Here is a 105,676-nt window from a genome sequence, read left to right as displayed (position 1 = left end):
GCCTGCCCCCGCGCCTGCCCCCGCCCGGCGGAGCCAGCGGAGTCAGCGGACTCAGCGGAATCAATGGAGTCAGCGGAATCCCAGACGAACGTCGGCGCCTGCTTGTCCTGGGCCATCTCACCGCTCCCTCTCGCACGTGACGCTGCGCATCAGTACTCTCGCAGTGCCGAACGCGAAGCGTCCTTCCCGTGGAATACGAGCGCGGCGCCCGATCGGGTCACCGCGCGGGCAGGTTCTTCCGCAGGCCGATCGCGCCGCCGGGGTCGTCGTCCATATCCGGACATAGAGTCCATAACCGAGCATCATGGCCCGGACGAAAGCTGATCCCGGCGACAGGCCTCCTACAGTTGCCTCTCCGCGCCAGAGCAGCAGGCACTATATGCTGATACTCTGATCTGTTTACATCCGAGGCCGCCCCCGCGGCGCTTCGGCCATGCCATTGGAGTCCGATGAGCCCCGAGCCCCAGGGCACGCCGCATCCGCCGCAGCCGCGCAGGATTCCCGACGTCCTCGCCGCCGGCGTCCCGGGTCTCGAGGGCGGTCAGATGCAGCCCGCGCCGACAGCGGAGCCTGCCCCCGTCTCCGGGCCCTCGCGTCCTGTCGCGCCGGTTTTCGAGCCGATGTACGGCAGGATCGAGCAATTCCCTCCCGACTACGGAGTTTTTGCCGAGCCATCGCAGCAGGAAGGCGGTCCGCTGCGCCGCCGTACCGAGCCCGCGTCGCCTTCGCAGTCGCCGCAGCAGCATGCGACGTTCGACCTGACTGTGCCCATTCCGGTCGTCAAGACGAACGGGGACGGCGGTTCAGGGCAGGCGCAGTCTCATGCCGATGCCCAGATGCGCCGTTCCGGTGTCTGGACCGGCATGTGGACACGCCGCGGAGGGCTGCTGGCCATCCTCGTCGCACAGGCGGGGCTGTCACTGCGCAACAACAACACCGCATTCGTGGACGAGGCGCTGTACCTCTATTCCGGCCATCTCGAGATCGCGCAAACACTGCACGGTACGCCGACTGGTGCGAACTTCTGGTCCTTCTTCTCCGGCGCGCCCGTGCTCTACCCGATCCTCGGCGCGATGGCCGACGGCATCGGCGGTCTGTTCGCGGCCCGACTGCTCAGCCTCGCGTTCATGCTCGGCGCCACGTGCATGCTGTATCTGCTGACCCGTCGCATGCTCGGAACGCGTGCCGCGCTGTTCGCCGCAGCGGCGTTCAGCTGCACCGAGCCGGTGATCTTCGTCGGCAACCTTGCCACCTACGACGCGCCGGCCCTGTTCCTGCTGTCTCTGGCGACCTGGATCGTGGTGCGCTACGCGCGGTCGTCCAAGCCGCTGTATCTGTTCGCGGTTCTCCCGGCCGCGCTCGCAGTGGGCACCAAGTACGCGGCGCTGATGTTCGTTCCGGTCATCGTGGTGATTGCGTTCATGACCGCGTTTCCCGAGTTCGGCAAGCGAGCGCTCGTCCGCCCGGTAGCTCTAGCTGTCGGCATCGCCGCCACGCTCTACGTGGCACTCCACTTCGCGGGCGAGACCGCGCTCAAGGGCGTTGAGGTCACCACGACCAGCCGCGCGCAAGGCCACAACACCGTGTCGCAGGTGCTGACTGACGCCGGGCAGTGGGGTGGAGCGCTGTTCCTGATATGCCTAGTCGGCGCGGCGTTCCTGATCGCGCTGCCGAATACGCACGATCTGCCCCATCTGCCCAAGGGCCGCTGGTCGCGTCTGTGCCTGGCCGCGCTGTTGTGTGGAACCGCACTGATGCCGCCGTTGTATCAGGCGCACCTGCACACGACTGTCTCGCTGCAGAAGCACGTCGGCTTCGGTCTGTTCTTCGCCGCTCCGCTGGCCGGCTACGGCCTGGCCAGGATTGCCGACAAGCACGTCCTGCGGACGCTCGTGGCCATCTCTCTGCTGGGCACGACGCTCGTCCTCGGCGCGTTCCAGTCTCTGACTCTGTTCCACGTCTGGCCAAACTCGAGCGCGATGGTGAGCGAGATCGCCCAGAACGAGAAGCCGAACGGCCGCTACCTGGTCGGCTCGGACGCCGTCGCCGTTTACGGCCTCCGTGCGACCCCCGGTTTCAATCCGCACCAGTTCATCGATACCTGGTCATTGTCCTACCGGGACTCCGCGGGCCAGCTCCTGACGGGCACCGCAGCGTTCACCGCGGCCATCAAGGCAGGCTATTTCCAGGTGATCGTCTACACCGGAGCCGAGAACCCGCCGGTCGAGGCGGTCATCGAAGCGGACCTGAGTCACGCGGCGAACTACAAGCTGGTGGCCACGATCCCGGAACACACGAGCAACGGTGCGCTGAACTACTACGTCTGGGTGCGGCAGGCAACGGTCAAGCGGTGAAACGAACTGAGCCTGTGACTGCTATGTTGCGCGCGCGGATTTGCCGCGTAGCAGTCACAGGCTCTCGTTGACCGTGGATCGCGCCTCCGGTGTCGATGACCGGAGATCGAGCGGCTACTTCGTGCTCATCGTGTCGACGAAGTTCGTGCCGCTGGCGTACAGGTTGCTGACAGTCTGCTGGACCTGAGCCAGACTCATCGACTGCTGGGAGTTGTAGTAGAACCAGTTGACCTGCGTATCCCACTTCCGGGTGCCGGAGATGGGCTCCTTGAGGTCGACGAACCAGGAGTTGAAATCGGCGGACATGGATTCGCGAGGATAGTACTTGCCGGAGGTGGTGAACAGCACGTTCCCGTCGATGGAGTAGGTGACGACGCCATTGACGGCCGTGATGACGAGGGTGTGCCAGCCATTGAGGCTGATCGTGTTCTCCTTCGTCTCGCGGTCGCAGCCGACTACGCTTTGCGAGGTAGTGACGTTGTTGCAGTTGTAGACGCTGTACCAGCTGGTGGTGTCCAGGCGCGGGCCGGGTGCCCCCCAGCCGCCATTGGGCTGATATTCGGCGTCCAGTTCGCTGTAGTTCGCGTTGCGCGGCGAGATCATGTAGAAGTCTTCGTTGATCGGGTCGCCGTTGGTGCCCGACGTCGGAGAATCGGTGAAGTGGATCCGGGCAGCGTACGTCCCGGTGAAGAACGGGACGTTCAAGCTGTCGATTTCCGACTGTGTGGTCCCGGACTTAGTACCGTCGGTCGTGGCGCTGAGGTCGAGCACCTCACCGCCGTCTGCGCCGGAGGCAGCCGGGAAGGTGACGCCGGAGGCCTTCCATGTGCTGAGAACCCCGGGGCCGCCTGACGACGTGCGCACCACCCAGCCGTGCTTGCTCAATGCGGGGTCGTCGGCGCCGGAATAGTGGAAGTCGTCGAAGTACGTTCCGGCCGCGACCGCCTGTGTGCTCGCTGAAGGCGCTTGAGCGCTGCTGCCGGACGGCACGACGCCCCACACCAGCGTGCCGCCGATGTACGCCGCGACATGCGTATTCGGACGGTATGAGGTGGCCTGGGCGCCGTTGTACGAATAGTCCGCAGACTGGGCGATCGAGCCGCCGCCCGGTTCATACAGCTGGAGCTCGATGGCGCCGGAGTTGGCGGCAGGCTTGAGTACGCCGGCGCCCTCGGCGAAGGAGACTTCCAGATAGTGGTCCGCGCCGGTGGCGGCGGTGGGCAGCGCGACGACGTGCTCCGTGACCTGCGAGCATCCGAATGCAGCGTAGATGCAGTTCGCGGCGTACGCCTGACTGCCGTTTTGCTTGAAGTAGTAGCGCAGCGTCACCTTGCTCAGATCGACGTTCTGCTGGGAGACGTTGACGATCTGCAGCCAAGGCTGCACGGACGAGGTGCTCGAGCCGGTGGTTCCGGAGCGGTAACGGACGAAGAGCGTCTTCTGTGCGGACGTCGACGTCTGAGTTGCGCCGGCCGCCGACTTCGCCGTCGACTTCGACTGCCCTGCGTGGCCGCCCCACAGCGGCTTGCTGGCGATGACGACACCGGCGACCAAGGCGAAGAAGACCGTTGCGCGGAGCGCAGTCGCCAGTCTGCTGTCCTTTTGAGTTCGGCGACGGCCTTGGGCGGAACCCATTTACGCTCCTACGATAATGCACTGCGACACTCGGAAATGGCGTCTTGCGAAACTGAGCTTAGGTAACTCGGCTTACCAGCTGTACTGCGTAGGACCCTCGGTCCGAGAAGGCTCCGTACCCGCAGTGTCAAACGCGTCTGCTTGAGTTGCCGGTACTGCGGGGAGCACGGCGGTCTGCGCCCAGGCATCCGCCACTTCGTTTGTTCTGGGCTTCCCCGACCTCGACCGAACGGGCTGGTACGCGTCGATATCGAAGGCAGACGGGTCGGCGGCCGCGTGTTGGTCGTCCTGCGCCTCGGGGCTCGTCGCCGTCACGAGCGGCGTCCCCTCGTTGTCGCCGCCTACCTCGACCGATGCCCGGGTGCCCCAGCTGTTGCGGCGCAGCGTGGCGAGCGAATACACCCGAAGCGGCAGCAGGAGCAGCAGATTCATGATCGCGTACAGCGGTGCGCAGAGGTAGGTGAACATGCGGTCGAAGAAGCCCACCGTGATTGCACCACGCAGGTAGTGGATCGACCTCACCCACGACATGATGCACATGTAGGTGACATAGACGGCGAGAAGCTGCCAGCTCGTCGGGTGCGTTCCGATCAGGATCAGTGCGCTGAGCAGTCCGAAAGTGAAGATGACCCAGGTGGCCAGTTCGACGAGGTTGAGCCACCAGTACAGCCGCCCGATCCGGAACTTGCCGAAGAGCAGGAAGCCCTCCCGGATGAACGACTTGCCCCAGCGTATCTGCTGGCGGATGTAGTGGCCGAGACGCTCGGGGACGTCGGTGTAGCCGACCGACGACGGCTGGATGAGCGAGAGCCCTTCGGTCAGGCAGTAGTACGTCAGCCGCCGATCGTCGCCGAAGGTGGCGGGCCGGCCGAGGAACTGCTGTCCGATGAAGTCGTCGAGGTACTTGCGCACCACCCAGCCGCGGTACATCGCGAGGGAGCCGCAGGCACACAGCACGGAGCCGAGCCGCGAGTACGCCACGCGCTCGCCGAGGAACGCGTTGACGTACCGCATGTCGATCAGCCGGGTGAGCAGATTCTTGCCGCGGTTGTGGGCGAGCACCAGGCCGGTGACGCACTGGACGCGCCTCTTGCTGAACGGGGTGGCGAGTTCGGCGACCGCATGCTTGTCGAGGACGGTGTCCGAGTCCACGCACAGGTACATGTCGGCATTCGGCGCCTGCTCGAAGCCCGCCGCGAGGCCGTGCCGTTTACCGCGGTTGTCCGGGAACCGGATGAAATCGAGCCGAACGCCCGCGCTCTCGAACTTCGGGCGCATGGAGTGGATCAGGGCGGCGCAGGACATGTCCGTGGAGCAGTCGTCGATCACCGTCAGCGAGTCCACGAGCAGAGTCTGCGCGAGGATCGAATCCAGGCACCGCTGCAGCATCGCCGGCGCCTCGTTGTAGACGGTCACCACCCCGTGGATGTAATACCCCTTGACGAGGTGCCGGAAGGCGAGCTCCGGCTTGCGCCGCCGCCGCATCGACAGAAGCAGCTTGATCGCCAGCAGGGATCCGACTGTCGCGCCGTACCAGTGGAGATGGGTACCAGCATGGAGAAGCGAGCGCATGCCAGTATGTTCCCCCCATGTGATTTTTGCTCTGACAGCCCATAGATCTGAGAGCGTGGGCACCCGAAGGTAACCCGTAGAGGTGGGGGATGTAAAGGGTTCGCCAAGTGCATTGTGTGTGCGGCTCGGCACCACCGAAGTGCACGATTGGTGACGTTTGGCCCGCTTTGACCCGCGCTCTCGCGCGGCGAGCGCGAAGGAAAGTCGGATTTGACCGCCTTGTGGACCGCGTCGTGAAGTACGTCACAGATCGCCCGATCGACGTTTGCCGATCTCGCAGGGGTTTTGGGAAGCGGGCTGGTGAGCTAGCCTCAGCAAGCGCTCCGTCAGTCGCAGTGGTCTAAGACAGGTTTCAGAAATCATCCAAAATGGGGGATCCATGAGCAGTTCCCGGCGAACCGTCCTGCGCTCAGCCTTGGGGGTCGGCGCGGTGTCCACCGCAGCCGTTATCGGCTCCGCCGGTGACGCGGGTGCAGTGTCGAGTACCGAGGTAGGCGTCGACTGGTTGAACGCCATGGACGCGCCGTTCAGCGCGGTCGGCAACGGAACGAGCGACGATACTGCAGCCATTCAGGCGGCACTCAACGCAGCGCCGCTCGGCGGCGTGGTCTACCTGCCTGCAGGCCAGTACGCCACCTCCGCTCCGCTCATCATTCCGCCGCAGGTCACGCTCCGCGGCTCGCACAGTTCGCACCTCGACTCGACCACTTGCGCGATCACTCCGTTGGCGAGAGGCGCGGCACGCGGATCGCCGTCAACACGTGCGGCGGTTACGGATTCTCACTCAGCGGCATGACCGACTGCACGTGGATAGACTGCCAGGCCATCGGTTCCGGCAAGGGCGGTTTCAACTTCGCCGGCCAGCCGAGCAACACGCAGCTGATCGGCTGCCGCTCCGAGTACTCCAACTACGACGGCTTCGCCTTCTCCGGCGCATGGACCGGCGGGAGCGCCGGCGGCGGTTGCCTGATGGTCTCCTGCACCACGGACGGCAACAACCGCAACGGCATCTCCGTCGTCGCCACCGGAGACAGCCCTCTGACCATCGTCGGCTACTACAGTCGGCGCGACGGGGCCAACGTCAAGGCCGGAGGAGGCGGTTACGCCGGTCTGAGCTGCTCGGGAAGCACCATCCCGGTGATCATCGACGACGTCACCGTGATCCCGGGCATCGCACAGTCGGAAGGCACCAACTCACCCGACTACGGCGTGAGTATCACCGGCTCGTCCTCAACTGTCTCCATCGCCCACGGCCTCGTGCACGGCAACGTGCGGGGCTGGTACGACGACGGCACGAACACGAGCATCCTGCGGGGCGCCAACCTCATCGAGCGCGTGGGAACCCAGAGCTCGTACACGACCTCGTACAACGGCCTGCAGGTCTCGGCCACCGGCCTGGACATGGTCGGCCACGCGCTCGGCGTGCCGACTCCCCGGGACCACGGTCTCGTCGCCTGGAGCTTCGATCCGGCGCACGTTGGCGGCAGCAGTTCCGACACCGTCACCAGCGGGGCGATCTACATGGCGGGTCTGTATGTCCAGCGCACCGCGACCATCTCGACGATCTACTGGGGCGTCTACACCGCCGCGACAACGCCCACCTCGGGACAGAACTACATATGCTGATCGACGCCACTGGCTCGGTCGTGGCCTCGAAGTCGATCGATGCAGAGGTGGCCAGCGCCGGAGAGCACGCGAGCCCGATCACCAGCGTCACGGTCAGCCCCGGCCTGTACTGGGTCGGCATCCTGCAGAATGCATCAACCCCCGCGAAGCTCTACCGCGCGTCCAATGTCAATGGAACCCTCGCGAACATGGGCATCTCGAGCGCCGCGACCAAGCGATTCATCACCAACGGTTCGGGCCTCACCAGTGTCCCGGCGACGATCACACCCTCATCGAACGCGACGTCCCAGTACACCATCCTCGCCGGGATCGGATGAGATCGAGGCGGGATCGGCCCGCCGCTCTCAACCCGCCGTGCTCTCCCGGATCGCCAGCTCGTACGGCGCCCACAGCTCGGTCGGCTCGTCGTCGGCGCGCTCGCCGAGGCGGGCGATCAGCCGGTCGATGGCGAGCCAGGCGATGGTGGACTTGTCGGGGGAGACGGTGGTGAGCGACGGGGTGTTGTAGCGGCCGGTCTCGATGTCGTCGAAGCCGACCACGGCCACGTCCTCGGGCACCCGCACGCCGCGGCTGAGCAGGGTGCGGATGGCGCCGAGGGCGAGCAGGTCGTTGTAGCAGAACACTGCGTCCGGCGGGCCCTTGGGGTGGTCGAGCAGCGCGGCCATCGCCTCGGCGCCGTCGGCGTGGTGGAAGCGGCGGTTGGTGACGATCAGGGACTCGTCCAGCCGGCGCCGGCGCGCCTCGTGGGCCAGGCGGAATCCGGCGGTGCGCAGCTGCGCGGTCTCGCCGCCCTCCCAGGGCTGGTCGCCGATCGCGGCGACGCGGCTGCGGCCGATGTCGAACAGGTGCTCCGTGGCCGCGCGGGCGGCGGCGACGTTGTCGATCGCCACGTGGTCGTACGGGCTCTCGGCGATGCGCTCGCCGAGCAGCACCAGCGGGCGCGAGTTGTCCCGGCGGGCGAGGTCGGTCTGGGAGAGGGCGAGGGGGCTGAGGATCACGCCGTCGAACATGGCGGCCATCGCGCCGCCCATCACGATCTCGCGCTCGCGGTCCGGCTCGCCGTCGGTCTGGTCGACGACGACGGTGTAGCCCTGCTGGCGCGCCTTGGTGATGATGGCCCGGGTCAGCTCGGCGAAGTAGGGCACGTCGAGCTCGGGCACCACCAGCGCGATCAGCCCGGTCCGGCCGCGGCGCAGGTTGCGGGCCATCAGGTTCGGCTGGTAGCCGAGCTCGGCGACGGCCGCCTCGACCCGCGCGCGCCGCTCCTCGGACACCCGCGCGTATCCGTTGACCACGTTGGAGACCGTGCGGATCGACACCCCGGCACGCTCGGCGACGTCGCGCAGGCGAGGGGTGCTCATCTGGTCTCCTTCGGCGGATCGCGGCTGCGGGCGCCCCCGTCGGGCACGAGCGGATTTCAACGATGCAGAGCATATCAGGCACGCGCCGCAAGGGAAGGTGTACCTGCGGTTTGCCGTGGCAGAGCCCCGGAATCCGGCCACAATCCGGAACCGGGCGGCGCCAGGGCCAGGCCGCGGCCGATCGCGCGTGGTCAGCGCGGCTGTCGGGCCACGCCGCCGGCCCTGCGCGGGCGGCACCGCGCCTGACGTCGTGAAACTGCCTGCAGGCAAGTGGTTGCCCGGCGTTTGCGTGGTCGCTGACTTGCGCGCTGCCCATATGCAACGTTGCAGGTTCGGTGCGTGGGACGCCTGCAACGATGCAGAAGTCGGATCAGGGACGGAAGCTGGCCCGGTATTCGGTGGGCGTGCGTCCGGTCAGCTCGTGGAAGGCGGCGTTGAACGCCGAGAGGGAGCTGTAGCCCACCATGAAGGCGATCTTGGTGACCGGGGTGTCCCCCGCGGCGAGTTCCTCGATCGCGCGGAGCAGGCGCATCCGGCGCAGGGCGGCCCGCCAGGTCATGCCGGTCTCGTCCGAGAATCGGCGCGCGAGCGAGCGTGGCGCGAGGCCGACTTCGCGGGCCAGGTCCTCGAAGCTGAGCTCGCATTCGAGCCGTTCCTCGGTCAGTCGCAGGGCTCGGCGCAGTTCGGGGGTTCGGCCGACCGGCACCACGGCGGGGCTGGGCTGTTCGGCCAGTCGCCAGGTCACTGCCGCGAGTGCGGCGAACAGGGTCTCGGCGTATGCGGTCAGCGGCTCGACGCCCTCGCCCCACGCCCCGCACTCGGCTACCAGGGCGCGTGCCAGGGGGCTGAGGTCGAACACGGTCAACGGTGCCGGCGGGGGCGGGGCGAATCCGGTGTCGAACAGTGCGGAAGCGGTCGTGGCCGGCCGCGGGATGCTCACCCGAATCGTTCGGCCCGCCTCGATCAGCGCGGCCCGCGCCGGCGGCAGCAGCCAGGACCGGCCCTGCGCTTCCAGCCGGAGGGCACCGGCGGAGGCGCAGAGCAGGTAGTGGCGATCGGCGCAGAAGTCGCGCGCGGGTTCGGCGGCGAACGTGCGGACGAAGCTGTACGCCTTGCGGCTCATCGGTTGCCTCGCACGGGCCGATCGTAGTGCTCTGCCGTGGTGCCGGTCAGGCGACGCTCGCTAGCAACTCGGCGTGGAAGCGGCGGCTGACCGGCGCGCCGACCATCATCGGGCGGACCGCAGCGATGGTCTGCCGTGGTGCCGGTCAGGCGACGCTCGCCAGCAACTCGGCGTGGAAGCGGCGGCTGACCGGCGCGCCGACCCATCGTCGGGGGGACCGCAGCGATGGTCTGCTGTGGTGCCGGTCAGGCGACGTTCGCCAGCAACTCGGCGTGGAAGCGGCGACTGACCGGCGCGCCGACCATCATCGGGCGGACCGCAGCGCCGAAGTTCGCGAAGGAGTCCGACTTCAGGTAGCCGTCGAACGACGCCTCGTCCTCCCACTCGTGCACGATGGTGACCCGGCACTCGTCCTCCCGGGAAGCGTAGACCCGGAACGCGACGTTGCCGGGCATCGCCCTGATCACGTCACGTTCGGCGTCGAGGTGGTGGAGAGCGGCGGCGCGGTCGGCGGCGGTGGTGGCGAAGTCGACGATGGCGATGAACACGGGGGGACCTCCTGGCCCTGGATCGAGGCAGCGGATACTGCGCTGGGGACGCCTCTGATCTTCGCCCGGGACATGCTCGGCCGACCTCCGCCGGCCGGACACGTTCACGCTTCCAGCGGACAGCCGCTCGTCTCGGCCCGGCGCCTCACGTCCCCAGTTTCACGAAGCGCCTCCCGCCGAGGAGCCAGGTGCCGGTGACGCGGTAGCCGAGCGGTTCGGCCAGGGATCGCAGGGCGCCGGGGCCGATCCGGGCCCAGGGAATGGCCGGGCCGGCTTGGTCGACGGAGGCGGCCGGGCGCAGGCGGTGGCGTTCGTCGACCTCGTGTGCGGTGGTCTCGACGATGAGGGTCGCGCCGCGCGGCAGGAGCAGGGCCTTGATGCGCTCGAGCAGGCTGGCCGGGTCGCCGCTGATGCCGATGTTGCCGTCGATGAGCAGGGCGTACGGCCAGCGGCCTTCGGCCGGCAGCCGGTCGAAGACGGAGCGGCCCAGGACGGTGGCGCCGGAGGCCCTGGCCAGGAGCAGGGCGACCGGGGTGATGTCGACGCCGAGGGCTGGGATGCCGCGGCCGGCGAGCTCGGCGGCGAGGCGCCCGGGGCCGCAGCCGATGTCGAGGGTGGGGCCGGTGCAGTGCGCGAGCAGGTCGCGGTCGACGGCGTCGGCATGCCCGGCGTACTGGCCGACTTCCAGGCTCAGCACGAGGCCGTCCTCGCCGTGCAGGGTGACCGGCTCGGCCTCGCCGGACAGGCTCTGCCACAGGGCGCGTTCGTAGTCTGAGGCGGTGGGCCCGCCCCAGGTGGGAGTCCAGGTCGGGCTCCAGTCGGTGGCGGAAGAGGCGTCGAGCGGGGAGGTCGCACCGAGCGGGTTCGTGCCGAGAGGGGACGCAGTGAGCGGCGGGTTCGGGTCGAGCGGGGAGGTCGTGTCGAGCGGGGAGGTCGTGTCGAGCGGGGAGGCAGCAAGCGGCGGCGTCGCATCGAGCGGGAAGGTCGCGTCAAGCGGGGAGGCAGCGAGCGGCCGGGGCGCATCGATCGGGGTCGCATCGAGCCGGGTCGCATCGAGCGGGGTGGTCTTCAGTGGGGAGATATCAAGCACGGTGCGTCCTGGCGTCGATGGAACCGAGCTGCCTGGCGAACGCCGTGTGCGGGGCCAGCTCGGCGGCGGCGTAGGCGCAGTCGGCGGTGTCGACGTCGCGCAGCATCGGCATGTGCAGCACGTCGAGACCGGCGTCTTCGAGGCGGCGGAGCTGGGTGGCTCCGGTGTTCGACAGCGACATCGGGACGCCGTGCAGCAGCATGGGCGTGCGCGGGTGGGCCGGCTCGCGCAGGCCGAGTGCCCAGAAGCCGCCGTCCACGGCGGGGGCGAACGCGGCGTCGTACTCGTCCAGGCAGATGAGCGCGTCATCGAGCACCGAGGCGGAGGCCTGCGGCGTGTCCATGCCGATCAGCAGCGCGGGCCCCGGGTCGATGCGCGCGGCCTCGGCGAAAGCCGCGGCCAGGCGGATGTCGAGGGTTCCGCGCACCTGCGGGCGGCGGACGAAGCCGCGGCTGAGGTAGGCGTTGCGCAGGTTGACGTCCGGTTCGCCGTCGAGCACCAGCAGCCGGTGGTCCGCGCACGTGGCGGCCGCGACGTCCAGCGTGTCGGCCAGCGCCGCGGCGGCGAGCGCGGCGGCCTCCTCCAGCGTGAACGGCGGGCACAGCCTGGTCTTGACGTACCCGGGTACCGGAGTCTTCGCGATCACGATCAGGGTGCTCACGCGGCGAGCTCCTTCCAGACCCGGTTCATGTCCCGCACCGCGCGTACCGTGCCCGACACCGTGCCGGTGACCTTGGACTTCCCCGAGCGCGGGGCGTAGTCGACGTCGGTCTCGGCGATGGTCCAGCCGGCGCGCCCGGCGGCGAGGACCATCTCCAGCGGGTAGCCGGAGCGGCGGTCGCGCTGCCGCAGGCCGAGCAGTTCCTCGCGGCGGGCGGCGCGCATCGGGCCGAGGTCGCGCACGTCGATTCCGATGCGGCGCAGCCGGCGGGCCAGCACCCAGTTGGCCACGCGCGCGTGCGGCGGCCACGCTCCGGTGCCGGTGGGCCGGCGGCGCCCGAGCACGAGGTCCGCCTCCCCGGCCAGGACGGGGCCGGCGACGCGGGGCAGCTGGGCGGGATCGAGCGATCCGTCGCAGTCGCAGAAGCAGACGACCGGCGCCTTGGCCGCCTCGAGTCCCGCGTGGCAGGCGGCGCCGAAGCCGCGCTTGGCTTCGGTGACGACGAGGGCGCCGAGGTCGGCGGCGATCCGCGCGGAGCCGTCGGTGGAGCCGTTGTCCACGACGATGGCCCGGTAGCCCTCGGGCATCCGCGACATGATGTAGGGGAGCGCGGCGGCCTCGTCGAGGCAGGGGAGCACGACGTCGACGGTGATCGGTTCGTCGTCCATGGGAGTCCTTTCGCGGGGTGGGTGGGGTGCGGCGGCGGGGCGGCCCGGGCGGTTGTGGGCGGCGCGGGCGATCCGGCGTACGGCGGTTGCGGCGAGGACGACGGCCAGCGCGACGCCGTAGCCCGCGCGCAGGTTCGGCAGCGGCGCCCCGGTGATGTCGTGCCAGATGGTGGACGTCGAGATCGCGGCGGCCACCGCCAGCCACTCGACGCGGCCGTCCAACGCGACAAGCGCGACGAGCAGCAGCGAGTACCAGGGGAACTCCGGCGTCGTCGCGAGCAGCGCCGTGCCGGTCACGATGGTCGCCGCGCGCCACGGCCGGTCGGGGTCGGCGTGGCGGTACGCGAAGTACGCGGTGACGGCGATGACCAGGGCGGCGGCTGCGGTGGAGAAGCGGTCCGGGACGACGAGGTCGATCAGCACGGATCGGTGCCCGCTGTCGTACCCCTCCTCCTGGAGATAGCCAGGCAGGAATCCGATGACCTTGCCGCCGACGGCGATCAGGTGCGGCACGTACACGGCCACGAACGCCGCGCTCGCCGCGGAGATCACCACGAACGGTCTGCGCCGCAACGTGCCTGGACCTGCCAGCACCGGGATGAACTTCGTCGCCGCCGCCAAGCCCAGCAGCACGCCGCCGCCGGCTGCTGCGCGCGTGGTCCGGGCGCGGGCCAGCACGCCGAGTCCGCAGATGGCCAGCAGCGCGCTGAGCACGTCGATGTGCCCGTTGTTCGCCGCCTCGGTGGCGACGGCCGGGCACCAGGCCCAGAGCGCCGCCGAGCGCGGATCGAGCCGCGCGCGGCGAAGCACCCACATCAGCGCGAGCGCCGTGAAGAACGAGACGATCACCGCGGCGCACTGGATCGACTTGTAGCCGCCGGTCGGCCACAGCAGGTGCACCGCGGAGAAGTACGCCTCCGCGACCGGCGGGTAGATCGTGTGCACGGTCGGCCGGTTGATCAGCGTGCAGCCCGGGGTGAGGCTGCCCGCCGAGTCCGGGTTCGGGATGCCCGCGTGCACGCACCACTGGGTGACCTGGGCGGGCCAGAGCTGGGGATCGCGCAGGAAGTCCAGTTGCGGGGCCGCCGGCACGTACGAGTAGGGATCGATGCCCGCGGCCTGGACCCGGCCGTCCCACACGTAGCGGTAGAGGTCGTCGCTGCTGATCGGCGGCCCGGTGACCGCCACGATCTGGATGGCCAGCCCGCCGAGGAGGATCAGCAGCGCCGCGGCGCGCTTCGGGGTCTTGCGCACGAGCCAGGCCGCGGTCAGGAACAGCACCCACGACGCGATGACGAACCCCTGCCGGATCCAGCCCGAACCCGGTCCGGGATGGATGACGCGGAAGACGGTGTAGGTGAGCGCCGTCACGACGAGAGCCGTGAGCACGAGTCTGGACCATCGCAGCATGCGAACCACCCTTACAGCCGTCCCCGGAATCCGGACCGTCCGGATCGCGCCCGTAAGCGGTTCGTAAGACCTGGTGGAGGCCGTAAGAGGTTCGTAAGACGTCGCGACGCCACCGCGGGCCGCAAACAGGCTTCGATGGGAACATGGCTTTCCCGACTCCGCCGAAGTGGCTGCGGCGCGGCCCGCTGCGCGCGGGCGCGTTCCGGCCCGACCTGCACGACGAGCGCACCGCGTCCCTCATCGGCACGGCCCTCGGCATCGCGTTCGTGATCTGCTTCGTCACCGGCCTGATCAGCCACGAGCTGCAGCAGCAGCGTCCGCCGACCTGGCTGCCGCTGCCGACCCACCCCGTGTGGTTCTACCGGTTCACCCAGGGCCTGCACGTCGCCACCGGCCTCGCCTGCGTCCCGCTGCTGCTGGCGAAGCTGTGGACGGTCTACCCGCGGCTGTTCGCCTGGCCGCCGGTCACCTCGATCCTGCACGCGCTGGAACGGCTCTCGATCCTCGTCCTGGTCGCGGGCGCGATCTTCGAGCTGGTCACCGGCATCCAGAACATCGCCCAGTGGTACCCGTGGCACTTCCCGTTCGTCCCGGCGCACCACTGGGTCGCCTGGATCACGGTCGGCGCCCTGCTGCTGCACCTCGCGGTCAAGGCCCCGGCGATCGCCCGCGGGCTGCGGAACCGGCCGGCGCCGGGCGCGGTGGACGGCGGCGAAGGCGGGCAGGCCACGGCCGGGCCGGACGCGGCCGTCGCCGCCGGCGCGGACCTCGAACCGGCGGCCGCGACCGCCCAGCCCGGCGGCGTCAGCCGCCGGGTGCTGATCGGCTCGACGGCCCTCGCCGTGCTCGCCGTCACCGCCACGACGATCGGCCAGTCGGTCACATCCCTCCGCTTCCTCGACCTCCTCGGCGTACGGAGCCCGCACGACGGCCCCCAGGGCGTGCCGATCAACCGCACCGCGTCGCAGGCCGGAGTCCTGCAACGGGCGGTCGACCCCGGCTGGGCGCTCGAGGTGGACGGGCCGCGCCCCTACCGGCTCACCCTCGCCGAGCTCAACGCGCTGCCGCAGTACCGCGAGCGGCTGCCGATCGCCTGCGTCGAGGGCTGGTCCGTCGACGCCGACTGGGAAGGGGTCCGGCTGCGCGACCTGCTCGCGCGGGCCGGCTTCCCGGAAGGCTCGTGGGTCCGCGTGATCTCGCTCGAAAAGGGCGGCTACGGGTCGAGCGTGATGCAGCGCGAGTACGCGAGCGACCCGGCGACCCTGCTCGCGCTCCGCCTGAACGGCGAGGTCCTGAGCATCGACCACGGCTACCCGGCCCGCATCATCGCACCCGCCCGACCAGGCGTGCTGCAGACCAAGTGGGTCACCCGGCTGGAGTTGATCCCGGCATGACGACGGCGAAGAGGTTGCGCATCGGGCTCGGCGCGCTCGGCGTCGCGACGCTCGGCTACGGCGTGTACGGCCTGTTCGAGGAGAGCGGGATCCGCGATGAGACGGCGGTCGGCGAGTGGCTGATCGGCGGCGTGATCTGGCATGACTTCCTGCTGGCGCCCGTCGTCTTCGCCCTGGGTGCGATCGCCTACCGGTTCACCGACGCCCGATGGCGCGGAAGGCTTGCGGCCGTGCTGCTGATCGGCGGATCGTTGACCCTGATCAGCATTCCGGCTCTACTCAGGCAGGGACTGAACCGAAACACGACGGTGCTGCCGCTGGACTACGCCAGGAACCTCGGCGTGCTCCTGGCCGTGCTGGTGGCGCTCGTCGCGGCGTACGCCGGCGTCGTCAGGTTCTGGCGCAGTCTCAGGCCCGTTGTGGTTGAGGATGGAGAAGAGGAAGCGGGCGGCGAACGGAAAGATCATCAAGGAGCAGGCGAGGAAGAAGCAGCGGGCGGCGAAATTGAAGTTGACGAGGTAGTCCAGGACGAAGCAGCCGAGCAAGCAGCAGCCGAGCAAGCAGCAGTCAAGCAGGCAGCAGTCCGGGAAGAAGCAGTCCCGGAAGCAGCAGTCCCGGAAGAAGCAGTCGAGCAAGAGGAGGCTCAGGACACGTGATCCCCGCAGCACGCGAGACGGCCGCGGACGTCCTGGTCGTCGACGACGATCCGACCGTCGCCGAGGTCGTCGCGGCCTACCTGCACCGGACCGGGCACGAGGTGCGGCTGGTGAACGACGGGCCCGCCGCGGTCGCCGCCGCCCGCACCCGCCTGCCCGACCTCGTCGTCCTCGACCTGATGCTGCCCGGCTACGACGGCTTCGAGGTCTTCCGCCGCATCCGCCAGCTCGGCCCGGTCTGCGTGATCATGCTGACGGCCCGGGCGAGCGAGCAGGACCGGATCCTCGGCCTCGAGCTCGGCGCGGACGACTACGTGACCAAGCCGTTCAGCCCGCGCGAACTCGCGCTGCGGGTGCGATCCGTGCTGCGCCGCACCGACCGTCCGCCGCTGCAGCCCGCCGAGACGGCAGACCTGCTCAGGCACGGCCCGCTCGAAGTCGACCTCGCCCGGCACGAGGCGCGCTGCGGCGGACGCCTGCTCAACCTCACCGTCCGCGAGTTCGACCTGCTCGCGTTCCTCCTCGCCCACCCGCGTCAGGTCTACACTCGGGCGGACCTGATGCACCAGGTGTGGGGCTGGGAGTACGGAGACCAGTCCACCGTCACCGTCCACGTGCGGCGCCTGCGCGAGAAGATCGAGGCCGATCCGGCGCTCCCGCGCTACCTCGTCACCGTCTGGGGCGTCGGCTACCGCCTCGACGATCCCGAGCACGCCGCCGAAGCCGAGGCCCGTGACAACCCATCGCAGCCTGGAGACCACGCGTGAGCGATACGATCCAAATCATCCTGATCGGCGGCGGTTGCGCCGTCGCCGTCGGCTGTATCGGGCTGCTGACACTCAGGCTGCTGCGCGGCCGGCCCCTCTGGCTGAAGCTGTTCGCCTTCGCCATGACCGTGGTGTGCGCGATGGCCGCGGGTGTCCTGGCGGCCGCGCAGGAGATGTTCCTGGACCAGCACGACTTCGGGGTCATGCTCATCGTCTGCGCCGCATCGGGTGTGGTCGCGCTGACGATGGCGGTACTCCTCGCCCACACTGTCGGCCAGGACAGCCGGGCCCTGCGCACCGCGCTGCTCCACCTCGGGACGGACGAACCGGGCGCCGAGGCGTCGCCGGACAACGCGTCTCCCCGGCACGCCCGCGGCGTGCTGTCCACCGGCGCGCTCTCGACCGGCGAACTCGACGCGCTACGCCGCGAACTCACCCAGACCGCGCAACGCCTCGCCGAATCGCGCGAGCGCGAACGCGCCATGGAGCGCTCGCGCCGTGAACTGGTCGCCTGGGTGTCCCACGACCTGCGCACGCCGCTGGCCGGCCTGCGCGCGATGGCCGAGGCGCTCGAAGACGAAGTGGCCGAGGACCCGGCGACCTACCACACCCGGATCCGGCAGTCCGTGGACCGGCTGACCGGCATGGTCGACGACCTGTTCGAGCTCTCCCGCATCCACGCCGGCGCCCTGCGCCTGAGCCTCGAGCACATCCCGCTGTCCGAACTCGTCGACGAAGCCGTGGTCAGCGCCGACGCACTGGCCCGCGCCCGCGGCGTGCGCCTGTCCGCCGACGTGCGCACCGGCCGCAGCGTGTGCGTGGACGTCGGCGAGGTCTCCCGGGCCCTGACGAACCTGGTGGCCAACGCGATCCGCCACACCCCGAGCGACGGCGCCGTGCGCGTCGAGGCCGCGGACCACGACGGCTACGCGTTCCTCGCGATCACCGACGCGTGCGGCGGCATCCCGGTCGACGACCTGGACCGCGTCTTCGACGTCGCCTGGCGCGGCACGAAGGCGCGCACCCCGGAGCCGCAGGCCGGCGCGGGCCTCGGACTCGCGATCGTCCGCGGCATCGTCGAGGCGCACGCGGGAGAGGTGGACGTGCACAACGTCGGCCGCGGCTGCCGCTTCGAAGTGCGCCTGCCGATCCCGGCGGTGTAGCGGCACCGGGATCGGCGGGGGCGGCCGCGCCGCATTCGTCGGCCGACGGCCTCAGGCTGCTGCGGGTGCGGGTGCGGGTGTAGTTGCTGCTTCGTTCGCCGTCGCGGTTGCGGCCGCGGTGGCGTTCGCGTTCGCGGTGGGGGTTGCGTTCGCGGCCGCGCCCGCCCCCGGCTTGTCGTCGTCGGCGGCGAACTCTGCCAGCCCTTGCGCGAACTCGACCCGCGGCCGCCATCCGAGTTCCGTGCGCAGCCGGGCGCTGTCCGCCGTCACGTGCCGCACGTCGCCGAGCCGGAACTCGCCGGTCACCACCGGCTCCGGCCCGTCGAGCGCCGCCGCGAGCCCGCGAGCCAGCTCGCCGACCGTGCGCACCGTGCCGCTCCCGACGTTGAACGCGCGGCCGGAGCCGGCGACCGCCGCCGGGCTGCCGGTCCACAGCGCGGCGGCGAGGTTCGCGCTCGCCACGTCGCGCACGTGCACGAAGTCACGCCGCTGGCCGCCGTCCTCGAACACCCGGGGCGCGCGGCCGGCCGCCAGCGCCGAGCGGAAGATCGCCGCGACACCGGCGTAGGGCGTGTCGCGGGGCATCCGCGGCCCGAAGACGTTGTGGTACCGCAGCATCGCCACCGTCCCACCGGCCGCGCGCGCCCACGACGTCGCCAGGTACTCCTGCGCCGCCTTCGTCGCCGCGTACACGTTGCGCGGATCCAGTCGCGCATCCTCCCCGACCAGCCCGGCCGCCAGCGCCAGCCCGCATCGCGGACACGGCGGCTCGAACAGCCCCGCCTCGAGATCGGCCGTGACCCGCGGCCCGGGCGCGACCGCGCCGTGCGCCGGGCACTCGTAGCGCCCCTCGCCGTAGACGACCATGGACGAGGCGAGCACCAGCCGCCCGACGCCCTCGGCGGCCATCGCCGCGAGCAGAACCGCCGTGCCCAGGTCGTTGCACCCCGCGTAGTCCGGCGCGTCGTTCAGATCGAGCCCGAGCCCGACCATGGCCGCCTGATGGCAGACGACATCGACCCCCGCCAACGCCCGCCGCACGGCCGCCGCGTCCCGCACATCCGCGCGAACCAGCTCGACGCCGTCCGGGATCCGCGCCCGGGCCGCCTCCGGATCCGGATGCACCGCCGGCAGCAGCACATCGAACCCGACCACCTCGTGGCCCGCGGCCGCGAACGCCTCGACCGCATGCGATCCGATGAACCCGGCTGCGCCGGTGACCAGCACCTTCATGATGGAAGCTCCTCGCGACCTCAGTGGACTGCCGAGGTCGAACCTAAACCGCCACCACGCCCCCCAGGCCGCCGACCAGCCATCCGTCACGAGCTCGTAAGAACTCCGAACGGCGGCGGTCGAGCCGCCGGCCTACGCCCAGAACTCGTCGGCGACGTCCAGGTCCTCCTCGCACTGGTCCAGGTCGCTGACCTTCTCGCCGACGATGCGGAAGACGATCCCGCCCATCGTGTCCAGCTTCTTGCCGCCGCGCTCGGCGGTGACGTGGTGCACCGACATGACGTGGCCGCGTCCGTCCGCGAACAGGTGCTTGAGCTCGATGCGGAAGGTGCCGTTGGTCTCGGCGGCGAGCTGCCCGTAGTAGGACAGGACCGCGTCCAGGCCCTTGAAGTCGCCCGACATGCTGGAGGTGCCGGGAACGTGCTGCGTGACGTCTCCGGTCATGAGCCCGGAGAGCGCCTCCATGTCTCCGCGGGAGAAGGCCTCGTAGCCCTTGCGGACCAGTGCGGCGTGCGGGTGCTCAGCCATGGAAATCATCCCTTTCACGTGCTTTGCGAGCACCTTCCAGGATGCCACCGGGCCGAGGATCCAACCACCGCGCGCGGCCGCCGGAATCATCGGTGACCCGAGGCCGCCCCGGATGGCATGCTCGGGGCATGAGCCCTTCGACGTACTCACCCGGGCAGATCGTCGAGCTGACCGGATTCAGCCTCGACACGTTGCGGTACTACGAGCGCATCGGCCTGATCGAGCCGGTGCGGCGGGCCGTCGGCGGGCAGCGGCGGTACACGCAGGACGACGTGGAGTGGCTCGACGTCCTGCGCTGCCTGCGCGGCACCGGGATGCCGATCGCCCGGATGAAGGAGTTCACCGACCAGGTCAGAGCCGGTGACCACACGATCGCGGACCGGCTGGCGCTGCTGGAGGAGCACGACCGCGCCGTCGCCCGCCAGCTGGCGCAGCTCGAGCAGCAGCGCGCCAAGGTCCGGGAGAAGATCACCTACTACCGCGGCGCGGCGGCAGCGCAGCGGGCTTGGGCGGATGCGGCGGGCGCGGCGGATGGAACGGACGTAACGGACGCGGCAGATGCTTTGGGTGCAGCCTCCGCGGCAGATGCGGTAGAAGCGGCAGATGCGGCAGATGCGGCGTATGTGGCGTCCGCGGCCGGAACCGCGGACGCCGCACCGCCGCACCGTCACCCCTGAGCCGGCCGGAGCACCTTCTCCACCTCGGCGAACTCCGCGGCGCCGAGCGGGCCGTGGGCGAGGGCGCCGACGATCTCCGCGACCTGGGCTTCGTTCCGGAATCCGGGGATCGGGACGAGGACCTCCGAGCGCGCCCAGAGCCAGGCCAGCGCCCCCTGAAGCAGCGTTCGTCCATTGCTCGCCAGGATCTCGCGCACCTCGTCGACCGCGGCCAGCCACTCCGGGGCGCCGCGCCCGTCCTTTCCGAAGTAGGTCATCCAGGCGTGGCCCTGGCTGCGCACGTCGCGCTCGCCGACGCTGCGGCCGTCGTGGTACTTGCCGGAGAGCAGGCCCATCGCCAGCGGGCCGCGGACGATCCCGCCGAGGCCGAGACTTTCACAGGTCTCGATCATTCCGGCGGCGTCGCGCAGTACTGACATGTCGAACTGCGCTGTCGCCGCGTGCGCACCCGCCTCGGCGAACGCCTCGGCACGCGCCGGGTCGTCGGTGCTCCAGCCGTACGCGCGCAGCTTGCCCTCCGCGACCAGGTCCTCGAGCGTCGGGATCATGTCGAGGGCCTGCTCGATCGGGAGGTCGCCGATGTGCAGCTGGTAGACGTCGATGTAGTCCGTGCCCAGCCGGCGCAGCGAGCCTTCGAGGCATTCGCGGATGTAGCCGACGCTGCCGTCCTCACCGAGGGCTTCCCGCTTCTCCTCGTCGAACGTGTAGCCCCACTTGCTCGCGATCACGACGCTGTCGCGGCGGTCGCGCACTGCGGTGCCGAGGACGACCTCGCTGTGTCCCGCCCCGTAGTTGCTCGACGTGTCGAAGAACGTCACTCCGTCCGCGATCCCCCGGTGGATCGCGCGCACGGACTCGGCGTCGTCGATCGCTCCCCAGCCGAATTCGGATCCTCCGCCGGCGAACGGTCCGCCGACCGCCCAGCAGCCGAGCCCGAGCGCGCTGACCTCGATGGCCGAATCCCGTCCCAGAAATCTCTCCATGCCGAACAACCCTGCCGCCTGGAGCGCACTCCAGGTCAAGCCCGCCGGCCCAGCGGAGCGCCAGAGGGCGTCCGGGGACGCCCATGACCTCGTTTGACCTTGTTCTGAAACACTCCGCACCCGCTGGACGTCTTTGGCAGCCGGTGGATGTAGTGTGCGCTCAGTGGAGGGAAGCGCGGACGGATTGGTGACGATGCAGCCTGAGCGATCCTTCGGCCGCAACTTCAGCCGTTTGGGGCGGCTGGAGAACCGGTGGGCGGCGGCGCTCGCGCAGACCGATTCGGCGCGGGCGCTCAAGCGCCTGCGCGCGGTCTATCGGCGCTTCGAACGTCAGCCCGGCAGAGCGGCCCACCTGTGGCTTCCGTTCCAGGACTCCGTGCTCGCCGCGCGTTTCGCCGATCTGCTGACCGATCACGACTTCGAGCGGCTGAGCGCCGTCGGCCGGCAGTCCGCGATCGCGGCGCGGACCAGTCTGACGGAGGCGTGGTCGCCGCTGATCGAGGCGTCGCTCGCCCGGCACAGCGCCGATGGCCGGCGGCGCGCTTACCAGCTGCTCACCGGCCTGTACTGGTCCTCCCTGCCCTCCGATGCCGAGCGCAGGCAAGCGGCGGCGGCCCTGGCCGGGTTCGAGGCGGTCGGCGAGGAGCAGCTCGCCGTGTACGCCGACGTGGCGGCGCAGTCGCGGCCGGTGCCGGAAGTCATGAAGCTGATCGACCGCATACTTCAGGTCGGCTTCAGCGACCGGGATGCGCGGCTGAGCCGAGCGTATTCGCTCGCGATGAAGCTCGGCGACCGGGTGCCGCGCACGGACGCGGTCTTCGCGGTCGCGATCGGCGAGCTGCTGCTGAAGCACCGGCCGCATCTGGCTCTGGACTTCTTCCAGACTGTGCGCCAGCAGAAGGCGTCGCACGCGGAGGCGCTGCGCGGGGTCGTCGCCGCTCACATGCACGCACGCGAATTCTCCGCCGCTGTCTCCGCGGCATCGGTGGCCACGTCCGTGAACCAGCGCTGCGCAGAGCTTCTCACGCTCTGTCGGCAGCTGGCCTGGCTCGACGCGCCGCAGAGCCTCACCGAGATCGAGGTGTCGGTCGATTCGCCCCCGTGGAGCGCGGCACAGCTGACCGAGATCGCACCCGGACGCGACGCCGGCCCCTGGCTGGAGTACGCGATCGGCCGTTCGCATCTGCTGGACGGCAAGGCGGATCAGGCGCGTCGTTTCCTCGCGCCCCTGCCGGCCCGCGGTCTGGCGGATGCCGACGTGGTCTACCACCTGGCCTGGGCCAACCTTCTCTGTCAGGATGCTGAATCGATCCGGAAGGCATTCGCCGCCGCCGCGGGTCAGCCCGGGAGCTGGGCAATCGGCTGCGTGCTGCAGGATGCCGAACCGGGTCAGGCCAAACTCGCACACGCTCCGTTCGTGCCCGCCTCGCTCCAAGCCGTGGCGGTGGCGCGCGAGGCGCTGGCCGCGCAGGGCGCGGCCGCGTCGCCGGTGGATCTGACGACGCTGAGGCCGGGTGACGTGACCCGCCCCGACCTGTTCGAGGCACTGCGCACGGCACTCGGTGTGGCGGTCGCCCGGGACGACGATCCCGCGCTCGGCTCACTGATCCGCCAGCCGCTCTTCTCCCGCCTGCCGGCCGCCGAACGCCTGCTGTGGATGGGCCTCGCCGTTCGCTCCGTCGATCCCGATCGTGCCAGGCGGGCGCTGCGTCGCTCGCTCGCACTCGGCAGGAAGCGCGCCGCACTGATCCTCGCGGTGGACGCGCTCGACGACGGCCGGCCGGCCGACGCCCGCGAGTTGTTGAACGGCGTGCCCGGGCCAAAGGCCGCGCTGGCTCTCGCCTGGACCGATGCTCGGACCGGTGCACTTGCGCAGGCGGTCGAACGCTTCGAGGATCTGGCTCAACGCGGCTCCGCCCACGCCGAATACGCGCTCGGGCTGCTGGCCCTCCGAGACGCGGCCGGTGCGTGGTCGCGCGAGCGGGCCGGGCGCGCGAAGTCCCGTGCGGAGCAGGCGGTCAAAGCCCTGGCCCGCGCGTCACGGCGTGCGCCCTACCGCTTCGAGACCACGTCGCTCGCCCGCGCGGCCGGTCTGCTCGCGACTACGACCCCTGATGGGGACGGCGCCCTGCCCTGGCAGGAGTTCGCAGCACAGCCGTGGACGGCGCGGCAACTCGGCTTCGGCGAACTGGTGCTCACTCCCGAGGCGACGGATTCGCCGCTGCTCCAGTCGATCTCCCGCTGGGCGGTTCAGCCGCGCTCGGTGCTAAGGGAATGCCCGCCGGAGTACGTGGCGCTGGCTGACGCCCTCGTCCGCGTCGCCCTGCTGACTACGGACACTGCGATATGCGAGCAGGTGGCGAGACTGCTCGCGGGCCTCGCCGAACGCGTTCCGTCGCCCGAGATCCGAACCGCCGCACGACGTGCCGCCGCGTGCGCCGATCTGCGCGTGGGCGACGAGACCTTCGAGGCATCCAGCGACCCGCTGATCGCGCTGGCCGCTACGCACGCGGTTCTCGGCGGGGACTACGGCACCGCCGGCGATCCGGATGCGGATCGGGCCGAGGCAGTCCGACTTCTGCGATCCGCCACGGATCAGAGTTCTCATCAACGAGCCGACGCCCGACCGGAGTACGCGGCCCTTGCCGCCCTGCTCGGCGATGCGTTGGGCCACGGCCGTCTGCCGAGCCCGCTTCCGCTCGACCTGCCCGCCCGCGCCGAGTCCGCGCTCGCGCTGGCCGCGACGATGGGTGCCGGCGCGGATGAGGAAGCCGCCGCGCACGTGCTGCTGCGTGCGCTGCGCACGGCCGACGTGAACGACCTCGTCGACCTCGAGCGCGCGCTCGCGGTGCTGTCGATACACGTCGCCAGGCAGAGCGGCGATAAGCGGACCGGCTTCGCCGCCGCGCTGGCGCCGACGATCCTGCGTGCCGCCGAGAACGCCGGCGAACCGGGCGGGCTGGACAACCACCCCGTGGCGCGTTTCGCCACCGTCGTCGGGGAGTTCGAGGCCGCGGACAAGCTGTGGCTGCGCGCACTGGACGACGCGGACGCCGACTTCATCCGGCTCCCGCTGCTGCGCACGGAGTACGGCCGGTTCCTCAACCACCGCGCGGTCCTCGCCCACCTCGGCGGTCGGCGGGACCGGTTGCTCGAGTACCTGCGAACGGCCGCTCCGTACATACCGGAGCCCGCCGAGCGCATACTCCGGCAACTGGAAGCCGACGAGCGCGTCCAGAAGCTGCTCAGTACCCTGTTTCCGGGATCGCCCATCCTCGGCCGGCAGCGGCCCGGCAGGTATTCCAGCTTTGACACGCTGATCGCATCGAATCCCGATCTGCGGGCGGCGATCGACGCGGGCCCGGGTGAGCAGATCACCGGCCAGTGGAAGCTCGCCGTCGCCGGCCGGGCCGGAGGCGGCGACGGCGGCATCGAGCTCTGGCACACCGCCGCGGTGCTGAGCCGTGAGAACGCACTCGCCCAAGCCCCGAAGGCGGCGTCGGCCGTGCAGGCCGGAATATCCGCGACGGCACTGTGGATGCTGCTGCTCGCGGAACCGAAGCTGTCAGGTCTGTTCGAGGACCGGCCGCACGCGGCGGAAGCCGACGCCCTGCTTCGCACCCACCTGGTCGACGAACTCCTCGTGAGCCAGAAGGCGCGGCTGACCGAGTCGCTGGCACAGAAGGATCTTCACGCGGTACGTGCGCACATGTACTGCCTCGACAACGTGCGGCAGGGGACCGCGGCGACCAGGCGCCTTGCCGCGAGCGCCTTCACGGAAGTCGCCGCACACATCGGGACCGACGCGGGTTTCGTCCCGATCAGTGAGCGTGCCGAGGCGTTGCTGGTGGAGTGGGGGGCCGAGCGCATCGCCGCCGGCCGACTCCGTCTCAGCGAACGTGCACCGTCCAAGCGGCGCGCCCGCGCGGTCGTCGCCGACTACGGCGCGGCGATCGAAGAGGTCGAAATCGTCGCCCAGCTCGGGTTGCGTCTCAACGACGTCCTCCGCGTCGCGCTGGAATGGCACACCGGTTGGCTGCGGACCACCCACGGCACGCAGGACAAGCGGGTGGGGGAGCACGTCATCCGGTCCGCGACGCGGTTCGTCGACATCCTCGCGCCGATGTACACACCGGGGGACAGCCACGTGCCCGAGGTCAGGGCGCTCGCAGAGCACTACATCGAGCGCGGGGTGTTCAACCTCGATGCCGCTCCGGATGACAGCATCCGCATGCTGGAGCACGCGCAGATCTGGGACCCGGTCGCCGAACGCGTGCCCGACCTGCTCTGGGACGCCTACATGGCATGCCTCGAAGTCGCCAGGAAGCACCTGGACCGCGGCTCGCTGCCCGACGCCGAAGTGATCATGGGACTCGTCCCGGACGGTTGGCGCATGCTCTCGACCGAGCTCAACAATCGGGGCGTCGCGAAGATGAGCCGGGTGTACGACACCGTCATAAGCTTCCACCGCAGGCGCATCGAGCTCACCCCGGCGCAGCGCGCCAACTTCGTGCCGGAGCTGCTCGACGCGGAGCGGCTGCTGCTGGAGGCGGGCCGCCTCGATCCGACCGAGACGGGGATCGGCGAGAACCTCGAACAGGTCAGGGAGCTTATGAAGTACGTGAGCCCGGGACCGGGAGGAGCGTACCGGTGACCGCATGGCTGAATCCGTTCCACGTGCTCGGCGTGTCCGTGGACGCCTCGCGCGAGGAGATCATCGCCCGAGCCGCCGAACTCGCGCGCACCTGCGGCGGCGATGAGGAGCGCACGCTCGTCGCGTGGGCCGAGCACGAGCTGACGACCGACCCGATACTGCGTGCCCGGTATGAGCGCACCGAGCCGCGTGGCACGGATTACGGCCGCCAGCAGCGCTTCGAGGACTTCGTCCGCGAATACGCGCCCAACCCGGTCACGGCCGCGCGTCTCACCGGTGACGAGGCAGGCCGGCCGGGCGCGGGCGACGGCGACGGTTCACGGCTGCGGGCCGCGGACGTCGACCTGCCGGCCGCCGTGCGGATCCTCATCCGTGAGGCGGCCGACGCCGGACTCGACGCCCTCGACCCGCTGTTCCAGACCCTGCCCGCGACCGACGACGACGGCGTCTCCCGGCTGGAGATCCGCGACGTGCTGTTCGGCTGAACCCGTGCCGGGCGCGCCGGCGGCTCAGGAGAGTTGATGGGCGCCGCCCGGGGGAGTCGAGGGGCGGCGACGTGGCCATCCGGCCCTCGGAAAACGTTTCCGCCGGGCCGCCGCGGCCGCGCGCTGTGCCCGTCCCGAAAAATTGGTCTGCACCAATCTTCGAATTGGTCTTGACCAATCGGTTCCGTCGCGCGTACAAAAAGGTCACCGCGCCGACCCACTGGCGCGGCGAGGTGCGCACATCCCACTGCCCCTCTCCCCCTTTGGAGGGTTCATGCGCTTCGGAAAGCGGATGCTCAAGACGGCACTGATGACCAGTTCGGCGGCCGGTCTGCTCGCCGGCGGATCGATACTCGCGGTGGCGGCCTCGGCGCCCGCCGCGCAGGCGGCCACCACGTGCGCCGCGGCGTGGAGCTCCACCGCCGTCTACACGGCCGGGAACCAGGCCAGCGAGAACGGGATCAACTACACCGCCAACTGGTGGACCCAGGGCAACGACCCGGCGACCAACAACGGCGGCAGCGGCTCCGGACAGCCGTGGACGTCCAACGGCGCGTGTACCGGCGGCACCTCGACCGGCGGCACGTCGACCGGCGGCAGCGGAACCGGGACGGGCTCCGGCGGCACCGGAACGGGTTCGACGAGCGGCCTGCTCTTCAGCCCGTACAAGGACGTCACCATCAACATGAACTGGAACACCTACCAGATGCAGTCGGCCGTCGAAGGGTCCGCCATCCCGGTGGTCGGCTCCGGCAGCCTGGTGTCGCAGTACATTCCGAAGCTGCCCGCGCTCACGGTCGCGTTCGCCACCGGCACCTGCGGCAGCGAGACCTGGGGCGGCGCCTCGGGTGCCACCTGGGCCGCGGAGAACGTGCCCCAGCTCCAGGCCGCGAATCTGAACTACGTCATCTCGACCGGCGGCGCGGCAGGCACCTTCACCTGCGCCTCGACGTCCGGCATGGAGTCCTTCATCGCCCGGTACGCCAGCCCCAACCTCGTCGGCGTCGACTTCGACATCGAAGGCGGCCAGAGCGCGTCCGACATCCAGAACCTGGTCGCCGCCGCCGCGGGCGCGCAGGCCGAGTACCCGAAGCTGCAGTTCTCCTTCACGCTCGCCACGCTGGGCGCGTCCGACGGCAGCTACGGCGGCGTGAACTCGCTCGGCAACGAGGTCGTCCAGGCGGTGCTCGGCTCCGGCCTGAGCAACTACGTCATCAACCTGATGACCATGGACTACGGCAACGCGTCCAGCAGCGTGTGCGTCGTGTCCAACGGCAGCTGCGAGATGGCGCTGTCGGCGGAGCAGGCGGTGACGAACCTCGAGCACACCTACGGCATCCCGGCAAGCAAGATCGCCGTCACGCCGATGATCGGCATGAACGACGCCACCAGCGAGGTCTTCACAGCGGCCGACGTGGACACGCTCTCGTCGTACGCCGTCAGCAACGGCCTGGCCGGCCTGCACTTCTGGTCACTGGACCGCGACACCCCCTGCTCGGACACGTACGCGTCCCCGACCTGCAACTCCGTCTCCAGCACAACCGCGCTGGAGTACACCAACAAGTTCCTGACCGACCTCGGGGACTGACGACGCAGTAACCGACAGCGGGCCGCGCACGAACCACCGTGCGCGGCCCGTTCTTTTCGTCCTCGGCCCGTCTTCACGTCCTCGGCTCCGGGGCCTCGACGTGGACGGCCTCTTGCTCAGGAAGTACCAATGGCGGCTGAGTACTCGTTCATCGTGAAGTCCTTCTCGACGTCGCCCGTCCCGGTGATCTCCCACCCGTACTGGATGCTCGAGAGCACCGGGTTCGAGAAGTAGCCGGCCTTCTCCAGGTACTTCAGCAGGCTGAGAAGGTCGACGGTGCCCGAATTCTCGTTGCCCTCGCGGACGAACGAATAGGTCGGGTTGTGCCCGTTGTTCCCGACGAACAGGGTCCAGGTGCTGCCGCCGAGCGTGACGGTGCCGACGGGTTGGCCCAGCGGCTGAACGCCGCCGCTCTCGTACGTCCAGGCCATGACCTCGATGCCGGTGCCGTCGAGCCAGAGGTCGTACGCTGATTCCCAGCTGCCGCCGACGGGGTTGGTCTCGTTGAAGCTGCTGGTGACGGACGTGAGCGAGTCGAGCGAGGTGTGGAGGTTCACGCCGATGTTCGCGTACGACTTCACGTCGGGGGTGTCGGGCTGAGTGGCGTGGATCCCCCAGTTCTGCGAGGAGTTCACCCACAGCGTCTGGGTGTTGTAGCCGGTGCCCCATTCGTCGTTGGACATCGCGTACCCGCCCGTCTGGAACTGCGCAAACCGCTGGGAGGACTCGAAGAGGTGGCCGTCCGCGGTCAGCGGGGGAGCGGTCGGGAAGGCCGGCGGTGCCGAGGTCGTCGCCGAACCCGCCGAAACCACGCTGGTGCAGGAAGTCGCGTCGAGAGCGAAGGTCGAAGGAGATGCGGGGAGGGAAACGGCGTACGTCCCATGGCACCCGTGCACGGTCGGGGCGGGCTGGATGAGTCCGAGCACAGCGCCACCCGTCGCGGCGAGCACCACAGCACTCATGGCAGCCGCCGGCCTCCACGCGCCGGCGGCTCCGCGGCCACGGACAACACGCTTAAAGGGGCCTGACATCTCGTGCCTCTCCATCACCCAGGCCGCTGAATGGCACACGGCACGCGACGTCGTGACCGGGGCGATCGCCGGAGTCACACTGCCGCACGCGGCAGCGGCGCGCAATGTTACTCGGCGAAGCTGATACCGGACTGAGCGTCAGCCCGCAGCGTGGAACGGCGAGAGCGCGATCTTGATCATGAGCCGGACCAGCTTGAACACCACCCGCACGGTGAACCGGAGAACCTGCCAGAGTACGTAGCCGAGAGTGCGTCCCGGCTTGACCGGGGCGTACGCCTGCCGATCAGCTTCCGCAGGCGGGTCCTCCTGCCGCCGCACCTTCGTCGCCGGCTTCGGTTGCTTGGGTTCCCTCGGCGGTTTCTGCGGCTTCGCCGGCTTCGCTACCTTCGCCTGCACCGGAGGAGCGACGTCGGGTTTGACGCGTAGTGCCTGCTGCGAGCCTTGACCGCGAGCCGCCCGGCGAGAACGCCGGTCAGCCGCCGCGCCTGGACCCGGGCCGACGGCGTCCTCGATCGTCACCGGCGGCAGCGCACTCGGCGGCGTCGCCGGCCGGACCTTGTACGACGGGCGACCCAGCTCTTCGGACACCCGAGCCCTCCTTGAGCCGATCGATGGATCCATCAGGAAATGTACCCGCTTCCTCACCCGATCCGCGCGAAGAGCCTACGGGTAGGTGGCTGTCACGTCTCCGGCGCTCCCGTCTTTCCGGTTTTCGTTGGTGATCACGATAAATGTCGTGACGCTGAACGGAGCGCCGGGGGCGACGTCGTCGGGGAGTTGAAGGCAGTAGCCGCTCAGGTTCGAGCCGGTCATCGGTGTGACCGTTCCGACGACCGCGCCGTGGTTGATTTCTACGTACGGGGCCGCGCCGGTGGTGTATCCGCAGGTGATGAGTTCCGGCGGGTTCAGGCCGTCGTCGGAGAGTTCGCCGACGATCCGCATCTGGGCGGTGGTGACCGAACGCGGGGCGTCGCACATGGTTTGGGCGGGCTCGCTCTGGTGGACGAACGCAAAGCAGAATCCGGCGTCCTGGGTCACCCAGGCGACGCGCCAGGTGTTCGGGGCGAACTCGCCGTCGACTACGGTCAGGCCGGCCGCGTTCGGGCGTTGGGATGCGGGCAGGGTCTTCGCGAAGGAGGTCACCGCGCTCGGCAGCACGATCGGGCCCGGCTTCCGGATCGAGAGCACGCCGAGCGTGATCAGGACCCCGACGACGATGGTCGCCGGTATGGCAGCCGAGATGATCGTGATCCGGCGTTTGCGCTCGGCACGCCGGGCGGCTTCCTCAGCGGCCACTCGCTCCAGTTCGAGGATCCACTCCGGCGGAATCGCGTCCTGCGGATCTCCTCCCGCTGGGCCGTCCTCCTGATCGCCTGAGCTTTCCCAAGCCACTGCCGCCACCCCCTGCGCCCCCGGCACTCGGTTCGAAGTCCGGTGCCGTACCTCTACACGGTACTTCGCAGCGGCCCCTTATGCCGCAAAGGGTCAGGCGCTACGCCACGGAGTCTCGGCGCATTGCACTGAATTGATTGCACAGCAGGCCGCGGCGGTTGGTGTGCAACGGTCGGCGGGCTAGAACTGCTTCCTGAGGACGGCGAGAGGCGGCCGTTGGATGACTGGGGGAGTCGGATTCATGGAGTTCGGAGTGCTCGGGCCGTTGCTCGTCAGTGACGGGTCGTCGGTCCACGCGGTGAGTTCCGGGAAGCAACGGGCCCTGCTCGCGGCGCTGTTGCTGCGCGCGGGTTGGGTCGTGCGGGTGGAGCAGTTGGTGGAGACGCTGTGGGACGGACGTCCTCCGCAGAGTGCTGAGGTGACCCTGCGCAACTACGTGGTGAGACTCCGCAAGAGCATCGGTGCGGTCGGCGGGCGCATCCGCACGTCGTCGGGCGGCTATTTGTTCGAGGCCGCCGACGAGGAGATCGACGTGCGCAACTTCGATCGGCTCCGTGGGCGGGCGGAAGTGGCACTGCGGGACGGAGACGCCGAGTTGGCCGCGGGATTGCTCGATCGGGCGCTCGCGCTCTGGCGCGGTCCGGCGCTCGCTGACGTCGCCTCGGACGCCCTCCGGCGGGACCTGTGTCCGGCACTGGAGGAGCAGCGTCTGCACGTGGTCGAGCTCAAGCTGCAGGCCGACTGCGCGGCGGGCCGGTCGAAGGCGGCGATCCCCGAGCTGCTGCGACTGACCGCCGCGCACCCGTGGCGAGAGTCGTTGTGGGGGCAGCTGATGGTCGCCTACGTACGCAGCGGCCGCCAGGCAGAGGCACTGGCGGCCTATCGCAGTGTCCAGCGAATGCTCGCGGACGAGCTGGCCATCCGGCCGGGCGCCGAACTGTCGGCGCTCCATGAGCGGATCCTGGCCGGCGACCAGGTGCTCCAGAGTTGCTAGGCGCCCGTGTCGCTGGAGGAGTGGTACCCGGCCTAGGGGATCGCGCAGGCGGCAGTGGCTGCCTTGGCGAGTGTCGCTGCGGGGAGGAGAGCGGGCTTGGCCGTCGCCGGATTCGCGGGTACCACCTGGATGGCGTCCGTCACGTCGGTCGGCGCGTCTCCGGCCAGGCACGCGGCCGCGACGACGAGTGTGGCCGCGGTGCCCGGTGCCTGACCCGCCTTGCCGAACTGCCACGGCACGTTGAATCCGTCGCCGGTGGTCGACGAGCTCGGCGCGCCGATCTCATGCCAGTCCGGCGCGGTGCCGGGCGTGTCGTTCGGGGCGAAGTACGCGGCGTACCCGGTGATGCGCACGCCGCTGCCGTGCGCGCTGAGGATGGCCCAGCCGAGCACGTTCGGGTCGGCGACGATGCCGAGGGAGATCGACTTCGGTGCGGCGATGGAGCCGGGACACGTGTTCGGCCGCAGGCCGGCCGGAGGATTGCCGTGGATGACCGCCGAGGACACCAGATCGCCGCCTTCGATCTCGAACCAGCGCTCGTCGGGCAGCGGCTGCCCGACGTCGTTCCGGTCGAGCACGACCGCGCCGAGGCAGTAGCCGGTGAACTGCATCCAGCAGCTGGGCGGCAGGTTCCGCACCAGCCGCGCGGAGGTGCTCGGCCCGGTTCGGACGGCCGTCTGCGGGAGGTAGGTCTCGCCTTCGAAGGCCCCTGCCTCGGTGAACGCGGGGCAGGTGTGGTCGACGTCTGCGGTGCTCTTCGGTGCGGGGCCGTGGCCGGTCGTATTCGAGACCAGGACCGCCACCCCGGCTATGAGCACGAGGACGACGCCGACCGCCGCCCGCGCCGGCCACGAGCGCCACGAGGGCCGAGATCTCAACGACCGCCACGATCTCGGTGACCGGCTGCGACTGGGCGGCGGCGCGGGATCCGCGGGAGCGGCCGGCGCGGCAGGCTCGGCCACGGCCCCGTCCCCGTCCTCGCCGCCGTCCGCGGCCCCGGCCTCGACCGTGCCCTCCGCGTCGCCGCCGTCCGCGGCCTCGTCCTCCCCCTCTGTCTCGCCCTCACCGTGGCGCTCATCAGCGCCCTGCCCCACATCTACGGGTTCTGACAACAGGCGGTCGACCTGCCGCCAGCGCACCTCCCACTCGGCGGTATCGCCGCCGCAGGCGCCGACGTAGGCCAGGGTCACGTCCAGGCTGGGGAACCGGACGCCTCCCGCCGCCTCGCCGAGCGCCGTGGCGCCGAAGCCGGCCGACTGGGCGAGGGACCGGTAGGTGGGGTTCCCGGCCTTCTCGCGCAGCATCCGCAGGTCGTGGGCGAACTCCTGCAGGGGGCCCGCGGTCGGATCCACGGGCCGCGGTTTGCGGGCCATCTTGCTCCTCGTCTGGACGGGGGGCGCGTTTCGCTGCCTACCGGGTGGTCTCTTCATGTAATTCTAAGGGTTCTGCCTCGCCCCTTCCGGCCGGGCCCCGAAGGCGCCGCGCTACCGGCGCGCTACCGGGTTGCTACATCCGGGCCGCACCGTGGAAGTGGTTCAGTGCCCAGTCGAGGTGAGGGGGAGTGGATGAACGCGAGCAGGAGGCGGGTCACGCGTGCCGTGCTCTCGGCCGTGCTGGTCGCCGGGACGGCAGGGGGTCTCGGCGTGGTCGGCGCGGGGGGCGCGAGCGCGTCGTCGCCGTGCTCGGGGACGCTGGTGTGGGGGCCGACGCCGTTCTACGGCGAAGGCGCGTACTCGAACACGGTCGTCGCGTACGTGGACACGTACTGGGACGGTTCGTCCAATTGCGAGGTCGCCTACAAGAACGTGTTCGTCGGTCAGCCGACGCGGATGGACCTGACGATCTGGACGAACTACGGCAGCACCGACGACCCGGGTTACTGGAGCTACTACGCGGGTCCGGTGAGCGAGCCGGGGGCCGGCTCCTGCGTCTGGGAGGAAGTGGACATGTGGGATCCGAGCGGTCACGAGATCGCCCAGGAATACGACAACAGCCCGCATAGCTGCGGCTGACGATGGAGGGGAATCGACCATGAAGAGGTCCGGCAAGCGCGCCAAGGCACTGGCCCTGTTCGGCACGCTCGCGGCGGCGACCGCGGTCGTCGTCGGCGCGGGACCGGCGCAGGCCGCCAGTTCCGCCTCGTACGCCGCGTCGATCTGCGGCTCGGGCTACTCGCCCGACGCCGCGTACGGGCTCGGGGGCGGGACCATCTACGTGTCCTACAACGGCTCGACCGACTGCGCGGTGCTGATCAAGACCGCGTACGTCGGTACTCCGACGGACACCTGGGTCTACATCGCGCTGGACTCGAGCGGGACCGGTGGATACGGCGGGAACGACGGCCCGCGCGACGACGGGAGCTTCAGCTCGTACGCCGGACCGGTGTACGTGTACGCGCCGCACACCTGCATCGAGGTGGCCGGCGGCACGGTGGACGACGAGATCTGGGAATACCCCGTCCTCTGCGGCTAGACGAAAGGGCCACGTGACATGAACTCTCGAACCAGGCGCGTCATCACCACCGCCGCCGCCACGACCGCGGGCCTCGCGGGCGTGCTGTTCGCGGGCGCCGGTCCGGCGGCAGCCGCCTCCGCGTCCCAGGCGGCCGCGATCTGCGGCTCGGGCTACACGCCGCTGGGCTCGTACGGGGTGGGGCCGGCGAGTTCCCCGGTCTCGATCATCTACGTCTCGTATAACGCCGGCACCGACTGCGTCGTGGACATCAAGGTCGCCGACGTAGGCACGCCGACCGAGATGTACACCTACCTCAACGGTCCGAACGCCTCGTGGGGCGGCAACGCGGACGACGGTTCCGAGGACGTCGGGTCGTACAGCTACTACGCGGGGCCGGTCTACACCTACGCCCCGGGCGCGTGCATCTACTGGGGCGGCGGCTTCAACGCCACCTTCACCGACGACTACGGCCCGGGCTACTGCAACTGACCGGCGAATGACCGGCGAAATCGGTGACGCGGGTGGATGCCCCCGCGATCCCCACCACGGCGTCGTGCCCGGAGGTCTCGCTCCGGGCACGACGCTTCCCGCCGGTCAGGGGGCGAATCAGGTGTGATACATGCAGGTGGCCTCCAGCTCCCGCACCGCCGCGTGCGCCTCGTCGATCTGCTGGGCGCAGTCGCCGGACAGGTACAGGGTGGCGGGGCTGGAGAGCAGGTCGACGGTCCGGCGCACGGCCGTGCCGGGTGCCGGGGGGTGGACGAACCCTGCGACGCCGGGGATCTGCAGCAGCCGCTCGATCGCGGCCGCGTCGATCCGGCCGTTCGCCGGCGCCTGGAGGAAGAACTGCGTGACCGGCGCGTAGGCATACGGGGTGCGGGCGCGCAGCGCGTGCGCTTCGGGTGAGTCGAGGGCGGCCTGCACCGCGGCGTCCGTCTGGCTGGTCCCCGTCGCCGCGCGCATCAGCGGGACCGAGTCGCCGCCCTGCAGCCTGGCGCCGGTCTCGATCAGGACCGGGCCTCGGGCGGTCAGCATGACCTCGGAATGCGCCGGGCCGTGGACGATGCCCAGGGCGTCGAGGCACGCGCGCACGTAGTCGGCCAGGATCGGGACGAGTTCGTCGTCCGGGGGGAGCAGATCCATCCGGTCGTAGATCAGCCGGCCGTCGCCCAGGTCCGTTCGCCGGTCGTGCCAGACCTCGACGATGCGGTGGACGCCGTGCTGCGAGACCGAGTTGACCGCGAATTGGGTGCCGGTCAGGAACCGCTGCACGATCACGGCCTTGTTCGCCTGTCCGTACACGTCGGTCGTGCCCAGGATCTCCGCGGCGGCTTCGCGGACCGCTGCGATGTCGTGCGCGATGACGACGTGGTCGCTTCCGGCGCTGGCGGCCGGTTTGACCACCAGCGGCCAGCTGTCCAGTTCCTCGGCCGCCTTCCGGGCGCCGCCCTCGCTGTCGGCCAGGATCGTGCGGGCGTGCGGCAGGCCGGCCCACGCGAGTGCGCGAACCATGGCGAACTTGTCCCGCCGCGTCATCGACGTGGACGGATCGTTGCCCGGAACCCCGAGCCGGTAGGCGATCCGGTCGGCGAGCGGGACGCCGGACTCCGTGCCGGCGAGTACGTGGCGCACGTCCAGCTCCTTCAGGAACAGGGCCGCGTCCACCGTGTCCGTGCCGTCGGCGATGATCGCGGTGTACCGGTCGGGGCGCAGGCGCTCGCTCCGCCCGAGCGGCGGGGCCGAGCCCTGCACCGCCACGGCCTGGACGCCGCGGCGCCCGAAGGCCTCCGCGAGGTGCGCGCCGGTGCTGTAAGGATCGACGATCACCGCCCGGCCGAGGCGTTCCGCGGCGGACGCGCGGCGCGCTGCGGGCAAGGGCCGGCGCTGGATCAGAGCATGCGGATTCATGGGTTTACCTCAGGATTCTGTGGGATGAGGTCCGTGCTTAGGATTCAGTGGGTCGGGGTTCGGGTTCCGGGTGGACGCGACCGTTGCCCGCCACGGCGGGTACGAGCAGCCCGGCGACGGCCAGCAGCACCGCGGCGCCGGTCCAGCCGGATCCCGGCCGCAGCACCGTGCGGGCGAGCAGCGCCGGGCCCGCGGCCATGGCCAGTCCTTGACCGAGGGTGAATACGCCCTGGTAGACGCCGACGGCCGAGGCCGGGGCGAGCCGGTACGACAGCGTGATCGCCCCGATGACCTGGACGACCTCGGCCGCCGCCAAGGCCACGGCGCCGATCAGCACCAGCGCTGCGGCCGATCTGGCGCCGCGGCCCTGGGAAGCGGCCAGCGCGAGGCAGCCCGCCCCGGCCGCGATGCCGGATGCGGCCATCGCCCACGCCGCCCAGCGGGTGCTCGAGATGCGGCGGCTGGCGATCGGCTGGACGGCCACGACGAGGACGGTGGAGATCAGCGCTGCGACCCCGACCACGATGCGCGGTGCGCGGGTGTGGTCGACCACCCACAGCGGCAGCGCGAATTCGGTGATCATGAATTGCAGGCTCGTGAGCCCGTAAAGCCCGGTGAGCGCGAGAAAGCGCGTATCGCGCAACGGACCCGCCGCACGTCGCCCGCGAATCTGGCGCTCGGCGTCGTCGTCTCCGTCGGAACCGGCGATCGGCCGCCGCGCGCGGACGAAGACGCCCCCGACCGCGGCCGTGCCGAACGCCGCGCCCGCGCCGAGCAGCACGAACACGTACGCCGCCGCGGTCCCGCGCGCCGCCGCGCCGCCGATGGCCGGCGTGGCCAGCGCGTAGCCCAGGTTCCCGGCCCGGTAGAGCGAGGCGTTGAGCCGAGCCGGATCGTCGGCGTCGACGAACGCGGCCAGCGCTCCGCGCGAGGTATACGCACTTTGACACGCCGCCGAGTAGAGGCAGGCGACGGCGAGCGCCTCCGGCACGGTCCGCACGGCTAGAAAGCCGAATGCGGCCACGGCCATCGCCGCCAGCGCGGCGGCGAACACGGGCTTCGGCCCGAACCGGTCGCACACCCGCCCCGCCGGGACGGCCGCGAGCAGCCCGAGCAGCCCCGCGCTCGTCATGCACCCGCCGACCGCCCCGACCGAGAGCCGGACCGGCCCGGTGAGATAAAGCAGCGCCCCCGTCCCCGCGAGTCCCTGCCCCAGGTAGAAGGCCAGGCAGACTCCGGCCAGCAGTCGAGCGCGCCCCCGCGCGGCCGGCCGCCGCCCCGCGAGCGACGCCCACGATCGGGAGAGAGGTGCGCGAAGCGTCTCCGTGCCGAACGTCGCCGGCTCCGGCTCCGGCTCCGATCCCGTAAGCGCGGCCGGAGGCCGCCGCTCTGTCCGCGTATCGGTTTCCGTGCCGGTGTCACCCCTCATGCGAAGCCCACTAATTCGAACACATGTTCTAAGAAAGTCACCCGGCCAGTCTCGTCCTCGAGGTCGCCGCGCGCAAGGGAATTCGCCGAATTTGCCGATTTTCCAGCGGATATGCAGCTCAGAGGGCTGGCATGGTATCAGTGGGTTGCTGCTCGGGCCGGAATCAAGCTCCCACGTAGATGTCCGCGAACTGCTCGGGCGGCAGCGGCTGGGAGAGCAGGTAGCCCTGGCCGAGATCGCAGCCGAGCTCGAGCAGTTGCGCGTACTGCGCTTCGGTCTCGATGCCCTCGCCGACGGTGGTCATGCCCAGGGAGTGCGCCATCGCGATCACGGCGCCGATGATGGCCCGGTCCTCGCCGGGCTGATCGAGGCCGTTGACGAACATCCGGTCGATCTTGAGGATGTCGACCGGCACCCGCCGCAGGTGGCGCAGCGAGGAGTATCCGGTGCCGAAGTCGTCGAGGGCGATGCGCACGCCGAGCGCGGACAGGCCGCCGAGCACCCCGTCGGCCGAGAGGGGCGCGTCGTGCACCGCCGTCTCGGTGACCTCGAGGCAGAGCCGACGCGGCTCGACGTCGAAGCGGTGCAGCACGTCCGCCACATCCCCGACGAGGGTCGGGTCGCTGATCTGGCGGGCCGAGAGGTTGACCGCCATGGTGAAGCCGGGCTTCTCGGAGCCGCGGAGCCGATTCCACCTGGCCAGCGTGCGGCACGCCTCGCTCAGGACCCAGCGGCCGATCGGGATGATCAGGCCGGTGTCCTCGGCGACCTCGATGAAGTCGGCGGGCGCGAGCAGGCCGCGGTGCCGGTGGCGCCAGCGGATCAGGGCCTCCATGCCGACCGGACGCCGCCGGCGCAGATCGTATACGGGCTCGTATACGAGCCGGAACTCGCCGCGGCCGAGCGCCTGGCGGAGCTCGGTCTCGACCGCCAGGCGGGAGACGGCCTGCTCGCGCACGGCGGTGGTAAAGAACTGATATCCGCCGCCGCCCCGGCAGTGGTCCTTGCTCTCGAACATCGCGGCGTCGGCGTCGCGGAGCAGCACCTCGGCATTGGTGAGCGGGTCGTCGGTCACGGCGATTCCGATGCTCGCGCTGACGTGGATCTCCTGCCCGGCGAACGTGAAGGGCTCGGCCAGCGTGCGATTGATCCGCTCGGCGAGGTCGGCCGCGTCCTCCCGCCGGGTCAGGTGCTCGGAGAGCACCGCGAACTCGTCCCCGCCGAAGCGCGCGACCACATCGGCGCGCCGCGTGGCGGAGCGCAGCCGCGAGGCCACCCGACCAGCAGCGCATCCCCGGCCGCGTGGCCGAGGCTGTCGTTGACGATCTTGAACCGGTCCAGGTCGAGAAACAGCACCGCGAGCCGATCCCCGCTCCCGTTCATGGCCGCCAGCGCCTGGTTGATCCGGTTCACCAGCAGCAACCGGTTCGGCAGCCCGGTCAGCGGATCGCGCACCGCCTGCTCGGCCAGGGCGTCCTCGACGCGCTTGCGGTCGGTCAGGTCGCGGCTGAACACCAGGACGCTGGCCACCTCGCCGTTCTCGTCGAACTCGGGCACGAGCCGGGAGTGCAGGAACCGCGTGGTGCCCTGGAGCACCAGGTTGCGCTCGACGTCCGCGCCCTCGCCGGTTTCGAAGACCCGCCGCAGCACGGCCTCCCACTCCCGCACGGCGTCCTCCGGATGCCCGAGCTCGCGCGTCGTGCGGCCGATCAGCGCGGAGCTCGCGGCGCCGACCAGCTCCCGGGCGGCCGGGTTGAGGTAGGTGTAGTTCAGCTCGCGGTCCACGCGCACCATCGGGTCGGGGCTGGCCTCCAGCAGCGTACGCAGCTCGCGTCCGATCCGGTCGAGCTCCTCCGTCTTGGCGAGCAGCTCGCGCTCCGCGCTCCGGCGGGCGGTGATGTCGCGCGTGATGCCGAACGTGCCGATGATCCGGCCGTCGAGGTCCCGCAGCGGCTGCTTGGTGGAGCTGAGCACCCGGTCGTCGCCGGGCCGGGAATTGTATTCATGCAGGTCGACGACGGTCTTGCCGGTGCGGATGATCTCCTGCTCGTTGGCGAAGGCCTCCGCGGCGTGCTGCGGCGCGAAGAAGTCGAAATCGGTCCTGCCGAGCATCGCGGCCGGGCTCTCGGCGCCGGTCAGCTCCGCCTCGCTCCGGCTGACCAGGATGAAGCGGGACTCGAGGTCCTTGAAGAAGATCGTGTCGGCGGACGCGGAGAGCAGGTTGAACAGGCAGATCCGCTCGAGCCGGCCCGGGTCGAGGTCGGCCGCGTCGAATCCGCCCGCGGCGAAGGGCTCGGGCGCCGATCCCGCCGCCTGCGCGCCGTTCAGCTCCGATTCCGGCCGATCTTCGATATCCATCGCGCCAACCGTTCCGCGTGGGCGATCGTGGCGGGCATTCGTCCATCTTCCCGCAGACATGCCCTGACCATGATATTCGCATATGGCCCCATGCACAGAGGATCACCTCGGCGAGTCGCGGGCCGCCCGGGCGGCCCCGTGCCCGCTTCAGCCGCCGTTAAAAGCGGTGCTGGACCCTCAGGGAAAGAGCGGGCGGGATGTGTGCGGGCTGAAGGTAACCTATGAAGATACCTGAAGCGCGGATGAGAGATCCGTGAGACGGGCTTGGAAGTCGCGCGGCTCAGGAGGGGCGGAAACCGCGCAGCAGCGGGGCGGTCCGGCAGGCCCGGTCGCTGATTGAACGCGCCAGGCGGTCCGCGTGAAGCTGGTCGCCCGCGTGCAGGAAGATGCCGAACTCGATGCGGTCCGGGAAGGCGGCGGCGCTGATGTGCTCGATCCGGTCGGTCGTCAGGGCGCCGGCCCACAGCAGGTCGACCAGCATCTGGGCATTGATGTCGATGTCGTCCGTCCCGGAGCCGGGGACCAGGGTGACGATCGCCAGGTACACGGCAGGTCTTCCCTCCGTCGAGGGAGCAGGGGTCAGGGTGCGGGCCGGAGGCTGCGGCCCAGTCGGCGGGTCACCTCGTGGCCCGAGAGCAGCAGGGCGCCGAGCACGCCCCAGCCCACGACCGGCGCCGCCCCGAGCACCGCGCCCACCAGGAGCGGTCCGCCCGAGCTCTGCACTGACTCGCCGAAGACGCACGCGCCTTGGTAGAAGCCGTGCTCGTGGTCCTCGGCCAGCAGGGCCGACAGGCCCCACTCCCCGGCGGACTGCAGCATCTCCCCGGCCGTCAGCGCCAGCATCGCGGCGACGAGGGTGGCGACCTGCCACGGGGTAGGGCCGAGCGCGACCAGCCCGAGCAGCACGCAGCACGCGGCGGTCCACAGCGCCGAGCGCATCGTGCAGCGCAGCGCGCCCTCGACGGTCTGCGCCCAGCGGCTGGCCGCGATCTGCCCGAAGATCGTGATCAGGGTATTGATCAGCAGGAGCCAGCCGAACGCCGAGACCGGCACCGAGGTGCGGGTGGCGATGCAGAGCGGGAAGGCGACGTCGAGCAGTGACGCGTGCAGGCCGAGGATCGCCGTCGACGTGGCCAGCGCCGCCGCCGTCTCCACGCGGCGCGGCGCCGGCGCGGCCGTCTCGGCGCTCTGCTCGGCCGCCTGCGTGACCGCTTCGGCGGTCTCTTCGGCCGCGGACTTCCGGGCGGGAGCCCACAGCAGCGCGACGGTCACGGCGGCGTAGCTGAGCGCCGCCAGCACGTAGGCCGTCCGGTAGGTGCCCGGCGAGTGCGAGCCGAGCAGCGGCACGCAGAGCACGGCGCCGATCGCGAAGCCCGCGTTCGAGGCGGACCGTGCCCACGCCAGGGCCGCCACGCCGTCGCCGGCCCTGGCGGCCAGCAGGGTTCGCCGAGCGACCCCGCCGACGGCGTCGAGGCCCCCGCCGAGGAACACCGCGGGCAGCAGGTACTCCAGCCGGTGCACCGAGCCGGCGATGGCGAGCATCGGCACGGCGCCGAGCGACGCGGCCGCTCCGACGACCCGCGGCGGGAACCTGTCCATCGCGAGCCCCGCCGGGACGGCCGCGACGACCGCGGCGAGCCCCCACGCGGCGGCCCCGCTCGAAGCGGCGAACGAGCCCACGTGGACGATCGTGAGCAGGTACACCACGAGCGTCGAGAGGAACACGCCCTTGCCGATCGCGAGCAGTCCGGTCGCGCAGACGAGCGGGCCTGCGCCCGCGGGCGGCCGGGCACGCAGGGCGGCGGTCAGCTGAGGCATTCGAGTCCTTCCCGTCCGGGCTTCCAGACGCGGTTCGCGCCGTCCTGCGCGATGGTGAAGGTCAGCTCCGCCAGCGCCTTGTCGATGTCTTCGAGCATCGCGTCGTGGTCGGCCGCGTGGCCGGTGAGCAGGTCCAGTTCGGTGGTGGAGACGCCGGCCGGGATGCTCGCTCCCCGCGCCACGAGCGGCCGATACCCCGTCACACCCGCCAGCGCGCGCACGGCGGCGACCCCTTCCGTGCCGACGAAGGTCCCGCCTCCGGTCGGCCCGAGGTTGAAGTACTGGTAGTACACCTGTCCGGCGGGCTCGTGATCGAGTGGAGCGCTCGCCCCGGCGGCCAGGGCGAGCTCGATCGCGAGCAGATCGAGGCCGAACGCCCTGGCGTACAGCTCATCGATGAACCCGCCGAGCCGCCCGTTGACCTCGATGACGCGAGGGCCGTCCGGCGTCAGCTTGATCTCCGTGTGGGCGAGGCCGCGGGCGACGCCGACGGCTGATACGGCGCGCGCCGCGAGATCGGCGACCGCAGCCGACTCCGCCGGATCGAGGCGGGCCGGGACGAACGCGGCCTGCTCGCGGAACGGCGGCAGCAACGCGAGTTTGCCGGTCACGCCGAGCACGTGGACCCGGCCGTCCACGCTGACGGTCTCGACGGAGACGTAGTCGCCGAAAGGATGCTCGTCGCGTCCGGCCAGGTACTCCTCGACGACGAACGGCCGGTCCGGCCCGACCGGGAGATCGGCCGGAAGGTGCCCGGGATCGCGGACCAGGTAGGTCTGCACGCTGCCCTGGCCGCGCTGCGGCTTGACCACCGCCGGGCAGCGGGACAGGGCGGCTTCGAGCTCGGCTCGGTCGGTGACGACGACCGAGCGGGTGCGATCGACGCCGGCATCCGCGAGGCGGGCCCGCTGGCGGGACTTGCCGGTCAGCGCGGCGACGGCGTCGGCCGAGTGGTAGTCGAGTCCGAGCGCGGCCGCCAGCTCGGCGGTCAGCTCGAGCGCGCCGTCGGCGAACGTGGTGATGCCGACGGGCCGGTGCGCCGCGAGCAGCGGCACCGCCGTTCCCGGCTCGTCGGGGCCCACCTCGATCAGCGGCGCGAGCGAGGCGGCGAGCACGGCGGTCGACTCCCGCGCGGCGTCGCCGGCCGCCGCCCGCGCCGTTGCGAACACGACGCGGTACGGCGTGGCGGCGCGGACTATCCGGGCCGGGCTCGGTGAGCCGGGACCGAGCACGACGATGATCGCGCCGGGGTCGGCCGCCGTCATGCCGCCGCCTCGAACTGCTCGGCCGCCCGCTCGCTCAGCGCGGCGCGGTCCACCTTGCCGTGGGCCGTCATCGGCAGCTCCTCCAGGGGGACTATCCGGGTCGGGACCAGGTGGGCCGGCACCCGCGTGGCCATCCAGCCGCGCAGCGCCCGCGGTTCCGGTGCGACCGCGCGCCCGACGACGTACGCCACCAGGCGCTCGGGCCGTCCGTCCGCCCGGTGGATCACGCAGGCCGCCGCGGCGATGTCGTCGTGCTGCTCGAGGATCCCCTCGATCTCGCCGAGCTCGATCCGATGGCCGCGGATCTTGACCTGGTTGTCGATCCGGCCGACGTAGCACAGCTCGCCGTCCGGGGTGCGCACGCCCCAATCCCCCGAGCGGTAGGCGCGCTGCCCGTCGAGCACCGGGAAGCGTTCGGCGGTCAGCCCGGGCCGGTCCAGGTAGCCCTCGGAGACGCCGGCGCCGAGGACGATCATCTCGCCCGGCTCGCCGTCGGCGCAGACCGTCGCTCCGCCGTCGCGGCTCACCCGGACCGTCGCGTTCGACAGCGGCCTGCCGATCGGCGTGCGTCCCGGGGTCGCCGAGGCCAGCGCGTCGGGCGTCAGCCGGCACGCGGTCACGTGCACCGTGGTCTCCGTGATGCCGTACATGTTGATCATGGCGCACTCGGGGGCGACTCCCGCCTGCCACCACTGCGCGACATCGCCCAAGCGTACGGCCTCGCCGCCGAAGACCACCGTGCCGAGATCGGGCAGCCGCAGGCCGGATTTGGCCGCGGCGCGCACGAGGCCGGCGAAGGCGGACGGCACGATCGACAGGACGTTGACGTGGGCGTCGCGCAGCAGCTCCCCGAACAGCTGCGGGTCGAGGGCGGTCTCCCGGTCGACGAGCACTCCGCAGCCGCCGCTGAGCAGCGCCCCCCACACCTCCCACACGCTGAAGTCGAACGAGAGCGAATGGAAGATGCTCCAACGCCGTCCCGGCCGGATCCGGACGTCCGCGGTGGCCGCGTCCAGCAGCGAGGTCACGTTGTCCTGCGTGACGACGACGCCCTTGGGGGCACCCGTCGAACCCGAGGTGTAGATCACGTACATCGCGTTGTCCGGCACCTCGTGGCCCGGGTCACCGCCGAGCCGCAGCACCCGCGGGCCGTCCGGGCCGTCCTCGACCACGTGGCCGAGGCGCGCGTCGGCCTCGATGTAGCGCTGCCGCGGTTCCGGATAGGCCGGGTCGACCGGCACGTAGGCACGACCGGTCGAGAGCACGCCGATCATCGCCGCGACCGCGGCCCAGCCGCGGCCCATCCGGATGCCGATCAGCCGTCCGGCGTCGGCCGGGATGTCCGCGGCCACGCCGCGCGCCGCGTCGAGCAGTTCGCCGTAGCCGACCACGCGCGCGCCGTCGATGAGCGCGGGCGCGGCCGGGTCGGCCGAGGCCGCCTCGAGCAGTCGGCTCAGCACGCTTCCGGTCCCGGCCATCACGAGATCCCGGCCAGGGCGGTGGCCCGGTCGGCCGAGGCGACCAGCCAACGCCCGACGGCCTGGTCGTTCGGCGGCTCCATCATGGCGAAGTGGTCGGCTCGCAGGACGTTGACATGCTCGGGCTCGACCGCGTCGGCCCACGCCCCCTTGGCGCGCTCCGCGGCGCCCCAGCCGCCCGCGGGCACCTCGGCGTCGGAGTCGCACTGCAGCATGAACGTCAGACCAGCGCCGCGGGTGACGACGTGCCCCTCCAGGATCCGGGCGTTCGACGCGTAGACGGTCCACGCGTCGGAGACCTCCGTGTCGGGCGCGGCCGCGGGCAGGGTTCCCGCCGCGCGCGCCGCCGCCGCGACCAGGTCGAGCCGGTAGCCGCCGTCGGCGTCGACGAACGAGGCGGCCGGCTCCGGGATGCGCCAGCCGACCCGGACGAAGATGTCGAAGGAGTCGTCGAGCGACGGCCGGAACTCGATCGGGTCCGGGGGATCGAGCAGCAGCGCGACCACCTTCGGGCCGTCGAGCCGGGTCTCGAGCTCGCGCGCCAGCTCGTGCGCGAACACGCCGCCGAGCGAGTAGCCGGACAGCACGATCGTCTGGAACGCGCTGAGATCCTCCGCCGCGATCCGGTCGGCCAGCCCGCGGATCAGCACGGCCATGCCCGCGCCCGAGAGCTCGGCCGGGGTCTCCATCGCCCAGATGGCGTCGCCGGGCGGGAGCAGCCGGGGCATCGGCGCGTACCGGGTGACCGCCCCGGAGAGCGGCGGCAGGAAGCACCAGAGCCGTCCGGCCCCGCCGCGGCGCAGCCTGACCAGCGTCCGGCCGGTCGTGTGGTGCGCGGTCGGCACATCCGCCTCGTCGCCCTCGCCGGCGGCCAGCGCGACCAGCGCGCCGAAGGTCGGCGCCCGGTACAGCTCGGCCATCGGGACGTTCGCGCCGAGCTCGTCGCCGAGGATCGTGACGAGCTCGAGCGCGGAGAGCGAGTCGCCGCCGGCCTCGAAGAAGTTGTCGTCGTCGTCGAGCGGCGCCGCTCCGAGCACGCTCGTCCACGCCGCGCGGGTAGCGTCGGCGACAGTGCGTTCAGCCATGGTGGGTTCAGCCGTTCACGAGGTAGTCGGTGCCCGGCACCAGGTGGCCGAGGTGGGGCGCGATGGAGTCGACGTTCACTGTCTTGATGATCCAGCGGGTGCGCAGCAACTCCTCGTCCGCGACCGCGACGACTTCCTTGGCGTGGATCGTACAGTTGTTGTACGTGATCACGAAATCTCCGGGTTCGATGAAGACCCTCTGCTTGAGCGCGTGCAGCGCTTCGTCGAGCTTCGCGAGCACCTCCCGCGCCTGCTCGTTGATCCCGCGGGTGCGGGTCTCGAAGTAGCGCAGGTCGCCGATCGGCCCGAGGACCGGGTGCAGGTCCGCGTCGCCGAGTTCCTTGCTGCCGACGACGGTCAGGTCGTCGAACGGCGTGTAGAAGTTGCGGCCGCGCAGCAGTTCGAGCTCTTCCTCGCTGAAGCACTCCCAGATGTCGATGTTGCGCACGAACGAGGTGTAGACCTCGTTCTGCCGGTGGCTGCGCATGCCGACCATGTACACCTGGTCGGGCCGGACGAAGTGGTTGGCGAGATCCTTGTGGAAGTGGATCTCCTTGAGCGCCTTCTGCGACTGCGAGGCCGCCATCGACTCCTTCGGGTAGATGTCCTGGAACACGTCCCCGTCGTTGACGTTCACGTAGCCGATGCTCGGCGTCCCGGCGAGCTGGGCGAACAGGGCGAGCATCGCCTCGGCGACGAACGTCGTCTTGAGCTGGTACTTGGAGCTGACCGGCTCGGCGAAGTCGAAGACCGGCACGTCCGCGTCGAAGGGGACGTTCTTGATGACCACGACCGGTTCGGCGTTCCGGTCCCGGCCGGCCAGGGTGGCGACGAAGTCGAGGAACCGCCGGGGTACCGCGCCGGAGCGGATGACCTCGGTCACCTGCTGGGTGAACGCCGCGTAGTTGCGGTACGGGGAGACCGTCGTCGTCGACAGGGCGGCGTGAAGGTCGGCCCGCTCCTGCTCGGTCAGCGTGAATTCCGGGGTGATCGACCAGGTGGTCGACATGATCGAACGCGGTTCGGTGGTAACCGTGGTCATGCGAGCTCTCCTGAGAGGCGGGTTGATCGAAAGTGGATGGATCGGACGGCGCGGTCCGCCGGCGGTCAGCCCCAGGAAAGGTCGTCGGCCGACGCGGTGGACGTCGCGGACGAGGCCGTGTCGGCGGGCGTCGCGGCGTGCCGGACGCCGCCGAGCGTCGCGACCGCGAGACCCAGGCCGAGGGTGAGGACGAGGGCTGCGATGAGGCGGCGGGCGTTTGTCTGCACGGCTTCTTCACCTTCGTGAGCGGGTACTGATACGCCGGTTCCCGGCACATCGGGGGGACGGAGTCCACCCTGCCGTCGGCCGATCGGGCCGGTCCAGGGGCGCGGCGTGCCCGGAAGCGGTCTGTCCGGACCTGGACACGGCCGGTGGCCACGGAGTGAGATTCCGCCGACATTCCTTGTCCGGGCGCGGGCGACTCGGAAGAATCGACGCGGGGAAACGGCGGGTCATGGGAGGAACATCTGATGCTGGACGCGTTGGGCCTGGACGAGACCGCGGAGGACGTCTACCGGACCCTGCTCGCCGAGCGGACCTACGGGGTGGACGAGCTGTGCCGCGCGCTCGGCCTGGACGAGGACCGGGTGCGCCAGGCCCTGGACCAGATGTTCGAGCTCGCGCTGGTGCGCCGCTCCTCCGAACGGGCCGACGGCTGGCGGGCGGTCGATCCGCAGGTCGGGCTGCAGCGGCTGCTGAACCGGCACAACGCGGAACTTGAGCAGCGGCGCGCGCGCATCATCGCCTCCCAGGCGAAGATCGCCGAGCTGATCGCGGACCGGGCCGCGGCGCAGGGATCGGGGAGCAGCGTCGAACACGTACTCGGCGTCGACGCGGTGATAGCCAGGATCGAGCAGCACGCCGAGAACGCCGGGAGCGAGGTGCTCGGCATCACCCCGGGCGCCGCGCGGGCCGCGGCCGACCTGGAGGCGGCCCGCCGCAACAACGCCAGGGTGCTGGAGCGCGGGGTGACGATCCGCGAGATCGTTCAGGACGCGTGCCGCTACGACCTGGCGACCGCGGCGCACGCCCAGTGGCTCACCGAGGCGGGCAGCGAGGTGCGCACCGCGCCTACGCTGCCGCACCGGCTGCTCATCATCGACCGCAGGATCGCGTTCGTCCCGCTGGACACCCGCGCGACGGTCAAGGGCGCCCTCCAGGTGACCGACCCCGGCCTCGTGCACACGCTGGCCGCGTTCTTCGAGAGCGTCTGGAACACGGCCGTCCCGTTCGGCTCCGGCCCCGTGCACGATCGGCACGGACTCAATCCGCGGGAGCGCGAGGTGCTGCGGCTGCTCGCCTCGGGGCTGACCGACGAGGCCGCCGCCGCCCGGCTGGCGGTCAGCGACCGCACCATCCGCCGGATCATGAACGAACTCTGCGAGCGGCTCAACGCCGGCAGCCGGTTCGAGGCGGGGATCAAGGCAGCGCAGGCCGGATGGCTGGACGCGTGACGGCCGGGCCCGAGCCGTCCGCGCCCTGACCGGGCCCGAGCCGTCCGCGCCCTGACCGGCCGCGGTTGCGGTAGGCGGCCGTTGATCAAGACCGTGCGCGGTGCGGGTCACCGACCCCGGACCCCTCCCGACGCGGAGCGCTCGTCCGCGCGAATCTGCAGGCGTCTTAACAACTTCTTGCCGACTTCAAGGATTGACCCCGTTTTCAGCTTTCATTAATTTTCTCACCAGGCGATCGCCGGTCCAGGCCGACGGCGGCGCCGCGCCCACCCGCACTTCTCCGGCCTGTACCTACCCGCAGTTCCCGCTGCATACCCAGATATCCCGTGACACCACGACGTCCGTGTGCTCCGACGCGTCGCGGCAAACCCGCGCGCCCGGAACACCCGGCCGACCCCGGCGCGCCGGTCCTCACCCAGGTACCGGCGCGGTATCCACCATTGAGGGGATTCCCGTGATCCACAAGTCAAGCACGGCCCGACGCCGCATCGCGCGCGCGTCTCTGGCCGGGGCCGCGGCGCTCGCCACCGCTCTGACGGTGACCGCGCTCAGCCCGGCCTCGGCTGCGACCGCCGCCACCCACTCCGGCGCCGCTGCCGCCGCGACCGCCAACCCGTACTCGCCCGCCTATCAGCACCCGTACCGGCACGGGGTCATCCCGACCCGGGCGCAGCAGGCGAAGATGAACCAGTACGCCGCCACGCACCATGTCGCGCCGCAGGTCGCGACCGGCCCCGAGACGCTGTCCTACGGCGGCGGCGTCGACGGCGTCGGCGTCAACAGCGGCAAGAACAAGGTCTACCTGGTCTTCTACGGAAGCCAGTGGGGCACCGAGGGCACCGACGCCAACGGCAACGCCACCTTCTCCGGCGACCCGGACGGGGGCGCGCCCGTCGCGCAGCAGATGTTCAAGGGCATCGGCACCGGCAACGAACTGTGGTCCGCCGACCTGACCCAGTGGTGCGACGGGCCGAACGTCTCGGCCGGCGCCACCAGCTGCCCGTCGAACGCCGCATTCGTGCCCTACCAGACCGGCGGCGTGCTCTCGGGCGTCTGGTACGACAACTCCGGGGCCTCTCCGAGCACCGCGTCGGGCAACCAGCTCGGCCAGGAGGCGGTCAACGCCGCCGCGCACTTCGGCAACACCACCGCGGCCTCGAACCGCTACACGTACTACGTGATCCTCTCGCCGACGGGTACGAACCCTGACAGCTACCAGAACAACTACTGCGCCTGGCACGACTACACCGGCGACAGCTCCCTGACGGGCGGCGCGGTCAACTCCCCGTACGGCGACCTCGCGTTCAGCAACCAGCCGTACAACATGGACTCCGGCGCGGGCTGCGGCGTCGGCTTCGTCAACTCGCCCGGAACCCTCGACGGCTGGACCATGACGCTCGGCCACGAGTGGCACGAGATGATGTCCGACAAGAACCCGGCGGGCGGCTGGACCAACCAGGTCTCGGGCAGCTCGTACAACGGCGAGGAGAACTCGGACGAGTGCGCCTGGATCAGCCCCGGCACCACCGGCGGCGCGGCCAACGTGACGATGGGCGACGGCACCTTCGCCGAGCAGGCCAGCTGGTCCAACGACACCAACGCGTGCTCGATCTCGCACCCGATCCTGACCCACAGCGGGAACACCGTGACCGTCGCCGGCCAGGGCGCCCAGTCCTGGACCGCGGGCACCGCGGCCTCGCTGCAGATGAGCGCGACCGACTCGGCCTCCGGCCAGACCTTCACCTGGTCGGCCTCCGGCCTGCCCGCCGGCCTTTCGATCAACTCCAGCAGCGGCCTGATCTCCGGCACGCCGACCACCGCGGGCACCGGCACCGCCACGGTCACCGCGACCGACACCACCGGCGCGGCCGGCTCGACCACGGTCTCCTGGACCGTCGCCGGTAGCGGCGGCGGAGGCGGCGGCAACGCGGTCGTCAACGGCGGCTTCGAGACCGGCAGCCTCTCCGGCTGGACGCCCGCGGGCACCTATTCGGTCGTCAGCTCGGGCGCCCACTCGGGCACCTACGCGGCGGAGCTGGGCAACAGCAACCCCAGCAACACCTCCACGCTCGCGCAGACCTTCACCGCCGCGTCCGGGAACACGACCCTGACGTTCTGGTACGAGAACTTCTGCCCCGACACGGTCACCTACGACTGGGCCACGGCCACGCTGAAGGACAACACATCCGGCACCACCACGACCGTGCTGGCCAAGACCTGCGCCGCCAGCGCAGCCTGGACCAAGGTCACCCACGCGATCACGGCTGGGCACTCCTACACCCTGACCCTGACCAACAAGGACGACAACTACCCCGGCGACCCGACCTACACCCTGTACGACGACGTCGCCACGTCGTAGCCGCGGAAACTGCCTGCCGCCCTTGGGTAGCGGACGGGCAGCGCCCTCAGCCGACGCCGCGAACCGGCCGCCGCTGAGCGCGCGATGAATCGTCGGCCCCCGGACGCCTCTCGGATCCGGGGGCCGACGCATCGGTATGCACAGCCGCGCTGATCATCTTCCCGCGGCTCGCTCCACCTCGATGATCCGTTCGAGCCATTCGGCGAGCAGCGCTCGCTCGCCCGGGCTTAGCGCGTGGACCTGCTCGGTGTGCGCGCGAAGCGCGACCGCCGGCGCGATGGCGTTGGCTTTCGTCGCGTCCCGAGGAGCGTCGGCGGCGGCGAGAATCCGGTGAAGTACGGCATCGAACATGCTGTCCGCGAGACGGCGATCGCGTTGCGCTGCGGGGCGCCCGAGGATGGTCAGGATCGCGCCGGTCCCCGCCGCGTGGATGAGCTCTACGGCGTCTTCCTCGCTGACCCGGAGGCGTCCGGTGAGCGCTACTCGGTGGACCCGCTCGGCGAGCAGCCGGATTCCCGCCTGCGTCGCCGCGGACCGCTGTCCGCGAGCCGGATCACTGAGCAGCACGTACAGGTCCGGGTTGGCGAGGCCGAAATCGATCGTCATGTCCCAGCCGAGGCGCAGGTCCTCGACCGGGTCGACGCGGCCTGAGCCGGCCACAGCCGCTGCCTTCGCCGTGGCGAAGCCCGTCATGACGTGCTCGGTGACGGCGTCGAGCAGGCCGTCCTTGTCGCCGAAGAGCCGGTATATGGCGGGCGCCTGGACTCCGGCGCGTTCGGCCACGGCCCGGGTGGTGACGGCCGCCTGGCCTCCTTCGCTGAGAAGCGCCGCGGCGGCGTCGACGATCCGTTCCCGAGCGCCGTTCCGGGTGTCGATCGCCTCAGCCATGTGTCAACGATAACACTTTTCCGGTAGCGCTGATGTTATCGGTGATACTATGGAATTGATTCCGCTGGAAGCATGAGGTGAGGAGCACCATGATCGTCATTACCGGAGCAACCGGCGCTTTGAACGGGGCTACCGTCGAACACCTGCTCAAGCACCTGCCCGCCGCGCAGATCGCGGTCGTCGCGCGGGACACTGAGAAGGCCCGGCCCTTCGCCGAGCGCGGCATCGCGGTCCGGCACGGCGACTACACCGCCCCGGACTCGCTGCCCGAGGCGTTCGCCGGCGCGGACCAGCTGCTGCTCGTGTCCTCGAGCGATCCGGCCGCCGACGCGGTCGCACTGCACCGCTGCGCCATCGACGCCGCCGTGAGCGCCGGCGTCGGGCGGGTCCTCTACACGAGCCACCAAGGCGCGTCACCCGACACGCCCTTCCGGCCGGGCCGCGACCACGCCGCGACCGAGCAGATCCTCGCCGAATCAGGGCTGGCATGGACCTCGCTGCGCAACGGCTTCTACATGCACAGCCTGCAGTGGCTCCTCGGGCCGTGGCGCGAGACGGGCGTCATTGCCGTGCCAGCCGAAGGACCCGTGTCATGGACCGCGCGCAGCGACGCCGCCGAGGCCGCAGCGGCGATCATTCTCTCCGAGGGAGCCTACGACGGCCCGGTGACCATCACCGCGAGCAGCGCACCCACCTTCGAAGACATCGCAGGTATCGCCTCGGACGTCACCGGCCGAGCCGTCCGCCTCGAAATCCTCGACCCGGAGGACTGGGTGAAGGCCCAGACGTCCGCCGGCACGCCGGAGTTCATGGCCCGCTTCCTGCTCGGCATGTACCAGGCCGCCGCGGGCGGCTTCTTCGCCGGCACCGACCCGGCCCTGCGCACGCTCATCGCCCGCGAGCCGCAGACCGTCCGCGATTACCTCGCAGAGGCCTGATCACAGCTGCGGCGCGGACTCCGGCTCGCCTCGAGGATGCGTCAGGCCGCGGCGCAGGGGCGGAATCGGGCCAGATAGGCCACGCTCGGGCCCCGGCGGGCGGTCAGGTGCAGGCCCTCCGTGTCGGCCAGGCGGTGCAGTCGGCCGAACGGGATCCAATGCCGGTCGAAGAACTCGCCCACCACCAGCCGGCCGCCGGGCTTGAGCACTCGGGCCGCCGCGGCCAGCACCCGGCCCGGTTCGGGGATCTCGCCCAGCGCGGTCACCAGGTAGACCGCGTCGAAGGTCTGGTCTTCGAACGGAAGCTCGCGGGCGTCGGCGCGGTGCGGGCGGACGACGTCCAGTGCCTTCTCGGCAGCTCGGCCCATGACGTGGTCCAGCATCTCCTGCTGGATGTCCACGATGTCGAGCCGGCCTTCCGTGCCCAGTTGCGGCGCAATGTGCAGTGTCTGCAGGCCGGTGCCCGGGCCGATCTCGAGCATCCGCTCCCCGGGCCTGGGCTGCAGGACCTGGTCAAGGTCCGCCTTGGCCAGGAACGGCAACTGCAGGTCCAGCAGCCGGCGTTGGGCGTAGGGGTAGGGCGCCTGGTCGGTGAACCACCAGGCGCCGGCGGCCAAGGCGGCGAGCCCGGCCGCGGCCGTCAGGCCGGTTCGGCGCGAGGCCCGGCGGGTTGCGGCATGGGTCAGAGACATCTCTGCTCCTCCTGCTTGTCTGTTGTTCCGGCGGTCTCGGCCGCCGGGGGGAAGGGGTGGCGGGTCAGCCGCAGCGCCAGCGCGGCGCAGGCGATGGCTATCGGGACCTCGGCGAAGACGGCCATCGCGATCGCGATGAGCAGTTCGCCGCGCGATGCGGCCGAGGTCAGATCGAGCCAGGCGTCGGTCAGCAGCAGTACCGCGGCGGCGGTGGCCGCCAGGACGCACCGGTTGTCCGCGCGCAGCAGCAGCCAGCCGGTGGCGAACAGGGCCAGCGCCTCGCTGCTGTCCACGCCCACCCAGGCCAGCGCCCAGTGGCAGTCGGTGGCGCCGGCCGGCAAAGTGCGAGACAGGAAGAGCACCCACGGGATCATGAGCAGTCCTGCCGCGACGTACGCCCGGCCGAGCCGGATGCGCGTGCTGCGGGATCCCGGGCCGACCGGGCCGCCGGACCGGGCCGGACACCGGAGCCGATCCGGCTGATTCAGCGTGCCGAGCATGACAGTGGTCTCCTTCTCGCACCGCCCGATCGTTCGGGCCGGGAACCACTCTGGCCGCCGCCGGCCGGTGAATCAGTAGCGTGGCTTTCCGTCTTCGGGGTGGTGCTGGGTACAGGTGCAAGCGGTAGGCAGCGTCATGGACCAACGATGATCAGGCCTTATACGGTGGGCTCCATGAGCTCCGGCATCACCCACACCGAAACGAGAGCGAGAGCGCTCCGCAGCGTGCTGGCCGGCCCGTGGGGCCGCCGGGCCTGGCGCGACCTGGGGTTCACCGTCCTGTCCGCGGGCCTGAACCTGCTTCCGCTGCTCGTCATGGCGCTACCGTGGATCCTCTTCCCGCCGATCTCGTTTCTGGCCGTGCTCACCTGCGCGTTCGTCTCGGTGGCGGCGGCGGTGGCGCTCTGTCCGTGGCTGACGGTGCTGCGCCGGGGCTGCTTCTACGAGGTGCTCGGGGTGCGGATCCCGAAGCCGCCGACGATCGAGCGGTCCCCGGAATCCTCCGGCGGTGTGTGGTCGGCGCTGCGCGATCACCTGCGTTCCCCGCGCACCTGGCGGCAGGCGTGCTACCACCTGGTCGTCGGGCCGGCCGTGAACCTGCTCGGCCTGCTCGGCGCGCTGGCCTGGGGCGCCGCGCTGACGTACCTGGCGACGTCCGCGGTGTTCTGGGTGCTCGTGCACGTGTTCGGCATGACGGAACGCCTCGTCTGGGCCGGCGCGGAGCTCTGGATCGTGCTGCTGTGCGCGATCCTGGTGTATCTGGGCCCGTGGATCGTCTCGGTCGCGGTGCGGGTGGATGCCCGGGCGGCCTCCGAACTGCTCGGCCCGAGCCGGGCGGAGCAGTTGGCCCAGCGGGTGGCGAAGCTGACCGAGAGCCGGGCCGGCGCGCTCGACGCCGCCGACGTCGAGCGCCGCCGGATCGAGCGCGACCTGCACGACGGCGCACAGCAGCGGCTGGTCTCGCTGGCGATGAACCTCGGCCTGGCCCGGGCGACCCTGGCGGACGAGCTGTCGGAGCCGGCCCGACGGGCTCTGCAAGAAGCGCACGAGGAGGCCAAGGAGGCGCTGACCGAGCTACGGGAGCTGGTGCGCGGGCTGCACCCGGTGGTGCTCGAAGACCGTGGCCTCGACGCGGCGCTGTCCGGCATCGCCGCGCGCTCCCCGGTGCCGGTGCGGCTGACGGTGGACGTGCCGCGCCGGGTCTCGTCCACGGTAGAGGCCGTCGGGTACTTCATCGTCTCCGAGGCCCTGGCCAACGCGAACAAGCACGCCCGAGCCACGGCCGTCCAGGTGGACGTGCGCTTGGACGGCACGGTGCTGCGGATCACGGTGACGGACGACGGGATCGGCGGCGCGCAGGCGAGCCGGGGCACCGGCCTGACCGGCCTGGCGCAGCGGGCCGCGTCGGTGGACGGTAGCTTCGGGATCAGCAGCCCGCTCGGCGGCCCGACGACGATTAAGGTGGACCTGCCATGCGAACCGTGATCGCCGAGGACTCCGTCCTGCTGCGCGCCGGACTGACCAAGCTGCTGGAAACCACCGGATTCGAGGTGGTGGCAGCGGTGCACGACGCGGACGCGCTGCTGACCGCGGTGGAGCAGCACCGCCCGGAACTGGTGATCGTGGACGTGCGGATGCCGCCGTCCTTCACCGACGAGGGCATCCGGGCGGCCCTGGTGATCCGCCAGCAGTGGGCTGACGTGGCCATCATGGTGCTGTCTCAGTACGTCGAGGAGCGCTATGCCGCGGAACTGCTGGCCACCCGGACGACCGGCATCGGCTACCTGTTGAAGGACCGGGTCGCGGACGTGGAGGTATTCCTGGAGGCACTGCGCCGGGTGGCCGCGGGCGGGACGGCTCTCGACCCGGAGGTGGTGGCCCAGCTGCTGCTGCGTCGCCACGGCCGGCCGACGGACCGGCTGACCGCCCGGGAACGCGAAGTGCTGTCCCTGATGGCCGAAGGCCGCTCCAACGCCGGCATCGCCGAATGCCTGGTGGTGAGCGAAAGCGCGGTGGCCAAGCACATCAACAGCATCTTCACCAAGCTGAACCTCTCCGCAGCCGAAGGCGACCACCGGCGGGTCCTGGCAGTGCTCCACTTCCTGGACGGCACGGGCGCCGCCGACCGGAGCTGACTTGACCGCCGGCCGCGGGGGCTGATCCCGGCTGATTCTCCGTCAGGCCTCAGGATCACGGCATGGTCTTGAGGTTCCTGATCTTCCTTGGCTCCGCTCAGCTGATGGCTAGATGCATGTCGGCCAGCGATTGCCGCATCAGGGTCGCGAAGTCCGCGGTGATGTCGTCGATCCACGCATCGTAGGCGGCGGTGAACACGGCGATCGCCGCCTGCGCCGAGAACAGGGCGATTCTGCCCGGTACGAGGCGATCCTCGAGCTTCTTGGCGATGACCCTCGCCAGGGCTGCCATTTTGATCAGTTCGCGTTCCTGCAGCTCGGGTGAGGAGGCGATGACCTGGCGTCGGGCACAAGCCGCCTCGCCGTACCTCGTCAGGTCGAGGCCGCCGCGGGTCAGGGCCTGCACGGCCGCGTCGAGGGGCTTCGCGTCGGCGTGGACTTCGGTCAGGTGTTTGACGATGTCCGCTTCGAACGCCGCGGCTCCGGCGAAGATCACCTCGCGCTTGTCGGTGAAGTGGTTGAAGAACGTGCGTTTGGTCAGTCCCGCCCGCTCGGCGATCTCGGCGACCGTCACCTCGGCGTACCCGCGTTCCAGGAACAGCGCCACGGCCGCGTACTGCAGCCTCTCCACCGCGTTCGGCTCCCAACGTCCCATGGGTCCAGCCTAACGGCTGTTGCACTTGGTGCAATCACATGTGAGACTGTCATTGCACCAAGTGCACTCACTCATCTGGAGGGACGCCCTCGTGACCACCAATTCCGCCGCCTGGATCAACGCCAAGCACGCCCGTCTCGAAGTGGGGCCGGCGGCCTACCCGCGGCCGGGCGATGAGCAGATCGTCATCCGCAACCACGCCGTGGCCGTCAACCCCCTCGAGTGGTTCATCCAGGTCGCCGGCAGCCTCGGCTATCGGTGGCTGACTTACCCGACGGTGCTGGGTTCCGATGTGGCCGGCGAGGTCGTCGAGGTCGGAGCCGCGGTGACCCGGTTCCGGGTCGGCCAGCGGGTGCTGGGCCACGCGGTCGGCACGGACAAGGACAGCAACAGTTCGGCCGAGGGAGGCTTCCAGCACTACACCGTCGTGCTGGAGCGCATGGCCTGCCCGATCCCCGGTGAACTGTCCTTCCAGGACGCCGCCGTCCTCCCGCTGGCGTTGTCGACCGCGGCTGCCGCCTTGTTCCAAACAGACCAGCTGGCGCTGCGGCACCCCACGGCGAGCGCGGAGCCGACCGGACAGACGCTCCTGGTCTGGGGCGGTTCCAGCAGTGTGGGCAGCAACGCCATCCAGCTGGCCGTCGCCGCGGGCTACGAGGTCATCACCACGGCCTCGCCGCGTAACTTCGACTACGTCAAATCCCTCGGGGCTGTGCAAGTGTTCGATTATCATAGTCCTAACGTCGTGCCGGACATCGTCGCGGCGTTCGCCGGTCGCCGGCTTGCCGGCGCGATCGCCATCGGCGAGACCGGCGCCGCCTCGTGCGTGCGGATCGTCGGGGCCTGCCGGGGCAACAGGTTCGTGTCCATAGCCACCCCGCCGGTGTCCTTCGCGACGCTCGCTGACGGTGACCGGGGCCGATTCGCGGTTCCCCGGCTGATCTGGCGCCTCGTGACCTCCAATGTCGCGCTGCAGGTCAGGGGGCGTATCCGGCGTACGCGGATGAAGTACATCTTCGGAACCACGGTGAAATCGAACGAGGTCAGCACCGCGATCTACCGCGATTACCTCCCGGACGCCCTGGCCGAAGGCCGCTACGCCGCCGCGCCGGCTCCGATGGTCGTCGGGCACGGGCTGGGGGACATCCAGCACGCCATGGACATCCAGCTCAAGGGTGTCTCGGCGGCGAAGGTCGTCGTCACCCTGCCCTAGCGGCCCGGTCAGATCCTGCGGCGGACTCCGAGTTCGATGCGGTTCAGACCTCTGAGGCCGTCTGGGGCTGACGTGGCCGGGTGATCGACTTGTGCTCGACGTAGCCGGTGAGCCCGACCTTGCCGTACTCGCGTCCTATGCCGCTGGCCTTGTAACCGCCGAAGGGTCCGTCGAAGCTGATGGGGGAGCCGTTGAGGGTGACGGTGCCGGTGCGCAGCCTGCGTGCGACGGCTAGGGCACGCTCGGGATCGGCGCTCCAGATGCCGCCCGAGAGACCGTATTCGGAGTCATTGGCGATGCGGACGGCGTCGTCCTCGTCGTCGTAGGCGATCACGACCAGGACCGGTCCGAAGATCTCCTCCCGGGCGATACGCATGGAGTTCTCGACGTTCGCGAAAAGCGTCGGGGTGACGTAGTTGCCCTTCTCCAGGCCCTCGGGTACCTGCGGGCCGCCGGTGACCAGGCGGGCGCCTTCCGCCACGCCGGTGTTGATGTAGTCGATGACGCGCTGCTGCTGGTCGGGGCGGATCATCGGGCCGATGAAGGTGTCCGGGGCGGTGGGGTCGCCCACCTTCAGCGATTCGATCATGTGCTGGAGCGCGGTGACGACCTCTTCGTAGCGGCTGCGGGGGGCCAGGATGCGGGTCTGCAGAATGCAGGCCTCGCCGTTGTTTCCGAGCGAGCCGAAGCGCAGGCTCTGTGCCGCGGCGTCCACGTCCGCGTCGTCGAGGATCAACGCGGCGGACTTGCCGCCGAGTTCCAGGCTGACCCGCTTGAGATGGCCGCCCGCGATGGAGGCGATGCGCCGGCCGGCTCGCGTCGAGCCGGTGAAGGCGATCTTGTCCACGTCCGGGTGGGAGATGAGGTACTCGCTGGTCGCGCGCTCGGCCGGCAGGATGCTGAGCACACCGGCGGGAAGCCCGGCCGCGTGCCAGAGATCGGCCAGCAGCATCATGCTCAGCGAGTTCTCCGGCGAGACCTTGAGGACGACGCAGTTGCCGGCCAGCAGCGCCGGGACGAGCTTGGCGGTGGCGGCGGAGAACGGCGAGTTCCACGGGATGACCGCGGCGACCACGCCGATCGCCTCACGGCGCACGATCGTGTCGAAGGCCACCGACGGATCGGAAGGCTCGAGGACCTCCTCCCAGCCGAACTCCTCGGCCGCCTTGAGATACGCGCCGACCTGGCGGGCCAGGAAGGGCTGGCCGGCCTTGGTGAACCAGCCGGCCGAGCCGTTCTCGGCGGAGATGGCCGCGGCGATCTCGTCGGCGCGGGCGGCACGCAGCGCCTCGTAGCGCCGGATGACCTCCTGTCGTTCCTCGGGCCGGGTGCGCGGCCAGCGGCCGTGGTCGAAGGCCTTGCGGGCCGCGGCCACGGCGGCGTCCACGTCCGCCGGCGCGGCCTGGGCCACCCGGCCCAGGACCGACTGGTCGTGCGGGGAAAGGATGTCGAGCATCAGGTCCGGGTCGCTCGGCGCGACCCATGCGCCGCCGATGTAGAGCTTGTCGCGAACAGTCATGTCTTGCCTCTCAGTGCCTCGTCGAACGTGCCGGGGATTGTGGACCGCCTCCCATGCCACTACTCCAGTGTAGGTGTTATCGGGATAACTGCAACACTGATGTCGCAGTAAAGATCTGACCTGTATCACACAAGTGGGAGCTGGCCCTACAACCACATCGACGCGGTAGCATGGGGCGGTCATGAGAGCCGATGCCGCACGAAACCAGTTCTCGGTCCTGCGTACCGGGGCCAGCCTCCTGGCGGAGGATCCGAGCACGCCGATGGCGGCCATCGCCGCCGCCGCGGGCGTCGACCGGACCACTCTTCATCGCCGGTTCGCGAACCGCGAGGCGCTGCTGCGCGCCGTCTTCCAGGCCAAACTCGACTCGGCCGAACGGGTGCTGGACGAAGCGCGGCTGACCGAGGCCCCCGTGCCGGTCGCTCTGCACCGCTATGTGGAGGGGATCGTCCCAGTCAGTCGCGAGTGGCCCCTCGACACGCGCCGCATGATGGAGACGGACCCCGAAGCCAGTGCGCGCCGGGAGGCGCAGAGCGCACGCCTGAGTGCTTTCATCCAGCGCGCGTGCGATGTCGGCTATCTCGGCCCTGGCACCGACCCCGCCTGGGCGCGCGTCGTCCTCGACGCGCTCGTCGACAGCGTCGCCCACCGTTTCCCCGAGATGGATCCCCCACGGGCGGCCGACCTCGTCGTCGACACCTACCTGCGCGGCTTCGGCCCGTCCGACGGCTGACGTCCGCAGGGGGCCATCCGGAGCGGGGGGCAGATCGCGCTTATGCCGTCACGGCCTTCGCGGAGTTCCAGAGGACTCCGCGGTTGAGCCGGCCGGGGTAGCGGGCGGCCATCGCGTCGTAGAGGTCCTGGTAGCCGGACGCGCTTCGGGCGGCGGAGTCAAAGTCCTGGATGTAGCGGCGCGTGCGGGCGATGTCCTCGGGATCGTCGTGGTCGCCGTCGCGCTTGTGGCCGGAGACGACGGCGGTGGGGGCGAGCTTCTCGATGGTGTCGAGTGCGGCGAGCCAGTCGCCGCGTCCGGTGCCCTTGGACTCGGCGAGGTAGAGGTGGACGTCTCCGTAAACGGCGTCGCCGGCCACGACCAGGCCGATGGAGGGCACGTGCAGCGCGGCGGAGCCGTCGGTATCGGCGTGGCCGAGTTCGATCGCGTGCAGTTGCTCGCCTTCGAGCTCGATCACCCCGTCGGCGCCGAGCGGCTCGGCGATCAGGTGCTTCTCGGAGATCTGGCCCGGGAAGCGCGGGTCCCAGAATCCGCCGAACCAGCGTGGACCGTACTGGGCCTCCATGTGTTCGACCACGCCCGGGGTGGAGACGAGCCTTGCGTCCGGGAAACGCTCGAGGATCGCCGGGGCGCCGAAGAAGTGGTCGCCGTGAGCATGCGTGACGAAGATCGTGGTGACGTTCTTGCCGGTCGCGGCGACCCACTCGGCCAGCGCGCGGGACTCGTCGATCGTCATCAGCGGATCGACCAGCACGGCGTCGTGCTCACCGTGGATCAGGGTGGAGGCCGTGGGCGACCACATTCGCCGCGCCTCGCCCGGAGGCAGGTCGTCGGAGACCGCGGGCTTCGACGGTGCCACGTATACGGAGTACTGCAGGGTAGTCATGAGTGCTCCTGAAAGGGGTCGGTCCTCGGCTGCTGCCGGAGGAAGTCCGTTGTAACAACTACTGTTACGTCAACGAGTACGGTTCACTGCGCCGCCGCAGCGCCTGCGCCGCTAGGGTGCGGAGAGGGACTCGCCGAGTACGTCGGCTACGCTCGTGCGGCCCAATTGCGCGCGCAGTGCCGCTTCGGCGTCCTCGTAGACGGGTGTGAGCGCCGCGCGAATGCCGTGCCCCACCGGGCACCGCTGGTTGGGGGCCGCGGCATGCAGCGCGAACAGCGGCCCGCCTTCGACCGCTCGATACACCTCGGCCAGGCTGATCGACTCCGGCGCGCGCCTGAGCCGCCAGCCGGCCCCCGCACCGCGCCGGGACTCGACGAGGCCCGCCTCGCGCAACTCGCCGAGCAGTCGGCGGATCACCACCGGATTGGTGTTGACGCTGTTGGCGATCTGCTCCGACGTGGCCACCTCGCCGCCCATGCGCTCGTTCAGCCCCATCCAGGCCAGCGCATGCGCGGCGATGGTGAGCCTGCTATTCGCTCCCATCTCCCACCTCCTGTCGTAACCATATCAGTTACTACAGGCCGGTCAAGAGTGGCGGCCACTCGGCGGCGGCGTCCGGCTGACCAGCGCCACAGAAAAACTATCCCCGGCGGGGTAGATTTTCCATGACGGGTCGGGTAAGGTTCTGGTCGTAGGCAGAGAAGAAAGTCTGGCAGGCGCGGCAGAGGACGAACTGCCCGCAGGTAATGGCAGACAGTGGTACCCGGATCGTGGTTTGGTCCGGCAGCAGGACAGCCCGACGTGGCGGGACCGGCAGTGCCTCAGGGCTCCGGCAGGGGCTGGCGGTACAAGTAGTTGCAGGTAAGTGGTAATTGGAGGAGAAGGGAAGGGAGACACCGTCTGATCGCCCCGGCGAGGATGTTCCGGGTGTAGCCGCAGTCCCATCGGAAGAAAGGTGGTCTCCGGTCACGATTGAGCGATCCCCGCGCCCCTGTTTCGTCAGGCGGCTCACGCGGGTCGTTGCCTACCGACTCTCCCCCCCCGGTCGGTAGTCGGCAGATGGTGTAAACCAACAACCCCTTTGGGCCCCGGTGCTGCGGCGCCGGGGCCCTCGACCGTGTGAGGTGTGATTGGGAACCGACAAGCCCGATGTCGCGGACAAGTTCGACGACGAGGACTACCCCGCGTACACGATGGGCCGCGCGGCGGAGATGATCGGGGCGACCCCCGGCTTTCTGCGCAGCCTCGATGAAGCAAAGCTGTTCACCCCGCAACGCTCGGCCGGCGGACATCGCCGTTACTCGCGCTACCAGCTGCGGCTAGCCTCGCGCGTGCGGGAACTGGTGGACTCGGGCACCGCCCTGGAGGCGGCGTGCCGCATCATCATCCTGGAAGACCAACTCGAAGAGGCGCTTCGCATCAACGCCGAACTGCGCCGCGAACAGACCTGAGGCGTCCACGGCGCAATCCCGCCGCTGAGGTGTCCACGGCGCGAACCCGCCGCGCGGATGAGAGCGGGCCGCACGGGAAAAGGGGCCTCGCGCCGGCGCACCTCGCGGTCAGCGGGCTTCCGGGCCGCCGAGCGAGTAGCCGAAGCCGCGTCGGGTGCGGATGAGCGCGGGCTCCCACCGGTTGACCTTGCGCCGCAGCCGCGAGACGAGCTGCTCGATTGCGTTCTCGCCTCGCACCTCGCCCCAAACGTGGCGGCTGATCTGCTCCTTCGAGACCACGCGCTCGGCGTTGATCAGTAAGTGGCGCAGCAGCCGGTACTCGGCCGCGGTGAGGTCGAGCACGTACTGCCCGCGGCGAGCAAGGCAGGCCGCATCGTCGAGGACGAGGTCGCCGTACCGCCGGGTCGGTGAACCGCGGCCCGCCGGCTCCCGGAGCAGCACCTGCGCCCTGGTCAGGATCTCGGGGATGCGCAACGGCCTGGTGACGTAGTCGGCATCGCTGAGCGCGAGTTCGCCTGCGACGACGGGCAGGCTCTCACGCGAGGCCAGGAAGAGCGTCGGGAGCCGTTGCGCGTGCAAGACGCGTAGGCGGCGACCGAGCTCGACGAGGTCGGATGCTCCGGCGTCGAGGATCACCAGTCCGAAGCTGTGCCGGGCGAGCAGGTCCGCGGCCTCGGCGCCGGACCCTGCTTCGAGATGCCGGTAGCCGGCGAGGTCGAGGACCGCGGAGAGCAGTTCGACCTCCGCCGGATCTTCGATCGCGACCAGAACCCGCGATTTCGCGTCCTGCATAGGCGCCGGCCCTGTGTCGAGGCTTCCCCGCATCATGGGGCATCCACTCGGGTGACCCACGCCGAGATGTGTGGCCGACCCACCGGGTAAATCAAGGTGGCTGCGGAGGGTGAAGAGCGCACACCGACACGATAGCAGGTGATTACTTGACTCAAGCAAGCTAATATGCTTGCCTATGTCAAGCAAATCGAGGAAGGGGTCGCCATGAGCACCACGATGAGGTCCGTGCAGACCGCCGGGACGAACGCCGTCGAGGTCGTCGAGACCCCGCGGCCCGCTCCCGGACCGAACGATGCCCTGCTGCGGGTCCGCGCCTGCGGGATCTGCGGCACCGACACCGCGTTCCTGCACATGGGCGGCTTCCCGAAGAACGCGCACCTGGGCGGCGAATTGCGGCCCATCGTCCTCGGCCACGAGCCCGCAGGCGAGGTCGTCGAGGTCGGTGGCGCGGTCACCGATCTGAAGGTGGGCGACCGCGTCGTGGTCAACCCGCAGTCCGGGCACTCGGGCATCATCGGCTGCGGCGGATCGCAGGGTGCGCTGAGCGAGTACCTGCTGCTTGAGGACGTGGCCGTCGGCAAGAGCGTCGCGAAGTTCCCGGAGACCGTGCCGTTCGCGGTGGCGTCGCTCAATGAGCCGATGGCCGTCGCGCTGCACGCCGTGAACCGTTCGCAGGCCAAGCCGACCGACGCGGTGGTCGTGTTCGGTGCGGGGCCGATCGGCCTCGGTGCGACGATCTGGCTCAAGCTGCGCGGTGTCCGGCACGTCGTGGTCGCGGACGTCATCCCGGAGCGACTGACCAAGGCCCTCGAAGTCGGCGCCGACGCGGTGATCAACTCGGCGACCGAGGACGTGACGGCCCGACTGAAGGAGCTGCACGGCGAGGCCGCCAACGCGCTCGGCCAGCAGCGCGCCGGAACCGACGTCTACATCGACGCCGCCGGCGTTCCCGCCGTGATCAACGCGGCGGTGAACAGCGCCAAGTGGCACGCCAAGCTCGTCATGGTCGCCGTGCAGAAGCCCACGGACAAGCTCGACCTCGGCGGCATGCTGCGCAGCGAGCTGACGCTCATCGCCTCGCAGGGCTACCCGACCGAGATCTTCGAGGTCACTCCGCAGCTCGTCGAGCATCATGAGCGCTTCGCGAAGATCATCAGCCACGAGGTCCCGTACGCCGAGGTCGAGCGCGCCTTCGAGCTGGCGCTCACCCCGGGCGCAGCGGACAAGGTCGTCGTCACGCTCGGCGGCGAGGACTGACCTCGGTCGCGAAAACAGCCGTCGCGCTACTGCAAACGCAGTAGCGCGATGTCTGCGCGCGCACGACGACGGCGAGGCGGGCGGCGGGAGATGCTTGGGTGACACCGCGCATCGCGCTGCCTGCCAGGAGGAGAACATGGATCGACCGCCGCGAATGGAGAGTCTCACGACCGCGGCGTGGCGGCGGTTCCAGGACGAGCATCCGCACGTGATCGATGGGACGGTCGCCCTGCTGCTGTTCGGCATCTCGTTCCCCGGCAGCGTGCTCAGCTCCACGGGCCACCGGCCGCCCCACCCGTGGTGGATCGGCGTCCTTGTCACTGCGGTCGCGTGCGTCGCGCTCATGGGGCGCCGCAGCCATCCCACGGCCGTCGCGGCGGTTGCGTGCGCGAGCGCCGTGGTCGTGACGTTGCTGGGTTTTGAGCCGACCGTGCTGCTGCTCGGCCCCGCGATGTTCGCGCTCTTCACGCTCGCCTACCGGACGAACCGGCGGATCGCGAACACCGTGACCTTCACGGTCGCCGTGCTCGTGGCGGTCATCGCCGTGATCGTTCACCCGCACACGACCGTCAATCTCACGGTCGTCGCGCCCGTCGCCATCCTCGTGTTGCCGACCGCGTTCGGCACGTCGAGCCGGCATCTGCGCGCCTTCCTCGACGAGGCGCGTGCGCGGGCCGAGTACGCCGAGCGTACGCGTGAGGAGGCGGCTCGCAATCTGGCGGCCGCGGAGCGCGTGCGCATCGCCCGTGAACTGCACGACGTCGTCGCCCACCACCTCGCAGTGGCGAACGCCCAGGCGGGCGCGGTCGCGCACCTGATGCGCGGCAACCCCGAGCAGGCGCACGGGATCGCCACCGAGCTGACCAAGACCACCTCGATGGCGCTGCGCGAGCTCAAGGCCACCGTCAGCCTGCTGCGCCAGGTGGGAGAGCCTGAGGACCTGGAGCCGGCGCCGGGCCTCGCGCAGCTCGAGGCCCTGACCTCCGCGCTCGCGGCGGCCGGTCTCGCGGTCACGGTCACCACCGAGGGTGCCGAGCGCCCGCTGCCCCCGGGTACCGACCTGACTGCGTACCGGATCATCCAAGAGGCGCTGACCAACGTCACCAAGCACGGGCCGACCAGGGCGGCGACCGTCCACCTGGCCTACCGCCCCCTGCTGCTGACGATCTCGATCCTGAACGGCGACGACGGCGTCGCTCCTGTCGCCGCAGCCCCGAGCAGCGGATACGGGATGGTCAGCATGCGAGAGCGCGCCCAATCGGTCGGCGGCACCCTGCGCGCAGGACCGCGCGCCGGGGGCGGGTTCGCAGTAGTCGCCGAGATCCCGCTGCACGCCCACCCCATCCCCTAAGGCCGGCCAACGGTTCTCTGCGGCCCTCGCGACTCATGTCGCGGGGGCACGGGTTTGTCAGGCGCGATGCAGCTCCGTGTGCCGCAGTGGCAAGCCCTGTCTACTGCGAACTCAGTACTACCGATTGTCTGCGCTCGCACGACGACTCTGACCTGCCGCTCAAGAAGACTGTGAGTGTGCCCAGGTCGAACACATGGAGTCGGTCATGAAGAAGTTTCTCGTCAATTTCACGCAGTGGACGCTGTTCGCCGCCGGGATCGCGGCGTGCGTCGGTGCGAGCCGCGTGCTGCACGGCGACGGAGCGCACGCAGCGACCTTCGGCGGCATCGCGGTCTCCCTGTTCTTCGGTTTCCTGGTGATGCGCAAGGATCCGCTCAAGTCCTTCCTCGCCACCCGCCCGGTGATGTGGTTCTTGTTCCTGTTCAACGGCACCGTCGCCGTGTTCGCCGGCCTGTTCGTGCACGGCGCGCAGGGCGTCGGCACGGCCATCGGCATGGGCCTGGTCTCGATCGGCGCCGGCAGCGGCCTGCTGCGAGGGCGCACCGAGAGCGCGGGCCGCCACCGAGGTGTGGATCCCGCATAGTCCCCCGGCCCCGCAGGGTGCCCCCGCGGCTTCGCGCCGCGGGGGCACCCTTGCATTATCAGGTATCTGATACATCCGTCCGCAGCAGCGGCGGGTTTCGTGTACTGCAAGCTCAGTACTCCGGATTGTCTGCGCTCGCACGACGACGCCGACCTGCTCTGAGAGAACACTGAGAACCATCCCCTGAATCTTCTGAACGGAGACTTCCCATGGCTGCCCTCCTGGCCTTCATCGGCCGCGCGGCGTTCCGGCGCCGCTGGTACGTCGTCGCGATGTGGCTCGGCGTACTGGTTGCCGTCGGCCTCGCGGCGGCCAAAGCACCGGCGGCGCCGAGCGATTCCTTCACGATGCCCGGCACCGAGTCTCAGCAGGCTGCCACGGTCGTCGGCGAGCACTTCCCGGGCGGCGGCTCGGGCGGGGCGAGCGCCCAGCTCGTGTTCGTGGACCGGGCCGGCGGGCAGGTCGCGGCCGGGGCCGACAGGGCCGCGATCGAGAAGGCGGTCGCCGCCGCGGCCGCCGGGCCGCAGGTAGCGAGCGTGGCGGACCCCTTCGCGACCGCCGCGGTGAGCAAGAGCGGCTCGACCGCGTACGCGACGGTCACCTACAAGGTCGCCGCGACCGACCTGACCGACGCCGCGAAGACCGCGCTGCAGAACGCGGCGGCCGGCGCGCGTTCGGCGAACCTGACCGTGGAGATCGGCGGCAACGCCCTGACGCCCACACCCGCCGCCGGGGGCGCGACCGAGGGCATCGGCATCGCGGCGGCGTTTCTGGTGCTGCTGCTGACCTTCGGCTCGCTGGCCGCCGCGGGCGTGCCGCTGATCACGGCGATCGTCGGCGTCGGAGTGTCGATGACCTCGATCACCGCTCTCGGCCACGCGCTGGGACTGTCGGAGACGACCGGCACGCTCGCCACGATGCTCGGCCTGGCGGTCGGCATCGACTACGCGGTGTTCATCGTCTCGCGCTACCGGGAGGAGCGCGAGCAGGGCATCGAGGCGCGTGAGGCCGCCGGCCTCGCGGTGGGTACGGCCGGCAGCGCGGTGGTGTTCGCCGGGATGACGGTCGTGATCGGCCTTGCCGGGCTGTTCGTCGTCGGTGTGCCGATGCTCACGAAGATGGGCTTGGCCGCGGCCGGTGCGGTCGCGGTCGGCGTGCTCGTCGCGCTCACGCTCGTGCCGGCGATGCTCGGCCTGTTCCCGAACGCGGTGCTCTCCCGCTCGGCGCGCAAGGGCAAGACGCGCAAGACCGCGCGCCAGGGGCGTTGGGGCGCCGGCTGGGCCCGGTTCGTCATCCGGGGCCGCGTGCCGCTGCTGCTCCTCGGCGTGATCGGCCTCGGCATCATCGCGACCCCGATCGCCGCGCTGCACCTCGGCTCCCAGGACAACGGCTACCTGGCCACGTCCACCACGGAGCGCCGCGCCTACGACGACCTCGCGAAGGCATTCGGCCCCGGCTTCAACGGCCCGCTCACGGTCGTCGTCGACGCCGAGAGCGCGCAGAGTCCGAAGACCGCAGTCGCGGAGATCAGCAGCGGTATCGCCTCGACACCCGGCGTGGTCTCCGTGTCGGCGGCGCACTACGACGCGGCCGGGAACGTCGCCGTCTTCTCCGTGATCCCGTCCACCGGCCCGAGCGACCAGAAGACTGTGGACCTGGTCAACGCGATCCGGGGCGAGCGCGCCGACCTGCAGGCCGGCACCGGCGCGACGTACATGGTGACCGGCGCCACGGCCAGCGACATCGACTCGGCCACCAAGGTCAAGCACGCCCTGCTGCCGTACCTGGCGGTCGTCATCGGCCTGGCGATCGTGCTCCTGCTGATCGTGTTCCGCTCCGCGCTGATCCCGTTCAAGGCCGCTGCCGGATTCCTGCTCTCCGTGCTCGCCGCGATCGGCGCGGTGGTCGCGGTCTTCCAGTGGGGCTGGCTCGCGAGGTTCATCGGCGTGCACCAGACCGGCCCGATCATGACCTTGATGCCGATCTTCATGGTCGGAATCATCTTCGGACTCGCGATGGACTACGAGGTCTTCCTCGTCTCCCGGATGCGCGAGGCGCACACCCGCGGCGCCGACGCCCGCAGCGCGATCACCGAGGGCTTCCGCAGCAGCTCCCGCGTGGTCACGGCCGCCGCGCTGATCATGACCGCGGTGTTCTCCGGCTTCATCGGCGCCGACAACTCCCTGATCAAGATGATCGGCTTCGGCCTGGCGATCGCGGTCCTGTTCGACGCGTTCATCGTCCGGATGACGCTCGTCCCGGCGCTGCTCGCGATGCTCGGCGAGCGCGCCTGGCAGCTCCCGCGCCCGCTCGGGCGGATCCTGCCGCGGGTGGACATCGAGGGCCAGTCCCTCGACCGTCGTCGCGAACGGGCAATCCAGGCGGCCGAACTCCGCGCGGAGGTCGTCGGCGAGCGGCCGACGGTGCCGGCCGCGCCCATCGGCTGATCACCCGAACCGGCTGAACACCAGCGCATCTCGGCCCGCCGCCCACCCGGCGGGCCGAGATGCTGTCTCGAACCCGGCTCGCACAGGAAGATAGAACCCGTGACCATCCATGTTCTGCTCGCCGACGACCAGGCGCTGCTGCGCCAGACCTTCCGCATCGTGCTCGACTCCTGCCCCGACATCGAGGTGGTGGGCGAGGCCTCCGACGGACGGCAGGCCGTCGAGCTCGCCCGGACGCACCGTCCGGACCTCGTCGTCATGGACATCCGCATGCCCGGAACCGACGGACTCGAGGGAACCACGGAGATCTGCGCGGACCCCGAGCTGGCCGGCACGAAGGTGCTGATCCTGACCACGTTCGAGACCGACGAGTACGTCGCCCGCGCCCTGCGCGCCGGCGCCAGCGGATTCCTCGGCAAGGACGCGAGCACGGACGAGCTGATCGCCGCGATCCGCACCGTCGCAGCCGGCGAGTCGCTGCTCTCCCCGCAGGCCACCCGCCTGCTCATCGGCCGATTCCTGGCCGCCCCCGACGTGGGCACCCGCGCCACGGCGGCGAGCGCGCTGGACGTGCTGACCGCCCGGGAGCGCGAAGCCGTGGCGCTGGCCGCGCACGGACTGTCCAACGAGGAGATCGCCGAGAAGCTGTTCGTCAGCCCGCTCACCGCCCGCACCCACATCCACCGGGCGATGGCCAAGTTGAATGCGCGTGACCGGGCGCAGCTCGTGGTGATGGCCTACCAGGCGGGGCTCGTCACCATCAAGCCGGAGTGATGTGGAGGGCCGCCCCCGCAGGGACGGCCCTCCACGTCGCGGTCGTCAGGGTCTGGCAGTCAATCCTGAACGGCGGGGGCGCCGCGACCCGCGAGGACGGTCGGCTCATCCGGGTCGAACGTGATCACGACCACCTCGCCGTTGGCATAGGTGAGCACCGGCCGCCCCAGCACACCGCCCACCCTGCGAGCGACATTCTGGAACAACTCGATCTGTTCGAGGCTGTCGGCGGTGACCTCGAAGCGTCCCTCGGCTACAAGCGCCTGAGCGACGTACGGGACGAAATTCACCTCAGCCCGGGTCCTCTCGTCCGTGCTGAGAGGGGTGCGCTCGAACGCGGAGGGCGTGCCGGAGAGCTGAGTCATCTTTGATCCTCCAGATCGGCGTGGCGCTTAAGGATGCCACACCCGCATCGTGTGTCGAGGACTGCGCCGCTATCAGGACGTGGATTTGATCGCGGCGAGCACGGCGTCCGCCATGCCCTGTTCGCCTCTGGCGTTGGGGTGCAGTCGGGCGGCAGGGGACGCGGGAATCAGCGGCTCGATCCAGCGCGTGTCGGCGTCGGAGCAGGTGTCGTGCCCCTGCGACGGGCTGTAGGTGTCGACATACACGTCTCCCGCGGCGTGGGCCTGCGTCCTGAGCATGCTGTTGAGCCGCTTCTCCTCCTGATTCAGGAAAGCGACGTCGCCCGAGGTGATGCCGAGCGCGTGCACGCAGCTCGTGCCGCTCGACGGCAGCAGGGCCGGGTATCCGACCACGTACACGCGGGCGTGCGGCGCGCGCTGCCTCACCTGCTTGAGGGCGGTGGCCAGATTCGCAGCTGCGGTATCGATCTTCTCGTCGAGCTCATTGGTGCCGCCCGAGGTGTAATACGCCTCGCAGGGAGTCGAGTCGGCAGCCCACGATCCGATGAGCGAAGGGGCGATGTCCATTTCCACGCAACGCGTGAGCACACCCGCGAAGTCGACGTCGTTGCCGCCGATGCCGATGGTGACGATCGCGTCGTCGGCTGAGAGCGCGCCCAGTTGCGCCGAATTCACGCCGTTCTTGGTGGACTGCGCGCTCATCAGGTCAGAGATCGTCGCCCCGGTGCAGCTCACATCAGTGAACTGTGAACGCTCGAGCCCGAGCGCTTGAGCGAGATCGGAGGGATAGTTCTCGCTGGAGCGCTCGCAGCCAACCGGGTCCCCGGTCTGGTCGGGAATGTCGGGGCCCGCGGTGTAGGAGTCCCCGAGTGCCACGTAGCCGCCGTGCGCGACGGCTCCGGTCTGAGTCGACGCCGCGGCTGCTGAACCGCCGGTGCCGTTCTTGTCGCATCCGCTGAGCAGCAGAGCGCCGGCAAGTGCAGGGAGTGCGACCATCGCCGCCGCGCGAGAGCGGCTACGGGCATCGGCGTGCACCATGATGGTGGTCCTTCCGGAGGATGGGTCAGATTGCGGCGCCGGTCGCGGCCTCATGCATGCGCATTCGGGGCCGAGCCCTGGTCCTCCTCCAGCATCCCGGTCGACCGCCGCGCCGTCGTCGTGTGCGCGCAGTCAATTCCGCTACTGCTAGGGCAGTACGTCTGCGTAGTTGAGTGCTACATGTGCACCGCAAGACAATGCAAAGCGGCCTGGTCATCTTCATGCGGCACTGCTGCTTCCGATACTGCGTTCTCAGTACACGAGATTGTCTGCATACGCACGACGACGCGGCGGCTCCCGCGGGGGAGTCTGGAGAGAGTTCCTCCGGGACTTGAAGCGGAATCAACCGCAAACGGGCGGGCGCTTCACGACGGACGCTGGAAGCAGGCGAACGGATGAGTCTGACCATGCGGGAGTACCGCGGAGAACGAGCCGCGTCGCTGCGCGGCGGCGGGCAGCAGGTGCTGGTCGCGGTCGGGGACCCGGGTGAGTCCGAGCTGCTCGCGGCCACGTTGGACCTCGCCGGTTACCGAGTCCTCGTCGCCGAGTCCGGCGCCGAGCTGATGGCGCTGTTCGTCCGGCGTCGGCCTGATCTGGTGGTTCTCGATCTCGATCTGCCCGGCATCGCCGAGCTCGGACGCGGCCGGCGGATCGCTCCCGCCGAACGCCCGCCGGTCCTCTTCCTCGCCGCGAACGACTCGGCGCCCACCATGGTCCGCGAGCTCGCGGCCGGCGAGGCCGACTACGTCACCAGGCCGCTGCGCATCCGCGAGGTCCTGGCCAGGCTGCAGGCGCTGCTGAGCGCGCCGGGAAAGCAGGTCTTGCAGCGCTACGGCGATCTCGTGCTCGACGACGCGATCTGCCTGGCCCGTCGCGGGCAGAACGTGCTCGCCCTGACGCCCGCCGAGTACCGGCTGCTGCGCCATCTTCTGGTGAATGCCGGGCGCGTCCTGTCGAAGGAGCAGGTCAGCTTGCATGTGTGGGGAGAGGTGCGCGACGGCAACGCCGTCGAGCAGCTCGTCTCGCGGCTGCGACGCAAGGTCAACCAGTCCGGCCCCGCACTCATCCGCACCCGCCGCGGCTTCGGATACACCCTCGGCCGCTGCGCACCTCCCGTGCCGGATTCGCGCCGCAATCCCGCGTGAACTGCGTCACGTCAGGCTTCTGTCAGGTTTCTGATCGATCCGCGTCAGGTAGGTCTGATTGGCTTTGATCGTCGAGCTCTTCGACACTTCGAAGCCTCCCCGTCCCCACCACGATTCGAGGAGAAGTCATGGTCGACACCCAAACCCCCGAGGTTCCCGGCTACCCGTTCCAGCGCGACCTGCGCTGCCCGCTGGCTCCGTCGCCGACCGCGCGGGAGGTGCGCGAGCGTGCGCCGCTGAGCCGGGTGCGGCTGTGGAACGGCTCCACTCCGTGGCTGATCACCAGGCACGCCGACCAGCGCGCGCTGCTGACCGACGAACGGGTCTCCGACGACGACCGCTACCCCGGGTTCCCGTACGTCAACGAGCACCGGGCCGACATCGCCGGCAAGACGCCCCGGATGATCACCAACACCGACGCGCCCGAGCACACCCGGCTGCGCCGCACGGTCAACGCGCCGTTCGTGGTCAAGCGGATCGAGGCGATGCGACCGGCGATCCAGAAGATCGTGGACGGCCTGATCGACGAGATGCTCGCCGGCCCCAACCCGGCCGACCTGCTCACCGCCTTCGCGCTGGCCGTGCCCTCGCTGGTGATCGCCGATCTGCTCGGCGTCCCCTACGACGACCATGAGTTCTTCCAGGTCAACAGCAGCAAGGCCCTCGACGGCGCGCTCTCGGCCGCGGAGGCGGGAGCGGCCAGCCGCGCCCTCGGCGAGTACCTCGGGAAGCTGCTGCGGGTGAAGATGGACGAGCCCGACGGCGCCGTGCTCTCCGAGATGGGCGAGCGGGTCAAGAACGGCGAGATGACCTTCGAGGAAGCGTCGAACATGGGCGTCGCGATGCTCATCGCGGGCCACGAGACCACCGCCACGATGATCAGCCTCGGCACGCTCGCCCTGCTCCAGCACCCGGAGCAGCTCGCCGAACTGCGCGAGAGCGAGGACCCGAAGTTCATCGCGAACGCCGCCGAGGAGCTGCTGCGCTACCTCACGATCGTGCAGACCGGCGTGCGCCGCGTGGCCAAGGCAGACATCGAGTACAACGGCACGCTCATCCGCGAGGGCGAGGGCATGGTCTTCGAACTGCACGCGGCCAACTGGGACCCGGAGGCCTTCCCCGAGCCCGACCGCCTCGACCTGCACCGGTCCGCGCGCACCCACCAGGCCTTCGGCTACGGCCCGCACCAGTGCCTCGGCCAGAGCCTGGCCCGGCTCGAACTGCAGGTCGTCTACGGAACGCTCTACCGGCGCATCCCCACCCTGCGCCTGGCCGCCCCGATCGAGCAGCTCGCCTTCGACCACACCGGCACCACCTACGGCGTGCGCTGCCTGCCGGTCGCCTGGTAGTCCCCCCGCTTCTAGAAAACCCACCGCAATAAGGAGTCTGATCATGCGTGTTGAACTGGACGAGCCGAAGTGCGTCGCCTCCGGCCAGTGCGTGATGGCCGCCCCCGACGTCTTCGATCAGAACGAGGACGACGGCGTCGCGTTCCTGCTGACCGAGGAGGTCGCCGAGGACCAGCTCGATTCGGTGCGCGAGGCCGTGGCGATCTGTCCGGCCGCCGCCATCCGGCTGCTCGCCTCGTGAGCGAGACGTTGCGCCGGATCGTGATCGTCGGAGCCTCGGCGGCCGGACTCGCTGCCGCCGAGACGCTCCGCCGGGAGGGCTACGAACACCGGATCTCGCTGGTCGGCGCCGAAACGCTGCCGCCCTACGACCGGCCGCCGCTCTCGAAGCAGATCCTCGCCGGGGACTGGGAGGCCGACCGGCTCGCGCTGCGCTCGGAGGAGCACCTCGCGGACCTCGACCTCGATCTCCGGCTCGGCACGACGGCCACCGGACTCGACCTCGCCGCCCGCGAGGTCACGATCCAGGACGGCTCCCGGCTGGAGTACGACGCCCTGGTCATCGCGACCGGCGTCCGGCCCAGGCGACTGCCCGGCGAGGGCGCGCACGTCCTGCGCACCCTCGAAGACGCCATCGCCCTGCGCGAGCGGATCGACCCCGACACCCGCCTCGTGGTCGTCGGCGCTGGCTTCCTCGGCGCGGAGGCCGCAGCCGTGGCACGGGGCCTCGGCGCCGAGGTCACCGTCCTGGAACCCGCGGCGGTGCCGCTCGCACACGCGGTCGGCGCCGAGGTTGGAGCGGTTCTCGCGCAGGCCCACGCGGAGAACGGCGTCGATCTGCGCACAGGAGTGAGCGTCGAGGCCGTGGTTTCCGGCGGCGTGCAACTTGAAGGCGGTGAGCTGATCGCGGCCGACGAGGTGCTGGTCGCCATCGGCTCGCTTCCGAACACCGAGTGGCTCGATGACAGTGGTCTTGCGATCGACAACGGCGTGGTCTGCGACGAGTACTGCGTCGCGGCCCCCGGCGTCTACGCGGCAGGCGACGTGGCCCGCTGGCACAATCCCCTGTTCGACGCCTCGATGCGCATCGAGCACCGGACCAATGCCGCCGAGCAGGGAATGGCCGTGGCCAGGAACCTGCTCAACCCGGACGCGCCCAAGCCGTTCGCCCCGGTGCCGTACTTCTGGTCGGACCAGTACGCCATGAAGATCCAGGCCTACGGCTACCTGCGCGGCCACGAGGAGATCTCCATCGTCGAGGGCGACCTCGCCGAACGCCGTTTCCTCGCGGCCTACCGCACCGGCGATCGCGTGAGCGGAGCCCTGAGCGTCGGCATGCCCCCGAAGGCGATCAGGCGCTGGCGCCAGGCCGTGGCCGGTCGCGCGGCCTGGAACTCCGTCGCGTCGTGATCAGACCCCACAGCGGCTTCGACGAGCGAGGAGGCTCATTCGATGTCTGATTCAACCCCTGGTTCCCGTGGCGGCGCCCGTGACGTGGTCGTCGTCACCGGCGCCGGAGGCATGGGCGCCGCGGTCGCACGCCGACTCGGCAGCGGCCGCGCGCTGATCATCGCCGACGCGTCGCGGACCCACCTCGACAACCTCGTCGAGGCCCTGCGGGCGGAGGGGCACGTCGCGCACGGCGTGCACACCGACGTCTCCGACCGCGGCTCTGTCGAGAAGCTGGCCGCGGCTGCCTCGTCGGCAGGCGAGCGGATCACGGCGATCGTGCACACCGCCGGAGTCTCGGCGGCCACCGCCACGGCACGGCAGATCATAGACGTCGACCTCGTCGGCACCGCCCATATCATCGACGTGTTCGAGACGGTCGCGACGCGCGGCACCGCCCTGGTGTGCATCGCCAGCATGGCGGGCCATGCGGCGCAGCTCACCCGCGAGGACGAGGCCGCTCTGGCGACCGCCCCGACGCAGGACCTGTGCGAACTCGCCCCGGTCGTCGCGGTCGAGGACGACCCTATGTCGGCGTACCTGCTGGCCAAGCGCGCGAACCAGGTGCGGGTCCAGGCGGCGGCACTGGCCTGGAACCTGCGCGGGGCGAGGGTGAACACCGTCAGCCCCGGCGTGATCTCCACCCCGATGGCGAAGCAGGAGGCTGAATCGCACTCCGGCGGGAGCATGCTCGACATGCTCGACGCCTGCGGCATCGGCCGGACCGGCACACCCGCGGAGATCGCCGAGGCCGCGGCATTCCTCACCAGCCCCGCCGCGCTCTACATCACGGGCACCGACCTGCTCGTCGACGGCGGCCAGGCCGGCTGGCTGCGCTGGCACATGCCGGCCGAGGGCGTCGCGCACTAGTGGTGGCGGGGCCGGGCCCTCAGGACGTCGAGCCGCACCTCAGGGCCCGGTCGCGCGCTCCCGCCGTGTAGGGTCGTGGTGAGATCACGGCGAAGGGAGTCCCGGTGGAGCGGCCCGCGGCCGAAGCGCTAGACGAGAGGCCGGCCAAGACCGGCCGCCCGCGCGCCACCTCACGCGCCGAACTCGAGCGCGTCGCGTTCGAACTGTTCGACCGGCGCGGCTTCGACGAGGTCACGGTCGAGGACATCACCACGGCCGCCGGAGTCGGCCGCCGGACCTTCTTCCGCTACTACGCCTCCAAGAACGCCCTGGTCTGGGGCGACTTCGACGGCCAGCTGGAATACCTGCGCGAACTGCTGGCCACGGTACCCGAATCGCTCTCGACGATGGAGGCGCTGCGCGAGGTCATCGTCAAGTTCAACCACTACGACCCGCACACGGTCCCGTGGCACCGCCGCCGCATGGCGCTCATCCTGAGCGTTCCCACGCTGCAGGCCGACTCCACCCTGCGGTACAACGCCTGGCGGGAGATCGTCACCGAGTTCGTCGCGCAGCGGGCCGGTCTGCCGGTCACCGCCCTGGAACCCGTGCTGATCGGCAATGTGGTGCTGGCGACCTCCGTCGCGGCCTACGAACTCTGGCTGCAGGATGAAGACGCGGACTTGACGGAACTGCTGGAAGAGGCCTTCCGCCGACTCGTCGAGGGGCTCTGAATCCGCGGGCGCAAGACCGCGAAGGACCGGCCGCGCATCGCGGACCACCACACGCCCGCCCCGTACGCGAGGTCGTCCAGCCGACGCGCCGCCGCGTACCGAAGGGGGTCCAGATCCACGCCGCTGCGGGGATACTCGAGGACGACGTCGGCCACCGCCGCCACCATGGCCGCGCGCCGTGCCCTGCGCGAGAACACGCAGGCCACCGCCGTGGCGGGCCACCAGTGTCGGGTGATCAGGGCTCCGCTCTGAGCGAGCGCCGTGACAGCTCCCTCGCCGGCGAGCCGCGTCCCGGTCCGCAACGGCTGATCGATCTCGCCGAGCCGCTTCGCGATGCGCACGCTCGCCACGCCGGACACCGCGGCCGCGACCGGCACGGACCAGCGCCGCTGAGCGAGCAGGGCCAGTACCACCGCGGCGGTCCACGGCGCGAACACCGCGGGCGCGACGGAGCGAGGGTGCCGCTCGGCCAGCGGCTGGGCTCCGGTGCCGTACTCGGCCTTCCGGCGGAACCAGTCCGCGAACCGCGTCCGGTGCTCGTGCGCGGCCTCGACGGCCGGCTCGTAACGCAGCCGCCAACCGTGTGCGATCGCGCGCCAGCCCAGGTCGACGTCCTCGCCTACGCGCATCCGCGCGTCGAAGCCGCCGTCGAGCGCTTCGACGCGCGCGAGCATGCAGGCCGTGGAGGCCCAGGAAACGAACGAGCCCGGACGCACCAGCGCCGGGTTCGCGCCGAGGTCGAGTGAGGAGCGGGCCTTCTCGTACCGGCCGATCCAGTACGAGGAGCACGGAGCCTCGAGGCCGGTGATGCGGGGAACGGCCAGGCCGACCTTGGGATCCGAGAAGTGCCGCAGCAGCGTGGGCACGGTGTCCTCGTCCAGGACGATGTCCGAGTCCACGAGCATGACGAACGGAGTGCGCACCAATGCCAGCCCCGCGTTGCGGGCACCGGCGGGCCCGAGATTCCGCGGCAGGGCCACCAGTCGCGCTCCGTGCCGGGCCGCGACCTCGGCGACGGGGCCGGGATTCACCGAGGCGTCGTCGACCACGATCACAGCGCTGCCCGGAGCAATGCTGCCGAGCAGCCGGCCGAGCTGCGCCGGACGGTCCCGGACCGGGATCACGTACGTCAGTTCGCGGTCTTCGGGCAGCGGGAGTGCGCGCGCAACCGGATGCGCGAGGCCCAGTTCGAGCAGTCGATCGGCGAGCACGGCGCCGGCCTGGTCGCGCACCTCGAGGGTCCGGCCGTCCAGCAGGCCGCGCGCTCGGGGGGTCAATCGCAGCAGCCGCATGGCCGGCGCCCCGCCGAGCAGGGCTTTCCCGCCGTTCAGCACCTTGGTGTTCCGGTCGAGGACGATGCGGAATCCGACGGGAAGCGATGTCATGGCGTTTCCAGAGCGTTGATGCGGTCGACCGTCGTGGCGACCAGGGTTTCCAGAAGACGGCGGCCTTCCTCCGCGCTGGCACCGGTCGGATCGCCGAGCACGCCGTTGGGGGCGACGGAGCGCACGCCGCTCGTCTCCAGTTGCGGCATCAGCTCGGCGAGGGGACGGGTGTTGCCGGGCGCGGCGCTGTCCATGGAGACGTTGTGCGGTGAGAGATGCAGCATGACGGAGGTCTCGGTCCGTCCCGCGTGGGCGTCACTGCCCGGGAAGTCGCACCCGGTCCAGGCGACGCTGTGCCCCTCCGCGCGCAGTTGCGCGACCGCATCGATCAGGGTTCTGATGTTGCCGCCGTGTCCGTTGACGAATACTGTTCGCCGCGCCCAGAGCCCGAGTGAGCGCACCAGCTCGATCAGGACCAGCCGCAGGGCGTCGTGGCCGATCGATACGGTCCCGGGGAAGCCGGCGTGTTCCCCGCTGTTGCCGAAGGCGAGCAGCGGGGCCACGAACACCTCCCCGGGCAGCCGGTTCGCGCTGCGCCGCGCGACGGCGTCCGCGATCGCGCCGTCGGTGAACAGCGGCAGGTGCGGGCCGTGCTGCTCGGTGGACCCCACCGGGACCAGGACGGTCGCGCCGGTCGGCGGGATCTCGGGCCAGCTGCGCCGGGACAGGTCGACGCTCATGGTCTTCAGACGCTGAGCGCGCGCGGAGATTCGGCGCGGGCGCCGAGCGTGCGGGTGAAGCCGTCGGGTATCGACAGGTCGTCCGGTCCGAGTTCGCCGACCGTGGCGTGGCCGGTGCCGAGGACCGCCGAGTCGAGCCCGCCGCGCATGATGTCCAGGACGTTCTCGACGCCCGCCTGGCCGTTGGCGGCCAGACCCCACAGGTAGGCGCGGCCGATCAGCACCGCGCGCGCTCCCAGGGCCAGGGCCTTGGCCACGTCGCTGCCGCGGCGCACCCCGCCGTCCAGCACCACTTCGATCTGGTCGCCGACGGCTTCGGCGATCGAGGGCAGGATGCGGATCGTGGCCGGGGTGGTGTCGAGGTTGTTGCCGCCGTGGTTCGACACGGAGATCGCGGACACCCCGGCGTCCACGGCCCGCCTGGCGTCGTCGATGCGGCTCACTCCCTTGAGCAGGAAAGGCCCGCCCCACTCGTCGACCAGCCAGCTGACGTCCTGCCAGGTGGGCGGCGCGGTCTGCATCCACTCGCCGTAGGCGCCGAAGAAGGTCGGCGCCGCCTGGCCAGGGGCCTTCAGGTTCGGGGTGGTCAGGTCGGGGAAGCGGCCGGTGCGGGCGAACATCCACAGCCACCTGGGGTGGGTGATCGCCTCCGGGGCCATCCGGACCATGGTCTTCAGGTCCACCTTGTCCGGGATCACCGGGCTGCCCCAGTCCCGGCCGTGCGAGAACGACCAGTCCAGCGTCAGGATCAGTGCCTTGCAACCGGCCGCCCTGGCCCGCTCGAGACGCTGCAGGATCGTGTCCCGGCCGCCGGACCAGTACAGCTGGAACGCGGTGTTCGGGTTGGCCGCGACGACGTCTTCGACGGGCTTGCTCGCGAAGGAACTCAATCCCATGATGATGCCCCGGTTGGCGGCCGCTCGGGCCACGGCGACCTCGCCGTCCGGGTGCACGGCCTGCACGCCGGTCGGCGAGATGACGACGGGGAACGCCGAGGGCATGCCCAGCACCGTCGTGCTCAGGTCGCGCTGCGCCTGGTGGCCCACGACGTGCGGGGCGAAGCCGAGTTCGGCGAAGGCGTCCATGTTCTCATCGATGGTGCGGCCGCGCTCGGAGCCTGCGACCAAGGCGCCGTAGACCGAAGCGGGCAGGCGCTTCTTCGCTCGGCGCTGCGCCTCGGCGACCGTCTCGAACCAGGCGTTCTTACTCATGGCGGTGTTCTTTCATGCTCGGCACTGCGGCGTGGCAGTGCGATGTCAGGAGGCCTGGAATCCGGCCAGCGGGGACTCGTCGCACGCACTGACCGGAGGACGCTGAAGGTCCTCGCGGCGGGTCAGCGTGACCGGGACGGCGCGGGCGCGGCGTTCCCGGGAGTGCGAGTGGTCTCCGGACGGCTTGGGCACCGAGCGCTGGGCTGCGAGCAGCGGCTCGGCGTGCCCTTGGACGCATTCGGGGTCGGGGCCGTCGAGCGGCAGACCGGTGAAGAACTTGGCGGCCATGCAGCCGCCCTTGCAGCTGTCGTAGAAGGAGCAGGCCGTGCAGGCACCGCCCTGCTGGGGCTCGCGCAGCCGCCCGAACAGCTCCGAGTCGCGCCAGACCCCGGCGAACCCGCCGGCGGAGCGGACGCTGCCGGCCAGGAACTCGTCGTGGATCGCGAACGGGCAGGCGTAGACGTCGCCGACCGGGTCGATCAGGCACACCACCCGGCCCGCGCCGCACAGGTTGAGTCCCGGCAGCGGCGCGCCGAACGCGGACAGGTGGAAGAAGGAGTCGCCGGTCAGCACCTGGTCGCCGTGCGCGGTCAGCCAGGTGTAGAGCTCGCGCTGCTGCTCGGGCAGCGGGTGCAGGTCGTCCCAGACGTCCGCGCCGCGGCCGGAGGGACGGAGCCTGGTCAGCCGTAGCTGAGCGCCGTACCGGTCCGCGAGGGCCTTGAACGCGTCGAGCTGCGGGATGTTGTGCCGAGTGCAAACCACGGAGAGTTTGAAATTCTTCATCCCGGCCTCGGCCAGGTGTGCCGCGGCACGCAGCGCCGTGTCATAGGAGCCCTCGCCGCGCACCGCGTCGTTGACGTCCGCGGTCGCGCCGTCGAGGGAGAGCTGTACGTCCACGTAGTCGTTGGCGGCCAGGCGTCGCGCCACGTCCGGGGTGATCCGGATGCCGTTGGTGGAGAACTTCACGCCGACGTGGTGCTCGGTGGCGTAGTCGAGCAGTTCGAAGAAGTCGGGGCGCACAGTAGGCTCCCCGCCGCCGATGTTGACGTAGAAGACCTGCATCGCCTCCAGTTCGTCGATGACGGCCTTGGCTTCGGCGGTGGACAGCTCGCGCGGGTCGCGGCGACCCGAGCTGGACAGGCAGTGCGTGCAGGTCAGATTGCAGGCGTAGGTCAGCTCCCAGGTCAGGCAGATCGGGGAGTTGAGGCCCAGTTCGAACAGGTCCACGAGGCGTGCGGGGGACTGCGTGGTCGCGGTCACGGATTCACCATCCTGTCCGTGGGGTCGGCCTCTTCGACGAGCATCGAAGAGCGGGCCAGCGTCTTCAGGGCCCTTGCGTAGCGGGGAAGCTCGTCGCCTCGCAGACCGGCGGCGGTGCACGCGGCGCGGGCGGTGGGGGCCGAGCTCAGGGCGCTGACCACGTCCAGCAGCCGCCGGTCCTTCAGGAAGGACAGCTGGCGGGTGCCGAAGTGGTAGAGCAGCGCGCCGAACGGCTCGGGGCGGACCGAGACCTGCGGATGCAGCGCCCAGGCCCGGTCCAGGTCCAGGACGGCCGGCTCGTCGGCCGACCGTCCCGGCTGCATGGAGTCCATGGCGGTGGAGCCGGTCTCTAGTAGACGCCGCACATGCCGTCGATCGAGACCTCTTCGACGAGTTCGTCGGCCTCGATGACGTCCGCGGTGCGGATCCGGCTGTTCTCGGTGGCGGATTCGGCCGCGGACTCCCGCCCGGCGGGAGTGCGGACCGATAGGGGCTGCTGGGGGTTCGCCGGAGGCGACATTGCTTTCGACATGCCCCGATAGTATTGGCATCTAGTGCCAAAAGGCTAGACTCGGCGGCGAGGTTTTTTCCGCGGATTGGTAGGGGCCTGGTGTCAAGACAGCGAGGTGCGCTCGGGCGGCCGGATGTCGTCGTGGTCGGCGCGGGCGGATCCGGGGCCGTGCTCGCCGCCCGGCTGAGCGAGGACGCCGATCGCGACGTGCTGCTGCTGGAGGCCGGTCCGGCCCCGCGCGACGCGGCCGGCTTCGGCGCGGATCTGCTCGACTCCCGGCTCGTGCCCGGAGCCCGGCCGGATCAGCCGGCGGTGACGAGTTGGCCGGTGCGGCTCACTCCCGAGCGGCCCTGGGCCGTTCCTCGCGGCCGGGTGCTCGGCGGCTCGACGACGGTCAACGGCGGCTACTTCGTCCGGGCCCGCCGCGAGGACTTCGAACGGTGGGCCGCTGCCGGCAATCCGGCGTGGGCGTACGACCGCGTCCTGCCGTTCCTGCGGAACTTGGAGAACGATCTGGACTACGGCGCGAGCGAGGTCCACGGAGACAAGGGCCCTGTCTGCGTCCGCCGAGCCGGCCTCGACCACCCGGCGGCAGCCGCCTTCGCCGAGGCGGCCCACCGCCTCGGCTACCCCGAGGAGCCCGACAAGAACGGCCAGGCGCGGCCCGGCTTCGGTCCCGTGCCGTCCAACGCCGTCGACGGGATACGCAGAAACACGGCGCTGAACTACCTCGACGCGGAAGTCCGAGCCCGTCCGAATCTCAGGGTGCTGGGCCACTGCACGGTCCGGCGCGTGCTGTTCTCCGGCGATCGTGCGACCGGCCTCCTCGTCGAACACGGCGGCGGACTCCGCGCTCTCGACGCGGGCACCGTCGTCATCAGTGCGGGCGCACTGGGTTCGGCCCACCTGCTGCTGCTCTCCGGCATCGGGCCGCGCGCCGACCTGGAACGCCTGGGCATCCCGGTCGTCCGCGACGCCGCCGCCCTCGGCACGCGATTCAGCGATCACCCGCAGACCGCCCTCGAGTGGGAGGCCCGGGAAGACTGGGGCGCGCCAAGGGAATCCTGGCTCGGCGCCTGCCTGCATTCCGCGGAGTGGGAGATCCTGCAGTCCCTGATCCCGATGTCCGGCCTCAGGGCGGGAGCGACAGCGGTGCCCGGTTCCCCGCTGCCCTTCCTCGTCTCAGCCCTCGCACCCAGGCCGACGGGCCGGCTGAGGCTGCGCTCCGCCGATCCCCTCGTCCCGTCGGCCGTCGACTTCGGCTACCTCGGAACCGCCGAGGACCGCAGACTGCTGCGGAACGCGGTGCGCGCGACCGCAGCGCTCTGCGAACCGCGCGATCCGGCACCCGCGATCCTTGAGGACGACGCCGCGCTGGACTGGTGGATCCGCGAGCATCTGGGAACAGCACAGCACACCTGCGGCACCGTGCCGATGGGGCCCGAGGGAACCGATGCCGTGGTGGATCAGTACGGTCGCGTCCACGGTGTCGGAGGCCTGCGCGTGGCCGACACCTCGATCCTGCCGGACGCGCCGACGCGGGGCCCTGCGGCGACGGCAGTGCTGATCGGCGAGGTCGTCTCCGACAGCATCCGGTTCACCAGGTGACCGGAAGCTCGTCGACGCCCTGGGTCGTGGTTCCGGGCCGCAGGCTGAGCTGATCGACCGGGACCGCGAGCCGAAGGGTGGGCAGGCGGTCGAGCAGCGCCGTGAAGACGACCTCGAGTTCGACGCGGGCGAGGTTCTGGCCGACGCACTGATGCACGCCGTACCCGAAGGACAGGTGCCCTCGCGCGTTGCGCTGGATGTCGAAGGTGTCGGGATCCGCGAAGACCGCGCCGTCGCGGTTGGCGATTGAGCCGGCGACGATGACGCTCTCGCCCGCGCGGACGAGTTCCCCGTCGATCTCGATGTCCGCCGTGGCCACGCGACCGGTCGCGACGTCGGCGATCGCGAGGTAGCGCAGCAGTTCCTCCACCGCGCCGGGCACGAGCGACCGGTCGGACCGCAGGCGGGCCAGCTGTTCGGGATGCTCCAGCAGGGTTATGACGCCGAGCGAGGTCATCGACGCCGTCGTCTCGTGTCCGGCCACCAGGAGAAGGAGCGCGGTCAGCACCACCTCCTCCCGGTCGATCATCCCCTTCTCCAGTTGCTCGCCGATGATGGTGCCCAGCAGGCCGGAGCGCTGGCCGCCCTCCATCTGGCGGACCAGGCCGTCCAGATAGCGCTCCAGGTCGTCCCCGGCCGCTCTCGCCTGCTCCGCGCTCGCCGCCCGGACCAGCCGGCTGCTGGCGTCCTGGAAGAAGTCGTGGTCGGCATAGGGCACGCCGAGAAGTCGGCAGATCACCATGGACGGCACCGGCAACGACAGCCGGGTGACGAGGTCGGCCGGCGGCCCGGCGGCGATCATCGTGTCGAGCAGGCCGTGCACGATCTGCTCGATCTCGGTCCGCATGGCGTCGACGCGCCGCACGGTGAACCCGCCGGTGGTCATGCGCCGCAGCGGCCCGTGCTCGGGCGGGTCCATCCCGACGAAGGGCGGCCGCCGGTCGCGGGTCGCTTCCGCCCGCGGGGACAAGCGGGGGAAGCCCTCCGTCCTCCGGTCGGACGAGAGCCGGGGATCCGCCAGCAGCCGGCGCGCCGTCTCGTGTCCGGTCACGACCCACGCCGTCCGGTCGTTGTACAGGGTGACCCGGTGGATCGAGCCGGGCGCCCGGCGCAGGCGGTCGTAGGACTCGGGCAGTGCGTACGGGCACGTGCGATCGGCGGGGTAGGAGGGGGCGTGCGCCGGTGGTGCGGCGACGGTCTCGTTCATGGGTCTCGCATCCTGGGAGATAGTGAACGGTGCGTTCACTATCTGGAGGCTAAGCTGATCGCGCGAGAGGCACAAGGAGCGCTGGAAGATTGGCCGAAATCATGCGTGGTGGCTCCCGTCGCCGGGGCCGGGAGTTGGAGAAGGCCATCCTCGCGGCGACGCTCGAGGAACTCGCCGAGGTCGGATACGCCCGGCTGACCATGGAGCGGGTGGCTCTTCGGGCGCACACCGGCAAGGCCGCGCTCTATCGCCGTTGGCCCGGACGCGCCGAACTCGTGGTCGATGCCTGCACGGCGGGCGAGATCGACGACGAGGAACCGCCGGACACCGGGTCTCTGCGCACGGATGTGCTCACCGTCATGCGTCAGAACGCAGACCACCTGACCGGCCACCGCGGAGATGTGCTGCGCGGACTGATCGCCGACCTGATGAACGACCCTGAGTTCGCCCGTCTGGTCCGCGAACGCGTTCGCACCGCCGGTCCGGGAGCCATCAGGCTCGTACTGCAGCGGGCCGTCGATCGCGGCGAGCTCGGCCCATGGCTCCTGGACTCGCGGCGCGTCACCGTCGCCACCGATCTGCTGCGCAACCACTACCTTCTCTACGGCGCCCCGATCCCGGACGATGTCATCACCGGGATCGTCGACGACGTCTATCTGCCGCTGCTGCTCGCTCCGCCCGCTGCCTAGACTCCCTGGTGCGCGAATGCGCCGGCGAGGCGCGTCGACCAATCCGGGTCCGCCGACTCGCCTCTGCTCTGGGCGAGGCGATCCATCAGAACCGTTCCGGTCAGCACCAGATGCTCTCGCATCGCCTCGGCGGATCGCCTGGAGTCTCCTTGAGCGATCGCGCGAGCGATCGCTTCGTGTTCTTCGATGACCGTGCCGGGGTCGCGCACGCCGAAGCTCGAGGACGCTCCGGGGTCCCGCACGACTTCCCGCAGGCCCTCCAGCGTCGAGCTCAGCCGCCGGTTCCCGACTGCCGAGGCGATGTGCTCGTGGAAGGCGCGGTCGTGGAGGAGATAGCCGAGGATGTCGCCCTCGGCCAACGCCGTCGTCATGCCGGACGTCGCCGTCCGCAGCTTCTCCGGCAACTCGTCGCCGCCGCTCGCGGCCGCGTAGAAGGTGGCCGGGACCTCGAGAAGCAAGCGCAGCTCGAAGATGTCCCGGAGCCGCTCGACGGTCGGCCCGTGGACCCGGAAGCCGCGGTTGCGCTGCACGGTGACGAAGCCCGCTTCCGCGAGTTGGATCACCGCATCCCGTACAGGCGTACGGGACATCTCGAGCTGCTCGGCGAGCTGGTAGATGGAGTGCTGCGAGCCGTCCTCGAGCTCGCCGGAGACGATCGCGTCGCGAAGGAAGACATAGGCTCGCTCTTGGAGATTCTCGCGATCGCTCACCGCGTCATGCTATCTCCAGGAGCAGGTCACCAGGCTCCACCGGCGCTGTGCCGTCGACGGCGATGCGCCGGACGGTGCCGGCGACCGGTGCGGTGATGGCGGACTCCATCTTCATCGCCTCGATGCTCCCGAGTCTTTGGCCCGCCTCGACCGCGTCGCCGACCGAGATCCGCAGTGTGACGTGGCCGGTGAACGGCGCCGCGATCTGCCCCGGCACGTCGGGGTCGGCCTTCACCGCCCGGGGCGCATCGACCCTGATGGATGTGTCGCGGACCAGGACCGGGCGGAGCTGACCGTTCAGCGTGAGCATCACGGTCCGCATGCCCTTCGCGTCCGGCTCGCCGACCGCCTCGAGCCCGACGAAGAGGTCGACTCCGCGCTCGAGCCGCACCGTACGCTCGTCGTCGGCGTGCAGGCCGTAGAGGTATTCGAGCGTGCCGAGCGAGGCCAGGTCGCCGTACGTGTCACGCCATTGCTCGTAGGTACGGGTCGGACCGGGGAACAGCAGTCGGTTCAGGGCCGCTCTGCGCCGGGGTCCGGAGTCGGCGAGATCCTCCTCGTCCTCGGGGCTGAGCCGTCCGACCTCGATCGTGGCGGTGCGTCCCGTGAGCGCCTTCGTGCGGAACGGCTCCGGCCAGCCCCCCGGCGGATCTCCGAGCTCGCCGGCGAGGAAGCCGATGACGCTCGCCGGGAGGTCGTAGTTCTGCGGGCCGGCCTCGAATTCGGCGATGTCGGCCTTCGCCGCGGCGAGGGCGAGCGCGAGGTCGCCCACGACCTTCGACGAGGGGGTCACCTTCGGGATCCGGCCGAGTATCCGGTCGGCGGCGGCATAGTAGTTCTCGACCGCTTCGAAGTTGTGGCCCTGTCCCACGCCGATCGCCTGCTGGCGGAGGTTCGAGAGCTGCCCTCCCGGGATCTCGTGCCGGTACACCCGGCCGGTCGGCCCGGGAAGACCGGACTCGAACGGCCGGTAGACGGCTCGGACCGCCTCCCAGTACGGCTCGAGCGCGCAGACCGCGGCCAGCGGGATCCCGGTGTCGCGGGGGGTGTGGGCGAGCGCGGCCACGAGGGCGGAGAGCGAGGGCTGCGAGGTCGTGCCCGCCATCGGGGCGCTGGCCGCGTCGACCGCGTCCGCGCCGGCGGCCGAGGCCGCGAGGAGTGTCGCGAGCTGTCCGCCCGCGGTGTCGTGCGTGTGGACGTGAACCGGCACGTCGAAGCGCTCTCGCAGGGCCGCGACCAGGCGCGCCGCGGCTTCCGGGCGGAGCAGGCCCGCCATGTCCTTGACTCCGAGGACGTGCACGCCGGACTCGACCAGGCGCTCCGCGAGCCGGAGCCAGTAGTCGAGGGTGTACAGGGTCTCGGCGGGGTCGAGGAAGTCGCCGGTGTAGGCCATCGCGCCCTCGGCCACGGTCGTGCCGGTCGCCAGGACCGCCTCGATCGCGGGCCGCATCTGTTCGATGTCGTTGAGCGCGTCGAAGATGCGGAACACATCCACGCCGCAGGCCGCGGCCTCCTCGACGAAGGCGGCCGTCACGCGGGTCGGGTACGGCGTGTACCCGACCGTGTTGCGTCCGCGCAGCAGCATCTGGATCGGGATGTTGGGGAGGGCTTCGCGCATCGCGGCGAGTCGATGCCAGGGGTCCTCGCCCAGGAATCGGAGGGCGACGTCGTAGGTCGCCCCGCCCCAGGCCTCGACACTCAGGAGCTGCGGTGTGAGCCGTGCGACCGCGGGCAGCGGTTCGACGAGATCCCGGGTGCGGACCCTGGTCGCGAGCAGGGACTGATGCGCATCGCGGAACGTCGTCTCGGTGACGGCCAGCGCGGTCTGTTCACGGAGGTGCCTGGCCCAACCCGCGGGACCCAGGCTGCGTAGGCGCTGCAGCGAGCCTTCCGGTGCGGATGCGGCCGCGTCGAACCACGGCAGTTTGGTCGCCGGGTCTACGAGCCCGGAGCCGTCGCCGTACGGCTGGTTCACCGTCGTCTCGCCGAGCCACTGGATGATGCGGCTCGCCCGGTCCTGGGACCTTCGGGCCCTGAGCAGGTCCGGCCGTTCGTCGATGAAGGCGGTCGAGACGTCGCCGCGGACGAAGTCCTGGTCGTCGACGACGGCCTGCAGGAACGGGATGTTCGTCGCGACGCCGCGGATGCGGAACTCGGCGAGCGCGCGACGCGTGCGGCGGACCGCGGCGGCGAAGTCGTGGCCGTGGACGATGCACTTGACCAGCATCGAGTCGAAGTGCGGGGAGATGTGGACGCCGGCCGCGACCGTTCCGCCGTCGAGCCGGATCCCGGCGCCGCCCGGGGAGCGGTACGTCGTGATCCGGCCGGTGTCCGGGCGGAAGTCCTCGGCCGGGTCCTCGGTCGTGATCCGGGTCTGGATCGCGGTCCCGCGGAGGTTGATCGTGTCCTGATTCAGGCCGAGGTCGGCGAGGGTCTCTCCGGCGGCTATGCGCAGTTGGGCGACGACCAGATCGACATCGGTGACCTCCTCGGTGACCGTGTGCTCGACCTGGATGCGCGGGTTCATCTCGATGAACACGTGCCGGCCCGCGCGGTCGCCGACGGTGTCGAGGAGGAACTCGACGGTGCCGGCGTTCACGTAGCCGATCGACCTGGCGAACGCGATCGCGTCGCGATGCAGGCTCGACCTGATGTCGGCCGGCAGGTTCGGCGCGGGTGCGATCTCGACCACCTTCTGGTGCCGGCGCTGCACCGAGCAGTCCCGCTCGAAGAGGTGGACGATCTCGCCGGCCGCGTCCGCGAGCACCTGGACTTCGATGTGGCGCGGCCGCAGCACCGCCTGCTCGATGATCATGCGCGCGTCGCCGAAGGCACCGCGGGCCTCGCGCATCGCCGCTTCCAATGCGGGACGCAGGTCCGCGCTCTTCTCGACGCGCCGCATGCCGCGCCCGCCGCCGCCGGCGACCGCTTTCGCGAAGACCGGGAACCCGATCTCCTCGGCCGCCGCGATCAGCTCCCCTACGTCGTCCGTGGCCGCGCACGAGCCGAGGACCGGGACGCCGGCCGCGATGGCGTACCGCTTGGCCGTCGCCTTGTCGCCGGCCATCTCGAGGACCTCGGCCGAAGGGCCGACGAACGCCATCCCGTTCGCCGCGCATGCGCGGGCGAGATCCGGATTCTCGGAGAGGAAGCCGTAGCCGGGGTAGATCGCGTCCGCGCCCGACTCCTTCGCCACGCGCATGATCTCGTCGACATCGAGATAGGCCTGAACGGGGCGGCCCTCCACTCCGATGACATACGCCTCGTCCGCCTTCTGCCGGTGTATCGACCACCGGTCCTCCCAGGCATAGACGGCGACCGTCGAGATCCCGAGTTCGTAGGCGGCCCGAAAGGCCCTGACCGCGATCTCACCGCGATTGGCGACGAGGACCTTGCTGAACATCCCGCTCCTCAGATTTCCTTGCCGAAGACCCGCGGACCGCGCAGGACCGCTTCGCAGCCCCCGTCGATGAAGACCGCCTGGCCGGTGAGGTGCGTGTTCGCCTCGCTCGTGATCCACGCGAGCAGCCGGGCGACGACGACGGCCTCCCCGGGGCCGTGCAGCGGCATCGGAGTGGTCTTCGCCAGCATCGCGCGGCCTTCGGGGGTGGTGACGATCTTCTCGGTCAGTCCGGTGATGAAGGTCGCGGGCGCGACGTTGTTGAGCGGGATGCCGGCACCGGCCCATTCGGGGGCGACGGCGGCGCTGCGGACCCACTCCGAGATCGCCCGCTTGCTGGAGGTGTAGTTGTATCCGCCGGTGCCCTGCTCGGTGTTGCGCGCGGCCAGGCTCATGGCGAGCTTTTCATCGTCGTCGCGCAGCGCCTGGGTGAGCTCGGGGTCGTCGGGGTGGACCGCGGAGATCGATGAGACGACCACGGCGCGCGGCGCCGGGGACTTGAGCAGCAGCGGGCGAAGGCTCTCCACGGTCTCCCGCGCGGCGAAGTAGTTCACCTGCACGTCCGAGGGGGACGTCGTCACCGAGCCGGCCACCGCCATCACCACGTCGACGGCGCCGCCCGACGCCTCCGCGACACGGTCCGCCATCGTCGCGCGCTGCGCGGGATCGGCGAGGTCGATGATGATCTCGGTGTCGCGGCGGCCGATCCCGATCACCCGGTGCCCGGCCTCTTCAAGCAGCTCCTTGGTCGCCTTTCCGATGCCGGAGGCGGTACCTGTGATGACGTAGGTCCTAGACATGGGGAATCTCCTTGGGGTCGAGTAACTGTGCGAGGTGGAGTGCCGGTCGGCCGCGGAGATCCGCGACCTGTGTCCGGCAGGAGAAGCCGTCGGCGAGCACGACCGCGTTCGGTGCGTCGTCGAGTGCCGGAAGCAGGTTCTGCTCCGCTACCGCGACGGAGACCTCGTAGTGCCCGCGTTCGACGCCGAAGTTGCCCGCCAGCCCGCAGCATCCGGCGAGCCGGCGCACCTTCGCCCCTGTTCGTGCCAGCAACGCGGCATCGGCATCCCACCCGAGGACGGCGTGATGATGGCAGTGCGGTTGGGCGATCACCTGGAGCCCGGCAAGGTCCGGCGGCCGGTAGCCGTCGGTCGCGGAAAGCAGTTCGGACAGGGTGCGGACCGACGCTGCGACGAGAGCGGCGTCCCGGTCCTCGGGGAGCAGTTCGAGAACGTCCGAGCGCAGCACGGCGGTGCAGGACGGCTCGACGCCGACGATGGGCACGCCGGCGCGCGCGGCGTCGGCCAGCCGGCGAACGGTCTCGGCCAGGATCTGCTTGGCGGAATCCAGCTGTCCCGTTGTGATCCACGTCAGTCCGCAGCACACCTGACGTTCCGGCAGGTATGGCGCGTACCCGGCGCTCTCCAGTACGCGGACGACCGATTCGGCGACAGCCGGGTCGAAGGAGTTCGAGAACGAGTCGACGAACAGCAGCACGGGTGTGCCGCCGCCTGCGGTTGCCCGGAAGCCGCGGCGGAAGGTCCGGGGAGCGAAGGCGGGAACGGATCGCCGCGAGTCCACCCCCGCCGCCCACAGGGCGAGGCGGCCGACGAGCGGCAGTCTCATCAGGAGGTTGACGAGGCGAGGAGTGCGGGAGGCGAGCCGCGACCACATCGGCAGCTTCCCGAGCGAGTAGTGCGAGCGCGGGCGCAGCCGTCGGCGGTAGGTCTGATGGAGAACCTCGGACTTGTAGGCCGCCATGTCGACGCCGGTCGGGCAGTCGGAGGAGCAGCCCTTGCAGGACAGGCACAGATCCAGCGCGTCCCGCACCGCGGGCGCTCCCCAGGGCAGTTCACCGCGCACGACCTCCTGCAGGATTCGTGCACGTCCGCGCGTGGAGTCCTTCTCCTCCCTGGTCGCAAGGTACGAGGGGCACATGACGCCACCGGCACCGGAGTTGTCGGCGCGGCATCTGCCCACGCCGGTGCACCGATGGACCGCCTGCGCAAGGTCGCCGCCGTCGTGCGCATACGCCAGGGCCAGCGACCGCTGGATCGGGAAGCGGCCGGTCAATCGCAGATTGGCGTCGATCGGGTCGGGGCTGACCAGGACTCCAGGATTGAGCAGGTTGTCGGGATCGAAGGCTGCCTTCACCGCGCCGAACAAGGCGATCGCCTCGGGGGAGTACATGTGCGGCAGCAGTTCACTGCGGGCCCGGCCGTCGCCGTGCTCGCCCGAGAGCGAACCGCCGAACTCGCCGACCAGGGCCGCGGCGTCGGTCATGAAGGAACGCATCACGCTGATTCCGTCGGGCCGGCCGAGCGGGAAGTCGAGGCGCACGTGCATGCAGCCCTCGCCGAAGTGTCCGAACGGGGCCGAGGTCAGGCCGTATTCGTCCACCAGTTCGTCGAAGCGTGCGAGGTAGGAGCCGAGCATGCTGGGTGGGACGGCCGCGTCCTCCCAGCCCGGCCAAGCAGGCAGATCGGCCGGTGAGCGCCCTGCCAGTCCCGCACCGTCCTCGCGGATCCGCCACAGCCTCGCCTGCCGCTCCGGTTCGCGGATGACGAGCGCGTCGAGCCCGAACTGCGCGTCGGCAAGCCGCTTCGCGCGATCGAGGACCTCCTGCTCGTCGTCGCCGGAGAGTTCCACGAACAACCACGCGCCGCCGCGCGGCAGCGGCGGCACGGCGCCTTCGCCTCGACGCGCCCGCAGTACGTCGACCAGCCGCGAATCGAGGCCTTCGCAGGCCGTGGGGCCGTGCGCGACGACCGACGGTGCCGCGCCGGCGGCCGCGACGATGGTCTCGAAGCCGATCGCGACGACCATGCGCGTCGACGGATCGCTCACCAGCCGGACCGTGGCCTCGGTGACGACGGCGAGCGTGCCCTCCGAGCCGACCAGGGCCTTGGTCAGGTCGAACCGTTCGGGCAGCAGGTGCTGGGCGGCATAGCCGGATACCTGCCGCCCGAAGCGGTCGAGTTCCGTGCGCGCGGGCGCGAGGTTGCGCCGCATGACCTGGCGTACGCGATCGAGGAGGTCCTCGCCGCCGCGTACGTAGGGTCTCCCGTCCGCGTAGCCGGTTTCGAGCGCCTCGCCGGCGGCGGTGAGCAGCTTGAGGCCGAGCACGTTGTCCGAGGTCCGGCCGTAGGCGAGCGATCGGGATCCGCACGCGTTGTTCCCGATCATTCCGCCGATCGTGCACCGGGAGTGCGTCGACGGGTCCGGGCCGAAGCGCACGCCGTACGGCGCGACGGCCGCCTGGAGCACCGCCTGGACGGCGCCGGGCTGCACGATCGCGGTCCTCGCCTCCGGGTCCACGCTCAGGACCCGGTTCAGGTGCCGGGAGAAGTCGAGCACGATGCCCGGTCCGACGGCGTTGCCCGCGACGGACGTCCCGGCACCGCGAGCGGTGAGCGGCGTCGCCGTCTCGCGGGCGACGGCGAGAGTGCTGGCCACCTCGGCCGTCGTTCGCGGACGGACGACCGCGATGGGCGGCATCCGGTAGAGCGACGCGTCCGAGGAGTAGCGCGCCCTGGTCCCGGCGTCGTCCTGCACGTCGAGACCCTCGGCGCGCAGCAGTCTCGTCACTGAGTCAGCAGGCATGAGTAGCATGCTACTCATAACCTCCGGTCATCCGCCAGATGTGTCCGGGGGATTTCGCCGCTGGACAGGCGCTATAGACTGCCTAATCGTAAGGTTTACCGGATAGGCATCTGCATGCTATCTTCGGCCCGATGGCCGACGAAGGATCACGCGGATCCGCGGATCCGGCCGGACTTCCCGTGGCGACGTCGCCCGCACCAGGAGCGTGGCGCGCAATCGCCGGCCGCCCTGCTCGAAATCTGGAGCTTCCATGAGTTCGCTCAGCGACTACATCGACCGCTACCCGACCGTGCACATCGAGCGCGAGGACGGGGTGCTGACCCTGCGCCTGCACAAGAACGGCGGCCCCTTCCTCTGGGACGAGCGAACACACCACGATCTCGGTGAGCTGTTCGAGTACGTCAACGGCGATTACGAGAACCGGGTGGTCGTCCTGACCGGCACCGGCGACGCGTACTGCGCGGCCGTCGACACCGAGGACTTCCTGCGCCAGGGCAAGATCGACGGGCCCAACTACCTCGTTCGCCTCTACCGCGACGGCGCTCGGATGCTGCGCAACTTCGTCGCGCTGGAGATCCCGGTGATCGCCGCCGTCAACGGCCCGGTGGTGGCCCACTCGGAGCTGCCGCTGCTCGCCGACGTCGTTCTCATCTCAGACACCGCCGAGTTCCGCGACGAGGCCCACATCGTCCAGGGCATCCCGCCGGCCGACGGAATGCAGATCGTCTGGACCAACCTCATCGGCATCAACCGCGCGCGTCACTTCCTGCTGACCGGGCGCACCATCGACGCCAAGGAAGCGTTCGAAGTCGGCGTCGCGGGCGAGGTGCTGCCGAGCGAAGAGCTGATGCCGCGCGCGCTCGAACTCGCGCGGCAGTGGGCGAAATTGCCGCTGTGGGCGCTGCAGAACACGCGTGCCGCCTTGAACCAGCCGTGGCGCCGCGCGTTCGCGGAGGATCTGCACACAGGCCTTGCCTACGAGCACATGTCCATGTTCGCCGCCATGAGCGCACGTCAGGGAAAGGTCTGAGCCCGCATGCAGATGATCGTCGCAGGAGAGCGCGACGGGCGCTCGTGTGTCGTCGATCGGAGGGAATGGCAGCACGATCCCGCCGCGACCGACGTGAACTCCACAAGCATCATCGATCTCGAACTCACGGATTCATCCGTCCGCCCCGCCGGGAAGAGCGAGTACCGCGATTACGGCATTCCCGTCGGGACCGCCCGGTGGAACCGCGTCAGGTTCCCCGCCGATCAGGTGCGCCCGCTGCACTACACGAACACGATAGACACGATCACGGTCATCGACGGCTCGCTGTGGCTCGTGCTCGACGACGGAGAGCACGAACTGCGCCCGGGTGACTGCGCCGTCATCAACGCCGTCGACCACGGCTGGCGGATCGGCCCCGACGGCTGCGTCACGTCGAACATCCTCGTCGGGATCCCCGGGAAATGAGCCAGGAAACCGGATCGACCGGGAAACGGCCGACGCTGCGGGCGCAGTTGCGAGACGGGTGGCTGCTCTCCGCAGGGTGCTTCGACGCGTGGTCGGCGAAACTCGCCGAGCACGTCGGCTTCTCGTCCCTGCACTTCAGCGGCGGCGCCTTCCACACCAGCCAATTCGCCTACGCCGGCATGGTCTACACGATGCCCGAGGTGGCGAGCCAGGTGGGGCGCATCACCGCGGCCGTCGACATCCCGATCCTGGCGGATCTGGACACCGGATTCGGGGGAGTGGAGGACATCCTGCGGGCGACGCGTGAACTCGAGCGGGCCGGCGCGGGCGGGATCCACATCGAGGACGTGCCCTTCCCGATCACGCGCAACGGGGCGCAGGGTCCCGCGGTGATCCCCAAGAGCGAAGCCGTGGGACGCGTGAAGGCCGCGTTGGCCGCCAGGACCGATCCCGACTTCCTCGTCGTCGGACGGACCGACTCCACCGTCTCCGTCGACGATCTCATCGAGCGCTCGAACCTGTTCCTCGAGGCCGGCGCCGACGTGGCCTTCCCGCTCGTGCGCGCTGTCGAGGTGGACGGGCGCCGGCTCGCCGAGCTTCCGCCGCCGGAGCGGCTGGAGTGGTACCGGCGCATCGTCCGCGAGATCGACGGGCCCGTTGTCACGGTGGGCGGCGTGGACCGCACGTTCTCAGCGTCCGAATTGCGCGACGTGGGCTTCACCTGGGTCATCGTCCCGCTCGTCGCGTTCAACGCCGCGACCGCCGCCATGACCCTGGCCCTGCGCGAGGCGCTTGAGGACGGGCGCGCGAGCCGGTACTTCACCGACCACCCGAACCCGCTGACGCCCTCGCAGTACATGAAGTTGGTCGGTTACGACCGCGTCGCCGAGCACGAGCGGGAGTTCGGCGGAGCCGAGACAGCAGACGATGAAGGAGAGTCATGAGCAGGATCTACGCAGTCACCGGGTCCGCCTCGGGCATCGGCAAGGCGACCAAGGAGCTACTCGAAGGCCAGGGCCACCGCGTGGTCGGCATCGACCGTGCGGGCGCCGAGATCGAAGTGAACCTGGCCCAGGCCGAGCAGCGCGCGGCTCTGGGCGACCGAGTCGCGGCTGCCACGGGCGGTGCGCTCGACGCGGTGATCGCGGTCGCGGGCGTCGGCGGGATGGACCCGCTGGGAGCCGAGATCAACTTCTTCGGCGCGCGCGACGCCGTGGTGGGCCTGCGCCCGCTGCTGCTGGGATCCGCGGCGCCGCGAGCCGTGCTCGTCTCCTCGATCTCGGTCGTGATGCCGAACCTCCCGGAGCTCACCGAACTCCTGCTCCAGGGTGACGAGGGCGCCGTGTCGACGCTCACTCGGCAGCTCGTGGCGGACGGTAAGGCGGGGTACATCTACAGCTCGAGCAAGCGGGCGATCGCCGAGTGGGTGCGGGCGGCCGCGATCACAGACGAGTGGGCGGGCGCCGGGATTCCGCTCAACAGCGTCGCACCGGGCACGTTCGTCACGCCGATGACGGCCTCGTTCCTGGCGACCGAGCAAGGCCGCGCTGTGATGGCGCGCAGCGTCCCGATGCCGCTCGCCGGCCCGGGTCGGCCCGAGGTGGTCGCGAACCTGCTCGCCTGGCTCGCGAGCGAGGAGAACACGCACATCACGGGTCAGTCCATCTTCATCGACGGCGGCGCAGAGGCCTCCCTCCGCGGACCGCGCGTGTTCGCGGGCGCCTCGTTCGACCGGGTCTAGCATGTTCTGCCTATCAAATACAGTACGGCTTACGGTAAGTATCACTATATTGACGAGGAGGATGACGTGACCGAGCGGAATCTCGCGTTCCTGGACGGGGCACTGAAGGACAAGGTGGCGATCGTGACGGGCGCCGGTCAGGGCGTCGGGCGTGACACCGCCATCGCGATGACCCAGGCCGGAGCGCGCGTGGCGGTGATCGACATCAACGGCGAGAACGCCGCCAAAGTCGCCGCGGAGCTCGCCGACCACGGCGCACCGGGTCTCGGCATCACCTGCGACGTGAGCAAGCGCGACCAGGTCGAGGCGGCGGTGGCCGCGGCAGTCGCGGAGTTCGGCGGCCTCGACATCGTCTTCAACGGTGCGCACAACCTCCGCGTGGTCACGTCGCCGTTCATGGAGACGAGCGAGGACCTGCTGCACGCGCATCTCCACAGCGGCTTCTACGGCACCTACTACTTCATGCAGGCCGCCTACCCGCATCTCAAGGAGCGCGGCGGCTCCATCATCAACGTCGGCTCCGGCGCGGGCGTCAAGGGCAATGCCGAGCACCTCGCCTACGCCGCGACCAAGGAGGCGATTCGCGCGGCGACGCGGGTGGCCGCGCGCGAGTGGGGTCAGGACGGGATCCGGGTGAACACCATCTGCCCCGCCGCCTGGGACACCCCGGGGATGCTGCTGGGCCCGGCGGGCGCGGACGACGCGACGAAGGAGCGCATGCGCGCGATGATCCCGCTGCGCCGGTTCGCCGGCGGAAACGAGACCGCTTCGGTCGCGGTGTTCCTGGCCAGCGACGCCGCCAGCTATATGACCGGCCACAGCTTCATGGTGGACGGCGGATCGAACATCGACGCGGGCCGCTGAGCGCGGACCCCCTATTAAGGAGCTGAATATGGCCGGGAGAGTCGAGGGCAAGGTCGCCTTCATCACCGGAGCCGCACGCGGCCAAGGCAGGAGCCACGCGGTGCGACTCGCCGAGGAGGGGGCCGACATCATCGCGGTCGACATCCTCGAGAACATCCCCACCGCCGCGTACCCGATGGCGACGAAGGAGGACATGGACGAGACCGTCCGCCTCGTCGAGTCGACCGGCCGGCGCATCCTCCCGATCAAGGCGGACGTGCGCGATCGGGGTCAGATGAACGACGCGGCCGCCGCCGGCATGGCGCAGTTCGGCCACATCGACGTCCTGGTGGCGAACGCCGGCATCCTGTCGTTCGAAAGGGAGGACTTCGCGGCCTTCACCGAGGTCTTCGGGGTCGACTTCCTGGGCGTCGTCAACGCCGTGGACGCGGTCGCCCCGCACATCCCCGACGGAGCATCGCTCATCATCACGGCCTCCACCGCCGCGATGCTGGAGGGCACGACCGACCGGATGGGACCCGGCGGGATGGGCTACACGTCGGCGAAGCGGGCCGTCGCGCGCTACGCGCACGACATCGCCCGCCTGTTCACCGCCCGCAGGATCCGGGTCAACGTCGTGCACCCGTTCAACACCAACACGACGCTGATTCAGAACGACCTGATGTACAAGACCTTCCGCCCGGATCTGGAGAACCCGACGGCGGAAGACGCCATCCCCGCCTTCGCGGCGACTTCGCCGATGGGCGTGCCGTGGGTCGAGCCGCTCGACATCTCCAACGCCGTGCTCTTCCTGGCATCGGACGAGTCCAGGTACGTCACCGGCATGCAGTTGCGGGTCGACACCGGGCAGATGCTCGCGACGATGACCGCGGGCGTCGCGGGCTGAGGCAGGCGACGGACCCCGGCCACGGTGCGAGAGGTGCGGCTCGCACCGTGGCCGGCTACCTGCCCGAGGCCAGCTTCGCCTCGGCGGAATCCAGGATCATGTTCAAGCCGGGAAGGAACGTGTCTCCGGACATGTCGATGCTGATTCCCTCCTCGGAGACGAGGCGCGCGATGATCGGCGCCGCGGAGACGTCGAATCGGGACAGCTGTGCCATGCCCTCGGGCGGATAGCCCGAGCGCCTTCTGGCCCCTTCGCTGATCGTGATGCCGCGCGTGAACATCACGAGGCAGGCATACACGTCCCACGCGGCGCGCGGCGTGAATCCCGCCGCGACGAGGTACGCGATATGCGACTCAAGGGTCTCATAAGCGGACGGGGTATCCACCCCGCTGTGGCCGGCCAGCGGGTGAAGCAGCAGTTCCGCGAAGAGTTCGTCGACTTCGAGCATCGAGCGGTACTGCCGGAACAGCTGGGAGAGGTAGTTGCGCCAGTCGCTGGGCGCGAAGCCCTCCGGCGTGATGAGTCGGCCCTGGAACGACTTCGCGGCGCTCAGATACATGTGCTGCAGCAGGTCCTCTTTGCTGCGGAAGTACCAGTAGATGCTGGTGACGCCGACGTTGAGATGGGCCGCCAGTCCCGGCATGCTCATGCCGTCGAGGCCTTCCCGGCGCGCCACCTCGAAGGCGCCCCGAAGGATCATCTCCCCGTCGATGGAGCCCCGAGAGCGACGCGTGCGTCGTGGTGTGGTTGCGCCCATTGCGGTGTCTTCGCCCTCCGTTCTGGAGGCCAAGTCTACCCGAAAGCGATCCGGTAAGCACTTCCACTGAGACCTATGAGTAGCATGCTACCGCTGGTAGCATGCTACTCAAATCCGGTGCGTCCACCGACGCCGTATTCGATGAGGAGTCCCCATGTCTCTTGGGCCGATGTGGGCGTTGACCCAGACCGGGCCGGGCCGTCTGCGGTGGTCGCAGGTGCCGCGGCCCGCGCCCGGGGCGCTGTCCGGGGGCGAGGTGCTGCTCAGGGTCCTCGCGGGCGGGATCTGCGGCAGCGATCTGCCGTTCTTCCAGGGCCACCGGTCGCCCGCGGTGGCTCCCGGGACGGCGGGCTTCCCGCTGCACGAGATCGTCGGCGAGGTGATCGAGTCGCGCTACGAGGCGATCCGCGTCGGGGAGACGGTGGTCGGCTGGGCCACCGGCCAGAACGGCCTGGCCGAGTACGTCGTCTCCGCCGGGCACAGCCTGCACGCCTATTCGCCCGGCCTCGACCCGGTCACGGCCGTCCTGCTGCAGCCGCTCGCCTGTGTGCTGTACGCGGTGGAGCAACTCGGCGAGGTGACGGGCAAGCACGCCGCGGTGCTCGGAGTCGGCCCGATCGGCGCCCTGTTCGCGCACGTCCTCAAGACTCGAGGTGCTGCGAAGGTGACCGGCGTCGACCGGGTGGACCGGAGCGATGTCCGGACGGTCCTCGGGATCGACGAGTTCGTACACGCGGACGCGAGCACCTGGGCCGCCGGTATCGCCGACGCGGACCGTCCGAATCTGCTCGTCGAGGCCATCGGCCACCAGGTCGAGACGATGACGGCGGCCATCCAGGCGGCCGCGTACGAGGGCAGGGTCTTCTACTTCGGCATACCCAACGATGCCGTCTACCCGATCCCCATGACCATGCTGCTGCGCAAGAACATGACGCTGACCTCCGGGGTGACCGCGTTGCCGGCCCGTCGCCGGGTGCTGGCGGCGGCGGAGGAGTACCTCGTCCGCTTCCCGGAGCTGATCGACGCCTGTCTGGCGTCGCCGTACAAGTTCTCCGACGCTGAGGCCGCGTTCGAGGCCGCGGTGCGGCCCCGCACGGGCCAGATGAAGGTCACGCTGTCCGAAGGAGCCTGAGATGAAGAACGTACCCACCATCCGCGAACTGCTCAGCCGGAAGGAAGTGCTGATCGGGGCTGGGCACTACCTTCCGCACTACGACTACACGGGCCTGATCGCGAGTGCCGGCTTCGATTTCGTCTTCCTCGACGCGGAGCACGGAAGCCGAGGCATCGAGTCGCTCGCGGCCTGCGTCAACGCCGCCAACGTCTACGGCGTGCCCGTCATCGCGCGCGCGATGGACAAGACCCAGGGCGATATCGAGCAGCTTCTCGACATCGGCGCTTCGGGCGTCATGATGCCCGCGGTCGAGACGGCCGAGGACGCCGAACTGCTCGTGCGCTCCGCCCGCTTCGGGCCGAAGGGCGACCGCGGCTGGAACGGGATGATCCGCTGGAACGACTACTCGAGCCGCCTCGACACCATCCGCGGGACCGACTCGGACATCTTCGTCGCGGCTCTCATCGAGACCCCGCTGGGCCACGAGAACCTCGACGAGATTCTAAATGTGGAGGGCATCGACGCCGTCATGCCGGGGCCGGGCGACCTGGCCGTGAAGATGGGTGTGCCGGTCGGATCCCCGGAGGCCGACGAGCTGGTGTTCACGGCCTACAAGAAGATCGTCGAGGCCGGCAAGATCGCGTGGTCCGGAGGCGGCCGAGGGGCGAAGGGCGCGGTCCCGCATATCGCCGCGGGCGCGCGGATGATCAACGGCGCCTCCGACGGATACCTCTTCCGCTGGCTGCGCGCGGAGCTTGAGGCGTGCAAGAGCGAGTTCCGCGCGCACGGCTATCTCAGCGAGTAGAGGCGGGCGCCCGAAGGCCCCGGACGACCCGCCTGGTCGTCCGGGGCCTGAGATACGGGGTACGGGATCAGCGGTTGGTGCGGCCGAGGTCGACGGGAAGTTCGATCCCGGTGACGTGCCGCGCCTCGTCCGAGGCGATCCACGCGACGGCGGCGGCGATGTCCTCGGGCTGGCTTATGTAAGCCGGCAGCGCCGGGCTGAACATCGGGCGGTAGACGTCGTGCTCCTTGAGCAAGTCGGTGATCTCCGTCATCTGCAAGCCGCTCTGCACGCCGAACGGATGAACCGTGTTGCAGCGGATCCAGTGCGGAGCCAGTTCGTTGGCCAGCGCCTTCGACAGGCCCACGACTCCGTGCTTCGCGGCCACGTAGTCCGCGAGGAACGGCAGTCCGCGACGTCCCGCGACCGAACCGGTGAAGGTGATCGAACCGCCCGTGCCCTGCTCGAGCAGGATCGGGATGGCCGCCTTGGCGGTGTGGAACGCGCCGGTGAGGTTCATCCCGATCGTCACATCCCAGTGCTCCTCGTCGATCTCCCAGGAGAGCGCGCCCGAGGTCATTCCGGCGTTCGCGATGACGACGTCGAGGCGGCCGAGTTCGGCGACGGCGGAGACGAGCCCCTCCTTCACCCGACGGAAGTCGCGGGTGTCCGACTGGATCGTCACGACCCGGCGGCCCAGCTTCTCGACGAGGTTCGCGGTCTCGGCGAGATCCTCCGGCGTCGAGCCCTGGTACGTGGTGGTCGCGATGTCCTCGCACAGGTCGAGCGCGATGATGTCGGCGCCTTCGGCGGCGAGGCGAACCGCCTCCGCACGCCCCTGGCCGCGCGCGGCGCCCGTGATGAACGCGACCTTGCCGACGTACCTCCTGGCGTTCGGCTGCGCGGGCACGGGCGGTTCGTAAGACTCCATTGTCATGGCGGTTCTCCTAACAGATACGGTAAGCCATTCGATACTGGCGCTGAGGCAAAGAGTAAGCCCGCAACCCGGTGGGCTCCAAGCTCTTGACAGTAGAACGGTGTGGCTTATCGTACTGCTTACGGTATGAGCCGCGCCACGTTCCCGGCGTGGGGCGACGGGCTTCGGTCCGGCCGCGGCGTGCTGACGGTTCCTCATTCATCGACACGAAGGAGTGTCAATGCCTTCCCCGTACCTCGCTCAACCGCTAGCCAGACGCGTCACGACGCTCATAGGCGTCTACCTGGCCTTCACCGTCGTGATTGCCGACGCGACCGCGTATCCGACGCCGCTGCCCGTCTCCCTGGCGCTTCTCGGCGGCACCAAGTACTACGCGCTGGCGACCGCGATCGGCGGAGTACTCGGCGTCGTGGTCGTCCCATTGCTCGGATATCTCGCGACCCGCAACCCCCACTGGCGACCGGCGCTGCTGGGAGGCGCCCTTCTGATCGAGGTCGCGGCCATCGCGGTACGGGGCATCGCGCCGAGCTACTGGTGGGTGCTGATCGCGGGCGTATTCCTGTCGATAGGCACCGGAGGCAGCTACGTGCTGGGCCTGCCGCTGATCCGGGACATGTTCCCGGCGCTGCGAGCGGGTGTGCTGCTCGGCCTCGTCGGTACGGCTTCGTCGATCGGCCAGATCGTGGGACCGCTGTCGATCGGGAAGATCATCGACCTCTGGGGCTGGCGATCGGTCAGCTGGATCACGGGTCCCCTGCTCGCGGTGGCGGCGCTGCTCGTCGTTCTGGGCGCCCGTGTCTCGAAGTCGGAAGGGGAGGCGATAGCCGAGCGCGGCGGGCGCTTCGACACGGTCGGCGGAATGCTGCTCGCGGTCTTCATCACCTGCTTGATCCTCCCGCTTTCGCTCGGCTCCGGCTCGATGCCGTACGGCGGGTGGCGCAACAGCCTGTGCTTCGCCGTCTCCGCGGCGGCATTGGCCGGGTTCACCCTCGTCGTTCGGCGTAAGAAGGGGGCGGCGTTCATCTCCTCGACCGCCTTCCAGGACCGGAACAGCCTGGCCCTGACGATTCAGACATTCCTGTCCACCGGCTCCGCGCTCACCGTCCTGGCCTTCGTGCCGCTCTACGTCCTGTACGTCCTGGGCGGCTCCGCGTTCCAGGCGGGTCTCGCGAGTGCCCTCTTCGCGGTCCCGGGCTTCTTCCTGGCCCCCACCCTCGGCCGGTGGATCGGCAGGGCGGGCTCGGCGGCCGGCGTCATCTACGCCTCGACCGCGTTCAAGGTCGTCGCCATGGTCGGTCTCGGCGTCTGGATGCTGGCGGCGCCGCACAGCATCCACATCTGGACCATCGACGTGGCCATGCTGGTCGCGGGCTTCTACAACGCCGGCGCCACCGTCACCGTGCAGACGGCTCCCCAGATCATGCTCTCCCCGAAGGCCCGGATTCCGGGCACGGCGGCGGTCTCGATGATGCTCACCCTGGGGCCGATCACCGGCGCCGCCGCCTTCGGCGGCATCGTCACCGGCCACGGCCCGCAGCGAGGGGTTCCCATCGCCATTCTCGCCGCCTCGGTGGCCGCGGTGCTCGCGCTCGTCCCCGTGAGCTTCTTCCGCCCGGTCCGGGAAGCCGATGTGGAGCAGACGGCGGAGACCGGCGAGACCGACAGCGGGCGGCGGGCGACGGTCCTGCCGTCGCACTGAGTCCCGGCCTGAGGTGAACGGTGGCGCGGAGCGATTCGCGCCACCGCCTCGTCATCACCCGATCAATCCATAGCGAAAAAGGATCCACTGCGCATGACCACCGTTGAAGACATCAAGGCCATGTTCCCCGAGATCGACCTCGAGGCGATCCGCGCGAAGTACGCCTTCGAACGCGATCGGCGCGAGCGCGGCGACGCCGGCAAGCTGTACCGCCGGGCGACGGGCGAACTGGCGAAGTACGGAGTCGACCCGCATACCCCGGTGGCAGCGCGCGAGGCCGTGAACGACCACGTCGAAGTGCTCGTCATCGGCGGCGGCATCGCCGGTCTCTCGGTGGCGGCGCGGCTGCGGGAGTCCGGGATCGAGTCGCTGCGCATCGTGGAGGAGGGCGGCGATTTCGGCGGGACGTGGTACTGGAACCGGTACCCGGGGCTGCGCGTGGACATCGAGTCCCACGTCTACATTCCGCGGCTCGAGGAGATCGGCGGCTTTCCCACGGAGCGGTACAGCCGCGGGTATGAGATCCGCGAATTCCTGCACAAGCTCGCCCGCCACTTCGACCTGTACCGCGACGCGCTGATGCACACGCGCGCGACCGGGATCGAATGGCAGGACGGCCGGTGGGTCGTGCGGACGGATCGCGGCGACGCGTTCACCGCCACGTACGTGATCGCGGCGTCGGGCGGACTGGCGACGCCGAAGCTCCCCAACATCCCCGGCATCGAGGACTTCCAGGGTGCGCTGTTCCACTCGAGCCGCTGGGACTACTCCGTCACCGGCGGCGGCGAGCGCGAGCCGCTCACCGGCCTCGAGGGCAAGCGGGTGGGGGTCATCGGCACGGGCGCGACCGGTGTGCAGATCGTGCCCGAGGTCGCCAAGTACGCCGAGCGCGTCACCGTCTTCCAGCGCACGCCCTCCACTGTCAGCTTCCGGGGGAACCAGGCGACGGACGAGACCTGGATCGGGCCGGGCGAGCCGGGCTGGCAGCGACGCCGCATGGACAACTTCCTGGCGATGGTCTCCGGCGCCAACCCCGAAGAGGACCTCGTCAAGGACGGCTGGACCGAGAACTGGCGGCTGCTGCGCCGGCACAACACCGGCACCTACGTATCCGAGCTCGAAGGCGAGCTGCGCGAACTCTACGAGGAGTACCTCGACGCCCGCGTGATGAACGCCGTCCGCGCCCGCGTCGACGAGATCGTCGAGGACCCGAAGACCGCGGAGCTGCTCAAGCCCTGGTACCGCTTCGCCTGCAAGCGCCCCACGTTCACCGACCTGTACCTGCCGGCCTTCAACCAGCCGAACGTCGAGCTCGTGGACACCGCGGACTTCGGCGGTCCCTCGCAGGTCACGGAGAAGTCGGTCATCGTCGGCGACCAGGAGTACCCGATCGACGTCCTCGTCGTCGCCACCGGCTTCGAGGCCGGGATGACGGCCGTGCTCTCCGGCACGCTACCGGTGATCGGCCGCAAGGGCCGCTCCATCCGGGAGGTCTGGTCGAAGGGCCTCAGGACGCTGCACGGCTACATGACCCACGAATTCCCGAACTTCTTCCAGATGGGGCCGGTCCAGAGCCCGAATGCGGTCAACTTCTCGCACATTCTGCAACTGCACGGCGAGCACGTGACCGCGATGATCGCGGCCGCCAGGCAGGCGGGCGCCGCATACATCGAGCCCACCAGGGAGATGGAGGACGCCTGGTCCGCGGAACTGCTGGAGGTGACCGCGCCCGAGGCCGACGTGATCGTCGCGTTCAAGGCCGCGTGCACGCCCGGCTTCTACAACGGCGAGGGCAAGTACCGGGCAACGCCGAGCGAGTACCGGCCCGGTCCGGTCGTGTTCCAGGCGATGCTCGCCGACTGGCGCGCGAACCGGTTCAGCGAGGTCCTGCACTCCGCCGAGGACCTGCTGGACGACGCGACCCCGGTCGAGGTCTGAGCAAGGAGGGAACCGCCATGCCAGGCGCGATGGAGCGGAAGGTCGCTCTTGTCACCGGTGCCGCACGCGGGCAGGGCCGCAGCCACGCGCTGCGGCTTGCGAGCGAGGGCGCCGACATCATCGCGGTCGACATCTGCGCGCAGATCGACACCGCCCCGTACGCGATGCCTCATGAGTCAGACCTCGAAGAGACCGCGCGCCTGGTCCGACAGCACGGGCGACGCGCGGTGGCGCGCGTCGCCGACGTACGGGAACGTCGCGAACTCGCAGCGGCCGTCGACGCCGGTGTCAGCGAACTCGGACGGCTCGATGTCGTGGTCGCCAACGCGGGCATCACGACGCTGGGCCCTGACGTGCCGGTGAAGGGATGGTTCGACACCGTCGCCGTCAACCTGGTCGGCGTGATCAACACCGTTGAGGTGGCCTACCCGCACCTCGGCCCCGGCGCGTCGGTGATCTGCATCGGATCGATGGCCGCGCTGCTCGCCGGCTCCGTCGACAGCCCGGCCGCCGGCCCCGGCGGCGCCGGGTACGCCCACGCGAAACGCCACGTGGCGAGACTCGTCCACGATCTCGCCCTGCAACTCGCGCCGGCGTCGATCCGGGTCAACGCGATCCATCCGGGCAACATCGACACGACCCTGATCCACCACGACGCGCTGTACCGGCTGTTCCGGCCGGACCTCGAGAACCCGACCTGGGAGGACGTAGCACCGGGCATTCGTGCCGCACACAAGATGCCCGTGACGACCATCGATCCGTCCGACATCTCCGAGGCGGTTCTCTTCCTCGCCTCGGATGCCTCGCGCTACGTGACCGGCCAGCAGTTGAAGGTCGACGCCGGCGCACTGCTGCCCAGCACCACCTCAGGTGCACCGTAAGGCACTAACCCCACATCGAGAAGAGAGCTGATACCGATACGGCCCGTTTGTTGGCCGGTGGTCAGTGCTCGATCGCGCTCGTGACGAAATCCAGAGCCGCGGCCACTCACACCATCAGGACCAAGCACGACCATGGACGACTGGCCCCGCGGCCGACGATCCGCCGGCAACGGGCGACGGGAGCGACGGTCCGGCGGCGTGGGGACGGGAGCGGCGGTCCGGCGGCGTGGGGACGGGAGCGGCGGTCCGGCGGCGTGGGGACGGGAGCGGCTCGTCCGCCAGCGCGGCGAGGAGAGCGTGCGCCCATCCGGCGCGCTTCTCCAAGCGGCCGCGCTGCCCGGTTCCGCCACCTCACTGATCATCCCGAGC

General features: G+C 70.3%; 94 protein-coding genes and 3 pseudogenes. 48 read left to right on the top strand and 49 right to left on the bottom strand.

The features are described 5' to 3' along the window. Window positions 1-449: 449 nt before the first annotated feature. Window positions 450-2,354 carry a glycosyltransferase family 39 protein gene (locus tag KDK95_RS05535; protein ID WP_212516915.1) on the top strand — a complete coding sequence of 635 codons (1,905 nt, stop codon included), beginning with the start codon at window positions 450-452 and terminating at the stop codon, window positions 2,352-2,354. 114 nt (window positions 2,355-2,468) lie between these two features. Here the strand turns inward: KDK95_RS05535 and KDK95_RS05530 are convergent, their stop codons facing one another. Both KDK95_RS05530 and KDK95_RS05525 read right to left on the bottom strand, forming a co-directional pair. Continuing rightward, a complete protein-coding gene (locus KDK95_RS05530) occupies window positions 2,469-3,989 on the bottom strand; it encodes a cellulose binding domain-containing protein (protein ID WP_212516914.1) in 1,521 nt (506 codons plus the stop codon). A gap of 72 nt (window positions 3,990-4,061) precedes the next feature. Further along, window positions 4,062-5,561, bottom strand: a complete 1,500-nt coding sequence (locus KDK95_RS05525; protein WP_212516913.1) for a glycosyltransferase family 2 protein — start codon at window positions 5,559-5,561, stop codon at window positions 4,062-4,064. A 379-nt stretch (window positions 5,562-5,940) separates the two neighbouring features. On the opposite strand from KDK95_RS05525, the gene KDK95_RS05520 reads away from it, so the two are divergent. The 3 genes from KDK95_RS05520 to KDK95_RS05510 are packed head-to-tail and all read left to right on the top strand — an operon-like array spanning window position 5,941 to window position 7,504. Further along, window positions 5,941-6,357, top strand: a complete 417-nt coding sequence (locus KDK95_RS05520) for a glycosyl hydrolase family 28-related protein (protein WP_212516912.1) — start codon at window positions 5,941-5,943, stop codon at window positions 6,355-6,357. Then, a complete protein-coding gene (locus tag KDK95_RS05515) occupies window positions 6,354-7,187 on the top strand; it encodes a hypothetical protein (RefSeq protein WP_212516911.1) in 834 nt (277 codons plus the stop codon). The genes KDK95_RS05520 and KDK95_RS05515 overlap by 4 nt, the downstream gene beginning before the upstream one ends. Next, on the top strand, window positions 7,181-7,504 hold the full coding sequence (locus KDK95_RS05510) for a hypothetical protein (protein ID WP_212516910.1): 324 nt from the start codon (window positions 7,181-7,183) through the stop codon (window positions 7,502-7,504). Before KDK95_RS05515 ends, KDK95_RS05510 begins: the two co-directional genes overlap by 7 nt. Before the next feature lie 27 nt (window positions 7,505-7,531). On the opposite strand, the gene KDK95_RS05505 is transcribed toward KDK95_RS05510, so the two are convergent. The 7 genes and pseudogenes from KDK95_RS05505 to KDK95_RS38120 form a co-directional block, all read right to left on the bottom strand. Then, window positions 7,532-8,548 carry a LacI family DNA-binding transcriptional regulator gene (locus KDK95_RS05505; protein WP_212516909.1) on the bottom strand — a complete coding sequence of 339 codons (1,017 nt, stop codon included), beginning with the start codon at window positions 8,546-8,548 and terminating at the stop codon, window positions 7,532-7,534. Window positions 8,549-8,918: 370 nt separating this feature from the next. Next, window positions 8,919-9,671 carry an AraC family transcriptional regulator gene (locus KDK95_RS05500; protein ID WP_212516908.1) on the bottom strand — a complete coding sequence of 251 codons (753 nt, stop codon included), beginning with the start codon at window positions 9,669-9,671 and terminating at the stop codon, window positions 8,919-8,921. 245 nt (window positions 9,672-9,916) lie between these two features. Then, window positions 9,917-10,219 carry a putative quinol monooxygenase gene (locus KDK95_RS05495; RefSeq protein WP_212516907.1) on the bottom strand — a complete coding sequence of 101 codons (303 nt, stop codon included), beginning with the start codon at window positions 10,217-10,219 and terminating at the stop codon, window positions 9,917-9,919. 145 nt (window positions 10,220-10,364) lie between these two features. Then, window positions 10,365-11,309: a methyltransferase domain-containing protein gene (locus tag KDK95_RS05490; protein WP_212516906.1), complete on the bottom strand. Its 945-nt coding sequence runs from the start codon at window positions 11,307-11,309 to the stop codon at window positions 10,365-10,367. Further along, entirely contained in the window at window positions 11,302-11,970 is a 669-nt protein-coding gene (locus tag KDK95_RS05485; protein WP_212516905.1) for a TIGR04282 family arsenosugar biosynthesis glycosyltransferase, read from the bottom strand. Before KDK95_RS05485 ends, KDK95_RS05490 begins: the two co-directional genes overlap by 8 nt. Then, window positions 11,967-12,617: pseudogene (locus KDK95_RS38125) on the bottom strand (glycosyltransferase family 2 protein); the annotation flags it as partial. The gene KDK95_RS05485 and the pseudogene KDK95_RS38125, both read right to left, overlap by 4 nt. 303 nt (window positions 12,618-12,920) lie before the next feature. Further along, window positions 12,921-14,048, bottom strand: a pseudogene (locus tag KDK95_RS38120) (glycosyltransferase 87 family protein); the annotation flags it as partial. A 143-nt stretch (window positions 14,049-14,191) separates the two neighbouring features. Between KDK95_RS38120 and KDK95_RS05475 the strand changes: the two are divergent. From KDK95_RS05475 to KDK95_RS05460, 4 genes are read left to right on the top strand one after another with little or no spacing between them, the layout of a single operon-like run. After that, entirely contained in the window at window positions 14,192-15,442 is a 1,251-nt protein-coding gene (locus KDK95_RS05475; RefSeq protein ID WP_212516903.1) for a molybdopterin-dependent oxidoreductase, read from the top strand. Beyond that, window positions 15,439-16,098: a hypothetical protein gene (locus KDK95_RS05470; protein ID WP_212516902.1), complete on the top strand. Its 660-nt coding sequence runs from the start codon at window positions 15,439-15,441 to the stop codon at window positions 16,096-16,098. The genes KDK95_RS05475 and KDK95_RS05470 overlap by 4 nt, the downstream gene beginning before the upstream one ends. After that, a complete protein-coding gene (locus KDK95_RS05465; protein WP_212516901.1) occupies window positions 16,095-16,865 on the top strand; it encodes a response regulator in 771 nt (256 codons plus the stop codon). The genes KDK95_RS05470 and KDK95_RS05465 overlap by 4 nt, the downstream gene beginning before the upstream one ends. After that, a complete protein-coding gene (locus KDK95_RS05460; RefSeq protein WP_212516900.1) occupies window positions 16,862-18,028 on the top strand; it encodes a sensor histidine kinase in 1,167 nt (388 codons plus the stop codon). The genes KDK95_RS05465 and KDK95_RS05460 overlap by 4 nt, the downstream gene beginning before the upstream one ends. A gap of 51 nt (window positions 18,029-18,079) precedes the next feature. On the opposite strand, the gene KDK95_RS05455 is transcribed toward KDK95_RS05460, so the two are convergent. Both KDK95_RS05455 and KDK95_RS05450 read right to left on the bottom strand, forming a co-directional pair. Beyond that, window positions 18,080-19,261, bottom strand: coding sequence for an NAD-dependent epimerase/dehydratase family protein (locus tag KDK95_RS05455; RefSeq protein WP_212516899.1), 1,182 nt, complete (start codon window positions 19,259-19,261; stop codon window positions 18,080-18,082). A gap of 132 nt (window positions 19,262-19,393) precedes the next feature. Then, window positions 19,394-19,789: a nuclear transport factor 2 family protein gene (locus tag KDK95_RS05450; protein ID WP_212516898.1), complete on the bottom strand. Its 396-nt coding sequence runs from the start codon at window positions 19,787-19,789 to the stop codon at window positions 19,394-19,396. Between the two features lie 128 nt (window positions 19,790-19,917). Between KDK95_RS05450 and KDK95_RS05445 the strand changes: the two genes are divergently transcribed. Beyond that, a complete protein-coding gene (locus tag KDK95_RS05445) occupies window positions 19,918-20,466 on the top strand; it encodes a MerR family transcriptional regulator (RefSeq protein ID WP_212516897.1) in 549 nt (182 codons plus the stop codon). On the opposite strand, the gene KDK95_RS05440 is transcribed toward KDK95_RS05445, so the two are convergent. Next, window positions 20,457-21,449, bottom strand: coding sequence for an aldo/keto reductase (locus tag KDK95_RS05440; RefSeq protein WP_212516896.1), 993 nt, complete (start codon window positions 21,447-21,449; stop codon window positions 20,457-20,459). The two genes, KDK95_RS05445 and KDK95_RS05440, sit on opposite strands and share 10 nt — an antisense overlap. Window positions 21,450-21,582: 133 nt before the next feature. On the opposite strand from KDK95_RS05440, the gene KDK95_RS05435 reads away from it, so the two are divergent. The 3 genes from KDK95_RS05435 (at window position 21,583) to KDK95_RS05425 (ending at window position 28,176) form a co-directional block, all read left to right on the top strand. Next, window positions 21,583-26,103 (top strand): hypothetical protein, encoded by a 4,521-nt coding sequence (locus KDK95_RS05435; protein ID WP_212516895.1) that lies wholly within the window; start codon window positions 21,583-21,585, stop codon window positions 26,101-26,103. Continuing rightward, window positions 26,100-26,588: a hypothetical protein gene (locus KDK95_RS05430; protein WP_212516894.1), complete on the top strand. Its 489-nt coding sequence runs from the start codon at window positions 26,100-26,102 to the stop codon at window positions 26,586-26,588. Before KDK95_RS05435 ends, KDK95_RS05430 begins: the two co-directional genes overlap by 4 nt. Window positions 26,589-26,862: 274 nt before the next feature. Continuing rightward, window positions 26,863-28,176: a carbohydrate-binding protein gene (locus KDK95_RS05425; RefSeq protein WP_212516893.1), complete on the top strand. Its 1,314-nt coding sequence runs from the start codon at window positions 26,863-26,865 to the stop codon at window positions 28,174-28,176. A gap of 116 nt (window positions 28,177-28,292) precedes the next feature. Here KDK95_RS05425 and KDK95_RS05420 read toward each other — a convergent pair whose 3' ends face one another. The 3 genes from KDK95_RS05420 to KDK95_RS05410 form a co-directional block, all read right to left on the bottom strand. Beyond that, window positions 28,293-29,138, bottom strand: coding sequence for a GH12 family glycosyl hydrolase domain-containing protein (locus KDK95_RS05420; RefSeq protein ID WP_212516892.1), 846 nt, complete (start codon window positions 29,136-29,138; stop codon window positions 28,293-28,295). A 207-nt stretch (window positions 29,139-29,345) separates the two neighbouring features. Continuing rightward, complete coding sequence (locus tag KDK95_RS05415; RefSeq protein ID WP_212516891.1) at window positions 29,346-29,726, bottom strand: hypothetical protein; 381 nt, start codon at window positions 29,724-29,726, stop codon at window positions 29,346-29,348. 144 nt (window positions 29,727-29,870) lie between these two features. Beyond that, window positions 29,871-30,599, bottom strand: a complete 729-nt coding sequence (locus KDK95_RS05410) for a hypothetical protein (protein WP_212516890.1) — start codon at window positions 30,597-30,599, stop codon at window positions 29,871-29,873. Between the two features lie 241 nt (window positions 30,600-30,840). Here KDK95_RS05410 and KDK95_RS05405 point away from each other — a divergent pair, with 241 nt between their 5' ends. Then, complete coding sequence (locus tag KDK95_RS05405) at window positions 30,841-31,593, top strand: AfsR/SARP family transcriptional regulator (protein WP_212516889.1); 753 nt, start codon at window positions 30,841-30,843, stop codon at window positions 31,591-31,593. A 32-nt stretch (window positions 31,594-31,625) separates the two neighbouring features. Here the strand turns inward: KDK95_RS05405 and KDK95_RS05400 are convergent, their stop codons facing one another. After that, on the bottom strand, window positions 31,626-32,966 hold the full coding sequence (locus KDK95_RS05400) for a helix-turn-helix domain-containing protein (RefSeq protein ID WP_212516888.1): 1,341 nt from the start codon (window positions 32,964-32,966) through the stop codon (window positions 31,626-31,628). A 192-nt stretch (window positions 32,967-33,158) separates the two neighbouring features. On the opposite strand from KDK95_RS05400, the gene KDK95_RS05395 reads away from it, so the two are divergent. Genes KDK95_RS05395 through KDK95_RS05385 form a run of 3 tightly spaced genes read left to right on the top strand, consistent with a single transcriptional unit; the run spans window position 33,159 to window position 34,536 of the window. Continuing rightward, the gene (locus tag KDK95_RS05395) at window positions 33,159-33,605 is read left to right on the top strand and encodes a hypothetical protein (RefSeq protein WP_212516887.1); all 447 of its coding nucleotides are present in this window, start codon (window positions 33,159-33,161) and stop codon (window positions 33,603-33,605) included. Between the two features lie 19 nt (window positions 33,606-33,624). After that, entirely contained in the window at window positions 33,625-34,065 is a 441-nt protein-coding gene (locus KDK95_RS05390) for a hypothetical protein (RefSeq protein ID WP_212516886.1), read from the top strand. A gap of 18 nt (window positions 34,066-34,083) precedes the next feature. Further along, on the top strand, window positions 34,084-34,536 hold the full coding sequence (locus tag KDK95_RS05385; RefSeq protein ID WP_212516885.1) for a hypothetical protein: 453 nt from the start codon (window positions 34,084-34,086) through the stop codon (window positions 34,534-34,536). 117 nt (window positions 34,537-34,653) lie between these two features. Here KDK95_RS05385 and KDK95_RS05380 read toward each other — a convergent pair whose 3' ends face one another. The 10 genes and pseudogenes from KDK95_RS05380 to KDK95_RS05335 form a co-directional block, all read right to left on the bottom strand. Then, window positions 34,654-35,955 carry an ATP-grasp domain-containing protein gene (locus tag KDK95_RS05380; protein WP_212516884.1) on the bottom strand — a complete coding sequence of 434 codons (1,302 nt, stop codon included), beginning with the start codon at window positions 35,953-35,955 and terminating at the stop codon, window positions 34,654-34,656. A gap of 37 nt (window positions 35,956-35,992) precedes the next feature. Beyond that, a complete protein-coding gene (locus tag KDK95_RS05375) occupies window positions 35,993-37,384 on the bottom strand; it encodes an MFS transporter (RefSeq protein WP_212516883.1) in 1,392 nt (463 codons plus the stop codon). A gap of 166 nt (window positions 37,385-37,550) precedes the next feature. Further along, window positions 37,551-39,788 (bottom strand): annotated as a pseudogene (locus KDK95_RS38115) (sensor domain-containing diguanylate cyclase); the annotation flags it as partial. Window positions 39,789-40,022: 234 nt separating this feature from the next. Next, window positions 40,023-40,289, bottom strand: coding sequence for a hypothetical protein (locus tag KDK95_RS05365; protein ID WP_212516882.1), 267 nt, complete (start codon window positions 40,287-40,289; stop codon window positions 40,023-40,025). 32 nt (window positions 40,290-40,321) lie between these two features. Continuing rightward, window positions 40,322-41,560, bottom strand: coding sequence for an MFS transporter (locus tag KDK95_RS05360; RefSeq protein ID WP_212516881.1), 1,239 nt, complete (start codon window positions 41,558-41,560; stop codon window positions 40,322-40,324). Next, entirely contained in the window at window positions 41,548-42,825 is a 1,278-nt protein-coding gene (locus KDK95_RS05355; protein WP_212516880.1) for an ATP-grasp domain-containing protein, read from the bottom strand. Before KDK95_RS05355 ends, KDK95_RS05360 begins: the two co-directional genes overlap by 13 nt. After that, window positions 42,822-44,303 (bottom strand): amino acid adenylation domain-containing protein, encoded by a 1,482-nt coding sequence (locus KDK95_RS05350; RefSeq protein WP_212516879.1) that lies wholly within the window; start codon window positions 44,301-44,303, stop codon window positions 42,822-42,824. Before KDK95_RS05350 ends, KDK95_RS05355 begins: the two co-directional genes overlap by 4 nt. Further along, window positions 44,303-45,388, bottom strand: coding sequence for a phosphopantetheine-binding protein (locus tag KDK95_RS05345; protein ID WP_212516878.1), 1,086 nt, complete (start codon window positions 45,386-45,388; stop codon window positions 44,303-44,305). The genes KDK95_RS05350 and KDK95_RS05345 overlap by 1 nt, the downstream gene beginning before the upstream one ends. 7 nt (window positions 45,389-45,395) lie before the next feature. Continuing rightward, window positions 45,396-46,430: a hypothetical protein gene (locus KDK95_RS05340; protein ID WP_212516877.1), complete on the bottom strand. Its 1,035-nt coding sequence runs from the start codon at window positions 46,428-46,430 to the stop codon at window positions 45,396-45,398. A 65-nt stretch (window positions 46,431-46,495) separates the two neighbouring features. Further along, complete coding sequence (locus KDK95_RS05335) at window positions 46,496-46,657, bottom strand: hypothetical protein (RefSeq protein ID WP_212516876.1); 162 nt, start codon at window positions 46,655-46,657, stop codon at window positions 46,496-46,498. 243 nt (window positions 46,658-46,900) lie between these two features. Between KDK95_RS05335 and KDK95_RS05330 the strand changes: the two genes are divergently transcribed. Next, window positions 46,901-47,884 carry a helix-turn-helix transcriptional regulator gene (locus KDK95_RS05330; protein ID WP_212516875.1) on the top strand — a complete coding sequence of 328 codons (984 nt, stop codon included), beginning with the start codon at window positions 46,901-46,903 and terminating at the stop codon, window positions 47,882-47,884. Between the two features lie 454 nt (window positions 47,885-48,338). Then, window positions 48,339-50,243, top strand: coding sequence for a putative Ig domain-containing protein (locus tag KDK95_RS05325; RefSeq protein WP_307844175.1), 1,905 nt, complete (start codon window positions 48,339-48,341; stop codon window positions 50,241-50,243). A 153-nt stretch (window positions 50,244-50,396) separates the two neighbouring features. On the opposite strand, the gene KDK95_RS05320 is transcribed toward KDK95_RS05325, so the two are convergent. After that, window positions 50,397-51,131, bottom strand: coding sequence for a TetR/AcrR family transcriptional regulator (locus KDK95_RS05320; RefSeq protein WP_212516874.1), 735 nt, complete (start codon window positions 51,129-51,131; stop codon window positions 50,397-50,399). An 89-nt stretch (window positions 51,132-51,220) separates the two neighbouring features. Here KDK95_RS05320 and KDK95_RS05315 point away from each other — a divergent pair, with 89 nt between their 5' ends. Further along, the gene (locus KDK95_RS05315; protein ID WP_212516873.1) at window positions 51,221-52,069 is read left to right on the top strand and encodes an SDR family oxidoreductase; all 849 of its coding nucleotides are present in this window, start codon (window positions 51,221-51,223) and stop codon (window positions 52,067-52,069) included. Between the two features lie 41 nt (window positions 52,070-52,110). Here the strand turns inward: KDK95_RS05315 and KDK95_RS05310 are convergent, their stop codons facing one another. Further along, the gene (locus KDK95_RS05310) at window positions 52,111-52,761 is read right to left on the bottom strand and encodes a class I SAM-dependent methyltransferase (RefSeq protein WP_212516872.1); all 651 of its coding nucleotides are present in this window, start codon (window positions 52,759-52,761) and stop codon (window positions 52,111-52,113) included. Beyond that, window positions 52,752-53,261 (bottom strand): hypothetical protein, encoded by a 510-nt coding sequence (locus KDK95_RS05305; RefSeq protein ID WP_212516871.1) that lies wholly within the window; start codon window positions 53,259-53,261, stop codon window positions 52,752-52,754. Before KDK95_RS05305 ends, KDK95_RS05310 begins: the two co-directional genes overlap by 10 nt. 174 nt (window positions 53,262-53,435) lie before the next feature. Here KDK95_RS05305 and KDK95_RS05300 point away from each other — a divergent pair, with 174 nt between their 5' ends. Further along, window positions 53,436-54,746: a sensor histidine kinase gene (locus KDK95_RS05300; protein ID WP_212516870.1), complete on the top strand. Its 1,311-nt coding sequence runs from the start codon at window positions 53,436-53,438 to the stop codon at window positions 54,744-54,746. Continuing rightward, window positions 54,734-55,396, top strand: a complete 663-nt coding sequence (locus tag KDK95_RS05295; RefSeq protein WP_212516869.1) for a response regulator — start codon at window positions 54,734-54,736, stop codon at window positions 55,394-55,396. The genes KDK95_RS05300 and KDK95_RS05295 overlap by 13 nt, the downstream gene beginning before the upstream one ends. A gap of 97 nt (window positions 55,397-55,493) precedes the next feature. Here the strand turns inward: KDK95_RS05295 and KDK95_RS05290 are convergent, their stop codons facing one another. Continuing rightward, entirely contained in the window at window positions 55,494-56,051 is a 558-nt protein-coding gene (locus KDK95_RS05290; protein WP_212516868.1) for a TetR/AcrR family transcriptional regulator, read from the bottom strand. 91 nt (window positions 56,052-56,142) lie between these two features. On the opposite strand from KDK95_RS05290, the gene KDK95_RS05285 reads away from it, so the two are divergent. Then, window positions 56,143-57,264: a zinc-binding alcohol dehydrogenase family protein gene (locus tag KDK95_RS05285; RefSeq protein ID WP_212516867.1), complete on the top strand. Its 1,122-nt coding sequence runs from the start codon at window positions 56,143-56,145 to the stop codon at window positions 57,262-57,264. 43 nt (window positions 57,265-57,307) lie between these two features. On the opposite strand, the gene KDK95_RS05280 is transcribed toward KDK95_RS05285, so the two are convergent. Further along, window positions 57,308-58,783, bottom strand: coding sequence for an aldehyde dehydrogenase (locus KDK95_RS05280; RefSeq protein WP_212516866.1), 1,476 nt, complete (start codon window positions 58,781-58,783; stop codon window positions 57,308-57,310). 181 nt (window positions 58,784-58,964) lie between these two features. Between KDK95_RS05280 and KDK95_RS05275 the strand changes: the two genes are divergently transcribed. Continuing rightward, window positions 58,965-59,516 (top strand): TetR/AcrR family transcriptional regulator, encoded by a 552-nt coding sequence (locus KDK95_RS05275; protein ID WP_212516865.1) that lies wholly within the window; start codon window positions 58,965-58,967, stop codon window positions 59,514-59,516. Window positions 59,517-59,556: 40 nt separating this feature from the next. Here the strand turns inward: KDK95_RS05275 and KDK95_RS05270 are convergent, their stop codons facing one another. Both KDK95_RS05270 and KDK95_RS05265 read right to left on the bottom strand, forming a co-directional pair. Continuing rightward, window positions 59,557-60,402, bottom strand: coding sequence for an MBL fold metallo-hydrolase (locus KDK95_RS05270; RefSeq protein WP_212516864.1), 846 nt, complete (start codon window positions 60,400-60,402; stop codon window positions 59,557-59,559). 111 nt (window positions 60,403-60,513) lie between these two features. Then, window positions 60,514-60,945, bottom strand: coding sequence for an Rrf2 family transcriptional regulator (locus KDK95_RS05265; RefSeq protein WP_212516863.1), 432 nt, complete (start codon window positions 60,943-60,945; stop codon window positions 60,514-60,516). A 650-nt stretch (window positions 60,946-61,595) separates the two neighbouring features. Between KDK95_RS05265 and KDK95_RS05260 the strand changes: the two genes are divergently transcribed. Beyond that, the gene (locus KDK95_RS05260) at window positions 61,596-61,853 is read left to right on the top strand and encodes a MerR family transcriptional regulator (RefSeq protein WP_212516917.1); all 258 of its coding nucleotides are present in this window, start codon (window positions 61,596-61,598) and stop codon (window positions 61,851-61,853) included. 108 nt (window positions 61,854-61,961) lie between these two features. Here KDK95_RS05260 and KDK95_RS05255 read toward each other — a convergent pair whose 3' ends face one another. After that, window positions 61,962-62,645, bottom strand: a complete 684-nt coding sequence (locus KDK95_RS05255; protein WP_212516862.1) for a response regulator transcription factor — start codon at window positions 62,643-62,645, stop codon at window positions 61,962-61,964. 216 nt (window positions 62,646-62,861) lie between these two features. Between KDK95_RS05255 and KDK95_RS05250 the strand changes: the two genes are divergently transcribed. The 5 genes from KDK95_RS05250 to KDK95_RS05230 all read left to right on the top strand — a co-directional run bounded on the left by KDK95_RS05250 (window position 62,862) and on the right by KDK95_RS05230 (window position 69,057). Beyond that, a complete protein-coding gene (locus KDK95_RS05250) occupies window positions 62,862-63,902 on the top strand; it encodes a zinc-dependent alcohol dehydrogenase (RefSeq protein WP_372463265.1) in 1,041 nt (346 codons plus the stop codon). Window positions 63,903-64,056: 154 nt separating this feature from the next. Beyond that, window positions 64,057-65,253 carry a sensor histidine kinase gene (locus tag KDK95_RS05245; RefSeq protein ID WP_212516860.1) on the top strand — a complete coding sequence of 399 codons (1,197 nt, stop codon included), beginning with the start codon at window positions 64,057-64,059 and terminating at the stop codon, window positions 65,251-65,253. Window positions 65,254-65,458: 205 nt separating this feature from the next. Continuing rightward, on the top strand, window positions 65,459-65,836 hold the full coding sequence (locus tag KDK95_RS05240) for a hypothetical protein (protein ID WP_212516859.1): 378 nt from the start codon (window positions 65,459-65,461) through the stop codon (window positions 65,834-65,836). 209 nt (window positions 65,837-66,045) lie between these two features. Next, complete coding sequence (locus KDK95_RS05235) at window positions 66,046-68,283, top strand: MMPL family transporter (protein WP_212516858.1); 2,238 nt, start codon at window positions 66,046-66,048, stop codon at window positions 68,281-68,283. A 99-nt stretch (window positions 68,284-68,382) separates the two neighbouring features. Beyond that, entirely contained in the window at window positions 68,383-69,057 is a 675-nt protein-coding gene (locus KDK95_RS05230) for a response regulator transcription factor (protein ID WP_212516857.1), read from the top strand. Window positions 69,058-69,116: 59 nt separating this feature from the next. On the opposite strand, the gene KDK95_RS05225 is transcribed toward KDK95_RS05230, so the two are convergent. Together KDK95_RS05225 and KDK95_RS05220 are read right to left on the bottom strand one after the other, a co-directional pair. Further along, on the bottom strand, window positions 69,117-69,422 hold the full coding sequence (locus tag KDK95_RS05225) for a hypothetical protein (RefSeq protein WP_212516856.1): 306 nt from the start codon (window positions 69,420-69,422) through the stop codon (window positions 69,117-69,119). Window positions 69,423-69,494: 72 nt separating this feature from the next. Further along, the gene (locus tag KDK95_RS05220) at window positions 69,495-70,460 is read right to left on the bottom strand and encodes an SGNH/GDSL hydrolase family protein (RefSeq protein ID WP_212516855.1); all 966 of its coding nucleotides are present in this window, start codon (window positions 70,458-70,460) and stop codon (window positions 69,495-69,497) included. Between the two features lie 395 nt (window positions 70,461-70,855). Here KDK95_RS05220 and KDK95_RS05215 point away from each other — a divergent pair, with 395 nt between their 5' ends. The 6 genes from KDK95_RS05215 to mftR all read left to right on the top strand — a co-directional run bounded on the left by KDK95_RS05215 (window position 70,856) and on the right by mftR (window position 75,986). Continuing rightward, on the top strand, window positions 70,856-71,605 hold the full coding sequence (locus tag KDK95_RS05215) for a response regulator transcription factor (protein ID WP_212516854.1): 750 nt from the start codon (window positions 70,856-70,858) through the stop codon (window positions 71,603-71,605). Window positions 71,606-71,733: 128 nt separating this feature from the next. Then, window positions 71,734-72,954 carry a cytochrome P450 gene (locus KDK95_RS05210; RefSeq protein ID WP_212516853.1) on the top strand — a complete coding sequence of 407 codons (1,221 nt, stop codon included), beginning with the start codon at window positions 71,734-71,736 and terminating at the stop codon, window positions 72,952-72,954. Window positions 72,955-72,997: 43 nt separating this feature from the next. After that, on the top strand, window positions 72,998-73,195 hold the full coding sequence (locus KDK95_RS05205) for a ferredoxin (protein ID WP_212516852.1): 198 nt from the start codon (window positions 72,998-73,000) through the stop codon (window positions 73,193-73,195). Window positions 73,196-73,203: 8 nt separating this feature from the next. Then, the gene (locus tag KDK95_RS05200) at window positions 73,204-74,364 is read left to right on the top strand and encodes an NAD(P)/FAD-dependent oxidoreductase (RefSeq protein ID WP_249160372.1); all 1,161 of its coding nucleotides are present in this window, start codon (window positions 73,204-73,206) and stop codon (window positions 74,362-74,364) included. 42 nt (window positions 74,365-74,406) lie between these two features. Continuing rightward, window positions 74,407-75,273 carry an SDR family oxidoreductase gene (locus KDK95_RS05195; RefSeq protein WP_212516850.1) on the top strand — a complete coding sequence of 289 codons (867 nt, stop codon included), beginning with the start codon at window positions 74,407-74,409 and terminating at the stop codon, window positions 75,271-75,273. Between the two features lie 104 nt (window positions 75,274-75,377). After that, a complete protein-coding gene (mftR, locus tag KDK95_RS05190; protein WP_212516849.1) occupies window positions 75,378-75,986 on the top strand; it encodes a mycofactocin system transcriptional regulator MftR in 609 nt (202 codons plus the stop codon). On the opposite strand, the gene mftF is transcribed toward mftR, so the two are convergent. The 6 genes from mftF to mftA are packed head-to-tail and all read right to left on the bottom strand — an operon-like array spanning window position 75,902 to window position 81,054. Then, complete coding sequence (gene mftF / locus KDK95_RS05185) at window positions 75,902-77,371, bottom strand: mycofactocin biosynthesis glycosyltransferase MftF (protein ID WP_212516848.1); 1,470 nt, start codon at window positions 77,369-77,371, stop codon at window positions 75,902-75,904. The two genes, mftR and mftF, sit on opposite strands and share 85 nt — an antisense overlap. Continuing rightward, the gene (gene mftE / locus KDK95_RS05180; protein ID WP_212516847.1) at window positions 77,368-78,051 is read right to left on the bottom strand and encodes a mycofactocin biosynthesis peptidyl-dipeptidase MftE; all 684 of its coding nucleotides are present in this window, start codon (window positions 78,049-78,051) and stop codon (window positions 77,368-77,370) included. Before mftE ends, mftF begins: the two co-directional genes overlap by 4 nt. Before the next feature lie 5 nt (window positions 78,052-78,056). Then, a complete protein-coding gene (gene mftD / locus KDK95_RS05175) occupies window positions 78,057-79,262 on the bottom strand; it encodes a pre-mycofactocin synthase MftD (protein WP_212516846.1) in 1,206 nt (401 codons plus the stop codon). Between the two features lie 45 nt (window positions 79,263-79,307). After that, window positions 79,308-80,522 (bottom strand): mycofactocin radical SAM maturase, encoded by a 1,215-nt coding sequence (gene mftC, locus KDK95_RS05170; protein WP_212516845.1) that lies wholly within the window; start codon window positions 80,520-80,522, stop codon window positions 79,308-79,310. Further along, window positions 80,519-80,845, bottom strand: a complete 327-nt coding sequence (gene mftB / locus KDK95_RS05165; protein WP_212516844.1) for a mycofactocin biosynthesis chaperone MftB — start codon at window positions 80,843-80,845, stop codon at window positions 80,519-80,521. Before mftB ends, mftC begins: the two co-directional genes overlap by 4 nt. A gap of 26 nt (window positions 80,846-80,871) precedes the next feature. Beyond that, window positions 80,872-81,054, bottom strand: a complete 183-nt coding sequence (gene mftA / locus KDK95_RS05160) for a mycofactocin precursor MftA (RefSeq protein WP_212516843.1) — start codon at window positions 81,052-81,054, stop codon at window positions 80,872-80,874. A 78-nt stretch (window positions 81,055-81,132) separates the two neighbouring features. Here mftA and mftG point away from each other — a divergent pair, with 78 nt between their 5' ends. Then, entirely contained in the window at window positions 81,133-82,641 is a 1,509-nt protein-coding gene (mftG, locus tag KDK95_RS05155; RefSeq protein WP_212516842.1) for a mycofactocin dehydrogenase MftG, read from the top strand. On the opposite strand, the gene KDK95_RS05150 is transcribed toward mftG, so the two are convergent. Beyond that, window positions 82,631-83,848: a cytochrome P450 gene (locus KDK95_RS05150; protein WP_212516841.1), complete on the bottom strand. Its 1,218-nt coding sequence runs from the start codon at window positions 83,846-83,848 to the stop codon at window positions 82,631-82,633. The two genes, mftG and KDK95_RS05150, sit on opposite strands and share 11 nt — an antisense overlap. A gap of 101 nt (window positions 83,849-83,949) precedes the next feature. Here KDK95_RS05150 and KDK95_RS05145 point away from each other — a divergent pair, with 101 nt between their 5' ends. Then, window positions 83,950-84,537, top strand: coding sequence for a TetR/AcrR family transcriptional regulator (locus KDK95_RS05145; RefSeq protein WP_212516840.1), 588 nt, complete (start codon window positions 83,950-83,952; stop codon window positions 84,535-84,537). Here KDK95_RS05145 and KDK95_RS05140 read toward each other — a convergent pair. From KDK95_RS05140 to KDK95_RS05125, 4 genes are read right to left on the bottom strand one after another with little or no spacing between them, the layout of a single operon-like run. Continuing rightward, the gene (locus tag KDK95_RS05140) at window positions 84,534-85,247 is read right to left on the bottom strand and encodes a GntR family transcriptional regulator (protein ID WP_212516839.1); all 714 of its coding nucleotides are present in this window, start codon (window positions 85,245-85,247) and stop codon (window positions 84,534-84,536) included. The two genes, KDK95_RS05145 and KDK95_RS05140, sit on opposite strands and share 4 nt — an antisense overlap. A 4-nt stretch (window positions 85,248-85,251) precedes the next feature. Then, window positions 85,252-88,650, bottom strand: coding sequence for a pyruvate carboxylase (locus KDK95_RS05135; protein WP_212516838.1), 3,399 nt, complete (start codon window positions 88,648-88,650; stop codon window positions 85,252-85,254). Window positions 88,651-88,658: 8 nt separating this feature from the next. After that, window positions 88,659-89,447 (bottom strand): SDR family oxidoreductase, encoded by a 789-nt coding sequence (locus KDK95_RS05130; protein WP_212516837.1) that lies wholly within the window; start codon window positions 89,445-89,447, stop codon window positions 88,659-88,661. Then, the gene (locus tag KDK95_RS05125; protein ID WP_212516836.1) at window positions 89,440-92,250 is read right to left on the bottom strand and encodes an FAD-binding and (Fe-S)-binding domain-containing protein; all 2,811 of its coding nucleotides are present in this window, start codon (window positions 92,248-92,250) and stop codon (window positions 89,440-89,442) included. The genes KDK95_RS05130 and KDK95_RS05125 overlap by 8 nt, the downstream gene beginning before the upstream one ends. Window positions 92,251-92,500: 250 nt before the next feature. Between KDK95_RS05125 and KDK95_RS05120 the strand changes: the two genes are divergently transcribed. The 6 genes from KDK95_RS05120 to KDK95_RS05095 all read left to right on the top strand — a co-directional run bounded on the left by KDK95_RS05120 (window position 92,501) and on the right by KDK95_RS05095 (window position 97,197). Continuing rightward, entirely contained in the window at window positions 92,501-93,280 is a 780-nt protein-coding gene (locus tag KDK95_RS05120) for an enoyl-CoA hydratase/isomerase family protein (protein WP_212516835.1), read from the top strand. Between the two features lie 6 nt (window positions 93,281-93,286). Next, window positions 93,287-93,706, top strand: coding sequence for a cupin domain-containing protein (locus KDK95_RS05115; RefSeq protein WP_212516834.1), 420 nt, complete (start codon window positions 93,287-93,289; stop codon window positions 93,704-93,706). Then, window positions 93,703-94,650 (top strand): isocitrate lyase/PEP mutase family protein, encoded by a 948-nt coding sequence (locus tag KDK95_RS05110; protein ID WP_212516833.1) that lies wholly within the window; start codon window positions 93,703-93,705, stop codon window positions 94,648-94,650. Before KDK95_RS05115 ends, KDK95_RS05110 begins: the two co-directional genes overlap by 4 nt. Continuing rightward, entirely contained in the window at window positions 94,647-95,447 is an 801-nt protein-coding gene (locus tag KDK95_RS05105) for an SDR family oxidoreductase (RefSeq protein WP_212516832.1), read from the top strand. Before KDK95_RS05110 ends, KDK95_RS05105 begins: the two co-directional genes overlap by 4 nt. A gap of 66 nt (window positions 95,448-95,513) precedes the next feature. Beyond that, window positions 95,514-96,311 carry an SDR family NAD(P)-dependent oxidoreductase gene (locus KDK95_RS05100; RefSeq protein WP_212516831.1) on the top strand — a complete coding sequence of 266 codons (798 nt, stop codon included), beginning with the start codon at window positions 95,514-95,516 and terminating at the stop codon, window positions 96,309-96,311. A gap of 28 nt (window positions 96,312-96,339) precedes the next feature. After that, a complete protein-coding gene (locus tag KDK95_RS05095; protein ID WP_212516830.1) occupies window positions 96,340-97,197 on the top strand; it encodes a mycofactocin-coupled SDR family oxidoreductase in 858 nt (285 codons plus the stop codon). Between the two features lie 55 nt (window positions 97,198-97,252). On the opposite strand, the gene KDK95_RS05090 is transcribed toward KDK95_RS05095, so the two are convergent. Continuing rightward, complete coding sequence (locus KDK95_RS05090; protein WP_212516829.1) at window positions 97,253-97,897, bottom strand: TetR/AcrR family transcriptional regulator; 645 nt, start codon at window positions 97,895-97,897, stop codon at window positions 97,253-97,255. A gap of 211 nt (window positions 97,898-98,108) precedes the next feature. Between KDK95_RS05090 and KDK95_RS05085 the strand changes: the two genes are divergently transcribed. Both KDK95_RS05085 and KDK95_RS05080 read left to right on the top strand, forming a co-directional pair. Continuing rightward, window positions 98,109-99,086, top strand: coding sequence for a zinc-dependent alcohol dehydrogenase (locus KDK95_RS05085; protein ID WP_212516828.1), 978 nt, complete (start codon window positions 98,109-98,111; stop codon window positions 99,084-99,086). 1 nt (window position 99,087) lies between these two features. After that, window positions 99,088-99,873 (top strand): HpcH/HpaI aldolase family protein, encoded by a 786-nt coding sequence (locus tag KDK95_RS05080; RefSeq protein ID WP_212516827.1) that lies wholly within the window; start codon window positions 99,088-99,090, stop codon window positions 99,871-99,873. 67 nt (window positions 99,874-99,940) lie between these two features. Here the strand turns inward: KDK95_RS05080 and KDK95_RS05075 are convergent, their stop codons facing one another. Then, window positions 99,941-100,789, bottom strand: coding sequence for a mycofactocin-coupled SDR family oxidoreductase (locus KDK95_RS05075; RefSeq protein WP_249160355.1), 849 nt, complete (start codon window positions 100,787-100,789; stop codon window positions 99,941-99,943). Window positions 100,790-101,009: 220 nt separating this feature from the next. Here KDK95_RS05075 and KDK95_RS05070 point away from each other — a divergent pair, with 220 nt between their 5' ends. The 3 genes from KDK95_RS05070 (at window position 101,010) to KDK95_RS05060 (ending at window position 105,307) form a co-directional block, all read left to right on the top strand. Then, on the top strand, window positions 101,010-102,488 hold the full coding sequence (locus KDK95_RS05070) for an MFS transporter (RefSeq protein WP_212516826.1): 1,479 nt from the start codon (window positions 101,010-101,012) through the stop codon (window positions 102,486-102,488). A 93-nt stretch (window positions 102,489-102,581) separates the two neighbouring features. Continuing rightward, window positions 102,582-104,426: a flavin-containing monooxygenase gene (locus KDK95_RS05065; RefSeq protein WP_212516825.1), complete on the top strand. Its 1,845-nt coding sequence runs from the start codon at window positions 102,582-102,584 to the stop codon at window positions 104,424-104,426. A gap of 17 nt (window positions 104,427-104,443) precedes the next feature. Then, window positions 104,444-105,307: a mycofactocin-coupled SDR family oxidoreductase gene (locus tag KDK95_RS05060; protein WP_212516824.1), complete on the top strand. Its 864-nt coding sequence runs from the start codon at window positions 104,444-104,446 to the stop codon at window positions 105,305-105,307. The last annotated feature ends 369 nt before the right edge of the window (window positions 105,308-105,676 follow it).

The organism is Actinospica acidithermotolerans (genome assembly GCF_018139625.1).
Lineage (GTDB): Bacteria > Actinomycetota > Actinomycetes > Streptomycetales > Catenulisporaceae > Actinospica > Actinospica acidithermotolerans.
This window is presented reverse-complemented; position numbering and strand designations above follow the sequence as displayed.

Excerpts from the sequence above, each read along its gene's own strand:
- mftB (WP_212516844.1), bottom strand. The coding sequence starts at position 80,845 with ATGCAGCCGGGACGGTCGGCCGACGAGCCGGCCGTCCTGGACCTGGAC.
- KDK95_RS05315 (WP_212516873.1), top strand. The coding sequence starts at position 51,221 with ATGATCGTCATTACCGGAGCAACCGGCGCTTTGAACGGGGCTACCGTC.
- KDK95_RS05425 (WP_212516893.1), top strand. The coding sequence starts at position 26,863 with ATGCGCTTCGGAAAGCGGATGCTCAAGACGGCACTGATGACCAGTTCG.
- KDK95_RS05500 (WP_212516908.1), bottom strand. The coding sequence starts at position 9,671 with ATGAGCCGCAAGGCGTACAGCTTCGTCCGCACGTTCGCCGCCGAACCC.
- KDK95_RS05210 (WP_212516853.1), top strand. The coding sequence starts at position 71,734 with ATGGTCGACACCCAAACCCCCGAGGTTCCCGGCTACCCGTTCCAGCGC.
- KDK95_RS05135 (WP_212516838.1), bottom strand. The coding sequence starts at position 88,650 with ATGTTCAGCAAGGTCCTCGTCGCCAATCGCGGTGAGATCGCGGTCAGG.
- KDK95_RS05455 (WP_212516899.1), bottom strand. The coding sequence starts at position 19,261 with ATGAAGGTGCTGGTCACCGGCGCAGCCGGGTTCATCGGATCGCATGCG.
- KDK95_RS05385 (WP_212516885.1), top strand. The coding sequence starts at position 34,084 with ATGAACTCTCGAACCAGGCGCGTCATCACCACCGCCGCCGCCACGACC.
- KDK95_RS05405 (WP_212516889.1), top strand. The coding sequence starts at position 30,841 with ATGGAGTTCGGAGTGCTCGGGCCGTTGCTCGTCAGTGACGGGTCGTCG.
- KDK95_RS05110 (WP_212516833.1), top strand. The coding sequence starts at position 93,703 with ATGAGCCAGGAAACCGGATCGACCGGGAAACGGCCGACGCTGCGGGCG.
- KDK95_RS05525 (WP_212516913.1), bottom strand. The coding sequence starts at position 5,561 with ATGCGCTCGCTTCTCCATGCTGGTACCCATCTCCACTGGTACGGCGCG.
- KDK95_RS05295 (WP_212516869.1), top strand. The coding sequence starts at position 54,734 with ATGCGAACCGTGATCGCCGAGGACTCCGTCCTGCTGCGCGCCGGACTG.
- KDK95_RS05515 (WP_212516911.1), top strand. The coding sequence starts at position 6,354 with ATGACCGACTGCACGTGGATAGACTGCCAGGCCATCGGTTCCGGCAAG.
- mftE (WP_212516847.1), bottom strand. The coding sequence starts at position 78,051 with ATGAGCGTCGACCTGTCCCGGCGCAGCTGGCCCGAGATCCCGCCGACC.
- KDK95_RS05090 (WP_212516829.1), bottom strand. The coding sequence starts at position 97,897 with ATGATCCTTCGGGGCGCCTTCGAGGTGGCGCGCCGGGAAGGCCTCGAC.
- KDK95_RS05095 (WP_212516830.1), top strand. The coding sequence starts at position 96,340 with ATGGCCGGGAGAGTCGAGGGCAAGGTCGCCTTCATCACCGGAGCCGCA.
- KDK95_RS05195 (WP_212516850.1), top strand. The coding sequence starts at position 74,407 with ATGTCTGATTCAACCCCTGGTTCCCGTGGCGGCGCCCGTGACGTGGTC.
- KDK95_RS05070 (WP_212516826.1), top strand. The coding sequence starts at position 101,010 with ATGCCTTCCCCGTACCTCGCTCAACCGCTAGCCAGACGCGTCACGACG.
- KDK95_RS05470 (WP_212516902.1), top strand. The coding sequence starts at position 15,439 with ATGACGACGGCGAAGAGGTTGCGCATCGGGCTCGGCGCGCTCGGCGTC.
- KDK95_RS05450 (WP_212516898.1), bottom strand. The coding sequence starts at position 19,789 with ATGGCTGAGCACCCGCACGCCGCACTGGTCCGCAAGGGCTACGAGGCC.
- KDK95_RS05120 (WP_212516835.1), top strand. The coding sequence starts at position 92,501 with ATGAGTTCGCTCAGCGACTACATCGACCGCTACCCGACCGTGCACATC.
- mftF (WP_212516848.1), bottom strand. The coding sequence starts at position 77,371 with ATGACATCGCTTCCCGTCGGATTCCGCATCGTCCTCGACCGGAACACC.
- KDK95_RS05255 (WP_212516862.1), bottom strand. The coding sequence starts at position 62,645 with ATGCAGGACGCGAAATCGCGGGTTCTGGTCGCGATCGAAGATCCGGCG.
- KDK95_RS05080 (WP_212516827.1), top strand. The coding sequence starts at position 99,088 with ATGAAGAACGTACCCACCATCCGCGAACTGCTCAGCCGGAAGGAAGTG.
- KDK95_RS05065 (WP_212516825.1), top strand. The coding sequence starts at position 102,582 with ATGACCACCGTTGAAGACATCAAGGCCATGTTCCCCGAGATCGACCTC.
- KDK95_RS05125 (WP_212516836.1), bottom strand. The coding sequence starts at position 92,250 with ATGCCTGCTGACTCAGTGACGAGACTGCTGCGCGCCGAGGGTCTCGAC.
- KDK95_RS05105 (WP_212516832.1), top strand. The coding sequence starts at position 94,647 with ATGAGCAGGATCTACGCAGTCACCGGGTCCGCCTCGGGCATCGGCAAG.
- KDK95_RS05420 (WP_212516892.1), bottom strand. The coding sequence starts at position 29,138 with ATGAGTGCTGTGGTGCTCGCCGCGACGGGTGGCGCTGTGCTCGGACTC.
- KDK95_RS05060 (WP_212516824.1), top strand. The coding sequence starts at position 104,444 with ATGCCAGGCGCGATGGAGCGGAAGGTCGCTCTTGTCACCGGTGCCGCA.
- KDK95_RS05310 (WP_212516872.1), bottom strand. The coding sequence starts at position 52,761 with ATGTCTCTGACCCATGCCGCAACCCGCCGGGCCTCGCGCCGAACCGGC.
- KDK95_RS05350 (WP_212516879.1), bottom strand. The coding sequence starts at position 44,303 with ATGGCCGGGACCGGAAGCGTGCTGAGCCGACTGCTCGAGGCGGCCTCG.
- KDK95_RS05085 (WP_212516828.1), top strand. The coding sequence starts at position 98,109 with ATGTCTCTTGGGCCGATGTGGGCGTTGACCCAGACCGGGCCGGGCCGT.
- KDK95_RS05475 (WP_212516903.1), top strand. The coding sequence starts at position 14,192 with ATGGCTTTCCCGACTCCGCCGAAGTGGCTGCGGCGCGGCCCGCTGCGC.
- KDK95_RS05290 (WP_212516868.1), bottom strand. The coding sequence starts at position 56,051 with ATGGGACGTTGGGAGCCGAACGCGGTGGAGAGGCTGCAGTACGCGGCC.
- KDK95_RS05320 (WP_212516874.1), bottom strand. The coding sequence starts at position 51,131 with ATGGCTGAGGCGATCGACACCCGGAACGGCGCTCGGGAACGGATCGTC.
- KDK95_RS05445 (WP_212516897.1), top strand. The coding sequence starts at position 19,918 with ATGAGCCCTTCGACGTACTCACCCGGGCAGATCGTCGAGCTGACCGGA.
- KDK95_RS05300 (WP_212516870.1), top strand. The coding sequence starts at position 53,436 with ATGAGCTCCGGCATCACCCACACCGAAACGAGAGCGAGAGCGCTCCGC.
- KDK95_RS05375 (WP_212516883.1), bottom strand. The coding sequence starts at position 37,384 with ATGAGGGGTGACACCGGCACGGAAACCGATACGCGGACAGAGCGGCGG.
- mftA (WP_212516843.1), bottom strand. The coding sequence starts at position 81,054 with ATGTCGAAAGCAATGTCGCCTCCGGCGAACCCCCAGCAGCCCCTATCG.
- KDK95_RS05345 (WP_212516878.1), bottom strand. The coding sequence starts at position 45,388 with ATGGCTGAACGCACTGTCGCCGACGCTACCCGCGCGGCGTGGACGAGC.
- KDK95_RS05240 (WP_212516859.1), top strand. The coding sequence starts at position 65,459 with ATGAAGAAGTTTCTCGTCAATTTCACGCAGTGGACGCTGTTCGCCGCC.
- KDK95_RS05305 (WP_212516871.1), bottom strand. The coding sequence starts at position 53,261 with ATGCTCGGCACGCTGAATCAGCCGGATCGGCTCCGGTGTCCGGCCCGG.
- KDK95_RS05520 (WP_212516912.1), top strand. The coding sequence starts at position 5,941 with ATGAGCAGTTCCCGGCGAACCGTCCTGCGCTCAGCCTTGGGGGTCGGC.
- KDK95_RS05220 (WP_212516855.1), bottom strand. The coding sequence starts at position 70,460 with ATGGTGCACGCCGATGCCCGTAGCCGCTCTCGCGCGGCGGCGATGGTC.
- KDK95_RS05115 (WP_212516834.1), top strand. The coding sequence starts at position 93,287 with ATGCAGATGATCGTCGCAGGAGAGCGCGACGGGCGCTCGTGTGTCGTC.
- KDK95_RS05395 (WP_212516887.1), top strand. The coding sequence starts at position 33,159 with ATGAACGCGAGCAGGAGGCGGGTCACGCGTGCCGTGCTCTCGGCCGTG.
- KDK95_RS05505 (WP_212516909.1), bottom strand. The coding sequence starts at position 8,548 with ATGAGCACCCCTCGCCTGCGCGACGTCGCCGAGCGTGCCGGGGTGTCG.
- KDK95_RS05275 (WP_212516865.1), top strand. The coding sequence starts at position 58,965 with ATGAGAGCCGATGCCGCACGAAACCAGTTCTCGGTCCTGCGTACCGGG.
- KDK95_RS05235 (WP_212516858.1), top strand. The coding sequence starts at position 66,046 with ATGGCTGCCCTCCTGGCCTTCATCGGCCGCGCGGCGTTCCGGCGCCGC.
- mftD (WP_212516846.1), bottom strand. The coding sequence starts at position 79,262 with ATGAGTAAGAACGCCTGGTTCGAGACGGTCGCCGAGGCGCAGCGCCGA.
- KDK95_RS05355 (WP_212516880.1), bottom strand. The coding sequence starts at position 42,825 with ATGACGGCGGCCGACCCCGGCGCGATCATCGTCGTGCTCGGTCCCGGC.
- KDK95_RS05270 (WP_212516864.1), bottom strand. The coding sequence starts at position 60,402 with ATGACTACCCTGCAGTACTCCGTATACGTGGCACCGTCGAAGCCCGCG.
- KDK95_RS05380 (WP_212516884.1), bottom strand. The coding sequence starts at position 35,955 with ATGAATCCGCATGCTCTGATCCAGCGCCGGCCCTTGCCCGCAGCGCGC.
- KDK95_RS05075 (WP_249160355.1), bottom strand. The coding sequence starts at position 100,789 with ATGACAATGGAGTCTTACGAACCGCCCGTGCCCGCGCAGCCGAACGCC.
- KDK95_RS05280 (WP_212516866.1), bottom strand. The coding sequence starts at position 58,783 with ATGACTGTTCGCGACAAGCTCTACATCGGCGGCGCATGGGTCGCGCCG.
- KDK95_RS05535 (WP_212516915.1), top strand. The coding sequence starts at position 450 with ATGAGCCCCGAGCCCCAGGGCACGCCGCATCCGCCGCAGCCGCGCAGG.
- KDK95_RS05330 (WP_212516875.1), top strand. The coding sequence starts at position 46,901 with ATGCTGGACGCGTTGGGCCTGGACGAGACCGCGGAGGACGTCTACCGG.
- KDK95_RS05265 (WP_212516863.1), bottom strand. The coding sequence starts at position 60,945 with ATGGGAGCGAATAGCAGGCTCACCATCGCCGCGCATGCGCTGGCCTGG.
- KDK95_RS05145 (WP_212516840.1), top strand. The coding sequence starts at position 83,950 with ATGCGTGGTGGCTCCCGTCGCCGGGGCCGGGAGTTGGAGAAGGCCATC.
- KDK95_RS05130 (WP_212516837.1), bottom strand. The coding sequence starts at position 89,447 with ATGTCTAGGACCTACGTCATCACAGGTACCGCCTCCGGCATCGGAAAG.
- KDK95_RS05340 (WP_212516877.1), bottom strand. The coding sequence starts at position 46,430 with ATGACCACGGTTACCACCGAACCGCGTTCGATCATGTCGACCACCTGG.
- KDK95_RS05225 (WP_212516856.1), bottom strand. The coding sequence starts at position 69,422 with ATGACTCAGCTCTCCGGCACGCCCTCCGCGTTCGAGCGCACCCCTCTC.
- KDK95_RS05150 (WP_212516841.1), bottom strand. The coding sequence starts at position 83,848 with ATGAACGAGACCGTCGCCGCACCACCGGCGCACGCCCCCTCCTACCCC.
- KDK95_RS05245 (WP_212516860.1), top strand. The coding sequence starts at position 64,057 with ATGGAGAGTCTCACGACCGCGGCGTGGCGGCGGTTCCAGGACGAGCAT.
- KDK95_RS05215 (WP_212516854.1), top strand. The coding sequence starts at position 70,856 with ATGAGTCTGACCATGCGGGAGTACCGCGGAGAACGAGCCGCGTCGCTG.
- KDK95_RS05530 (WP_212516914.1), bottom strand. The coding sequence starts at position 3,989 with ATGGGTTCCGCCCAAGGCCGTCGCCGAACTCAAAAGGACAGCAGACTG.
- KDK95_RS05440 (WP_212516896.1), bottom strand. The coding sequence starts at position 21,449 with ATGGAGAGATTTCTGGGACGGGATTCGGCCATCGAGGTCAGCGCGCTC.
- KDK95_RS05205 (WP_212516852.1), top strand. The coding sequence starts at position 72,998 with ATGCGTGTTGAACTGGACGAGCCGAAGTGCGTCGCCTCCGGCCAGTGC.
- KDK95_RS05260 (WP_212516917.1), top strand. The coding sequence starts at position 61,596 with ATGGGCCGCGCGGCGGAGATGATCGGGGCGACCCCCGGCTTTCTGCGC.
- KDK95_RS05400 (WP_212516888.1), bottom strand. The coding sequence starts at position 32,966 with ATGGCCCGCAAACCGCGGCCCGTGGATCCGACCGCGGGCCCCCTGCAG.
- KDK95_RS05510 (WP_212516910.1), top strand. The coding sequence starts at position 7,181 with ATGCTGATCGACGCCACTGGCTCGGTCGTGGCCTCGAAGTCGATCGAT.
- KDK95_RS05360 (WP_212516881.1), bottom strand. The coding sequence starts at position 41,560 with ATGCCTCAGCTGACCGCCGCCCTGCGTGCCCGGCCGCCCGCGGGCGCA.
- KDK95_RS05390 (WP_212516886.1), top strand. The coding sequence starts at position 33,625 with ATGAAGAGGTCCGGCAAGCGCGCCAAGGCACTGGCCCTGTTCGGCACG.
- KDK95_RS05250 (WP_372463265.1), top strand. The coding sequence starts at position 62,862 with ATGAGGTCCGTGCAGACCGCCGGGACGAACGCCGTCGAGGTCGTCGAG.